This window comes from Brachybacterium sp. GCM10030268 (assembly GCF_042666305.1).
In the GTDB taxonomy this organism is placed as follows: Bacteria; Actinomycetota; Actinomycetes; order Actinomycetales; family Dermabacteraceae; genus Brachybacterium.
Map to the genome: position 1 here is coordinate 56,531 of NZ_JBHTCW010000003.1, position 83,266 is coordinate 139,796.

72 protein-coding genes and 1 riboswitch (1 of these 73 only partly in view) are annotated in these 83,266 nt (G+C 71.3%); of the genes, 51 read left to right on the top strand and 21 right to left on the bottom strand.

What is annotated here, in order from left to right:
* Window positions 1–61: the end of an adenosine deaminase gene (add, locus tag ACFQRD_RS06160; RefSeq protein WP_377793549.1), read on the top strand. 953 nt of this gene lie to the left of the window's left edge; 61 of the gene's 1,014 nt are visible here — the last part of the coding sequence; its start codon lies off the left edge, out of view; its stop codon occupies window positions 59–61.
* A 109-nt stretch (window positions 62–170) separates the two neighbouring features.
* Here add and ACFQRD_RS06165 read toward each other — a convergent pair whose 3' ends face one another.
* Together ACFQRD_RS06165 and ACFQRD_RS06170 are read right to left on the bottom strand one after the other, a co-directional pair.
* A complete protein-coding gene (locus ACFQRD_RS06165) occupies window positions 171–653 on the bottom strand; it encodes an SRPBCC domain-containing protein (RefSeq protein WP_377020182.1) in 483 nt (160 codons plus the stop codon).
* A gap of 2 nt (window positions 654–655) precedes the next feature.
* Complete coding sequence (locus tag ACFQRD_RS06170; RefSeq protein WP_377020183.1) at window positions 656–1,126, bottom strand: ArsR/SmtB family transcription factor; 471 nt, start codon at window positions 1,124–1,126, stop codon at window positions 656–658.
* A 226-nt stretch (window positions 1,127–1,352) separates the two neighbouring features.
* On the opposite strand from ACFQRD_RS06170, the gene ACFQRD_RS06175 reads away from it, so the two are divergent.
* Both ACFQRD_RS06175 and ACFQRD_RS06180 read left to right on the top strand, forming a co-directional pair.
* Window positions 1,353–2,123, top strand: coding sequence for a hypothetical protein (locus tag ACFQRD_RS06175; RefSeq protein ID WP_377020184.1), 771 nt, complete (start codon window positions 1,353–1,355; stop codon window positions 2,121–2,123).
* Window positions 2,120–3,775 (top strand): WXG100 family type VII secretion target, encoded by a 1,656-nt coding sequence (locus ACFQRD_RS06180; protein WP_377020185.1) that lies wholly within the window; start codon window positions 2,120–2,122, stop codon window positions 3,773–3,775. Before ACFQRD_RS06175 ends, ACFQRD_RS06180 begins: the two co-directional genes overlap by 4 nt.
* 134 nt (window positions 3,776–3,909) lie before the next feature.
* On the opposite strand, the gene ACFQRD_RS06185 is transcribed toward ACFQRD_RS06180, so the two are convergent.
* Complete coding sequence (locus tag ACFQRD_RS06185) at window positions 3,910–4,323, bottom strand: hypothetical protein (protein ID WP_377020186.1); 414 nt, start codon at window positions 4,321–4,323, stop codon at window positions 3,910–3,912.
* A 475-nt stretch (window positions 4,324–4,798) separates the two neighbouring features.
* On the opposite strand from ACFQRD_RS06185, the gene ACFQRD_RS06190 reads away from it, so the two are divergent.
* The 3 genes from ACFQRD_RS06190 to ACFQRD_RS06200 all read left to right on the top strand — a co-directional run bounded on the left by ACFQRD_RS06190 (window position 4,799) and on the right by ACFQRD_RS06200 (window position 9,292).
* A complete protein-coding gene (locus ACFQRD_RS06190; protein ID WP_377020187.1) occupies window positions 4,799–5,713 on the top strand; it encodes a hypothetical protein in 915 nt (304 codons plus the stop codon).
* Between the two features lie 154 nt (window positions 5,714–5,867).
* A complete protein-coding gene (locus ACFQRD_RS06195; protein WP_377020188.1) occupies window positions 5,868–8,090 on the top strand; it encodes a 3-hydroxyacyl-CoA dehydrogenase NAD-binding domain-containing protein in 2,223 nt (740 codons plus the stop codon).
* Window positions 8,091–8,272: 182 nt separating this feature from the next.
* Window positions 8,273–9,292 carry a hypothetical protein gene (locus ACFQRD_RS06200; RefSeq protein WP_377020189.1) on the top strand — a complete coding sequence of 340 codons (1,020 nt, stop codon included), beginning with the start codon at window positions 8,273–8,275 and terminating at the stop codon, window positions 9,290–9,292.
* A 216-nt stretch (window positions 9,293–9,508) separates the two neighbouring features.
* Here the strand turns inward: ACFQRD_RS06200 and ACFQRD_RS06205 are convergent, their stop codons facing one another.
* Together ACFQRD_RS06205 and ACFQRD_RS06210 are read right to left on the bottom strand one after the other, a co-directional pair.
* Window positions 9,509–10,732: an aminotransferase class I/II-fold pyridoxal phosphate-dependent enzyme gene (locus ACFQRD_RS06205; protein ID WP_377020190.1), complete on the bottom strand. Its 1,224-nt coding sequence runs from the start codon at window positions 10,730–10,732 to the stop codon at window positions 9,509–9,511.
* Between the two features lie 200 nt (window positions 10,733–10,932).
* Window positions 10,933–11,565 carry a GtrA family protein gene (locus tag ACFQRD_RS06210; protein WP_377020191.1) on the bottom strand — a complete coding sequence of 211 codons (633 nt, stop codon included), beginning with the start codon at window positions 11,563–11,565 and terminating at the stop codon, window positions 10,933–10,935.
* Window positions 11,566–11,854: 289 nt separating this feature from the next.
* On the opposite strand from ACFQRD_RS06210, the gene thiD reads away from it, so the two are divergent.
* The 16 genes from thiD to ACFQRD_RS06290 all read left to right on the top strand — a co-directional run bounded on the left by thiD (window position 11,855) and on the right by ACFQRD_RS06290 (window position 25,198).
* A complete protein-coding gene (gene thiD, locus ACFQRD_RS06215) occupies window positions 11,855–12,655 on the top strand; it encodes a bifunctional hydroxymethylpyrimidine kinase/phosphomethylpyrimidine kinase (RefSeq protein WP_377020192.1) in 801 nt (266 codons plus the stop codon).
* Between the two features lie 284 nt (window positions 12,656–12,939).
* The gene (locus tag ACFQRD_RS06220) at window positions 12,940–13,734 is read left to right on the top strand and encodes an amino acid ABC transporter ATP-binding protein (protein ID WP_377020193.1); all 795 of its coding nucleotides are present in this window, start codon (window positions 12,940–12,942) and stop codon (window positions 13,732–13,734) included.
* Window positions 13,735–13,889: 155 nt separating this feature from the next.
* The gene (locus ACFQRD_RS06225; protein WP_377020194.1) at window positions 13,890–14,864 is read left to right on the top strand and encodes a glutamate ABC transporter substrate-binding protein; all 975 of its coding nucleotides are present in this window, start codon (window positions 13,890–13,892) and stop codon (window positions 14,862–14,864) included.
* Window positions 14,865–15,009: 145 nt separating this feature from the next.
* Window positions 15,010–15,711, top strand: a complete 702-nt coding sequence (locus tag ACFQRD_RS06230) for an amino acid ABC transporter permease (protein WP_377020195.1) — start codon at window positions 15,010–15,012, stop codon at window positions 15,709–15,711.
* A complete protein-coding gene (locus ACFQRD_RS06235; RefSeq protein WP_377020196.1) occupies window positions 15,708–16,538 on the top strand; it encodes an amino acid ABC transporter permease in 831 nt (276 codons plus the stop codon). The genes ACFQRD_RS06230 and ACFQRD_RS06235 overlap by 4 nt, the downstream gene beginning before the upstream one ends.
* Before the next feature lie 95 nt (window positions 16,539–16,633).
* The gene (locus ACFQRD_RS06240; RefSeq protein WP_377020197.1) at window positions 16,634–17,518 is read left to right on the top strand and encodes a class II glutamine amidotransferase; all 885 of its coding nucleotides are present in this window, start codon (window positions 16,634–16,636) and stop codon (window positions 17,516–17,518) included.
* 92 nt (window positions 17,519–17,610) lie between these two features.
* A complete protein-coding gene (locus ACFQRD_RS06245) occupies window positions 17,611–18,429 on the top strand; it encodes an ABC transporter ATP-binding protein (RefSeq protein ID WP_377020198.1) in 819 nt (272 codons plus the stop codon).
* A complete protein-coding gene (locus tag ACFQRD_RS06250) occupies window positions 18,426–19,076 on the top strand; it encodes an ABC transporter permease (RefSeq protein ID WP_377020199.1) in 651 nt (216 codons plus the stop codon). Before ACFQRD_RS06245 ends, ACFQRD_RS06250 begins: the two co-directional genes overlap by 4 nt.
* Window positions 19,073–19,744, top strand: a complete 672-nt coding sequence (locus ACFQRD_RS06255) for an ABC transporter permease (RefSeq protein WP_377020200.1) — start codon at window positions 19,073–19,075, stop codon at window positions 19,742–19,744. The genes ACFQRD_RS06250 and ACFQRD_RS06255 overlap by 4 nt, the downstream gene beginning before the upstream one ends.
* Window positions 19,745–19,838: 94 nt before the next feature.
* Window positions 19,839–20,789 (top strand): ABC transporter substrate-binding protein, encoded by a 951-nt coding sequence (locus ACFQRD_RS06260; RefSeq protein ID WP_377020201.1) that lies wholly within the window; start codon window positions 19,839–19,841, stop codon window positions 20,787–20,789.
* A complete protein-coding gene (locus ACFQRD_RS06265; RefSeq protein WP_377020202.1) occupies window positions 20,789–21,625 on the top strand; it encodes an SDR family oxidoreductase in 837 nt (278 codons plus the stop codon). Before ACFQRD_RS06260 ends, ACFQRD_RS06265 begins: the two co-directional genes overlap by 1 nt.
* Before the next feature lie 151 nt (window positions 21,626–21,776).
* On the top strand, window positions 21,777–22,247 hold the full coding sequence (locus ACFQRD_RS06270) for an SRPBCC family protein (RefSeq protein ID WP_377020203.1): 471 nt from the start codon (window positions 21,777–21,779) through the stop codon (window positions 22,245–22,247).
* Between the two features lie 183 nt (window positions 22,248–22,430).
* A complete protein-coding gene (locus ACFQRD_RS06275; RefSeq protein ID WP_377020204.1) occupies window positions 22,431–22,925 on the top strand; it encodes an SRPBCC domain-containing protein in 495 nt (164 codons plus the stop codon).
* A 71-nt stretch (window positions 22,926–22,996) separates the two neighbouring features.
* Complete coding sequence (locus ACFQRD_RS06280) at window positions 22,997–23,377, top strand: ArsR/SmtB family transcription factor (RefSeq protein ID WP_377020205.1); 381 nt, start codon at window positions 22,997–22,999, stop codon at window positions 23,375–23,377.
* 128 nt (window positions 23,378–23,505) lie between these two features.
* Window positions 23,506–24,378 carry a formate dehydrogenase accessory sulfurtransferase FdhD gene (fdhD, locus tag ACFQRD_RS06285; RefSeq protein ID WP_377020206.1) on the top strand — a complete coding sequence of 291 codons (873 nt, stop codon included), beginning with the start codon at window positions 23,506–23,508 and terminating at the stop codon, window positions 24,376–24,378.
* A 220-nt stretch (window positions 24,379–24,598) separates the two neighbouring features.
* Window positions 24,599–25,198: an ASCH domain-containing protein gene (locus tag ACFQRD_RS06290; RefSeq protein ID WP_377020207.1), complete on the top strand. Its 600-nt coding sequence runs from the start codon at window positions 24,599–24,601 to the stop codon at window positions 25,196–25,198.
* A 262-nt stretch (window positions 25,199–25,460) separates the two neighbouring features.
* On the opposite strand, the gene ACFQRD_RS06295 is transcribed toward ACFQRD_RS06290, so the two are convergent.
* Entirely contained in the window at window positions 25,461–26,420 is a 960-nt protein-coding gene (locus ACFQRD_RS06295; protein ID WP_377020208.1) for a sugar-binding transcriptional regulator, read from the bottom strand.
* Window positions 26,421–26,525: 105 nt separating this feature from the next.
* Between ACFQRD_RS06295 and ACFQRD_RS06300 the strand changes: the two genes are divergently transcribed.
* The 4 genes from ACFQRD_RS06300 to putP all read left to right on the top strand — a co-directional run bounded on the left by ACFQRD_RS06300 (window position 26,526) and on the right by putP (window position 32,811).
* A complete protein-coding gene (locus ACFQRD_RS06300) occupies window positions 26,526–28,271 on the top strand; it encodes a glycerol-3-phosphate dehydrogenase/oxidase (RefSeq protein ID WP_377803594.1) in 1,746 nt (581 codons plus the stop codon).
* Window positions 28,272–28,396: 125 nt separating this feature from the next.
* Window positions 28,397–29,116: an MIP/aquaporin family protein gene (locus tag ACFQRD_RS06305; protein WP_377020210.1), complete on the top strand. Its 720-nt coding sequence runs from the start codon at window positions 28,397–28,399 to the stop codon at window positions 29,114–29,116.
* A 149-nt stretch (window positions 29,117–29,265) separates the two neighbouring features.
* Entirely contained in the window at window positions 29,266–30,801 is a 1,536-nt protein-coding gene (gene glpK / locus ACFQRD_RS06310; RefSeq protein ID WP_377020211.1) for a glycerol kinase GlpK, read from the top strand.
* A gap of 450 nt (window positions 30,802–31,251) precedes the next feature.
* Window positions 31,252–32,811 carry a sodium/proline symporter PutP gene (putP, locus tag ACFQRD_RS06315; RefSeq protein ID WP_377020212.1) on the top strand — a complete coding sequence of 520 codons (1,560 nt, stop codon included), beginning with the start codon at window positions 31,252–31,254 and terminating at the stop codon, window positions 32,809–32,811.
* A gap of 36 nt (window positions 32,812–32,847) precedes the next feature.
* On the opposite strand, the gene ACFQRD_RS06320 is transcribed toward putP, so the two are convergent.
* The 4 genes from ACFQRD_RS06320 to ACFQRD_RS06335 all read right to left on the bottom strand — a co-directional run bounded on the left by ACFQRD_RS06320 (window position 32,848) and on the right by ACFQRD_RS06335 (window position 36,649).
* The gene (locus ACFQRD_RS06320) at window positions 32,848–33,696 is read right to left on the bottom strand and encodes an SMP-30/gluconolactonase/LRE family protein (protein WP_377020213.1); all 849 of its coding nucleotides are present in this window, start codon (window positions 33,694–33,696) and stop codon (window positions 32,848–32,850) included.
* A 69-nt stretch (window positions 33,697–33,765) separates the two neighbouring features.
* Window positions 33,766–34,512, bottom strand: a complete 747-nt coding sequence (locus tag ACFQRD_RS06325; protein WP_377793581.1) for a FadR/GntR family transcriptional regulator — start codon at window positions 34,510–34,512, stop codon at window positions 33,766–33,768.
* Window positions 34,513–34,694: 182 nt separating this feature from the next.
* The gene (locus ACFQRD_RS06330; RefSeq protein ID WP_377020216.1) at window positions 34,695–35,021 is read right to left on the bottom strand and encodes a cupin domain-containing protein; all 327 of its coding nucleotides are present in this window, start codon (window positions 35,019–35,021) and stop codon (window positions 34,695–34,697) included.
* 137 nt (window positions 35,022–35,158) lie between these two features.
* Window positions 35,159–36,649 (bottom strand): FGGY-family carbohydrate kinase, encoded by a 1,491-nt coding sequence (locus tag ACFQRD_RS06335; protein ID WP_377020217.1) that lies wholly within the window; start codon window positions 36,647–36,649, stop codon window positions 35,159–35,161.
* A gap of 278 nt (window positions 36,650–36,927) precedes the next feature.
* Between ACFQRD_RS06335 and ACFQRD_RS06340 the strand changes: the two genes are divergently transcribed.
* The 9 genes from ACFQRD_RS06340 (at window position 36,928) to ACFQRD_RS06380 (ending at window position 48,459) form a co-directional block, all read left to right on the top strand.
* Window positions 36,928–37,899, top strand: coding sequence for a sugar-binding transcriptional regulator (locus ACFQRD_RS06340; RefSeq protein WP_377020218.1), 972 nt, complete (start codon window positions 36,928–36,930; stop codon window positions 37,897–37,899).
* A 273-nt stretch (window positions 37,900–38,172) separates the two neighbouring features.
* On the top strand, window positions 38,173–39,276 hold the full coding sequence (locus ACFQRD_RS06345; protein ID WP_377020219.1) for a zinc-binding dehydrogenase: 1,104 nt from the start codon (window positions 38,173–38,175) through the stop codon (window positions 39,274–39,276).
* A gap of 448 nt (window positions 39,277–39,724) precedes the next feature.
* Window positions 39,725–40,396, top strand: a complete 672-nt coding sequence (locus tag ACFQRD_RS06350) for a DUF2291 family protein (protein ID WP_377020220.1) — start codon at window positions 39,725–39,727, stop codon at window positions 40,394–40,396.
* Window positions 40,393–41,910 carry a sugar ABC transporter ATP-binding protein gene (locus tag ACFQRD_RS06355; RefSeq protein ID WP_377793589.1) on the top strand — a complete coding sequence of 506 codons (1,518 nt, stop codon included), beginning with the start codon at window positions 40,393–40,395 and terminating at the stop codon, window positions 41,908–41,910. Before ACFQRD_RS06350 ends, ACFQRD_RS06355 begins: the two co-directional genes overlap by 4 nt.
* A 26-nt stretch (window positions 41,911–41,936) precedes the next feature.
* Window positions 41,937–43,229, top strand: a complete 1,293-nt coding sequence (locus tag ACFQRD_RS06360; RefSeq protein WP_377020222.1) for an ABC transporter permease — start codon at window positions 41,937–41,939, stop codon at window positions 43,227–43,229.
* Between the two features lie 113 nt (window positions 43,230–43,342).
* Window positions 43,343–44,341 carry a D-ribose ABC transporter substrate-binding protein gene (locus tag ACFQRD_RS06365; protein WP_377020223.1) on the top strand — a complete coding sequence of 333 codons (999 nt, stop codon included), beginning with the start codon at window positions 43,343–43,345 and terminating at the stop codon, window positions 44,339–44,341.
* 140 nt (window positions 44,342–44,481) lie between these two features.
* Window positions 44,482–45,870, top strand: a complete 1,389-nt coding sequence (locus tag ACFQRD_RS06370; RefSeq protein WP_377020224.1) for an RbtT/DalT/CsbX family MFS transporter — start codon at window positions 44,482–44,484, stop codon at window positions 45,868–45,870.
* Window positions 45,871–46,156: 286 nt separating this feature from the next.
* The gene (locus ACFQRD_RS06375) at window positions 46,157–47,860 is read left to right on the top strand and encodes a dihydroxyacetone kinase family protein (RefSeq protein WP_377020225.1); all 1,704 of its coding nucleotides are present in this window, start codon (window positions 46,157–46,159) and stop codon (window positions 47,858–47,860) included.
* Between the two features lie 128 nt (window positions 47,861–47,988).
* Complete coding sequence (locus tag ACFQRD_RS06380; RefSeq protein ID WP_377020226.1) at window positions 47,989–48,459, top strand: ribose-5-phosphate isomerase; 471 nt, start codon at window positions 47,989–47,991, stop codon at window positions 48,457–48,459.
* Window positions 48,460–48,615: 156 nt separating this feature from the next.
* Here ACFQRD_RS06380 and ACFQRD_RS06385 read toward each other — a convergent pair whose 3' ends face one another.
* Together ACFQRD_RS06385 and ACFQRD_RS06390 are read right to left on the bottom strand one after the other, a co-directional pair.
* On the bottom strand, window positions 48,616–49,161 hold the full coding sequence (locus ACFQRD_RS06385) for a pyridoxamine 5'-phosphate oxidase family protein (protein WP_377020227.1): 546 nt from the start codon (window positions 49,159–49,161) through the stop codon (window positions 48,616–48,618).
* Window positions 49,162–49,318: 157 nt separating this feature from the next.
* The gene (locus ACFQRD_RS06390) at window positions 49,319–50,758 is read right to left on the bottom strand and encodes an MFS transporter (RefSeq protein ID WP_377020228.1); all 1,440 of its coding nucleotides are present in this window, start codon (window positions 50,756–50,758) and stop codon (window positions 49,319–49,321) included.
* A gap of 609 nt (window positions 50,759–51,367) precedes the next feature.
* On the opposite strand from ACFQRD_RS06390, the gene ACFQRD_RS06395 reads away from it, so the two are divergent.
* The 4 genes from ACFQRD_RS06395 (at window position 51,368) to ACFQRD_RS06410 (ending at window position 56,844) form a co-directional block, all read left to right on the top strand.
* Entirely contained in the window at window positions 51,368–52,480 is a 1,113-nt protein-coding gene (locus tag ACFQRD_RS06395; protein WP_377803648.1) for an ABC transporter substrate-binding protein, read from the top strand.
* A 32-nt stretch (window positions 52,481–52,512) separates the two neighbouring features.
* Window positions 52,513–53,460 (top strand): carbohydrate ABC transporter permease, encoded by a 948-nt coding sequence (locus tag ACFQRD_RS06400; protein WP_377020230.1) that lies wholly within the window; start codon window positions 52,513–52,515, stop codon window positions 53,458–53,460.
* Window positions 53,457–54,407, top strand: coding sequence for a carbohydrate ABC transporter permease (locus tag ACFQRD_RS06405; protein ID WP_377020231.1), 951 nt, complete (start codon window positions 53,457–53,459; stop codon window positions 54,405–54,407). Before ACFQRD_RS06400 ends, ACFQRD_RS06405 begins: the two co-directional genes overlap by 4 nt.
* Window positions 54,408–54,477: 70 nt before the next feature.
* Window positions 54,478–56,844: a TIM-barrel domain-containing protein gene (locus ACFQRD_RS06410; RefSeq protein ID WP_377020232.1), complete on the top strand. Its 2,367-nt coding sequence runs from the start codon at window positions 54,478–54,480 to the stop codon at window positions 56,842–56,844.
* Window positions 56,845–56,857: 13 nt separating this feature from the next.
* Here ACFQRD_RS06410 and ACFQRD_RS06415 read toward each other — a convergent pair whose 3' ends face one another.
* Window positions 56,858–57,901: a LacI family DNA-binding transcriptional regulator gene (locus ACFQRD_RS06415; protein ID WP_377020233.1), complete on the bottom strand. Its 1,044-nt coding sequence runs from the start codon at window positions 57,899–57,901 to the stop codon at window positions 56,858–56,860.
* 78 nt (window positions 57,902–57,979) lie between these two features.
* On the opposite strand from ACFQRD_RS06415, the gene ACFQRD_RS06420 reads away from it, so the two are divergent.
* Window positions 57,980–59,890: a glycoside hydrolase family 2 protein gene (locus ACFQRD_RS06420; RefSeq protein ID WP_377020234.1), complete on the top strand. Its 1,911-nt coding sequence runs from the start codon at window positions 57,980–57,982 to the stop codon at window positions 59,888–59,890.
* Window positions 59,891–59,976: 86 nt separating this feature from the next.
* Here ACFQRD_RS06420 and ACFQRD_RS06425 read toward each other — a convergent pair whose 3' ends face one another.
* From ACFQRD_RS06425 to ACFQRD_RS06435, 3 genes are read right to left on the bottom strand one after another with little or no spacing between them, the layout of a single operon-like run.
* The gene (locus ACFQRD_RS06425; RefSeq protein WP_377020235.1) at window positions 59,977–60,453 is read right to left on the bottom strand and encodes an NUDIX domain-containing protein; all 477 of its coding nucleotides are present in this window, start codon (window positions 60,451–60,453) and stop codon (window positions 59,977–59,979) included.
* 38 nt (window positions 60,454–60,491) lie between these two features.
* Window positions 60,492–62,357, bottom strand: a complete 1,866-nt coding sequence (locus ACFQRD_RS06430; protein WP_377020236.1) for a carboxyltransferase domain-containing protein — start codon at window positions 62,355–62,357, stop codon at window positions 60,492–60,494.
* Window positions 62,354–63,121 carry a LamB/YcsF family protein gene (locus ACFQRD_RS06435; protein WP_377803596.1) on the bottom strand — a complete coding sequence of 256 codons (768 nt, stop codon included), beginning with the start codon at window positions 63,119–63,121 and terminating at the stop codon, window positions 62,354–62,356. Before ACFQRD_RS06435 ends, ACFQRD_RS06430 begins: the two co-directional genes overlap by 4 nt.
* A gap of 105 nt (window positions 63,122–63,226) precedes the next feature.
* Here ACFQRD_RS06435 and ACFQRD_RS06440 point away from each other — a divergent pair, with 105 nt between their 5' ends.
* Entirely contained in the window at window positions 63,227–64,045 is an 819-nt protein-coding gene (locus ACFQRD_RS06440; RefSeq protein ID WP_377020238.1) for a hypothetical protein, read from the top strand.
* A 97-nt stretch (window positions 64,046–64,142) separates the two neighbouring features.
* Here ACFQRD_RS06440 and thiE read toward each other — a convergent pair whose 3' ends face one another.
* Window positions 64,143–64,820 (bottom strand): thiamine phosphate synthase, encoded by a 678-nt coding sequence (thiE, locus tag ACFQRD_RS06445; RefSeq protein WP_377020239.1) that lies wholly within the window; start codon window positions 64,818–64,820, stop codon window positions 64,143–64,145.
* A 126-nt stretch (window positions 64,821–64,946) separates the two neighbouring features.
* A riboswitch (TPP riboswitch) is annotated at window positions 64,947–65,053 on the top strand.
* On the opposite strand from thiE, the gene thiO reads away from it, so the two are divergent.
* The 4 genes from thiO (at window position 65,048) to ACFQRD_RS06465 (ending at window position 68,579) form a co-directional block, all read left to right on the top strand.
* Window positions 65,048–66,250 (top strand): glycine oxidase ThiO, encoded by a 1,203-nt coding sequence (thiO, locus tag ACFQRD_RS06450; RefSeq protein WP_377020240.1) that lies wholly within the window; start codon window positions 65,048–65,050, stop codon window positions 66,248–66,250. It overlaps the preceding riboswitch by 6 nt.
* Window positions 66,247–66,489 carry a sulfur carrier protein ThiS gene (thiS, locus tag ACFQRD_RS06455; protein WP_377020241.1) on the top strand — a complete coding sequence of 81 codons (243 nt, stop codon included), beginning with the start codon at window positions 66,247–66,249 and terminating at the stop codon, window positions 66,487–66,489. The genes thiO and thiS overlap by 4 nt, the downstream gene beginning before the upstream one ends.
* A 3-nt stretch (window positions 66,490–66,492) precedes the next feature.
* A complete protein-coding gene (locus tag ACFQRD_RS06460) occupies window positions 66,493–67,383 on the top strand; it encodes a thiazole synthase (protein WP_377020242.1) in 891 nt (296 codons plus the stop codon).
* Entirely contained in the window at window positions 67,377–68,579 is a 1,203-nt protein-coding gene (locus ACFQRD_RS06465) for a ThiF family adenylyltransferase (protein WP_377020243.1), read from the top strand. Before ACFQRD_RS06460 ends, ACFQRD_RS06465 begins: the two co-directional genes overlap by 7 nt.
* Window positions 68,580–68,632: 53 nt before the next feature.
* Here the strand turns inward: ACFQRD_RS06465 and ACFQRD_RS06470 are convergent, their stop codons facing one another.
* The 4 genes from ACFQRD_RS06470 to ACFQRD_RS06485 all read right to left on the bottom strand — a co-directional run bounded on the left by ACFQRD_RS06470 (window position 68,633) and on the right by ACFQRD_RS06485 (window position 73,674).
* Window positions 68,633–69,790 carry an NAD-dependent protein deacetylase gene (locus ACFQRD_RS06470; protein WP_377793611.1) on the bottom strand — a complete coding sequence of 386 codons (1,158 nt, stop codon included), beginning with the start codon at window positions 69,788–69,790 and terminating at the stop codon, window positions 68,633–68,635.
* Entirely contained in the window at window positions 69,787–70,707 is a 921-nt protein-coding gene (locus tag ACFQRD_RS06475; RefSeq protein WP_377020245.1) for a DedA family protein, read from the bottom strand. The genes ACFQRD_RS06470 and ACFQRD_RS06475 overlap by 4 nt, the downstream gene beginning before the upstream one ends.
* 316 nt (window positions 70,708–71,023) lie before the next feature.
* Entirely contained in the window at window positions 71,024–72,322 is a 1,299-nt protein-coding gene (locus ACFQRD_RS06480) for an ABC transporter substrate-binding protein (protein WP_377803597.1), read from the bottom strand.
* Window positions 72,323–72,363: 41 nt separating this feature from the next.
* Entirely contained in the window at window positions 72,364–73,674 is a 1,311-nt protein-coding gene (locus tag ACFQRD_RS06485) for an ABC transporter substrate-binding protein (RefSeq protein WP_377020247.1), read from the bottom strand.
* Between the two features lie 607 nt (window positions 73,675–74,281).
* On the opposite strand from ACFQRD_RS06485, the gene ACFQRD_RS06490 reads away from it, so the two are divergent.
* The 6 genes from ACFQRD_RS06490 to ACFQRD_RS06515 all read left to right on the top strand — a co-directional run bounded on the left by ACFQRD_RS06490 (window position 74,282) and on the right by ACFQRD_RS06515 (window position 83,134).
* Window positions 74,282–75,583, top strand: a complete 1,302-nt coding sequence (locus ACFQRD_RS06490; protein ID WP_377020248.1) for an ABC transporter substrate-binding protein — start codon at window positions 74,282–74,284, stop codon at window positions 75,581–75,583.
* A 109-nt stretch (window positions 75,584–75,692) separates the two neighbouring features.
* Window positions 75,693–76,634 carry a carbohydrate ABC transporter permease gene (locus ACFQRD_RS06495; protein ID WP_377793619.1) on the top strand — a complete coding sequence of 314 codons (942 nt, stop codon included), beginning with the start codon at window positions 75,693–75,695 and terminating at the stop codon, window positions 76,632–76,634.
* Window positions 76,627–77,541 (top strand): carbohydrate ABC transporter permease, encoded by a 915-nt coding sequence (locus tag ACFQRD_RS06500; protein ID WP_377803598.1) that lies wholly within the window; start codon window positions 76,627–76,629, stop codon window positions 77,539–77,541. Before ACFQRD_RS06495 ends, ACFQRD_RS06500 begins: the two co-directional genes overlap by 8 nt.
* A gap of 123 nt (window positions 77,542–77,664) precedes the next feature.
* Window positions 77,665–79,029, top strand: coding sequence for a Gfo/Idh/MocA family protein (locus ACFQRD_RS06505; protein ID WP_377803599.1), 1,365 nt, complete (start codon window positions 77,665–77,667; stop codon window positions 79,027–79,029).
* Between the two features lie 11 nt (window positions 79,030–79,040).
* Window positions 79,041–80,336 (top strand): Gfo/Idh/MocA family protein, encoded by a 1,296-nt coding sequence (locus tag ACFQRD_RS06510; RefSeq protein WP_377803600.1) that lies wholly within the window; start codon window positions 79,041–79,043, stop codon window positions 80,334–80,336.
* Window positions 80,337–80,392: 56 nt separating this feature from the next.
* Window positions 80,393–83,134 carry a glycosyl hydrolase gene (locus ACFQRD_RS06515; RefSeq protein ID WP_377018436.1) on the top strand — a complete coding sequence of 914 codons (2,742 nt, stop codon included), beginning with the start codon at window positions 80,393–80,395 and terminating at the stop codon, window positions 83,132–83,134.
* Window positions 83,135–83,266: the final 132 nt, after the last annotated feature.

The following is an 83,266-nucleotide window of genomic DNA, read 5'->3' on the forward strand; positions in this document are numbered from 1 at the left end:
CGGGGACGAGGCGACGCAGGGATGGCTGCGTCGCCTCGACGAGGTCGCCGCACAGGGCTGAGCGCGGGGGAGCCGACCGCACCCTGGGGGCGCGCCGGCCGGCAACCGGCCCCGAGCGGTCCCGGGGCCGGTCCGCGGGAGCCGAGTCCGCGCGAGATCTGCGCAGCCCGTCAGGCCACCAGGTCGTCGATCTGGTTGATCGCCGAGCGCGAGCCCTCCTCGACGCCCATGTCGAGCACCGTCTGGAGCTCGTCGCGGGAGTTGTACGTGGTCACGTAGATTGCGCGCGTCTTCCCGTCGTGCTCGTTCAGCGTGGTGGTGGACTCGGCGGCCGGGAGGCTCTCGTTCGGCGAGAAATCCTCGTTCGCGAAGCCGTCGCGGTAGGTGAACGAGTTCGGCTCATCGACCGTGAGCACCTCCCAGTACCCGTAGAACCGATCCCCGTCGGGGCCGGTCATGTAATACGTGACCCGGCCGCCGGGGGAGAGGTCGTGGTCGACGACGGTGGCGGGGTAGCCCTCGGGCCCCCAGACCTTCTCGAGCTGGCGCGGATCGGCGTAGATGTCCCAGATCCGCCGGACCGGCGCGGCGAACTCCGCCGTGATCGTGAGTGTCATGGCCTCGAGGTCGTGGCTGATGTCGGTGACAGGCATGGTCATTCCTTCCGGTGGGGCGGGTGTGCCGGCTGACGGGGAAGGGAAGCCGACCGGCGGGGCGCATGGTCATGCTGGTGAGCCGCAGCTTCCGGCGGGCGTGGTGGCGAGTCCGGCCGGCTGGGGAATGCAGCCGGGTCGTCCTCGGCCGCGGAGTCGAGCAGCTCGTCGATGCGGGCGATGTGCTCCCGGCGGGCGGCCTCCAGGTCGGCAAGGAGCCGCGCGGCCGAGCGCACGCTGTCGGCGTCACCGCGAGCGAGGGTCTCCCGGCCGCTGCGACGCCGTGTGATGAGCCCGGCCCGCTCGAGCACGACGACGTGCTTCTGCACCGCCGTCAGGCTCATGGGGTAGTTCCGGGCCAGGGCCGAGACCGACTGCTCGCCGTCGAGCACCCGCCGCAGGATGTCCCGGCGGGTGCGGTCCGACAGCGCGTGGAACCACGCATCGGCGTGGTCGTCGTCGATCTGATGCACACCGTAAACGTACAACCGTGTGGTTGTATGATTCAAGGGGTCGCCGGTTCTTTTCGGGGGAGCGCTGTTCCGGCGACCGCGCGGTTCCGGTTGCCGGGCGGTGGGGAGAACTACCCATGGCCGGTCGGGCCCCCGGCTCGTACGCTCGCAGCAGCACAGGGGCTCCGGCCACCGAAGCACAGGGGTTCGGGGCACCGAACCCGCCCTCTGCTCGAGGAGCACACCGATGGCGACATTGACCGCGACCGTCGATCGAGCGGCCCACTGGGCGGCCGAGACCACCACCCCGGCGCGGGACTGGAACCCGGTCTACCGTGCACTGGTCCCCGGCCCGGCTCCGACCGGCGAGCCGGCACCCACCGACGGCTTCGACGAGCTCGTCCGGCACCAGTTCACGGCCCGGGCTCTCCTGGTCGTGGCGGTGACGCACGAGGAATCGACCCGTCGGGCACGGGTCGCGCTCGACCCGGCCGGCGCCACCGTGGAGGCCTCCGTCGACGGCGGCGCCTCCCAGTGGTCGACGGTCCCGATCGACCAGGTGCCTCGCTTGATCACCGAACTGCTCGACGCCGCCGGCGTCGACCCGGAAGCCCCTCGGCTCACCGTCGAACGGACCGAGCACGCGCTGCGGCCCACCCCCGCACAGATCGGACTCCTCCGAGCCGCACTGGCGCGCGGCGAGTCCCCGCAGGACGCCGTCGCCTCCGTGCCCGACCTGGATGACCGGCTGCGCGACGCCCTCACCACCAGCGGCCCGCGCGTATCGGTCTCCCTTACCCTGCACGACCCTGGTGGCCGCGTCACCGAAGCGCCGGTGTCCTGGTCCCGGCTCTGGGTGCGCGGCGACCGCGACCTCTACCGCATGGACGCCGCCGAGACCTCGACCGGCGCTATCCATCCCGTGGCCCCGGGAGATGTGCTGGGCACAGTGCTCCCGGTGCTCGAGGAAGGCCTGCGGTTCGAGGCCGCGTGCGCGGCGCGAGGAGGCGCGCGATGACCGCGTTCTACGGCATGGACACCGAACAGGTCCGCTCCCATGCCGACCGGCTGCGCCACGTCTCCGGCGACGTGCAAGGATTGCGGGAGCGGCTGGACGCCGTCATCCGGAGCACGGCCTGGGAAGGGCCCGACGCCGAGGACTTCCGCGGTCGATGGGACGATCTGGCCGCCACCCACCTCTCCACCCTGTGCGACGACCTGACCACCCTGGGGGACCGGGCGCTCGGGGAGGCCGACGAGCAGGACGTGGTCTCCGATCGCGACGGCCCCGAATCCGGCCCGGCCGAGACTCCCGGGTCGATCCCGGACGCCGTGGCGGCGGACATGGTCCATGGGTATCTGGAGGACGACAGCTCCTGGCTCCCGGACTGGCTCGAGGGCCCCGCCGAAGGGGCGCTGTCCGATGTCGCAAGGCTCGCCTCCGACGCGATCGGCTGGGGCGTCGACGGCGGGATAGACCTCCTGGAGACGGGGCTCGGCGGGCTCGGCGTGAACACCGACGGGATCGCGCAGTTCCAGCGGGATGCGAACCACGCCGGCGGGATCCTCGAGGACTGGGCAACCGGCGAGCGGGTTCCGACCTACGCCGAACTGGTCTCGGCGGGCCTGGTCACCACGGGCTCTGCCGGTGTGGGTGTGTACGAGGCCGTCACCGGGAACGACACGGCATTTCTCGATGACCGCCCGGGCGGCATCGTGGAAGGTGTCGAGACGAGCACGGAACCGGTGGCGAGTCCGCAGGATCTGGGCGACCTGGTGATCGGGAACGACGCTCTGAGGATGTCCCATGACGGCGGCGCCCTCGAGTCCGGTCAGATCGGCATCCAGGAGGTCCGCAGCGCTGATGGTGGCGATCCCTCGTACATCGTGCAGGTCCCGCCGACGGAGGGGGCCGGGCTCGGCGAGGTGCCGGAAGCATATGGGGGCCAGGGGAACTCTCGGGACTGGGGGTCGAATCTGCGCTTGGTCGCCGGCCAGCATCCGGCGGCGATGGACGACGTCCGTGCGGCGATGGAGGAGGCCGGGGTCCCGGACGGGTCGAACGTCATGTTCGTCGGGCATTCCCAGGGAGGGATCGTGGCCTCCCATCTGGCAGCCGATCCCCCTTTCAACAGCTCCTCCGGCGAGTCCGGGACATACAACGTGACCCATAGCTTCTCGGTGGGTTCGCCTGTCCAGACGGTCGTGCCGGCCCAGGGGTCGACCGAGGTGGTCAATGTGGCGCACGGGCCGGTGGGTCTGGATCCGCACGGCGTCGGCGAGGTGCCGGTCGCTGTCGGCGGTCCTATCGGTCAGCCGGTCGAGGTGCCCGTTCCCACGGACGTGCAGTACACCGGTGACCCGATCGCGCAATCCGATCTGCAGGGGGCCCAAGTCGGTGACGGCAGCCTGCAGGCACCGAATGTGCACGAGGTCGTTCTCGAGGGCTGCCCCGGGCGTGTGAGCGATGGCACCGAACCCTTATTCGGCAATCATGACTCCTACGACCCGAACGATCCTGCGTACGGCTACTACGGAAGTGTGCAGGCCGCCACGGGTGCGGACCCGGTGCTCTCAGGGCTGCAGGAAGACATCTCGGGCTCGTACATCGGTGACGGCACCTACGTCGCCGAGTCTCATGTGGTCACCGTCGGGCGCGGCGAGCACTGATTCGGGAGGGGTCGGCAGAACAGTCTCGCTCCGTGTCGCCCTGGGGCGCACGGTCTGGTTCATGGAGCCGGCAACGGCCCGGAGTCCAGACGATCTCGCCGGGACTTTCGGGGCGCTGCGCGTCATCACCGCTGTCAGGCGAGGCCGTATCGTTCGTACAGCAGCTCGATGCGCACTCGCGAGTCCGGTACCAGCTCGTGGTCCAGGTTGAAGACCGTGATCTCTTCGCCACCGTCCCGACCGGTGAACGACGAGACGTCCAAGTGGTCGTACCCGTTCTCCCGAGCAGCCACGCGGGCGATCGCGCCCACTGCCTCATCGAAGACATCGACCGGTCCACCCGTTCCCGGGGATATGTGCACCGTCCCCGAGAGACCGACGCCGAACTCGGCACCGCGACGAATCTCGAGTTCGACGGAATCGACATCGGGGATCTCCGAGATGGCGGCGATGAGCTGGTCAGTGACGCCGTCGTCCGTCGGGCCGCAGGCAGCCAGCAGCAGCGCTGGCAGGCCCGTGATGGACCCCAGCACAGTTCGTCGACTCACCACGTTCCCCCACCTCTCCACACGGGTCGAGTTCCAGCATGCCATGTGCTCCGGTCGTGCCCGCCCCTCAGCGGTGCCCGATCCCACCGACCACGGAAGGCCTGACCACGGAAGGCACGAGAGCGGCGTGCGGTCCTTCCGTCAGTAGCGTTCAGCGAGCGTTTCCACTGAGATCCTGCCGTCAGGGTCCAACGACGGGTCGAGATCAGCCACGGACCCCTCATCCGTGCCGTTCGAACCGGTGAAGGGCCGCAGGTCCAGAGTCGAATACCCCCCGTCGGCCACCGCTACCTCGACCACGACCTCCATCACACAGCGCTTTCGACGGCGGAGCGCCGGCTGCGCGCCGCAGGCAGCAGCGCTCGGTGCGCCTCGTCTGCTCACCACGGTCACACCTCTTTCGATGCCTCGCGCTTCGTCATGCCACCTGAGCACACCGGGAGTGTCGCGGGCCCGAGGCGCCTATGCTCGAGTCATGGCACAGCAGTGGCCGCCTCCGACCGGCGCGGACCGGGACCCCTCCCCGGTCCCGTCCGATACGGAACCACTCGCCGACGACGAACCGCTCGGGCTGCCGGACTACGGCGCCGACGGCCACCCCTCAGGTCCCGAGAGGCTCAGCGCCTTCGGGGACGGCGGGCCGCCCGGGGCGGCTCTCGGGGACTCGGCCCGCGGAGAACCAGCTCTCCGCGGCCCGGACAGCCGGGACCCATCCCACCGCGGCCCTGCCCGCCGGGAGGGCGGCATCCCGCCCTGGGCGATCGTCGCGATCGTGGCCCTGCAGGTGGTCGGCATGCTCGCCGCCGTCGGCCTGGTCGTCGGCGGCGCCGTGCGGCTGCTCGACACCGGGGAGCCGGCACCTGCCCAGCCTCCCGCGGCCACCCCGTCGGAGCAGGAGACCGATCAGGAGCGAGAGCCCGGCGAGGTCACCGACTCGGCAGGCCGGCCCGTGACCGACGGGACCGGCGGCTTCGACGACCCGGCGACCGTCGGCGAGCACACCGTCTCCTGGGGCACGTGGTCCGACGGCACCATCAGCGTCACCCCGACGGACGTGGACACCGAGGCCACCCTGCCCGGGGCGGCCGGTGAGGACGTCGTCGAGGACGGTTTCCGCATGGTCATGGTGACCTTCGAGGTCCGCTACGACGGGCCGGGCCGGCTCGCCCCCGTCGAGGAGCTGTGGCTGACCGGCGAATCCGAGCGCTCCTACTACCAGGATGCCGCCGAAGGACTGGTCCCGGACCCGATGGAGGCGATCGAGCCGCTCGGCGACGGGGAGAGCGCGACCTTCCGCAGCATCTACATCCTGCCCGAGCCGGAAGTCGCAGGGTTCCGGCTCGGCGTCGAGACGTTCAACGGGGAAGTGCTCTACTTCGACGGCGCGTGAGATCGACGGTGGCTCTCCGCGGCGGGGCCTCGCCGCCGGGGCGCGCGGTGGACACCCGCCGACGCGCTGAGGCATGATCTATCTGAAACCGGCGGTATCAGGCAACTGGGCGGAGCCCGCCGGCACTCGACGAAGAGATCGCGAAAGGCCACTGATGAGCAGCTACACCGAGCACGTCACCCGAGTCCTGACCGCAGATCGCGAGCACCCCGGGCTCGGCACCGTGGCCGTGCTGACCTTCGCGCCCCCGGAGGGTGAGGACAAGCGGCCCGCGACCCTCGGTCCGCGCTCGCTCGACGCCGTCACCGGCGCGATCTCCACCGCCCTGGACCGCGCCGAGGCCGGCGAGATCCAGGCGATCGCCCTGACCGGCTCCGGACGCGTGTTCCTCGCCGGCGCCGATCTCTCGATGTTCTCCGACCCCGACGTGCTCGAGAGCGTCGAGACCATGACGAGGGCCGCGCATGCGCTCCAGATCCGCGTGCGCTCCAGCCCCGTCCCGATCCTCGCCCACCTCAACGGGGCCGCCCTCGGAGGCGGCCTCGAGGTGGCGCTGATGGCCGACGTGCGCACCGTCGCCCCGGGCGTCACCGGCATCGGCCTGCCCGAGACCAGCCTGGGCATCCTGCCCGGCTGGGGCGGCACCACCCTCCTGCAGTCCGTCGTCGGCCCCGAGACCGCCGCCCGGATGATCCTCGAGGACCCCGCCCGCGACAAGCAGCTCGGCACCGACCAGGCCCTCGAGACCGGACTGGCCGACGAGCTCGCCGCGGACTTGGACGAAGCGCTCGACGAGTTCGCCGCCCTGGTCGCCGCGCACATCGACGTCGATGAGGCCGACACCGACATCGTCGACCCCGCGGTGGCCGAGGCCGCCGTGGAGACCCGGCTGGCCGCGGAGACGACCATCCCGGGTGCCTGGGCCGGTCGCGCCGTCCCGCTTCCCGCCGAGGGCAGCCCCGAGGCCGAGGCACTGCGCGACGCACTCGATGCCCCGCACGGCGCGGCCGAGACCCGTCGCACCTGGGCGGCGCGGCTGGAGATGCAGGGAGCCCCCGCCGTCGCCCGCGCCCTCGAACTGCTCCAGCAGCTGCCCGGCTCCGACCTGCCCGCCGCCCTGGACCGCGAGGCCGCCGCCCTGGGTGAGCTGGCCCGCAGCGACGCCGCCGCGGCCTCCATGTACGCCGCCGAGCTGCTGCGCCGCGGCAAGCCCGGCCGCGCCCCGGTCGACGACGCCCGCGAGATCCGCCGCGTCGGCGTGGCCGGTGCCGGACTGATGGCCTCCCAGATCGCCGCGCAGCTCGCCCTCGGGCTCCAGGTCCCCGTCGTCATGCGCGATCTCGACCAGAGCATCGCGGAGAAGGGCCTGGCGGCTGCCCGCGATGTCGTGGCCCAGGCCGCCGCCCGGGGGAAGCTCGACGAGGACACCGCCACCCGGGTGGCCGGTGGGCTGACGGCCACGACCGATCTGGCCGAGCTCGAAGGCTGCGACCTCGTGCTGGAAGCCGTCCCCGAGGTGCTGGGGGTCAAGAAGTCCGTCTTCGCCGAGCTGGAGAGCGTGCTCGCCCCCGACGCCCTGCTGGCCACCAACACCTCCTCGCTGTCCGTCGCGCGGATGGCCGAGGATCTCGAGCACCCCGAGCGCGTGGTGGGCCTGCACTTCTTCAACCCGGTCGCCAAGATGCCGCTGGTCGAGGTGGTCCACACCGAGGCCACCGACGACGCTGCTCTGGCGACCGGACAGGAGGTGGTGCGCCGCCTGCGGAAGTTCGCTGTGCGCAGCGCCGACGCACCCGGCTTCATCGTCAATCGGCTGCTGTTCCGCGTGCTGGGCGCGGTGCTCGCCTCCCTCGACGCCGGCGCCGATCCCCAGGAGGTCGACGCCTCCCTGGATCCGCTCGGCCTGCCGATGCGTCCCCTCGAGCTGCTGGACCTGGTGGGCCTGGCCGTCGCCGACCACGTCGGCGCGGTGCTGGCCGACGAGCTCGGCGCCCGTTTCCACGCCTCCCCGGGGCTGACCGCCATGGCCGAGCGGGGTGCCCGCTTCACCGAGCGCAGCAGGACTGCCGTCCACCCGCCGGTCTCGCCGTCGGTCGCGGAGGTCTTCGCCGCCGACGGCGGGGGAGCCGGCGCGGCGCAGGCCCCCGTCGGCGACGCCCTGCTCGAGAAGGTCCAGGACGGCCTGGCCGAGGAGATCGCCCTGATGCTCGAGGCCGGAGTGGTCCAGCGACCCGAGCAGGTCGACCTGGCACTGATCCTCGGAGCCGGTTTCCCGCGCCATCGCGGCGGCATCACGCCGTACCTCGACGTCAGCGGTGCGTCCCGGCGTGCCGTGGGTCGGACTTTCCACGGGGAGCTGTTCACAGGGCGGCTCTGAATCGGCCGCCGTCGAGCTTCTGCGGGACTGCTTTCTCTCGCCCGTTCGTAACCGGATAGCGATGTCGAAGGCATCGCTCCCGGTCGGCACGCCCCGTACTATGTGACGGTCAGGCCCAGGGGTCGGACCGCACAGACGTACCGGGAGAGAGGGGATGGCGCTGTCTACGCGCCGGAAAAGATATGTCGCAGCCACCGCAGAACGGATGGGGTCAGCCCCCCTCCAGTGATTCCCACGGGCAGCCTTCTCCGGACGGTGGGTACGGGGATTACGGTCAGCCGTCCCCGAACGGCGGCTTCGGCCAGGAGCAGCCGAGCGATTACGGCCAGCCGCCGCAGGCCGACTACGGTCAGGCCTCCGCGGATGCCCCCTACGGTCAGGCGTCGCCGAACGCCGGCTACGGGCAGGACGCCTCCTTCGCGCCGTCCTTCGGCGGCGACTCGGGTGAGGGCTTCACCCCGCAGGGCGGCGAGAAGAAGTCCGGGGGCGCGAAGGTCCCGATCATCATCTGCGCCGGCTGCGCGGTCCTCGCGCTCCTGCTCGTCATCGTCGGCGGCGGCATCTTCCTGTTCACCCGCGACGGTGGCGACGAGGACACAAGCGGCGGGGGCGAGACGACTCAGGAGGAGACCACCGAGGAGGAGACCTCTGAGGAGGCGGCCACCGAGGAGGAGCCGACCGAGGAGGAGACCACCGAGGAGGAGACCTCGGCGGAGGAGACCACTGAGGAGGAGTCCCAGGGCGGATCCTCCGGGGGAGCCGCGACGAAGGATGATCCGGCTGCACTCGGTGAGACCGTGACCATCGACGATGGTGACGGCGGCACCATCGACGTCACCCTCGGCGAGCCGAACTGGGACGCCACCGACGAGGTCCTGGAGGCCAACTCGTACAACGAGGAGCCCGCCGAGGGCGAGACCTACATCCTGGTGCCTATCACGGCGACGTACCACGGCGATGACAGCCTCGAGCCGGGCTTCTCGATCCTGGTCGAGTACGTCTCCGATGCCGGGAACAGCTACTCGCTCACCAGCGCCGTGGCGCCCAAGGACAGCCTCGACGTGGGCACGCTCTACGACGGCGGCACCGGCGAATGGGAAGTGCCGCTGCTGGTGCCGGAGGACCAGGTCGAGGGCGGCGCGTTCACCGTCAGCAGCCTGCTCGACTTCAGCGGCGACCCCGCCTGGATCTCAGCCACCTGATCTGATCCCGCGCGGACCACGAGGGCCCGCCTGCTCCCGGAGAACCGGTGAGGAGGCGGGCCGTCGTCGTGCGGTCGGTCCCGGCCACCCCGGCGAGAGGATCACGAGGCACGAGGACGACAGCGCGCCGGGACGGCACCTTCGAGGTGTACACGCCGTGGACCGAAGGGGCCGGCTCGATCTGGGTCGCGGCCGGATGAGCCGACCTCGGCGCCGTCAGCGGCGGTGCCGTGCCCAGGCCTCCAGGCGCTCCAGGGACTGCTCGATCGTGGCGTGGCTCTTGCAGAAGGCGAAGCGCAGATACGAGCTCGCCTCCCCGGCCGCGCCGTCGCGGTAGAAGGCCGACAGCGGGATCGCGACCACGCCGGCCTCCTCGGGCAGCCGCTCGCACAGAGCCATGGCGTCGGCTTCGCCCAGCGGCGCGGCGTCGGCCGCGGTGAAGTAGCCCGCCTCGGGCACGCTGACCCGGAAACCGATCGAGCGCAGGCCCTGGGTCAGCAGGTCGCGGCGAGCACGCAGACTGTCGGCGAGATCCTGGAAGGCAGAGGTCGGCATGCCCAATCCTGCCGCCACGGCCGGCTGGAACGGCGCCCCGGAGGCGTAGGTCAGCCACTGCTTGACCCCGGTGATGGCCGTGACCAGCTCGGGCCGGGCGGTGATCCAGCCGATCTTCCAGCCCGTGACCGAGAACGTCTTGCCCGCCGAGGAGATCGAGACCGTGCGATCCTGCGCACCGGGCAGGGTGGCGATCGGCAGGTGGGCCGGGCCGAAGGTGAGGTGCTCGTAGACCTCGTCGGTCACGATGATCGCGTCGTGCCGGGCGGCCTCCTCGGCGATCGCCTGCAGCGCTCCGACCCACAGCATCACGCCGGTGGGGTTGTGCGGGGTGTTCACCAGTACCACGCGGGTGCGGTCGGAGAAGGCCGCACGCAGAGCGACCTCGTCGACCTCCAGCACCAGGTCGCCGGAGGCGTCGGCGCGGGAGGTCAGCGGGACCGTGCGATGCACACCGCCCGCGAGCGCGATCAGCGCCGCGTACTGGTCGTAGAACGGCTCCAGCGTCACGACCTCGTCGCCCGGCTCCACCAGGGCCAGGATGGTCGCGGCCAGCGCCTCGGTGGCGCCCGTGGTCACCAGCACCTCGCTGCCGGCGTCCCAGTGCAGCCCGTACCACTGCGACTGGTGCTCGGCGATCGCCTCGCGCAGCGCGGCCTCGCCGATGCCCGGAGGGTACTGGTTGTGGCCGGCACGGATCGCGCTCACCGCGGCGTCGGCCACCACGGCGGGAGGATCGTCGTCGGGGAAGCCCTGGCCGAGGTTCAGCGCGCCGAGCTCGGTGGCCTTCGCGGACATGCGGGCGAACACGGTGGGGCGGGCCTCGCCGCCGGCGAGCAGGCCGGCAGCGGCGGCGGCGCGGGTCCAGGGGCCGGTGGTGTCCATGGCCACGAGTCTGTCAGAGACGGACCGGGATCGCCGGGGCAGTCCGGCTGAGTCGGTGTGCCGGGGTGCGCCGGCGTGTGACGGGACAGGGCGCCGGGCGGGGCCGGGCGCCGGGCGGGGCCGGGCGCCGGGCGGGGCCGGGCGCCGCGCGGGGCGCCGCGCCGCAGGCCGGCCGGCCGCGTCACGGCCCGTCGGCCGTCTCAGCGCCGCGGGAAGACGAAGCGCCCGTAGGTGACGTACCGGAACGACGTCGAGATGACCTGGCCGATGATCGTGCCGGAGATGTTGTCCGCCAGCACCGAGTCCAGGCCCAGCACATACCGCGAGAAGCCCAGGCAGGACAGCTGCAGACCGGCCGCGATCAGGTTGATCAGGAGGAACAGCAGTATCGAGCGGGCGGTGTCCGGGCGGGGACGGTCCCCGAAGGTCCACAGCCGGTTGCCCAGGTAGGTCAGGCAGGAGGCGACCGCGATCGTGAGCAGCTTCGCCGTCAGGGGGTGGCCGTGCATGATCCCGTGGCCCCAGCCGGCGGAGGGCTCCCAGAACACCAGCAGGTTGTACATCGCCGCGTCCAGCAGGAAGACGATGCCGCCGACGAGCAGGAACCGTATCGACGACCCCAGATGGTCGGTGGCGAGATCACGGGCCCGCTCGCGCAGGGGCCTCCTCGGTGCCGACGGGGACGTCGCGCGGGCACGGCGCGCGGCGGAACGGGCCGGCACGGATTCCAGGGAACCTGCCCACTCGAGCGACGACGTCGTACACCCGAGATCTGCGGCATCGCCGGATCGCGTGGGATCCGCGGTGTCCGTCGACGGTTGGGGTCTCAGCACGCACGGCACTGTACCCGAGGCGATAGGCTTGCGGCCCGGCCTGCGACGGGTCCGGATGCTGAGTGGTCGCCGACCCGCCCACTCGCGTGCACCCGGACCCTGGGAGCGCACGGCCAGGCCGCTGCGACGGGGCCGACGACGTCGGCACCCTGGGAGCGCGCGGTCTCCGTTGCCGTGACGGGTGCATCGCCCCCGTCGACCTCCGGGTCGTGGCCACAGCGCCGCGATCGGGGCACGCGGCACCGCCCCCGACAGGATCGAAGCCCCACAGCATCGAAGGAAGGTTCCCATGACCCACGTCGCCCTGACCATCGCCGGTTCCGAAGCATCCGGTGGCGCCGGCGCCCAGGCGGACCTCAAGACGTTCCACCAGCTCGGCACGTTCGGCACCGCTGCTCTGACCTGCATCGTCTCCTTCGACCCGAAGAACGACTGGGCCCACCGCTTCGTGCCCGTCGCCCCGGAGGTGATCTCGGACCAGATCGAGGCGACCACCTCCGTCCACGACATCGACACGGTCAAGATCGGCATGCTGGGCACGCCCGTCACCATCGACACCGTCGCCGCCTCCCTGCGCGAGCGCAGCTTCACCCACGTCGTGCTCGACCCGGTGCTGATCTGCAAGGGGCAGGAGCCCGGCGCGGCCCTGGACACGGACAACGCCCTCAAGGAGAAGATCCTCCCGCTGGCCACCTTCGTCACGCCCAACCACTTCGAGGCGCTGACGCTGTCGGGGATGGAGAAGATCGAGACCGTCGAGGAGCTCACCGAGGCCGCCCGGCGCATCCACGAGGCCTACGACGTCACGGTCCTGGCCAAGGGCGGCGTGGTCCTGGACGGGTCCGACGCGGTCGACATCTTCTACGACGGGGACGAGGTCGTCGAGCTGCGCAGCCCCAAGATCGGCCAGGAGCGCGTCTCCGGCGCCGGCTGCACGCTGGCCGCCGCGGTCACCGCGGAGCTGGCCAAGGGCGCCACCGCCCTCGAGGCGGCGCAGGTGGCCAAGGAGATCGTCACCGTCTCCATCGAGAACCGCCAGGCCGGCCACACCCCCTTCGACGCCGTCTACCAGGGCGCCTACCACCGCTGAGCGGCGAGTCCGCCCGGGCCGCTGGCCCTGAACGGGTGCCCGGCCCGGGCCGCTGTCCCCGAACGGGTGTCCGGCCCGGGCCGCGCCACCCCTGACCGGCGGGGGCGCTCCCGACAACTGGCGATATAGCGGGAGCCGTTGCCTATATGGCCACGGCTCCCGCTATGTCGCCAGTACCCGGCCTCCGGTCATCGCGTGAACACCGGTCACGAACTTGTTCCGAACGGTGAGCGGAATGCCCACTGCCTGGACAGGGCGCCTCCTGACACCGCATTCTCACCCTTATGACCGATACCAGCACAGCCACGGGTTCGACGCGGCCGGAGGCATCGAAGCAGATCGGGGAGCCCCTGATCTCCGCGCGCGGCGTGGAGAAGTTCTTCGGCGATTTCCAGGCGCTGAAGAACATCGATCTCGATATCCATCGCGGTGAAGTGGTGGCGCTGATCGGCGCCTCCGGATCCGGGAAGTCGACCGTGTGCCGCTGCTTGAACCGGCTCGAGACGATCTCCGCCGGCGAGATCACCATCGACGGCCAGCGGCTGCCGGAGGAGGGGAAGGAGCTGACCAAGCTGCGCAGCGACGTCGGCATGGTCTTCCAGGCCTTCAACCTCTTCCCCCACCTCAAGGCGATCGACAACGTCACCCTCGGCCCGCGGAAGGTGCGCGGAGCCTCCAAGGCGGAGGCCGAGGCGCAGGCCATGGAGCTGCTCGAGCGCGTCGGTCTCGCCGACAAGGCGAACTCGCTGCCGACGGCGCTGTCCGGCGGGCAGCAGCAGCGCGTGGCGATCGCCCGGGCACTGGCCATGAGACCCAAAGCCATGCTCTTCGACGAGCCCACCTCGGCGCTCGACCCCGAGGTGATCAACGAGGTGCTCGACGTGATGACCGAGCTCGCCGAGCAGGGCATGACGATGCTGGTGGTGACCCACGAAATGGGCTTCGCCCGCCATGTCTGCGACCGCGTGATCTATATGGATGCGGGAGAGATCGTCGAACAGGGCGAGCCCGAGGAGTTCTTCACCGCACCACGCAGCGAGCGCGCCAAGGCGTTCCTGGGCAAGATCCTGCCCCACTGACCGGCCGTACCAGCACCAGCCGTGCCGCACCGGCTCCTTCCCGGCCCCGCCAGCCGCGACCATGCCCCGTCAGCCGCGACCACGCCCCACCAGCCCCGACCCCACCCCACAGCCCCGACCCCGCCCCACGGGCGACTCGAGAATCGGAGAGATCCATGACCCGCACCAGCTTCCGGCCCGGCCGTCGCGCCGTCGTCGCGGCCGCTGCCGCCCTGCCCCTCGGTGCCCTCGCCGCCTGCTCCTCCGAGACGGGTGAGGGCCCCTCACTGGGCGGCGGCTCCGATGGCGGCGGCGCCGAAGGCTCGGCGTTCACCGACGCCATCGCCTCCGGCCCGATCGCCGAGGACGACGTCGTCGCCGCCAGCGCCTGGGCGAGCGCCATCAAGGACAAGGACCAGCTGATCCGTGGTGGCACCCTCGCCAACCAGGTCTTCTCCCTGGCCAGCACCAGTGGCGGCGAGCCCACCGGTTTCGACGCGGGCATCACCCAGCTGCTGGCCCGCTACATCCTCGGCGAGGACATCGAGGGCAAGATCGAGTACATCGACACTACGGTCGAGACCCGCGAGACCATGGTCCAGAACGGCACCGTGGACTGCGTGATCGCCACCTACTCGATCACTCCCGAGCGCCTCGAGGTCATCAACTTCGCCGGCCCGTACTATCTCTCGGGCACCGCCATTCAGGTCCGGACTGAGGACGCCGAGACCGTCGCCGGCCCGGAGGACCTCACCGGCAAGAACCTCGTCACCCAGTCCAACTCGACCGGCATCCAGGCCATCGAAGAGTTCGTGACCGACCCGGGAGAGGTCGAGACCCTCCCGGACAACGAGTCCTGCGTCGCCGCACTGAAGCAGGGTCGTTCCGACGCGTACGTCCTCGACCAGGGCGTGCTGCTGGGCAACTCCGCCGCAGACCCGGAGGTCTCCGTGGTCGGTGAACCGTTCGTCGACGACCCGTACGGCATCGGCCTTTCGCAGGACCACGAGGACGCCGTCGAGTTCGTCAACACCTTCCTCCAGGAGCTCATCGACTCCGGTACCTGGGACGCGCTGTGGGCCGCCACCATCGGCGAGGTCGTGGATGGCTCGGCCCCCGAGCCCCCGACCCCGGGCGACATGCCGGCGTGAGCCGACCACCGGCCGACGCGCTCGGCCGACGGACCTGGCCAGCCCGTCGGCCCGGCCAGACGGTGGGATCCGGCCGCCCCCGCGACATGCACGGCCGACGGCCGCACCCCGCCCGTCAGCCCGCCCCTGATCTCGAGAGGGACCCATGCAAGCCATCCGCGAGAACATCCCCCTGTTGGTGGAGGGTGTCGCGACCACGTTCGCGCTGGTCGTGCTCGGCTACCTGTTCGCGCTCGTCGTCGGCACCGCGCTGGCGGTGTGCCGGGTCAGCCCCATTCCGCCGCTGCGCTGGGCCGCGACGGTCTACGTCGAGATCTTCCGCAACATCCCGCTGCTGAGCTTGCTGATCCTGGTCGCGTTCGGCCTCCCCGACGTCGGGCTGCGCCTGCCCTACTTCTGGTGCGGCGTGCTGGGGCTGACCCTCTCGTCGGCCGCCTTCGTGTGCGAGAACGTCCGCTCGGGGATCAATACGGTGCCCGTCGGCCACGCCGAAGCGGCGCGGTCGATCGGGCTCGGCTTCTTCGGGACGCTGCGCCACGTGGTGCTCCCGCAGGCCTTCCGAGCCATGGTCCAGCCCCTGGTGAACGTCTTCATCGGCACGGTGATCGGATCGGCGCTGTGCTCGGCGATCTCGGTCAGTGAGATCACCTGGGTCACCCAGACCCTCAACATCCAGTACGCGCAGGCGGTGATCATGTTCCTGGTGGCCGGGACCGTGTATCTGGCGATGTCCCTGGGCGGCGCCGCGCTCGGCGGTGTCATCGAGCGCGCCGTCTCCCCGGGGCAGCGGCCGGGCCGCTCCCGGACCCGCAATGCTCTGGATGTCACGGCAGGAGCCCAGGCATGAGCGCTGCGACGAGCAATACCGCGACCAAGGTGCTGTTCGACGCGCCCGGCCCCAAGGGGCGCCGGCGGATCCTGCTGCTGTCGATCCTCAGCATCCTGGCGATCCTCGGCCTGCTCGCGGCAGGACTGCGGCAGTTCGCGATCAACGGGCAGCTGGATCCGAACAAGTGGGTCGTCTACCTCCGGGCCGACTACCTCGCCTTCCTCGGCCAGGGGCTGGCCGGGACGGTACAGGTCACCGCTGTCGCCGCAGCGGTGGCCTTCCCCCTCGGGTTGCTGCTGGCGCTGGCGCGGCTGTCGCGGGTGCGGGTGCTCAGCGCAGCGAGCACGGTGTGGATCGAGTTCTTCCGCGGCATCCCGATGCTGCTGGTGGTCTACGGGTTCCTACTGGCTCTGCCCGCCTACGGGGTCACGTTCCCACGGTTCTGGATGCTCGCGATCCCGATGGTCCTGGTCTCCTCCGCAACCACCGCGGAGGTGTTCCGGGCCGGCATCAAGGCGGTCGACGTGGGGCAGCACGAGGCCGCCGCCGCGATCGGGCTCAGCCACCGCGACTCCATGCTCTCCGTGATCCTGCCGCAGGCCGTGCGCCTGGTCCTGCCCAGCCTCATCCTCGCCCTGGTCTCCCTGCTGAAGGACTCCACCCTCGGCTACGTGGTCAGCGTCAACGAGCTGCAGTTCCAGGGCAAGACGATGGTCTCGATCACGCGCTACCTGGTCCAGACCTACATCGTCGTCTCGGTCATCTACATCGCCGTGAACTTCCTGCTCACCCGGATCGCGCTGGCACTGGATGCGCACATGAAGGCCCGCGCCGGCGCGAGCTGAGTCCGACACGCCGCCCGACGCGTCCTCCCTGCCGCTCGCGTCGGCCCTGTTCGTCGTCCCCGTCGTCCACTGTTCCCCGGAAGGCTGGTCCTGCCATGTGCCGACTGCTCGGCGTCGTCTCCCGTGAGCTCATCTCCCTGGACCGTGCTGTCCGTGACGAGATCGAACCGTTCACCGAACAGTCCGAGATCCATCGCGACGGATGGGGCGTGGCCTGGTTCGACGCGGCCGACGGGAAGGCGGCGGCCGACGGGGCGGCGGCCGGCGGGGCGGCGGCCGGCGGGAATGACGCAGCCGCAGGGACTTCTCGGCCGGCCGGTGAGCACTGGCCCGTCGACCCCCGTCGGCCCCGCATCCACCGCCACCTCGATGTGGCCCGCGAATCCGCGGCCTACCGGGACGCCGTCGCCGAGGCGACGGGCCCGATGATGCTCGTGCACCTGCGCAAGGCGAGCCCCGGCCTGCCCCTGCGGATCGACAACACCCATCCCTTCCGCGAGGGTGAGGCGGTATTCGCGCACAACGGCCAGTACGACCTCTCCGACCCGCTGCGTGAAGCGATCCTCGCGCGCGGCGGGCGCACGCCCGAGGGCACCACCGACTCGGAGCTGTACTTCTCCCTGGTCGAGCTCCATGCCCGCGAGACGGACCCGGCGACCGCCGTGCAGCGGGCCGCCGCCGAGCTCACGCAGCTGTGCCTCGAGCACGCCGGTCGTGTTCCCGAGGCCCTGAACTGCCTGTACATGACGCCCGACGTGATGATCGCCTATCAGCAGTCCGATCCGGCCCAGGCCAAGCCTCATCACACCGCCGACAACTACTCGCTGCGCTACCGCATCGACGCCGACCGCGTGATCGTGGCCTCCTCCGGGATCCCTCAGGCCGACCATCTCGACGTGGGCGAGGGCCAGGCGCTGGTGATCAACCGGGGCGACCTCAGCGTCTCGGTGCGTCCCGCCCTGAACTGCGAGGTGCGCTGAACGGCAAGGCGCCGCCACGGAGGCCGCCATCTGGATAAGGTTGAGCGAGCCGGCAGTGACAGCTCGTCGCCCCGACACGACTGGAGGCCCCGGTGATCGGATTCGAGAACATCCGCAAGGAGTACCCCGGTGGCGCGGTCGCCGTGGCGGACTTCAGCCTGGACGTCGCCTCCCACGAGTCGGTGGTGCTCGTGGGCACCTCCGGCTCGGGCAAGACCACGCTGCTGCGCATGGTCAACCGCATGGTCGATGCCACCTCCGGTCGGGTCCACATCGACGGGGACGACGTGGCCAGCCTGGATCCCGTGACGCTGCGCCGCAGCATCGGCTACGTCATGCAGGCCTCCGGGCTGCTGCCGCATCGCACCGTGCTGGACAACATCACCACCGTGCCCGTGCTGCGCGGCACCTCCAAGGGGGAGGCCCGCCGCCGCGCTCACGAGCTGATGGAGACGGTCGGCCTCGATGCCGCCCTCGCCCGCCGCTATCCCGCCCAGCTCTCCGGCGGTCAGCAGCAGCGCGTCGGCGTGGCCCGTGGCCTCGCGGCCGATCCGAACATCCTGCTGATGGACGAGCCCTTCGGTGCAGTGGACCCGATCGTGCGCAGTGAGCTGCAGCAGGAGCTGCTGCGCCTGCAGCGGGAGCTGCGCAAGACGATCGTGTTCGTCACCCACGACATCGACGAGGCGTTCCTGGTCGGCGACCGCGTCGTCATCCTCAAGCCCGGTGGTGTCGTGGCCCAGGTCGGCACCCCGCAGGAGATCCTCGCCGATCCGGCCGACGAGTTCGTGGCCAGCTTCGTCGGCGCCGACCGCGGGGCCCGCACCCTCCACGTCGAACAGGTCGACGGGCGCGATGTCGTGGTCGACGCCGACGGTCGCGCGGCCGGTGTGCTGGAGACCCCGTCGTGAGCTGGGTGCTCGCCAACCTCGACGTTCTCGCGGCGCGCACCGGTGCCCACCTGGTCCAGGCGCTGCCGCCGATCCTTATCGCGCTCGTGCTGGCACTGCCGATCGCGAAGCTCGCCAACCTGACCGGCTGGCTGCGGCCGGGCGTCACCACCGCGTCGGGACTGATGTACGCGATCCCCTCGCTGCCGCTGTTCGTGCTGCTGCCCGGCATCATCGGCACCGGAGTGCGCAGCCCCGTGAACATCATCGTCGCGCTCTCGCTGTACGGCCTGGCCCTGATGGTCCCCGCCGCCTCCGACGGGTTCCGCTCCGTGGACCGCGACGTGCTCAGTTCCGCCACCGCACAGGGGTACGCCCCGCTGGCCCGGTTCTGGCAGGTCGAGCTGCCGCTGGCCGGGCCGGTGCTGCTGGCGGGCGTGCGCGTTGTCGCCGTCAGCACCATCTCGCTGGTCACCGTGGGCGGCGTGCTCGGAGTGCCCAGCCTGGGAATGCTCTTCGTGGACGGGTTCCGCCGCGGCATCGTGGCGGAGATCGCGGCCGGCGTGGTGCTCACGGCAGCGCTGGCCCTGCTCACCGACGCGCTGCTGGTGCTGCTGGGCAGAGCGCTGATGCCCTGGACCCGGCGGAAGGTGGTCAGCCGGCCGTGAACGAGAATCCCTACGGCGAGGCCTTCGTCTGGCTGGCCGACCCCGCTCGCTGGAGCGGCCCCTCCGGCATCCCTGTGCGCACCCTCGAGCACCTCGGTTACACCGCCCTCGGGGTGCTGATCGCCGCACTGATCGCCATTCCGATCGGCCTGCTGGTGGGCCACACCGGTCGGTTCGCCGGGCTCGCGGTCGCCGCCTCCGGGGCCGCCCGCGCCCTGCCCACGCTGGGACTGGTCACTCTGTTCGCCCTCGTGCTGGGCATCGGCCTGACCGCGCCGCTGCTGGCCTTCGTGATCCTGGCGCTGCCCTCCCTGCTCGCCGGGGCGTACTCCGCGGTCGAATCGGCGGACCCCGCCACCGTCGATGCCGCCCGCGCTCAGGGCATGACCGAGTGGCAGATCCTCACCCGGGTCGAGATCCCGCTGGGCATGCCGCTGATCATCGGCGGCTTCCGCGGGGCGACGGTGCAGGTCGTGGCCACCGCCATGCTCGCGGCCTACGTCGGCAACGGGGGCTTGGGCCGCTACATCTTCCTCGGGCTCGGCTCCCAGGACTATCCGCAGATGATCGCCGGTTCCCTGCTGGTGATCGCCCTCGCGCTGCTGCTCGACCTCGCGCTGCTGATCATCCAGCGCGCCACCTCCCCGCGCGGTGCCCGTCCCGCCTGAGCACCGCCCGTCCCGTTCCATCGGTCCACCGTCCCGTCCCGTCGGCCCACCGTTCCATCGCCCGTCCGCTGTCCCGCACCCCAGGAGGATCCTCATGACCATCCACAGCACCCGGCGCCGTCTGCTCGGCGCGTTCGGCATCGGCGGCGTGGCCCTCGGAGCGGCCGCCTGCGGCAGCTCGGACCCCTTCGAGGAGGGAAGCGGCGGAGAGGGCGGTTCCGACGGCGGCGGCTCCGGCGGGGCCGACGCGAGCACGATCGTGATCGGATCCCAGGCCTACTACTCCAACGAGATCGTCGCCGAGCTGTTCGCGCAGGTCCTCGAAGCCGAAGGACTCACCGTCGACCGGCAGTTCCAGATCGGTCAGCGCGAGGTCTACATGCCGGAGCTCGAGAGCGGCGCCCTCGACGTGCTGCCGGAGTACACCGGCAACCTGCTGCAGTTCTACGACTCCGAGGCCGCGTCGGCCAGCCCCGAGGAGATCCACTCCGCGCTCGGCGAGGTGCTCCCGGAGGGCCTGCGTCTGCTGCCGTTCGCCGAGGCCACCGACCAGGACTCCTACACCACCACGTCCGAGTTCGCCGAGGCGAACTCCCTGAGCTCGATCGGCGATCTCGCGGGCATCGACGATCTGAAGATCGCCGCCAACAGCGAGTTCGAGGTCCGCCCCTACGGGCCCGAGGGCGTGAAGTCCGTCTACGGCGTCGACATCACGGTGGTCCCGGTCGAGGACTCCGGTGGTCCCCTGACCGTGCAGGCGCTGACGGACGGGGATGTGCAGCTAGCGGATCTGTACACCTCCGATCCGGCCATCGTGGCGAACGATTTCGTCGTCCTCGAGGACCCGGAGTCGCTGATCCTGCCGCAGAACGTGGTCCCCGTCGTCAGCGAGAAGGTCGACGAGGCCGCCGAGGCTGCCATGACCTCGGTCATCGAGGCGCTGACGCCCGACGACCTGATCGAGCTGAACCGTCAGAGCGTCGAGGACCAGGCCTCCTCGGCGGACATCGCCAGCGGCTGGCTCAGCGAGAAGGGCCTGGTCTGATGAGGATCGCCGTCACCGGAGCGACCGGGAAGATCGGCGGCGCGGTCGCCCGCGAGCTGAGTGACCTCGGGCCCGACCTGCGACTGGTGGTGCGCAGCCCGCGCCGGGCGCCGGAGATCGCGGGAGCCGACGTGGTCCGCGCCGAGTACGCCGATGCCGACGCGTGCCGGACCGCCTTCGCCGACGTCGACGTACTGTTCCTGGTCTCCGCCGGGGAGGCCGCCGACCGGATCGAGCAGCACCGCACCGTGATCCGGGCCGCGGCCGATGCCGGCGTGAGCCACCTCGTCTACACGTCCTTCCTCGGCGCCTCGGCCGAGGCGGAGTTCACGCTGGCGCGGGACCACGGCGCGACCGAGGAGTTTCTGCAGGAATCGGGCATGGCCTGGACCGTCCTGCGGGACAGCTTCTACGCCGACGTGCTGCTGGACTTCGCCGGTGAGGACCGCACCATCCGCGGGCCGGGCGCTGAGGGCCGCTGCGCTTTCGTGGCCCGCTCCGACGTGGCCGAGGTCGCCGCCGCCATCCTGCGCGACCCTTCCGGATGGGCCGGGCGCACCCTCGACCTCACCGGCCCCGCCGCGGTGTCGCTGGACGAGGCCGCCGCGATCATGACCGGCGCGCTGGGGCAGGAGTACCGCTACGTCGACGAGACCCTCGAGGAAGCTCACGCCTCCCGGGCCTCCTACGGCGTGCCGGACTGGATGGTCGAGGCCTGGATCAGCACCTACACCGCGATCGCCTCGGGGCAGCTCGACATGGTCAGCGACGACGTCGCCATCGTGCTGGGCCGGCCGGCCACCCCGCTCGCGGAGGCGGTGGCCTCGCCCTTGTGAGGCGGCCGCCGCTGCCCGGTGAGGCGGGGTGAGGCGGCCACCGTGCCTGCGATCGGACGGGTGGGCGGCGGCGCGGCCCACGGCCGGACCGGGCGGTCACGATCCTCCCGAACACCGCGTGCAGCGGCCGGCGGCCTCCTAGGGTGGCGGTATGACCACGGAAGAGAACAAGATCGTCGTCAGCCGCGTCATCGACGCCCCCGCCAAGGACCTCTTCGACCTGCTGAGCCTGCCTGCACGCCACCCCGACGTCGACGGGTCAGGCATGGTCCGCTCCGCCGAGAACACCGAGCGCGTGACCAAGGCCGGTGAGCAGTTCACGATGAATATGTATGCCGAGGGCATGGGTGGTGACTACCGAATGCGCAACCACGTCACCGCCTTCGACGAGAACAAGATGATCGGGTGGAAGCCCGCTCGCGAGGAGTCCCCGGACGACGTGCCCGGCTGGGAGTGGCTCTATGAGCTCAAGCCCCTCGACGCCGGCACCACCGAGGTCACGCTGACCTACGACTGGTCCGATGTCACCGACCCGAAACTGCTGCCGATCTTCCCCGGGGTTCCGGAGGAGGACTTGGAGGAGTCGCTGAACAAGCTCGCCGCTGCGGTCACCAACCCCTGACCTCGCGCGCACGACGTCCCAGGCTGTGCCGGCTGCGACCCGAGGTCCGTCGTGCTGCCCCGTATCGCAGCCCCGGTCGTGCCACCCCCGTAGTGCAATTGGCGGGTTGCACTACGGCGCGAGTCGTGGCACGCTGATCGCACGCGGCCGGGGTGGTCGCGTTCCGAGCACAGGAGCGAAGTCATGACCAGCGAGCTCACAGCGACCCCCAGCGACGAGGTCCGCCTCACGACCGATGACGTCCCCGACGAGATCATGCGCAGCATCCACATCGACGCGTCGGCCGAGACGGTGTTCGCCATCATCAGCGAACCCGGATGGTTCATCAACGACGGCGAGTACCGCCCGCACGAGATCGAGATCGACGGGGACGTCGCCCGAGTGGTCGACCCGGTCCACGGTGAGTTCTCCCTCGGCATCGAGGCGCTCGAGCCGCCGCGTCGCGCCGTGTTCACCTGGCTCGGCGGCCAGGCCGGAGCATTCGACGACTGCCCGAAGAACACCGTCGAGTTCACGATCGAGCCCGACGGGAACGGCGTGCAGCTGACTGTGCGCGAGCGAGGCTTCGCGGAGATCAGCTCCGACGCCGCCGTGCGCCGCGAGCGCTTCGAGGACAACACGAAGGGCTGGATCGAGGAGCTCGCCGTGGCGCGGACGCTCGCGGAAGCGTCTGCGTGAACGCGCCACAAGCAGCCGCCGGCGAACCCGCCGCGCCCGATCGCCTCGTCGGGCACACGGGGCCCCGTCACGTGACGGCTTCCGAGGCGACGGCAGGGCGTCACCGGGGGGACCTCGACGGTCTGCTCGCCGACGGGGCCGACGAGGTGTTCGCAGCGCTCGCCGACCGCACCCGTCGGCGGATCCTCGTGCGCCTGGCGGAGCAGCCCGACGACGCCGGGGCGGTGGCGCGCGACCTCGACCTCACCCGTCAGGCCGTCGCCAAGCACCTGCGCGTCCTCGACGAGGCGGGGCTCGTCGAGGTCACCCGGCAGGCCCGCCGCCGCGTCCACGACGTCCACCCCGCTCGCATCCGGGAAGTCTCCGACCTGCTCGGCGTCGTCGCTCGCGGTTGGGACCGCCGACTGGCACGGATCAAGGAGCTGGCCGAGGCATCCGACCCCGGGGCGTGAGGTCTCGCTCGCGGGCAGCCGCCTTCGCCGCGTGGCCGCGCTCCTCGCGTCGCTGCGCGCGTCGCGCGGGTGCCTCCGAGTGTTGGGGCCGGCGACCACTGTGCAGGTGAGAGGGCTACGCTCACACCATGGGCAGGGTCACCGATAGGACGCGGATCCGCACGGTCCGAGTACGCGAGGGCACGCTGTATGCGGGCCGCAAGAGTGACCACGTCGCGGTCGAGGAGCCGCTCGACATCCGCCTGAACGGGCAGCAACTGAGCCTGACCATGCGCACCCCGGGCCACGACGTCGAGCTGATCCACGGCTTCCTCCACGGTGAGGGATTGATCGCCCACCGCGAGGACATCACCGAGGCCCGCTACTGCGACGGCGCCGTGGTCGAGGACGACAGCGGCTTCGCCCGCAATACTTACAACGTCATGGACTTCACCACCACGCGTCCGCAGCTGCTGCCGCTGGCCACGAGGAACTTCACCACCACCTCCGCGTGCGGAGTCTGCGGCTCTGAGAGCATCGATGCGGTGCGCCAGAAGAGCCGGTACACGCTGATGCAGAACTGGTCGCTCGACCCGCGCACCATCCTCGGTGCCGCCCGCGCGCTGTCCGCCGAGCAGACCGTCTTCGCCCGCACCGGGGGCGTCCACGCCGCGGCTCTCGTCGACCTCGAGGGCAACTTGCTGGTGGTGCGCGAGGACGTCGGCCGGCACAACGCGGTGGACAAGGTCATCGGCTGGGCATTGCTCGAGGATCGCCTGCCCTTGCGCGACACCTTCCTCCTGGTCTCCTCGCGGGCCAGCTTCGAGATCACCCAGAAGGCGTACATGGCGGGGATCCCCTTGCTGGCCTGCGTCTCCGCGGCGAGTTCGCTGGCCGTGGACACCGCCGAGGAGTTCGGCATGACCCTGGTGGGCTTCACGCGGGCCCACGAGGACGGCGATGGCCGCATGAACCTCTACACCCACCCCGACCGCCTCGACCTCCGCGACGCCGCCGGCTGATCCCGCGGAAGTCGCCCGGCGCCGGCTGGTCCCGGGGTGCCGCTCGGTACCGGCCGGTCTTCCTGGGCCGGTCGGTACGGGCCGATCCCGCTGGGTGTTGGCCGGTGCGCGGTGCGTCCGTCCGGCCGGCTCGTTCGGATGTGACGGTCGGGTCCCTTGAGCGCAATCTCGCCGCCTCGAACGTCACATCGATCGTCCCGTGGCGCGATAATCTCAGCGGGTGACTGCCGCCGACGCCTTCGCCACTGCCGCTGACGCCACTGCCGCTGCCTCCGTGGACACCCCCGGCGCCGACGCCGCCGACGACACCGCTGCCGCCGCGCACGAACCCGCCGTCACCGGCGTCGAACCTGCCGTCGCCGATTACGCCGAGTTCTGGGCGGAGGCCCGCATTGCGCGCCCGTCCTTACCCGCCGGGGTTCCTGAGGCATGGGCATTCGGTGCTACCCGGGAGCACGCCGACGGTCTGCTCGCGCTCGTTCTCGAGGGAAGGAAGACGGCAACAGCCTCCTCGCTGTGGGACTACGAGGAGGACGGGGAGCCGATCCCTGCGGTCGGCGATCTCTCGATCATCCTCGATGGTGCCGGCATTCCGCGCGCGGTGCTCGAGGTGACCGCGATCGAGATCGTTCCCTTCGGCCAGGTCAGCGACGACCATGCACACTCCGAGGGTGAGGACGACCGCACCCTGGGGAGCTGGCGGAGAGTCCACGAGACGTTCTGGCGTGAGTACTCCCCGCGTGGCTTCGCGCCCGACATGCCGGTGGTCTGCGAACGCTTCCGCGTCCTCCACCGAACCTCGGCGCTCAGCGGGTCCTGAGGCGCGGAGTCCCGCTGTTCGGCTCGTCGGGTCGCTCATCTCGTGCACCGCTGAGTGAGGAGGTACTCGCGGATGTCGCACCGGGACGGCGTGAACGGCGCTCCCGATCGAGCCGTTCCAGCTCTTCCCGTCGCTTCGTGCCGTAGTGCGCACCCCAGAGGGAGCCGGCAAGGCACATCAGTGCGACGAATACAGTTCCCATGACGTCAGGCTATCGACACCGGCAGTCTGTCGGGGCTGGTCACGGCGGACGACTGACGCGCTACCGCAGGGACAGCAGGCTCGCGGCGGTGACCTCGTCGACCACGACGTCGGTGGCGACCCCGGCGCGCAACGCGGCTCGCAGCGGCAGGGCCTTGCGGGTCCCGGCCGCGAGCAGCAGCCGGCGGGGGATGCGGGTGAGCTGGAACGGGTCCGGGCCCGAGCCGCGGGCGTTCATGTCGATGCCGCGGAAGGAGCCGTCGGCCCGCAGGAACACCGTGCACACATCCCCGATGGCGCCGTCGGCCCGCAGGGAACGGAGGTCCTCGCTGGTCAGGTAGTTGTTGGTGTAGACGTGGCTGGGGACCTCGGCGTCGAAGGCGCCGACGCTGAAGACGGCCAGGGTGCACTGGCGCTGCGTCTCCAGCACGCGCTGGACGGAACGCTCGCGCCACATGGCGTCGCGGGTGGCGGTGTAGTCGAAGAACGCGGGGACCGGGAAGTGGTGGACGGTCGCGTCCCACAGCGTCGCCGCCTGCGAGAGCACCGTGGAGACGTAGGTGAGCCCGGAGCCCTCGGTGTTGATGGCCCCGTTGAGCTGAACGATCCGCAGCCCCGGCACCGGGCGCGGGCCCACGGCGCCCACCAGTGCAGCGATGGTGGTGCCCCAGGCCATGCCGATCGTCATGCCCGGCTCCAGCATGTCGTCGAGGTACTCGGCCCCTGCCTCCGCGACGGCTTCGAGGCGTTCTCGCTCCCCGTCGGCCGGGCCGGCAGCGATCACGTGCGCCGTCACCCCGTACAGCTGGGCGATCCGGCGCCGCAGCGCCTCGACCCGGTGATCGCTGGGTGGGCGCAGGGAGATCTGCACCAGTCCCGCCTCGCGGGCATCGCGCAGCAGTCGCGAGACGGTCGAGCGCGAGACGGACAGCGCGCCGGCCACCGCCTCCATGGTCTGGCCCTCCTCGTAGTACATCCGTGCAGCATCGAAGGCCGTCTCGAGGCGTGTTCCCGGCGTCATACGGGCAGTCTTGCACGTTCGTGCACCACACTTGCGCGACGCTGCACGGAGGTTCGACGATGAGCGGAGTCGTCACAGAAGTCGTCATTCGCGAAGGAGCGTCACGTGTCCGACCTGCATCGGTCCGCCCTCACCCCGGAGAACAGGACGGAGCACCTGGCGCGCCTGCGCGCCGCGACAGCGGAGAACCCGCTGGACATCCTCGTGGTCGGGGGTGGCGTCAACGGCGCCGGCGCCGCCTTCGACGCCGCGACCCGCGGCCTGAGCGTGGGCCTGGTCGAGTCGCGCGACTGGGCCAATGGCACCTCCTCGCGCTCCTCCAAGCTCATGCACGGCGGCCTGCGCTACCTCCAGATGCTCGACTTCAAGCTGGTCGCCGAGGCCCTGCGCGAGCGCGACCTGCTGCTGGAGCACACCGCCCCGCATCTGGTGCGGCCCATCAAGTTCGTCTTCCCCTTCTTCAAGAAGGTCGTCGACCGCGCCTTCATCGGCTCCGGCGTGATGCTCTACGACGCCATGCAGTCCGTCGGCCGCAAGCGCGCCGTCCCCATGCACCGCCACCTCCTGCACGAGAAGATGCTCGAGGTCTTCCCCGCCCTGGACGGCGAGAAGGCCGTGGGAGCGCTGGAGTACTACGACGCCGAGGTCGACGACGCCCGCTTCGTGATGATGCTGGTGCGCTCCGCCGCGCAGCTGGACGCCTCGGTCGCCAACTACACCGCCGTCATCGACTACCTCCACGACGAGCGCGGTCGCGTCACCGGTGCTCGCATGCGCGATCAGGAGACCGGCGAGGAGTTCGAGGTCCACGCCCGCGAGACCATCCTCGCCGGCGGCGTCTGGACCCAGGAGCAGCAGGAGCTCGCCGGGGCCGACGCCGGTCTCGAGGTGCTCGCCTCCAAGGGCATCCACATCACCGTCGCCCGCGACCGCATCCCCGCCGCCCCGGACACCGGCATCATCACCCAGACCGAGAAGTCCGTCCTGTTCATCATCCCCTGGGACGAGTACTGGGTGATCGGCACGACCGACACCCCGTGGACCCAGGACCCGCGCACCGTCGGCGCCACCGCCGAGGACATCGACTACGTGATCGAGCACGCCAACGCCGTGCTCGCCGACGACCTCACCCGAGAGGACGTCATCGGCGTCTACTCCGGCCTGCGCCCGCTTCTCCAGCCGGTCAAGAAGGGCAACGACTCCGGCTCCACGAAGGTCTCCCGCGAGCACACCGTGATGGAGATCGAGCCGGGCCTATCGGCGATCGCCGGCGGCAAGTACACCACCTACCGAGTGATGGCCGAGGACGTCGTCGACTTCGCCCTGAAGGACTCCGAGCCCGACCGCAAGAGCCTCACCCGCTCCCTCCCCGTGATCGGCGCCCAGGGGTTCACCGCCCTGCAGCGCGAGAAGGACCGCCTCGCCGCCCGCTACGGGTTCGACGAGGTGCGCATGGAACGCCTGCTGTCCCGCTACGGCGCCCTGCTGCCCGACGTGCTCGCGCTGATCGACGAGGACCCCTCCCTCGGGGAGCCGCTCGAGCACGCCGCCCGCTACCTCCGCGCCGAGGTGCTCTACGCGGTCCGCGCCGAAGGCGCCCGCCACCTCGCCGACATCCTCCAGCGCCGCACCCGCCTGGACTACGAGACGCCCGACCGCGGGACCGACGCCGCCGAGGAGATCGCCGCCCTCGTCGGCCCGGACCTCGGCTGGGACGAGGACGCCCGCCGCCGCGAGATCGACTCCTACCGGGAGTTCATCGCCGCCCGCCTCGAGGGCGAGCGCGCCACCAGCGACGAGCTCGTCTCGGCGCGCCTGGCCGAGACGACGGAGGTGCCGCCCCGGACCTGACCGCAGTCACGGGCGCCGGCCGAGCCTCGGCCGGCGCCGGTCGGGGTTTCCGCAGGCCTCTGCCTGCACCCCGACGGATGCCACCGGCCCCGCACCGCAGCGGGGTCGCTCGATGAGGAGGACCCATGGCAACCATTTTTCTCTACGAGATCGCCGGCACGGCGATGCTCACCCTGCTGGGCGGTGGTGTCGTCGCCAACGTGATCCTGGGCAAGACCAAGGGCAACGGCGGCGGCTGGCTGCTGATCAACTTCGGCTGGGGCCTGGCGGTTTTCGCCGGTGTCTGGACCGCGTACAAGACCGGCGCGCACCTGAACCCCGCGGTCACCGTCGGACTGCTCTCCAGCGGAGCCGGTGAATACGCCGACGGGATCCCGATCACCGTCGCCAACACCATCGCCTACTTCGCCGCCGAGCTAATCGGTGGTTTCCTCGGGGCCGTCGTCTGCTGGCTCGCCTACAAGACCCACTACGACGCCGAGACCGACCCGGGCACGATCCTGGGCACCTTCTCGACCGGCCCGGAGATCCGCTCCTACGGCTGGAACGTCGTCACCGAGATCATCGGGACGTTCGTGCTGGTGTTCATCATCATCATGTTCGGCAACACCCCGAACGAACTCGGCCCCCTGGCCGTGGCCCTGCTCGTGGTCAGCATCGGCGCCTCGCTCGGCGGTCCCACCGGCTACGCCATCAACCCGGCCCGTGACCTCGGCCCCCGCCTGGCCCATGCGATCCTGCCCATCCCGCACAAGGGCGGCAGCGACTGGGCCTACTCCTGGGTGCCGATCGTCGGCCCGCTGCTCGGCGGCATCCTCGCCGGCGTCGTCAGCATGGCGTTCTGAGCCTCGATATCCCGGGCCTCGATACCCCGGACCTCGAAACCTGAGTCCCGAGATCCGGGCCTCGATGTCCGGCCCGAGCCTCCTCCCCGCCTACGACGCACCGCGTCACCCTTTTCAGAAGAACCCGCTCATCACACGAAGGAGTCCCGATGAACGACCAGCAGCAGTACATCCTCTCGATCGACCAGGGCACCACCTCGACCCGCGCGATCGTCTTCGACCACGGCGGCCAGATCGTCGCCACCGGCCAGAAGGAGCATGAGCAGATCTTCCCCAAGTCCGGCTGGGTCGAGCACGACCCGGTGGAGATCTGGCGCAACACCCGCACCGTCGTGGGCCAGGCGCTGACCGGGGCCGACATCAACCGCCACCAGCTGGCGGCCGTCGGCATCACCAACCAGCGCGAGACCGCCGTGGTCTGGGACAAGAACACCGGTGAGCCCGTCTACAACGCGATCGTCTGGCAGGACACCCGCACCCAGCGCATCTGCAACGAGCTCGCCGGGGACGAGGGTCCCGACAAGTACAAAGAGCGCGTGGGCCTGCCGTTGGCGACCTACTTCTCCGGCCCCAAGATCAAGTGGATCCTCGACAACGTCGAGGGTGCCCGTGAGCGCGCCGAGGCCGGCGACCTGCTGTTCGGCAACACCGACGCCTGGGTGCTGTGGAACCTCACCGGAGGCCTCAACGGCGGCGTGCACGTCACCGACGTCACCAACGCCTCCCGCACGATGCTCATGAACATCGACACCCTCGACTGGAACGAGGACATCGCGGCGGACATGGGCATCCCGCTCTCCATGCTCCCGGAGATCAAGTCCTCCTCCGAGGTGTACGGTCACGGCCGCAAGAACGACCTGCTCATCGACACCCCGATCGCCGGCATCCTCGGCGACCAGCAGGCGGCCACCTTCGGCCAGGCCTGCTTCGAGATCGGCCAGGCCAAGAACACCTACGGCACCGGCAACTTCATGCTGATCAACACCGGCGAGGAGCTGGTGCGCAGCGAGAACGGGCTGCTGACGACGGTGGCCTACAAGATCGGCGAGAACAAGCCGGTCTATGCCCTGGAGGGCTCCATCGCGGTGACCGGCTCGCTGGTGCAATGGGTGCGAGACAACCTGGGCATCATCAAGGAGGCCCCGGAGATCGAGGACCTCGCCAAGAAGGTCGACAACAACGGCGGCTGCTTCATCGTGCCCGCCTTCTCCGGCCTGTTCGCCCCGCACTGGAAGCCCGACGCCCGCGGCACCATCGTCGGCATGACCCGGTTCATCAACAAGAACCACATCGCCCGCGCCGCGCTGGAGTCGACCGCGTTCCAGTCCGCCGAGGTGCTCGACGCCATGAACGCGGACTCCGGGGTCGACCTCACCGAGCTCAAGGTCGACGGCGGCATGGTCATGAACGAGACCCTCATGCAGTTCCAGGCCGACATCCTCGGGGTGCCCGTCGTGCGCCCGAAGGTCATCGAGACCACCGCGCTCGGCGCCGCCTACGCCGCCGGCATCGCGGTGGGCTTCTGGGACGGCGAGCAGGACGTCATCGACAACTGGGCCGAGGACAAGCGCTGGGAGCCCGACATGGACTCCGAGACCCGCGACCGGTACCTGCGCCTGTGGAACAAGGCCGTCGAGCGCACCTTCGACTGGGTCGACGACGACACCGAGGCGCTGTTCGGCTGACGCCGCTGCCCGGCTGTGACCGCGCGGCTGCACGGCTGCGCGGCTGTGACCGCGCGCCGATGCGCGGCCGCGCGGCTGTGACCGCGCGCCGCGTGGAGCACCCCCTCCCAGCGGACCGGAATCCGACATGGATACCGGTCCGCTGGAGGGGGTGCTCCACGCGAGGCGTTCCGTGCACGGGGTGAGGTACGCGAGGTGTTCCGTGCATGGGGTGCTCCACGCGAGACGTTCCGTGCACGGGGTGGGTGCGCGCCGGGACTGGCCCTGCGGCCGTTTGCGGGAGGGGGCGGGATGTGAGATAGGTGGCGCCCGTGCCCAGTGACGATCCGGCTACGACTGCCGCGCCAGCTCGTGATCGGGATGAGGATCTGGCTACCCGCGCGTAGGCTCAGCGCCACCCATCGCACCCCCGCTTCCCCTGAGACCCCACTCTGAGATCGGAGCCTCCTCATGGATCTCGCCTTCAGACTCGTCGCCCTGGCCGTCTACTTCGCCGCGATGATCGGCATCGGCCTCTACGCCTTCCGCAAGACCCGCGGCGGTGAGGACTACATGCTCGGCGGGCGCCAGCTCCACCCGTTCGTCGCCGCTCTGTCCGCCGGCGCCTCGGACATGTCCGGCTGGCTGCTGCTGGGTCTGCCCGGAGCGCTCTACATGGGCGGGCTGGTCGAGGCGTGGATCGCCATCGGCCTCACCATCGGCGCCGGACTGAACTGGTTCTTCGTCGCCCCCAGGCTGCGGCAGTACACGCAGATCGCCGGTAACGCGATCACCGTACCCAGCTTCTTCGGCAACCGGCTGCACGACCGCACGAACATCCTGAGGATCGCCGCGGGCCTGATCATCCTGGTCTTCTTCACCTTCTACGTCTCCTCCGGCATGGTCGCCGGCGGCGTGTTCTTCCAGTCGATGTTCGGCGGCCCGTACGTGACCGGCATGCTCATCGTCGGCGGCGTGACGGTGCTGTACACGCTGTTCGGCGGGTTCCTCGGCGCGACCTACACCGACGTCGTCCAGGGACTGGTCATGCTGGTCTCGCTGCTGATCGTGCCGATCACCGCCATGTTCGCCGTCGGCGGGCCGGTGGCCATGTTCGAGTCGGTGCGCGAGGTCGACGCCGACTTCGCCAGCCTGACCGCCGGCGGCTCCGCCCTCGGCATCATCTCCGCTCTGGCCTGGGGCCTGGGCTACTTCGGCCAGCCCCACATCATCGTGCGCTTCATGGCGCTGCGCTCCTCCCGCGACGCCCGCTACGGGCTGGGCGTGGGAATGGTCTGGATGATCATCTGCGTGATCGGGGCCGTGTTCACCGCGCTCGCGGGCCTGGCCTACTTCCAGCAGAACGCCGACGCGGTCCTCACCGACGAGACCAACGGCGAATCCGTCTTCCTCGACCTCTCCCAGATCCTGTTCCACCCGATCGTGGCCGGTGTGCTGCTGGCCGCGGTGCTGGCGGCGATCATGTCCACCATCTCCTCGCAGCTGATCGTGACCAGCTCCGCCCTCGTCGAGGATCTCGTCGGCGGTTTCGGCGCGAAGCTCGGGGACAAAGGCGCGCTGTGGGGCGGCCGCATCGGCGTGCTCGCCGTCTCCGTGGTCGCGATGCTGCTCGCCCTCGCCCCGGACAGCTCCGTGCTGGAACTGGTCTCCTTCGCCTGGGCCGGGTTCGGCGCGGCCTTCGGCCCGATCGTGCTGCTGGCCCTGTTCTGGCGTCGCCTGACCATGGCCGGCGCCGCGGTCGGCATGGTCTCCGGCGCCGCCGTCGCGTTCATCTGGGGCTGGTTCACGCCCGATGTCGCCTGGGGCCTGTTCGGCGACGAGCACCTCTACGAGATCATCCCCGGCTTCCTGATCTGCCTGATCCTGGCGATCCTCGTCAGCCTGGTGACCCCGCAGCCGCCGGCGCTGGCCATGCGCGAGTTCGACGACACGGTCGAGACGGTGACCACCGGGGAGATCCCGGCCCACGCGGCCGACGGGGAGACCGGACGCCCCGCCTCGACCGTCTGAGAGGGCGGGTGCCCCGGTGCCGTCGGCGGCGCCGGCTCACTGCCCGAAGAGGCGATCCTCGGCGCCGCGCACCCCGGGCCGGACCGCGAAGAGCGAGCCCGCCTGGAGGTCCTCGCCGTCGGGGACGTTCTCCCGGCTGGTGGTGATGTACAGCGTGCCGCGATCCGCACCGCCGAAGGTGCAGGCGGTGGTCTGGCGGGCATCGACTGTGACGCGCTCGGCGACGCCGCCGTGCTCGTCGAGACCCAGCACCGTGCCGGCACCGTTCATCGCCACCCAGACCCTGCCCTCGGCGTCGAGCGTGAGCCCGTCGGGGTGGCCGTCCTGGCCGGTGAGGTCCGCGAAGGTCCGGCGGCCGGTCAGGCCCGCGTCGTCGGACCAGTCGAACAGGTCGACCCGCCCGGTGGGGGTGTCGACGTAGTAGGCGCGGCTGCCGTCGGCCGAGAAGGCCAGGCCGTTGGAGATCGTCAGTCCCGTCAGCATCCGGCTGGTGGTGCCGTCGGGCAGCAGGCGCCACATGGCCGCCGCTCCCTCGCGGGCGTCGTAGGCCATGGAGCCGCACAGGAAGGAGCCGTCGGGGGCGACGGCGCCCTCATTCATGCGCACGTCCTCCTCCCACAGCGGGGGCAGGGGATCGATCGCTCCGTCGGCGTCCTCGAGGGCGAAGCCCTTCTCCAGGGCGAGCACGGCGCCGCCGCTGGCTGCCGGGCGCACGCAGGCCACGACGTTGCTCGGGGTGGGAATGCGGCGAACGGTGCCGGATTCGTCCAGGTGCATGACGTCGCCGGCGAGCATGTCGACCCACCGCAGTCCGCCCCAGCTGTTCGACCAGTACGGGCCTTCGGCGTGGTGGCAGATCGACTCGGTGATGCGTTCGGCGTGCATGGGGCCTCCGTATGCCGGCGGTGCAGCGGTGGCTCCCTACGGTAGCCGCTGGGGAGGGTGAGCAGGGCGTCAGCTCTCCCGCGCAGCAGCGCGGCCGACGGGGAGCTCCGAGCCGCGACAGATGCGCCGCCACAGCTCGAAGTGCTCCTCCATGGCCGCGGTGACCGCCTCCTTCCGCCGCGAGCGCAGGGCACGGGTGATCTCGAAGTGGACGGTATCGGTCTCGAAGCTCCGGGGGAGGTCGCCGTGGTTGCGCGCGATCTCCCGGCTGATGGCGATGCGACGACGTTCGAGCAGCAGGTCGTGCAGGGCCCGGTTCATGCCGTCGACGACATATGTCGTGATGGGGTTGGCGAAGATCCGCAGCAGTGACGTGTGGAAGGTGTGGTCCGCTGCCAGGCCGCCGGCGAAGTCCCGCGAGGAGGAGGCGTCGACCATGGCGCGCACCTGGTCCTCGAGGCCCTGGATCTGCTCGTCGGTGACGTGCTCGGTGATCTTCGGGGCGATCGCCACTTCGAGCGTCTCGCGAGCCTCGTTGATGTGCGAGACGGTCACGAGCCCGGCCCGCAGCATCATCTCGAAGCCGTTCCCGGAGCCGGCCCCCGGGGTGCCGGGGGAGACCAGCACATTGCCCGATCCCTGGACCTTCTGCAGGATGCCCAGCATCTGCAGGCCGGAGAGCTGCTCCCGCACCCGGGCGCGGGACATGCCGCTGAGCTCGGCGAGCCGGCGCTCGCTGGGGATGAGGAGACCGCGCTCGACCTCGACGCCCTCCCGCACGAGCATGTCGAGGAACTCCTGGACCCCGGGATCCATGTGACCTCCTTCGCCGCGCGCACCGGCTCGAGGGCCGGCGAGGATCTGTGACCTGCCATGATATCGGTCGGCCAGGGGCCCGCGGTGCCCGGTCCCCGGGCGCTCGTTTCGGGGGCCGGGCGGGAGCTCGGCAGCGCACGGCGTCGTCCCCGCCGGTGCTCACGGGACGCGGGAGGGCGCTCCTACTCCTCCAGCCACTCGGTGATGAACCGATCGCTGCTGTGGATGTGGATCCCGCTGTAGCCGCCGAGCGACTCGAAGCGGTGCGGGGTGTTCGCGGGCGCGACCAGCAGCTGCCCGGCGGACACCGTCACCTGGCGATCGGCCACCGTGAACACGGCTGACCCGGCCTGGACCAGGAAGGTCTCGTCGTAGGGGTGGCGGTGCAGCCGGGGACCGAGCCCCCGGCCGAGATCACGTTCGACGATGATCGAGATGGAGGCGCCGTGATCCCGGCCCTCGAAGTTGCCGCTCGGCAGGTCTGCGAGGTCTATGGTCTCGATGCTCATGACAGCCCCCTTCGGCTCGCGCTCTCGACGCTAGCACCGGGGGCGCGGGTCGACAACGGATCCCGACGCGGCGGCCGAGAAGGCGAGCCGCCGGTGGACGGTCGGCGGCTGCCGCGGCCTGCTGCGGCACCGCGCGCTCACCCGTGCTGCTGGATCTCCGAGAGGGCGTGCGTGACGTCCCGCGTCGCGGGGTAGAGCTCGCGGTACATCCGGTACAGCTGGTCGTACCGGGCACCGGCGTCGGGATCGGGCACGCACACGTGATCGATCCCGTTCCAGGTACTGGTGTCGGAGCCGTGGGCGAGCTGCGCGGCGAGCATCGCCGTGCCGTAGGAGGCGCCGACCGTGCGCCGCGGGATCTCCTGCGGCAGCCCGGTGACGTCGGAGACGATCTGCGGCCACAGCTCGTTGCGGATCCCGCCGCCGACGGCGACCATCCGCTCGATGACCACACCCGCCTCGCGCAGCGCCTCGAGATGATGGCGCACCCCGTACGCCGCCGCCTCGAGCGCCGCCCGGTAGAGGTCTCCGCGCGTGTGCGACAGCGTGAGCCCGGCGATCACGCCGCGGGCCGACGGGTCGTGCATGGGCGATCGCTCCCCGGCGAAGTAGGGCAGCATCAGCAGGCCGTTCGCGCCGACGCCGCTGGTGGCGGCCTCGTCGATCAGCGTGGCGAAGTCCGCCTCGCCGGTCAGCTCCCGCATCCAGGCGGTGATCGCGCCCGAGCTGGCCATCCCGCCGGAGAGGGTGAACGTCCCCGCGGAGGTGCCGGCGGTGACCCATAGGGTGCGGCTGGGAGCGGGCTCATCGGTGATCGCGACCAGGAACGTCGTGGTGCCGTACATCAGCATCACGTCGCCGGGCGCGGTGGCGCCGACGCTGATCGCCTCCGCCCAGGCATCGACCGTGCCGGTGATGACGGGGATCCCGGGCGACAGGCCGGGCACCGCGCTCGCGGCAGCTGCGGTGACGGTGCCTGCGGCCTCGCCGGCCCACTGCAGCGGCGGCAGCTCCAGACCTGGTGCGACGTGATCCGACCAGGGCCGATGCCAGTCCAGCGTCCCCGTGTCGTACAGCGGGGTGACCATGCTGGCGCTGGCATGGTCCAGTACGTACCGCCCGCTCAGGCGGAACGCCAGGTACGAGGCGGGCATGAAGAGTCTGGACGCCCGGGCGAAGTGCTCCGGCTCCTGCTCGGCGACCCAGCGGATCTTGGGGCCGGCGGCCTGCGCCGAGAGCACGCTGCCGCAGCGCTCGAAGATCTCCTGGTCGCCGAACCGTGCGGTGAGGTCGGCGATCTGCGCCTCCGCGCGGGTATCGACCCCGTAGAGGATCGCGGGCCGCACCGGGTGCCCGGCGTCATCGGTCAGCAGGACGCACGGGCCCATCCCGGAGACGCCGACCGCCGTGATCCGGGCGTCCGCGGTTTCGGTGAGCTCGGCGGTCAGGGAGACGACCTCGTCCCACCAGATCTCCGCGTCCATCTCCACGTGCCCGGGAGCGGGCCGATCCACCGCGTGCTCGCGTACCGCGCACGCCAGGATGGTGCCGTCGAGGGCCACCAGCACGCCCTTGGTGCTCGAGGTGCCGACGTCGATGCCGAGCACGGCCTCAGCGCGATCTGCCATCGGCGCGCCCTCTCCTCATCGTCACCTCGGTGTGCGGCAGCCCTCGCCGGGTCCGGCGGGGTGTGCCCATCCTGCCATTGTCGGCGCCGGGACCGAGCCGCGTGCACCCCTCGCCGAGGGGAGCTTCCATGCCGCCGACCAGGACGGGTGGCGCCGCTGCGCCCGTCGGGCGATGGTCCGGCGGTTGCGTGAGGGGCCGTCGGACTCTATAGGATCAGCGCTCACGGACGACCCGTCCGCGGCTCGAAGGCGCCGACGCAGCGGTCGACGACAACGCGATGACGGTGAATGAGGTGGACGTGCTCGAGAGCCATATGGATCTGCAGCTCCTGCACCGCGCCGCGTCCGCCTACTACGTCGAGAATCTTCGCCAGGCCGAGATCGCCGAGAAGCTCGGCGTCTCCCGGCCCACCGTGAGCAAGCTGCTCAGCGAGGCGCGCCGGATCGGGATGGTGCGTTTCGAGGTGCTCGACGTCCCCGAGGAGGACGTCACCGAGCTCGAGAGCCGCCTGCGGGCTCTGCTCGGGGTCGAACGGGTGCGGATCGCGCCCGGCGACCAGGCGCAGCGCGACTACCGCGGTCTCGGTGACCAGCTGGGGGAGGAGCTGCGCCGTCTGGCCCTGCGCCGCGACGACGTCCTGCTGGTCTCCTCGGGCCGGACCACCCATGCCGTCAGCCGGATGGAGCTGCCCCAGCTCGCCGGGGTGGTCGTCGCCCCCACCGTCGGCGGCCAGCAGGAGTCCGATCCCGCGTTCCAGACCAACGAGACGGTGCGGAACCTCGCCACCCGCACCGGGGCGCAGCCGCGATTCATCTTCGCTCCGGCCCTTCCGAGCCGGAGCCTGTGGCGGTCGCTGCAGGCGGACCCGAGCTTCGTGGAGATCATGGACCTGTGGGCGCGTGCCAGCGTGCTGGTCACCGGCATCGGAGCCCCGTACCTGGAACGGGAGTCGCTGACCTCGGTGGTGCCGCGGGATGATCCCTCGCTGGCCAGCGCCGTCGGCGACATCTGCCTGCACTTCTTCGACGCCGACGGCGAGCCGGTCGTCTATCCCGGCTCCGATCTGCTGGTACGCCCGACGCTGGACCAGCTGCGACAGATCCCCACCTCGATCGCGCTGGCCGCGGGCCGCGGCAAGGCCGCCTCGATCCGGGCGGGCGCGAAGGCCGGGCTGTTCACGACGCTGATCACCGACGCCCCCACCGCAGAGCAGGTGCTGGCCGACTACGGGGACGCGGACCCGGCGTAGTCGCGGCCGACCCCGAGGCGTCCCCCGCGCGTCCGAGGCGCCGTCGACTCCGAGGCATCACCACCGTCATCGGGCTATTCAGGTGGGGCAGGTCCCCACGCCCGCCGCCCCATGTCCGCGGGCGCCGCGCGGTCCGAGGTGGAACATTTGTGCTTGACGAATGTGCGGGACGGTGCCTACGCTCGCACCGAGACGGGGCACACCGCAGAGCCGCACCCCGATCCGGCAGGCGCCATGACGACGCCCGGAACGTATCGAAGGAGATGTGTCGAGATGACCGAGACCCCCCAGCACGAGATCCCACGGACCATGCAGGCCGTGGTCATGCACGCCCCGGAGGACTACCGCCTCGAGGAGCTCGAGGTCCCGGAGCCGGGCGACGACGAGCTGCTGATCCGCGTCGAGGCCGTCGGCGTCTGCGCGAGCGACCTGAAGTGCTACCACGGGGCCGCCAAGTTCTGGGGCGACGAGAACCGTGATCGCTGGGTCGATCCGGGCATCACGCCCGGTCACGAGCTCGTCGGCGAGGTCGTCTCCGGCTCGGCCGAGGCGCTCGCCCAGCACGGCGTCCAGCTCGGTGACCGCATCGCCTGCGAGCAGATCGTGCCGTGCGGTGAGTGCATGTACTGCCAGCGCGGCTGGTACTGGATGTGCGGTCCGCACGACATGTTCGGCTTCAAGCACTTCAACGGCGCGATGGCCGAGTACATGCTGGTCCCGCCGCAGGCCCGCGCCCACCAGGTCTCCAAGGAGATCCCCGCCCACCACGCCGCCTTCTCCGAGCCGCTGTCCTGCTCGCTGCACGCCGTCGAGCGCGCCCAGCTCAGCTTCGACGACGTCGTCGTGGTCGCCGGCTGCGGGCCGATCGGGCTCGGCGCCATCATCGGCGCCGCTCACAAGAACCCGAAGACGGTCATCGCCCTCGACTTCGACGAGCACAAGCTCGAGCTGGCGAGGAAGTGCGGCGCCGACCTCACCCTGAACCCGTCCACGACGGACATCTACGAGGAGATCCGCGGCCTGACGGGCGGCTACGGGGCCGACGTGTACATCGAGTGCACCGGTCACCCCAGCGCGGTCGGCCAGGGCCTGAACCTCCTGCGCAAGCTCGGCACCTACGTCGAGTACTCGGTGTTCAAGGAGGACGTGAAGGTCGACTGGTCGATCATCTCCGACGACAAGGAGCTCGACGTCCTCGGGGCTCACCTCGGCCCGAACTGCTGGCCCGCCGCGATCAAGATGATCGAATCCGGCGAGCTGCCCATGGACGAGATCTGCACCCACCAGTACGGCCTCGGTGAGGTCCAGACCGCCCTGGACCAGGTCGCCGATTCCGCCGGCGCCTCCGTCAAGGTCTCCATCCTGCCCGGTATCTGAGCCGTCTGCGGACGGCCTGCGCAGCCCCGGGTGCGGCGCCGCCCCTCGTCATCCCGCACCTGGGCCCCGTCTCCCGAGCCGGCGGTTCCCGTCCCGTGCACGCTGCGGTGCACAGCCGCCGTCTCCTATCCAACCGATCCGGCGGTGCGCCCCACCTGATCGCCCACATCGCCGGCCGAACGCACATCCGGCACCCCGTCGACGCTGACGGACGCGTATCCGCTCCGTGCTCGGCCCGCAATGCACCAGCCGGAACACGGCACCACTCTCCACCGCACCAGTCGCACCAGCCACACCACCCTCCACGGCGCCAGCGGAGCACGGTGCCCGTCGCAGCACACGCACCCGCCGGTCATCCGGCGGCCGGACACCCACCGGCCGGGCCCCACCGGCTGACCACCCACCGGCCGGACACCCACCAGCCGGAGCAACCAGAGGAAGGCTCACCATGAGCACCGCATCCGCCGCGGCACCCAGCACCGGGCGCCCGGCATCGCCGAGGAAGCACACCGGCCGCTGGGTCGCGGCAACCCTGACCCTGATCGCCCTGCTCGTCGTCGTCCTGGGCACGAAAGTGGTGCCTCAGGGGGAGGAGTCCCAGGCCGCCGGACCGGAGGAGTTCGACAAGGCCACGTTCGGAGCCGAGGAGTTCCCGAAGGTCCAGGAGCAGATCACCGAGCGCGCCGTGGAGGCTCCCGAGCTGGCCGCCGCGATCGCCGAGGACCCAGACGCCGCGGCCTCCGAGCACGGGGTCGAGGCCGCCGGGAACACCGTCTACTCCACGACCTTCACCGGCACCGTCGGCGAGGGCGAGGCCGGCATCTACGAGGTCGACGTCGAGGGTATGCCCCAGGACGTCACCGTGCGCATCCAGACCGGCCCGGCCATCAACGGCACCGACCTGCGCGATGCCACCGGCTCCTACGGCTTCGGCCAGTTCACCAACCAGATCGAGTACCAGGACGCCGGCGCCGCGTTGAACGATGAGGCGAAGAAGCAGGTCCTCGAGCCCGTGGACCCGACCTCGCTGCCGGGCGAGACGGTCACTGTCACCGGGGCCTTCACCGCGATCAACCCCGAGGGCTGGCTCGTCACCCCCGTCTCCCTGGAGGTCCAGTGAACACCGACGACGTGGTTCTTCATGCGCGCGACATCGTCAAGACCTATGGGGGCACCCGGGCGCTGAAGGGCGTGGACTTCGGCGTCCACCGCGGCCAGGTCACCACGCTGTTCGGGGAGAACGGCGCGGGGAAGTCGACGCTGATGAAGATCCTCTCGGGCGTGGAGCAGCCCACCTCGGGATCGATCATCCTCGACGGGCAGCCGGTCACCTTTGCCACCACCAACGACGCCCGCGACCACGGCATCGCGATCATCCACCAGGAGCTGAGCCTCGCCCCGAACCTTTCGGTGCGCGACAACATCTTCCTCGGCCGGGAGATCACCCGCGCCGGCGGCGTCGACTACGCCGAGGAGACGCGACAGGCCGCCGCTCTCCTGGCCGACCTGCGACTGGATGTGAGTCCCGCGGCCATGGTCGGCGACCTGCGCGTCGGCCAGCAGCAAATAGTCGAGATCGCCCGGGCCCTGTCCATCGACGCCCGCATCCTCATCATGGACGAGCCGACGTCGGCCCTGGCGGCCAAGGAGGTCGAGATCCTCTTCGGAATCATCGAGGAGCTCACGGCCCGCGGCGTCTCCCTGGTCTACATCTCCCACCATCTCGAGGAGGCGCTGCAGGTCACCGACCATGCCGTGGTGTTGCGGGACGGCACCATGACCGCCCGCGGGGACCGCGAGGAGATCGACCTGGCCTGGATCGTCCAGCACATGGTCGGCGAACACTTCGACCTGGGCTCCCCACCGGAAGGCCACGCGTTCGGCGATCCCGTGCTGGAGATCCAGGACCTCACCGTCCGCGACCCCGAGAACCCCGAGCGTGCCGTCGTCGACGAACTGTCGCTGACGGTGCGCGAAGGCGAGATCGTCTGCCTCTACGGGCTCATGGGCGCTGGCCGCACCGAGGTGCTGGAAGCCGTCGCGGGTCGCGGCCGCATCGCCGGTGGCCGGATCCTCTACCGCGGGCAGCAGCTCGGCCCCGAATCGATCGGCGAACGCATCGCGATGGGGATCGGGCTGGTGCCGGAGGATCGCCAGCGCGATGGGCTGGTCCAGACCATGTCCGTCGGCCAGAACCTCACCCTCTCCAGCATCCGGCAGTTCCTCACGCGCGGCTTCCTCTCGCGCCGCAAGGAGACTGCCCTGGCCGACGGGCTGATCCGGGACGTCACCGTCAAAGCGCCCGGGCCGCAGACCCCGATCGGCTCCCTCTCCGGCGGCAACCAGCAGAAGGTCGTCATCGGCAAGGCGCTGGCGACCGGACCCGGCGTGATGCTCCTGGACGAGCCCAGCCGGGGCATCGACATCGGGGCGAAGGCCGAGGTCTTCGGTCTGCTCGCCGACCGGGCCCGCGAGGGCCTGGGCGTCGTCTACTCCACCTCCGAGGTCGAGGAGTGCTTCAGCATCGCCCACCGCATCGTGGTGCTGCGACGCGGTCGCATCTCTGCCGAATTCGGACCCGACGCCGCGAAGTCCGACGTCATGGCCGCCTCCGGCGAAGTCGTCACCTCTTGACCCCGCACCCAGGAACGGACAGCACGATGACCTCCACCGCAGCGACCACCACCGCAGAGACCTCCACCACCGCAGGTGAGGGTGCGAAGAAGCTCGACCTCTCCAAGCTCCTCATCGAGGGGCGGGCCTTCCTGGCCCTCGCGCTGATCATCGTCGTCTTCTCGCTGCTCTCGCCGAACTACCTCACCGTCGACAACCTGCTGATCATGGCCTCCCACGTCGCGATCTTCGCGCTGCTGTCGCTGGGGATGCTGCTGGTGGTGCTGACCGGCGGCATCGACCTCTCCGTCGGCTCCACCCTCGGGTTCACCGCCGTGATCGCCGGCTTCCTGCTGCGCGGCGTGCCGCTGGACATCTTCGGGGTGACGCTCTACCCCAGCGTGCCCGTGGCGGTGCTGATCTCCGTCGCCCTCGGCGGAGTGATCGGCCTGGTCAACGGCCTGCTCGTGGCACGGTTCCACGTCGCCCCGTTCGTGGCGACCCTCGGCATGCTCTACGTGGTGCGCGGATTCGCGCTGCTGATGACCAACGGCCGCACCATCAACGACCTCTCCGGCACCGAGGGCCTGGGCAACACCGGCTTCGAGTGGCTCGGGTTCAACCGCATCCTGGGAATCCCCGCCGGCGTCCTGATCATGGCGGTGATCGCGCTGGTCCTCGCCGTGGTGCTGGCCCGGACCACGTTCGGGCGCTGGCTGTACGCCACCGGCGGAAATGAGCGCGCCTCCCAGCTCTCCGGCGTGCCCGTGCGCTCGGTGAAGATCTGGGTGTACGTGATCTCCGGGCTCTGCTCCGCCGTGGCCGGGCTGATCCTCGCCTCGACCCTCACCAGTGCCAGCCCCACCGCCGGCAATACCTACGAGCTGACCGCGATCGCGGGCGTCGTCATCGGCGGCGCCGCTCTCTCCGGCGGTCGCGGCACCGTGCGTGGCACCCTGCTGGGCGCCTTCGTGATCGGGTTCCTCTCCGACGGGCTCGTCCTCGTCGGCGTCTCCGAGTACTGGCAGACGGTGTTCGTCGGCGCAGTGATCATCGTCGCCGTACTGCTGAACTCCCTGCAGTACGGGAGGCCGCGCAGGGCCAAGCAGACCCCGACGACGACACCGCCCAGCGGCACGCCCGTGCCCGCTCCCGCCGCCTCCGGGGCGAAGCCGGCCGACGGCGGGACGACCGACGGTGCGTCGGCAGGCGGTGCGGCGACCGACGGCGCGGCGGTCGATGGCGCGGCAGCCGGCGGCGGCCCCTCGCCCGGTACGCCGGCCCCCGACCGGGCCGAGGAGCCAGGCAGTGGCGACCCGGGACCGGACCGCCGGCACTGACCACTCCGACCGCCGGCACTGCCCCCTCCGGGCCCTCACAGACCCGGGACCAGAACCCTGCAAGAGCCCCGATGCACCCCGGCCGGGCTGCATCCCCTCGAAAGGAACACATCATGGAACGTAGGCATTTCCTCTCCGCACTCGGCATCGGCGCCGCGGCGGCCGGCCTGGCGGCGTGCTCGACCGGATCCGGCGGCGGTTCGTCCGACGGCGGCAGTGCTGGCGGCGGCGGTTCGTCCGACGGCGGCCTGATCACGATCATCGTCAACGATCCCTCCAACCCGTACTGGAAGACCGAGGGCGATGTCGCCGCGGCCAAGGCCGAGGAGCTCGGCTACACCACCACCGTCGGTGCCCACAAAGGTGACACCAACACCGAGAACACGCTGGTCGACACAGCCATCTCGAACCGGTCGGTGGCGGTGATCATGGACCCGGCCGACGCGGACGGCTCGATCGGCACCATTAAGAAGGTCGTCCAGGCCGACATCCCCGTTTTCCTCATCAACGCCGAGATCAACGAGGAGGGCGTCGCCAAGGCGCAGTTGGTCTCGAACAACGCGCAGGGCGCGGCGCTCGGCGCCCAGGAATGGGTCAAACGTATGGGGGAGGAGGGCACCTACGTCGAGCTGTTCGGCCTGCCTTCGGACAACAACGCCCAGACCCGCTCGAACGGCTTTACGACCACGATCAGCCAGTACCCCGACCTGGAGAAGGTCGGTGAGGAGGTCGCGGACTGGGACCGGACCCTGGGGCACGACAAGGCGCAGTCGCTGCTGCAGGCCAATCCCGATATCAAGGGCCTGATCTCCGGCAACGACGAGATGGCGTTGGGCGCGATCGCGGCCTTCCAGGAGGCCGGAGTCCTCGAGGACATCGTGGTGGGCGGCTTCGACGGCTCGCCGGACGCCGTGGAGGCGATCAAGAACGGCGAGCTCGCCTACACCGTGCTCCAGCCCGTGGCGCAGTTCGCCGAGCAGGTCATCGAGATGGCCGACGATCTGCTGCGCAACGGCACCGAGCCGGAGCAGGAGAAGCAGGCGCTGGACTGCATCCTCATCACCGAGGAGAACGTCGACAAGATGACTGCACCGTTCACCTACACCGAGTGAGGAGGAGGGTGCGGCGGAACATTTGTGCTTGACGGATGTTCGGTGCTCGTCCTAGGGTCGCCGCGTCGACCGCCGGGCGGTACGCCCGGCACCGCAGTGACGGCCGCGAGAGCGACCACCGCACACGAAGGAGTGTCCGTATGAGTTCGGCACCGATGGCGACAGGCGCAGCCGGCGCCGACGACGAGGCGGGAGTCCGCGAGGGCTTCCTGGACCGGATCGGGATCCCGCACCCACTGCGCTGGGGCTTCCTGGGCGTCCTGATCTTCATGACCGGCAACGGCGTCGAGTCCAACATCGTCTCCCCACACATCGCCGAGACCTTCGGCGGCGGGGATGCGAAGATCGACCTCGCCGCCCGGATCATCGCCGCCTACAGCCTGGCCGTGCTCGTCGGCTCCTACCTGGCCGGCGCCCTGTCCGATCTCTGGGGCCCGCGCCGCGTGATGGCGCTGGGCTTCGGGGTGTGGGTCGTGTTCGAGCTGGCCTTCCTCGGCTCCCTGCAACTGGAGTCGGTGCCGCTGGTGGCGCTGTCCTACTTCCTGCGCGGGTTCGGGTTCCCGCTGTTCGCCTTCGCGTTCCTGGTGTGGATCAACGCCGTGGTGAACAAGGCGCGCAACGGAGCGGCCGTCGGCTGGTTCTACGTCATGTTCACCGGCGGCCTGCCCACCCTGGGCTCGCTGGTCGCCGTGTTCCTGATCGACGGCTTCGGCGGCGGGTTCCTCGGGCAGTACTGGGCGATGCTCGCCTCCACCGGGATCGTCACGATCGGCTTCCTCATCGCCTGGTTCGGGGTGCGCGAACGCCACGGCAGCATGCGCCTGGCCCCCGCGGGCGAGAGCAGAGGCTCCGTGATCCTCTCCGGCCTGCGGCTGACCTTCACCAACAAGCGCATCGCCATGGGCTTCCTGACGCGCCTGATCAACACCGCCCCCGAGTTCGGGATGTTCATCATCCTGCCGAGCGTCATCGCCGGCTCCATCGCCGACGGCGGGCTGGGCTGGAGCATGTCGCAGTGGCTGGTCATGACCAGCGTGGTCTATGCCGGCAACATCCTGTTCAACGCAGCCTTCGGTGCGCTCGGCGACAGCTGGGGCTGGACGAGGACGGTGCGCTGGTTCGGCATCGTCGGCTCCTCGATCGGCCTGCTGCTGTGGTGGTACGTGCCGCACTGGGTCCCCGCCGGCTCCGACTGGGGCTTCGTCGTCGCGGTCGCCGCGGGCACCGTGTTCGGCATCCTGCTGGCCGGCTTCGTGCCGCTCGGCGCGATCATGCCCGCCATCGCCCCCAAGCACACCGGCGCGGCGATGGCCATGTACACCACGGCCGCCGGCGGGGCGACGTTCCTCGGCTCGGCCGTGGTCGCCGTGGTCCGCCCGTGGGGCGGGAACGTCGGCGTGGTCTGGGCGTTCGTGCTGCTGTACGCCTGCGCCTTCGTGATGACCTACTTCCTCAAGGTCCATCAGCCGAGCCTTCATGGTGAGGACCGGTCCTCCGACGAGGCCGCCACGCCGGCGGCGGCCCGCTGAGAGCCGGCCCACCGATGTCTGACGGGTCGAACGGAGCCTGGTTGCCTCCCGGCACACACTTTCCTATAGGATCTTGCGTGCGAGGCGTTCCGTCCTGTCCCGCCCGGCGGCACCGACGCAGTGGCCGACGTCGACGGTCCGCCCGTCCTTCCGGGCTGATCGCCCGGCACGGGCGCCGTGCCGGCCGCTGTCGGCCGACGACCCGGGCCCATCTGGTCGGCGCACCGCCCATCAGGCAGGCTGGCCCTGTACCCGCCCCTCATATCCCTGCAGAGAGAGTTCGACGATGACTTACCTCTTCGATGACCCGAAGTCGTTCCCCGCCGACGCCGTGGAAGGCCTCGTGGCCGCCCACCCCGACGAACTGCTGCAGGTGCACGGCGGGGTGGTGCGCGCACTGGCCACTCCGGAGGGCGCCCCGGCGCTGGTCGTCGGCGGCGGATCCGGTCACTACCCGGCCTTCGCCGGCTGGGTGGGTCCCGGCTTCGCCCACGGCGCCCCGTGCGGCAACATCTTCTCCTCCCCGTCGGCCGACCAGGTCTACTCCGTCGCCCGCAACTCCGACAACGGCGGCGGCGTGATCCTCGGCTTCGGCAACTACGCCGGCGACGTGCTCCACTTCGGGGTCGCCGCCGAGAAGCTGCGCGCGGAAGGCATCGACGTGCGCATCGTCAAGGTCAGTGATGACATCGCCTCCAACTCCGAGGACAACCACCGCGACCGCCGCGGCATCGCCGGTGACCTGGTCGTGTTCAAGGTGGCCGGCGCCGCCATCCAGGCCGGGGCCGACCTCGACGAGGCCGAGCGCCTGGCCTGGAAGGCCAACGACGCCACCCGCTCCCTGGGTGTGGCCTTCGACGGCTGCACGCTGCCCGGGGCTGAGGATGCCCTCTTCCACGTGCCCGAGGGCAAGATGGCCATCGGCCTGGGCATCCACGGGGAGCCCGGGATCGACGAGAAGCCGATGCCCAGCGCCGCCGAGCTCGCCGAGGTGCTGGTCGAGGGCGTGCTGAAGGAGACGCCCGAGCTCGACTCGCAGCGGGCTGCGGTGGTCCTGAACGGACTGGGCACCGTGAAGTACGAAGAGATGTTCGTGGTGTGGAGGCACGTCTCGGCGCTGCTGCAGGACAAGGGCCTCACGCTCGTGCGCCCCGAGGTCGGCGAGCACGTCACCAGCCTCGACATGGCGGGCCTCTCGCTCACGGTGATGCGGCTGGACGACGAGCTCGAGCAGCACTGGCTCGCCCCCGCCGACACCCCGGCGTTCCGTCGCGGCGGCACGGTCGAAGGGCCGGCCGGCCAGGAGCGCGGCGAGCTCTACACCCCCGGCGAGGACCCGATCCCCGAGGCCACCGACGCCTCGCGTGACAGCGCCCGCCGCATCACCGAGATCCTCGCCGACCTCCAGAGCCTGCTCGAGGAGCTGGAGCCGGAGCTGGGCCAGCTGGACTCGATCGCCGGCGACGGTGACCACGGCCAGGGAATGGTCCTCGGCGCGCGCGGTGCCCACGCCGCCGCCTCCCGCGCGCTCGAGCGCGGTGCCGGCGCCCGCACCGTGCTGGTCCAGGCCGGAGCCGCCTGGTCCGCCGAGGCCGGCGGGACCTCCGGTGCCCTCTGGGGCGCGGTGCTGACCAGCGTCGGCGGCGGTTTCCGCGACGACGAGGCCGTCAGCGACGAGCAGATCCCCTCTGCCCTGGCCCAGGCCGTCGAGGCGGTCGAGCGCCTGGGCGGGGCCAAGCCCGGGGACAAGACCATGGTCGACGCGGCGGTGCCGTTCCGTGAGACCCTGGAGTCGGCCGACGGACCCGCCGCCGAGGCGGTCACCGCCGCCGCCGAGAACGCCACAGCGGCCGCCGAGTCCACCGCGGATCTCGTCGCCCACCTGGGCCGAGCACGCACCCACGGCGAGAAGTCCAAGGGCACGCCCGACCCGGGCGCGATCTCCTTCGCACGGATCGTGACCCGCCTCGGCGAACTGCTCTCGGCCTGACCGTCCGGTCGACCGGCGACGGTCCGGCAGGGCTGGTCCCGGGCCGCAGCCCCGCCGGCCCGCTGACAACTGCATAGAACGACACCGTCTCCGTCAGCCATCCTCATCCATCACCCGAAGGAGCAGCCATGGGCTGGAAGATCATCACCGGATCCGACAACGCCGGATTCGGCCACAAGAGTGCACTGAAGGAACTGCTCGAATCCGACTCCCGCGTCGACTCCGTGATCGACGTCGGTGTCACCGGCCGGGAGGACGGCACCTACTACCCCAACGTCGCCATCGAGGCGGCGGAGAAGATCGCCGCCGGCGAGGCCGACCGGGCGCTGCTGATCTGCGGCACGGGCCTGGGCGTGGCGATCTCCGCGAACAAGGTCCCCGGCATCCGTGCCGTGACCGCGGACGACCTCTACTCCGTCCAGCGCTCCGTGCTCTCCAACGATGCGCAGGTGCTGTGCATGGGCGAGCGCGTGGTGGGCCTCGAGCTCGCCAAGGAACTGGTCAAGGTGTGGCTGGACCTCGAGTTCGACCCCAACTCCTCCTCGGCGGCGAAGGTCGACGCGATCTGCGCCTACGACGGGTCGCTCGACAAGTCCTGACCCGACAACCGGGTACTGGCGTGTGAGCGGGTGCCGTGGCCATATACGCCACGGCACCCGCTATGTCGCCAGTAGTCGGGCGTCCCCATGGTCGACGACGCCCGACCCGCGAACCTCGGCGCAGTCCGCCAGGTCACGCGCGCCGAGGTCGAGGCGTCACTGAGGCAGGCCTGGCAGGCCGTCGATACTGTGGGTGTTCTTCTCGGCGCGGTAGCGCTCCATGCCGTCCTCGCCCTTCTTCTCGGCCTGCAGCCGGAGCAGGTCGCGCTCGCCGCTCATCTCCATGACCGGCACGCCCCAGCCGCATGAGTCGCTGATCCGCGTGACGTCGACCGTGATGACGGCCCGTGTGCTGGGATGCGCGGGGTGGAGTGCCACGACCTCGTCGAACTCCGTGTCTCCCGGGACGAAGACACGGCCGTTGCCGTGCAGGCGCACGATGCGTGGCCGTGCCTCGAAGGAGAGGAACATCAGGCACACGCGCCCGTTCTCGCGGAGGTGCGCGATGGTCTCGACGCCGCTGCCGGTGTAGTCGACCCAGGCGACGCGGTGCGGGCCCAGCACGGAGAACGAATCATGGCCGCGGGGCGAGACGTTCACGTGCCCTTCGGCGCCGAGAGGGGCGGTGGCGACGAACCACATCGGCTGCTCGGCGATCCAGCCCCGGAGACCCTCGTCGATGGAGTCGAAGACTTTTGCCATGGCACGAGGCTACGGGGTGAGGCCCGTCGTCCCCGTGTGCCGGAAGGCCGATGCGTCCGCGGTCGCGATGGCACCGTCGGGCGGCCCAATGGTCGACGACGTCCGCCCCGCGAACCTCGGCGCAGTCCGCCAGGTCACGCGCCCCGGGGTCGGGCCGTCACTCCGCCAGCGCCCGCCCCCGCTGCTCGGGCAGGGTGAACGCGGCGCCCGCCGCCAGGGCGAAGGCCACCGCGAAGACGGCGAAGGACAGCACCTGCCCGCCGGTGGCCAGCAGCAGCGGCACCATGAACGGTGCCAGCAGCGAGGCGATGCGACCGAAGCCGGCCGCCGCGCCGGTGCCCGTGCCCCGCACGGCCGTGGGGTAGAGCTCCGGGCCGATCGCGTACAGCGCGCCCCAGGCTCCGAGGTTGAAGAAGCTCAGGCAGCAGCCGGCCACGATGATCAGCACCTCGGTGTCCGCCAGGCCGTAGGCGGTGGCGGAGAGGGCGGAGCCGGCCAGGAACAGCGTCAGCGTCCAGCGGCGCCCGATGACCTCGATCAGCCACGCGGAGACGGCGTAGCCGGGCAGCTGGGCGAGGGTGATGATCAGCGTGAAGGTGAACGACTGGGTCAGGGTGAAGCCGCGATCGACCAGCAGCGTGGGGATCCAGATGAAGGCCCCGTAGTACGAGAGGTTGATGCAGAACCACACCGCCCACAGCCCGGCGGTACGGCGGCGCAGCAGCGGCGACCAGATCCCCCCGGCGGTCTCGGAGCTGAGGGGATCGGCGGGCGGCGGTTCGGTGGTGACCCGCGCGGCGGGCGCTGCGGGCGACTCCGGGGAGACCTGCTGCGAGGACTCGGAGGAGTCCTGCTCAGCGGCCACCGGGGAGGCGAGTCCGGCCGAGTCCTCGAACCCGCGCACGATGGTCTCGGCCTCGTCGTGACGGCCCTGCTTCTCCAGGAAGCGCACCGACTCCGGCATCCCCAGGCGCACCACCACCGAGTACAGCGCCGGCACCAGACCGATGGCCAGCGCCCAGCGCCAGCCCGTGGGCCCGGAGGCGGCCACGAACGTCCCGATCACCGCGGCCAGGATCCACCCCAGGGCCCAGAACGCCTCGAGCCACACGACCACGCGTCCGCGAATACGGGCCGGGGCGAACTCGCTCATCAGGGTCGAGGCGACAGGCAGCTCGGCCCCCAGTCCCAGGCCCACCACGAAGCGCAGCAGGATCAGCACGCCGACGCCCATCGCCAGGGCGGAGGCGCCCGTGGCCAGGCCGTACACGAGCAGGGTGAGGGCGAAGACGCTGCGCCGGCCGAGGCGGTCGGCGAGCAGCCCGCCCAGGCTCGCCCCGATGGCCATGCCCGCGAACCCCGCCGAGGCGATCAGCGAGCCGTCGCCCTTGCTCAGCTCCCAGTGGACGCTGAGGGCGGCGATGACGAAGGAGATCAGGCCGACGTCCATCGCATCCAGCGCCCAGCCGATGCCGGAGGCGCCCAGCATCCGCCCGTGCTTGCGGGTGAAGGGCAGGCGATCCAGGCGCTGCGACCTGGTCAGGGGGCGGGCGGCGCCGACGGGGGAGGCGTCGGGCGAGGCGGGGGTGGGGCTCATCGTCATCTCCGGGATGGCTGGGCGGTTCCCGAGCCATGATGGCGCACGCCCCACCGGGCGCAACCCCCTCTCGGGGCCCCGCGCGGCCGATCGCGCACGGCCGGCCCCGCAAGACTCCTGGTCACTGTGATAAAAAGCCTCGAAGGTCTCGGATCCGTTGCGAAAGTCCGCCCGCGGCGTGTCCGGGCGCGAGGCGGCCACCGTCGGCAGCGTCGCGTGTCTCACATCACGTCATGCTCACGTGGGAAGACCGTTTGACAGCCGGTTTACAGCGCTGCAAACTTGGCCGGGCGTGGCAACCGCGGTCGCGGACGCACTGCCCGGTCTCCTCGACCGGCCGGTGCCCGCGGCCGAGGAGGATTGCCCGACGTCGGCGCGAGCACGCGCGACGACGACGCGTGACGGTGCGCCCGAGGAGGCCCGATAGTGCGAACGAGAACACGTGGTGGACCAGAGCAGGTGGCCCGGCGAGGATTCCTCGCCGGCGCCGCAGGAGGCCTCGGCGTGGGCGCGCTCGCCCTGGCCGGCTGCTCCAGTGGAGCCGCGAGCGGAGGCAGCCTGCGCTTCTTCATGCAGAAGTAGGAGGTCATCGGGTACTTCGGTGACCTGCTGACTCAGTTCGAGAGCGCCCATCCGGGCACCTCCGTCGTCCACGACTCCACCACGGCGATCGCCCCGCAGTTCGTGCGCGGGGACCCGGCGGATGTCGGCTGCTTCAACACCAACCTCGAGCTCGCCCGGTACATCGAGCGCGGCGTGCTGCGCGACCTCTCGGATCTGCCGTCGGCCGCTCGGATCCGCGACAGCATCGGCGTGCTCGCCACCCAGTACGCCGACTACCCCGGCCGCACCAGCGTGCTGCCGTACTCCCTGGCCGCGGCCGGTGTCATCTACAACAAGACGATCTTCGCCGAGCACGACCTGCCGGTGCCGGAGACCTGGGACGAGTTCGTCGACGTGTGCACCGAGCTGCAGAAGGCCGAGATCACCCCGATCTACGCCACCGACCGCGACACCTGGACCCTGTGGCAGGGCCTGTTCGACTACTCCGTGGGCAGCCTCGTCGATCCCGCGGAGTTCTTCGCGAAGATGACCGAGATCGGCGAGGACGTCGGCCCCGACTCGGAGGTCTCCTTCGAGAAGGACTTCGCCGTGCCCATGGAGCGCGCGAAGACCATCTCCTCGTTCTTCAACCCCGACCACGCCACCCGGTCCTACGCCGACGGCAACCTCGCCTTCGGCAAGGGCGAGGCGGCGATGTACCTCCAGGGGCCGTGGGCACTGGGCCAGATCGCGCTGATCGACGAGACGCTCGACATCGGCACCTTCGCGCTGCCGGTGACCAACGACCCGGCCGACCGGCAGGCGCGCGTGAATGTCGACCTGGGGCTGTGGATCCCCGAGGAGGCGCAGGACGTCGAGACCGCGCGCGAGCTCGTCGAGTTCCTCATGCAGCCCGAGATCATCGACGCCTACAACCGCGACAACCTCGCCTACTCGACCACGAAGGACGCGCCGCCGCAGACCGATGAGCGGCTGGAGGGCCTGCAGGCCTACGTCGACGAGGCCGCGTTCTACCAGGGCGCCGGCACCTTCGTGCCCACCTCGATCCCGCTGGGCAACTACCTCCAGGCTGCGATCCGCAGCGGGGACTTCACCACGATGCTGCGCCAGCTCGATGCCGACTGGCGCCGCGTGGCCGGCCGGGACGCGACGGTCTGAGCGCCATGGCACACGTCGATCCAGGAGCGAACATGACCACCACCGACACCACGTCCGCCACCCGCGGCACCCGCGCCACCCGCGGCAGCAGCGCCGGCCGCGGCTCGCGCCGCCACGGGCCGCGCACCGATCTGATCCACTACCTGTTCCTCGTCCCCGCCCTGCTCGCCTTCACCGGGTTCGTCGTGGTCCCGGCGAGCGTGGGCATCTTCTACAGCTTCACCGACTACGTCGGCTTCGGCGAGTGGAAGCTGCTGGGGCTGGCGAACTACCAGGCCCTGTTCTCCGATCCCTCCATCCTCAGCTCCTACTCGTTCACGCTCGGCTTCGCGCTGGTCACCGTGGTGGTCACGCAGACCATCGCCCTCGCGCTGGCGATCGCGCTGACCAAGCGGGTGCGGTTCGCGGCCGGGCTGCGCACGATCTTCGTGATCCCAATGGTGGTCTCCGGCATCGTCGTGGCCTACGTGTTCAACTATCTGTTCTCCAACACCGTCCCGGCGCTGGCGACCGCGCTCGGCATCGGGCCGCTCCAGGAGAGCATCCTGGGCAACCCCGACCTCGCGTGGCTCTCGATCGTGATCGTCACCGCCTGGCAGACGGTCCCCGGGGCCCTGCTGATCTACACCGCCGGGCTCACCTCCATCCCGGACGACCTCTACGAGGCCAGCTCCCTGGACGGCGCCTCCACCTGGAAGCAGCTGTGGGCGATCACGCTGCCGTTGATCAGCGGCTTCGTGCTGATCAACACGATCCTCGGGGTGAAGGGCTACCTGGGCGCCTACGACGTCATCGTCGGCCTCACCGGCGGCGGGCCGGGAACCTCCACCCGCAGCGTGGCCATGAGCATCTTCTCCGGCTTCACCGGCGGTGAGTACGCCTACCAGATGGCCAACGCGACGATCTTCTTCGTGATCACGGTCCTCATCTCCGTCGTGCAGCTGGTCGTTGTACGAGGAAGGAACCTCCGACTCGCATGAGCACTCTCGACACCGCCTCCACCGGCACCGGCCCGGCCGCTCCGTCCCTCGCCGGCGCCCCGGCCGGCGCCCCGGGCGGCAGCACGCCCTCCGGTCCCGGCCGCACCGGTCTCCTGCGCCACCGCAATGGCCGGGCGAACTGGCCGCTGACGATCCTGCTCGCGCTCGCCGCGCTGACCGTGATCATCCCGCTGTACGTCACGGTGGCGATGGCCTTCAAGACCAGCCCGCAGTCGGCCGACGGCAACGCTCTCTCCCTGCCCAGTCCCGTCAATCCGGGGAGCTTCGCCGAGGCCTGGAAGCTGACGCACTTCCCCGTCGCCTTCGGCGTCTCGGTGCTCGTGTGCGTGCTGACGGTGGCGCTGACGCTGCTGCTGAGCTCGCTGGCCTCCTACTCGATCGTGCGCAACTGGCACCGGCGGTTCTTCCGCTGGTCGTTCATCTACCTGCTGGCCGCGATGTTCCTGCCGTTCCCGGTGGTGGCGCTGCCGCAGATCAAGCTCACCGCGCAGCTGGGTCTGGACAACCCCGTCGGGGTGGCGATCCTGCACGCGATGTTCCAGCTCTCCTTCTCCGTGCTGCTCTACTCGGCCTATCTGCGCTCGATCCCGGGCGAGCTCGAGGAGAGCGCCCGCATCGACGGCGCCTCGACCTGGCAGATCTTCTGGCGGATCATCCTGCCGCTGCTGGGCCCGATGAACGCGACCGTCGGCATCTTCGCCTTCCTGGCCTCCTGGAACGACTTCATGCTGGCCTCGCTGATCACCTCGAACCCGCGCCTGCAGACGCTGCCCGTGGTCCAGAACATCTTCCAGAGCGACTTCGGCACCAACTACAACGTCGCCTTCGCGTCCTACTTGATGGCGATGGCGCCGACGGTCATCGTGTACCTCATCGCCCAGCGCTGGGTGATCAGCGGCATCACCCAGGGCGCCGTGAAGTCCTGATCCCCGATATCCCGGGGCCGTGCGGCCACGGTCGCCCGCCCTCCCCGTCGCAGACCTACCAGGAGCCAGCATGACCCCCTCCCGGCACGATGCCGCGTCCCTGCCCGTCGTCCGTCCCTTTCCCGGCACCGACCCGGTGGCCCACCCCGAGGCCGTGGTCACGGGGGAGAACTGGCGCATCAGCGTCCTGGCCGACGGGCTGTTCCGGCTGGAGTGGAGCGAGGACGGCGGCTTCGAGGACCGTGCCTCCACGTTCGCGATCCGCCGGCGCCTGGAGGTGCCGGAGTTCTCGGTGGTCCGCAGCGGCGCCGGGGTCGAGATCAGCACCGGCCGTGCTCAGCTGCGCTACGACGGGCAGCGCTTCTCCGCGGCGGGGCTGAGCGTGGAGACCCTGGGCCCGGATGCGAACCGGTGGACCTACGGGCAGGAGCCGCGCGACCTCGGCGGCACCGGCCGAACCCTCGACGACGTCGACGGGCGGATGCCGCTGGAGCCGGGCATCCTCGCCCGCGACGGCATCACCATGCTCGATGACAGCGACTCGTTCCTGTTCGAGGCCGACGGATGGATCGGCACCCGCGCCCCGGGCCGCCGTGACCTCACGATCTTCGCCTACGGGCGCGACTACGACGCCGCGCTGGACGCGTTCTACGCCGTCTCCGGGCGCCCCTCGCTGCTGCCGCGCTGGGCACTGGGCAACTGGTGGAGCCGCTACCACCCCTACAGCGCGGAGAGCTACCTCGAGCTGATGGACCGCTTCGAGACGGAGCAGATCCCGTTCTCGGTCGCGGTGATCGACATGGACTGGCACCGGGTCGAGTCCGTCCCCTCCCGCTTCGGCAGCGGCTGGACCGGGTACTCCTGGGAGCCCTCGCTGTTCCCGGACCCGGCGGGCTTCCTCGAGCAGCTGCACCGGCGCGGCATGCGCACCACGCTGAACCTGCATCCGGCCGACGGCGTGCGCGCCTTCGAGGACGCCTACCCCGAGATGGCCCGCGAGCTGGGGATCGATCCGGAGACCGAGCAGACCATCCCCTTCGATCCCACCGACCGCGACTTCCTGCGCGCCTACTTCGACCACCTCCACCACCCCCTCGAGGAGCAGGGCGTGGACTTCTGGTGGATCGACTGGCAGCAGGGCAGCACCAGCCGCCTGCCCGGGGTGGACCCGCTGTGGCTGCTGAACCACTTCCATCAGCTGGACTCGGCCCGCGACGGCGGCGCCGGGATGACCTTCTCCCGCTACGCCGGCCCCGGCAGCCATCGCTACGCCGTCGGCTTCTCGGGCGACGCCGTGGTCTCCTGGGACTCGCTGGCCTTCCAGCCCGAGTTCACCGCCACCGCCGCGAACATCGGCTACGGCTGGTGGAGCCACGACATCGGCGGCCACACCCGCGGCATCCGCGACGACGAGCTGGCCACGCGGTGGGTGCAGTTCGGCGTGTTCTCGCCGATCATGCGCCTGCACTCGGCCAACAACCCTTTCATCCGCAAGGAGCCGTGGACCTTCCCGGCCGGCCACCGGGCCGCGATGGGCGAGGCCCTGCGGCTGCGGCACCGCCTGGTGCCCTACCTGCACACCATGAACCACCGGGCGGCCGACGGCACCCCGCTGGTGCGGCCGCTGTACCACCTCCATCCCCGTCGCGACGAGGCCTACCGGGCCCCGAACGCCTACGCCTTCGGCTCGGAGCTGGTCATCGCCCCGATCGTCTCGCCCCGCGATCCGGCCAGCCTGCACGGCAGCGCGCGCACCTGGCTCCCGCCCGGCCAGTGGATCGACATCTTCACCTCCGCCGCCTACGCGGGGGACCGGATCGCGGACCTCCACCGGCCACTGGAGACCATCCCCGCCCTGCTCCGCCCCGGCGGCATCCTCCCGCTCGCGGCCGAGGACCAGCTCGACGTCACCCAGAACCCCGACACGCTCGAGCTGCTCCTGAACCCCACGGCCGACGGGACCTTCGAGCTCGTCGAGGACCGCGAGGGCGCCGAGCACGACGTCGGCCGCACCCGGCTGAGCTGGGAGGCCGCCACCTCCACCCTCCGGATCGCTCCGGTCGAGGGCGAGGCGGGCGTCGTCCCGCAGCAGCGGACCTGGCGGATCACCGTGCTGGGCGAACCGGCCACCGGGCAGGAGGTCGCAGAGCGCTCGCCGGGCCGCTTCAGCGTCGATCTCCCGGTGCAGGCAGCAGACGGTGCGGTGCTGGAGCTGGCCGGGCCCCCGCGCATCGGCCTCGATGCCCGCCGCGTGGTGCGCGAGGTGCTCGAGCAGGCCCAGGCCGGCAACCCCGAGAAGCTGCGCGCCTGGGAGATCGTCTCCCGGGACGCGCCGGTGGCGGAGCGGATCGCCGAGCTGGAGACCGTCGGCCTGCCCGCCTCGCTGCGCGCCGTGATCATCGAGCTGCTCGGCAGCATCCAGCCCGGCGAGGCCTGAGGCTCGCCCGCTGTCAGTCGTCCGTGCTCGGCTCGTCGACCGACCCGTCCGGGTAGGGGGCGCTCTCTCCGACCAGCAGCCGGTGGCCGACCGTGCGGTGCCGGCCGGGCCCGTCGTGCCCTTCGATCCGCTCGAGCAGCAGCTCCAGCGTGCTCTCGGCGAGGGCGACGGTGTCCGGCGCCACGGACGTGAGACTGGGGGCCAGGCTCGCCGCCAGACCGATCGCATCCCACCCGATCACGGCGATGTCGTTCGGGGCCTCGAGCCCGCGCAGGCGCATGGCCCGCAGGGCACCGAGAGCGGCGAGATCGTCGCGGCACAGCAGTGCATCGATCTCCAGGCCCGTATCCAGCGCTCGTCCGAAGGCCGCCTCGGCCCCCTGGGCGTCCCCGACTCCGCGGGGGACCAGGAGTGAGTCCTCGGCGGCCAGGCCGGCCGCTTCCAGCCCGTCGCGGTAGCCCTGCAGGCGCAGCAGCGAGGTCTGCGACAGCGCAGCGGGCTCGTGCCCGAGGAAGCCGATGCGGCGGCGGCCGAGGGCGACCAGGTGCGCAACCGCCTCGGCCGCTGCGCGGACGTTGTCGATGGCGACCTGGTCGGAATGACGCGGGCGCTCGGCCTCGCCGAGGAAGACGACCGCGGTGTCCCCGCGCAGCTCGTCGAGCTCGGCCGGGGTCAGGTCCTGGGGGTGGATGATCACGCCGTCGACCACCCCGGCCTCGCGCCCGCGCACCGCGGAGCGCTCGCCGTCGGCCGTGCCGCCGGTCTCCTCGAACAGCAGGTGGTAGCCACGAGCCGCGCAGACCCGGGAGATGACGTGGGCGAGCTCGGCGAAGTAGGGCCGGCGCAGGTCGGCGAAGGCGAAGGCCAGCATGTTCGACCGGCCCGTGGCCAGGCTGCGCCCGGAGACGTTCGGGCGGTAACCCAGCGCATCGATCGAGGCCTGCACCCGGGTGCGCATGGGGTCGCTGACGTGCTGATACCCGCGCACCACATTGGAGACCGTCTTCATCGAGACGCCCGCGTGGTCGGCGACGTCCTGCAGCGTGACCCGGCTCATCCGTCCAACGGTACCCGGACCGCGACGTTTCCGGATCCCGATTGACCGGGAGTTTCCAGCGCTGTAAATTCGGCGGGCATGAGCACCGCTGACGCCTCCGCAGACCCCGCCGGCCCCGTCGAGCCTGCGGGCACCGCAACCACTGCCGGCCCCGCCGACGGAGCCGCCCGCCCCGCGCCGACGCCGGCCAGCCGCCAGGACGGCTCCTACCCGAGGCCGCAGCTGCTGCGGGAGCAGTGGGCCGACCTCACCGGGACCTGGTCCTTCCGCCATGACGACGCGGACGTCGGCCTCGCCGAGGGCTGGAGCCGCGGGTTCGACCGGCCGCGCGAGATCCAGGTCCCCTTCCCGCCGGAGTCCGAGGCCTCGGGGATCGCCGAGCCCGGCTTCCATCCGGTCGTGTGGTACTCACGGACCATCGGAGCCACGGAGCTGGCCGAGGCCGGCTCCGGTGACGACGCGCCCCGTCTGCTGCTGCACTTCGGCGCTGTCGACTACCGCGCCTCGGTCTGGATCGACGGGCAGTTCGTCGGCGAGCACGAGGGCGGCCACACGCCGTTCAGCTTCGACGTCACGGAGCTGCTCGCGCCGGAGGGCGAGCACCTGCTGGTCGTCCGCGCCGCCGACGATCCGCTGGATGTGACCCAGCCGCGCGGCAAGCAGGACTGGCACGAGGAGGCGCATGCCATCTGGTATCGCCGCACCACCGGCATCTGGCAGACGGTGTGGCTCGAGGCTGTCCCCGACGTCTCCGTGCGCGACCTGCGCTGGAGCCCGGCGACACCCACGACCCAGTCCCTGACGGTCCGGTTCCGCGGCACCCCGCCGGCCGGGTCCCGCCTGCGGGTGACGCTGCGCTTCCTCGAGCGTGAGGAGGACCTCGGCACGATCGAGGTCGAGGCCACGAATGCCCGCCCCACGCTCGAGCTCACGGTCCCCGTCGCGCGCCAGCGCAACGGCCAGGCCCAGGACGAGCTGACGTGGTCTCCCGAGAAGCCCCGTCTGGTCGACGCCGAGGTCACCCTGCTGGATGGCCGCTCCCGCCCGCTGGACCTGGTCACCAGCTACTTCGGGATGCGCTCGACCGCCGTGGGCGGTGGGGCGTTCCTGCTGAACGGCCAGCCCTACGACGTCCGCAGCGTGCTGGACCAGGCCTTCTGGCCGGAGTCCCACCTGGCGGCGCCCGAGCCGCTGGCTCACCGCCGCGAGGTGGAGCTGATCAAGGCGCTCGGGTTCAACGCGGCCCGCATGCATCAGAAGATCGAGGACCCGCGCTTCCTGTACTGGGCCGACCGGCTCGGTCTGCTGGTCTGGGGCGAGGCGCCGGGGGCGTACGAGTTCTCTGCCCTCGCCGTCCAGCGGCTGACCTCGGAGTGGATGGCGGCCGTCGAGCGGGACGTCTCCCATCCCTCGATCGTGACCTGGGTGCCGTTCAACGAGTCCTGGGGCATCCAGCACGTCACCGACGACCCGGCCCAGCAGGCCTACGCCCGGGCGCTGACCGATCTCACGCGCGCTCTGGACCCCAGCCGCCCCGTGGTCTGCAACGACGGCTGGCAGCAGCAGAACACCGACATCCTCACGATCCACGACTACGAGGGCGACGGCGCCGCCCTGGCCCGCACCTATGCCGACGAGGCCGCCCGCACGCGCGCCGTCGAGGGGATCGCGCCGTCCGGCCGGTTCCAGCTCGTCGGCGGCGCCGAGGACCACGGGCAGCCGGTCATGCTCACCGAGTTCGGCGGCGTGAACTATCAGGACGGGACCCGGCGGGCCGACGGGTGGGGCTACACCCGCGCCACCGACGGCGAGGACTGGATCGAACGGATCACCGCGCTGTACGACGGGATCCGGGCCAGCAGCTTCCTGTCCGGCTCCTGTTACACGCAGCTGACCGACACCATGCAGGAGACCAACGGGCTGCTGAATGCGGACCGCACCCCGAAGATGCCGATCTCGGAGATCCGCCGGGCGGTCACCGGCAGCTGAGCGCGCCCGGGCAGGCCGGTCAGGCCTGCCACGGCGCGTCCGGCTCGGCACTGGATCAGGTCAGCGCCTCGGACCAGACCGGCCCGTCAGAACAGGTCGGGCTGGGCCTCGCCGCGCAGGACGGCCAGGGCGCGGCGCGCGCGGGCCCCTCCCCAGGGGGAGAGGATGTCGGCGTCGGCCTCGTCGATCAGTGCCCAGTCGTCGAGCTCGGAGGCCTGCGGCACGATGTTCGCCTCCAGCTCGGCGCGGGGGACCACCCCGGCGTCGAAGACGAAGTGGACCGCCATCGGGGCGCTGCGCGCCGGGTCCGCCGGGGACCAGTTCGCCGCGAGCAGCCGGCCCACCTCGAGGTCGAGCCCGAGCTCCTCGAGCACCTCCCGCTGCGCGCACTGGCGGGCATCCTCGCCGGGGTCCACGCCGCCGCCGGGCAGCAGCCAGTGATCGCGATAGTTGGGCTTCTCGACCACGAACCGGTCGTCCTCGTCACGCAGGATCACAGCCCCCGAACTGATGACCTTGGGCAGGGAGGCGAAGTAGGCGGGATCGGGCAGCAGTCGCGGCATGGCCCCATCGTGTCACTGTCGGCGTGTCACTGTCGGCGTCACTCTGCGCGTACGAAGCGCACGGTCACCCCGGGCGCGGCCTGCGCCAGGAGATCGAGCCCGGTGCGGGTGGCCACCGCGATCACGGGGTAGCCGCCGGTGGTGGGGTGATCCGGGCCGAACACGACCGGCAGCCCCGAGGGCGGCACCTGGATCGCCCCGAGGACCATCGCCTCGCTGGGCAGACTCGCCGCGCCGTCGGGCACGGGCAGGGGAGTGCCGTCCAGGCGCACGCCGATGCGATCCGAGTCCGGGCGCACCGTCCACTCCGTGGCGAGCAGCGCCTCCAGGGCCGACGGGCCGAGCAGGTCATCGCGCGGGCCGGGATGGATCGGGATCTCGAGCGGTGACGGGGCGGGCAGGGAGTCCCCGCCGGCGGGAGCATCGATCACCAGCAGCGCGATCTGGCCGGGGACCGCATCGAGCCCGCGCACGGGACCGGCCAGCAGGAGGTCCCCGGCGGCCAGCGGCTCGGGGCCGAGACCGGAGAGGGTGTCGCGCGAGCGCGACCCGAGCACCGCCCCGCCGGTCGGGGTCGCCGCTGCGGCCCTGCTCGCGTCGCCGGCCCGGCCGACGGTCCCGTCGGGCTGCTCCGCCGAGGCGTCGGTCTCGCCGGAGCGCTCGGACCGTCGCACCGCGCGGATCCCGCCCCGGACGGCCAGGACCAGGCGCAGTCCGGCCGCCGCTGGCCCGAGCTCGACCTCGTCGCCGCGGTCCAGGGCGATCGGGGCGCCGCGTCCCTCTCCGGCGGTGAGGTCGAGCGGGGCGGCCTCGGGGTCGTCCCGCCGCACCGTGAGCCGGGCCGGGGCCCCGGCCACCGCGATCACCGTGGCGGCCGACGCACGCAGCCGCAGCGGTCCCACCAGCGTCTCGAGCACGGTGGCGTGGGCGGGGTTGCCCACCGCGAGGTTCGCCTGGACCAGGGCGCCGCGGTCGAACGCTCCCGACGGGCTCACGCCGATCGCGCCGCGACCGGGCCGGCCGTCGTCCTGGAGGAGGGTGAGCGGACCGGGGGAGAGGACCTCCAGCGCCGGGGTGCCCTCGGTGTTCGGCGTCCCGGTTGCGCCTCGCCGTCGGGTGAGCCGGGCGGGCGCGGCCGCGGCCTCGCGCCCGGCGCGCGCGAGGGTCGTGGCCGGCCGGGCGGTCCGCGCCGTCGGCCGCTGCGCGGTGAACCGCACCCGGGTGCCGGGCGTCAGCAGGGCGGGCGGCTCACGGCTGGGATCGAAGAGGTCGACGTCGGTGCGGCCGATGAGCTGCCAGCCGCCGGGGGAGGGGCGCGGGTAGATCCCGCAGTAGCGGGAGGCGAGGCCGACGGCGCCGGCCGGCACGGTGGCCCGCGGTTCGGTGCGGCGCGGCACCTCCCACGGAGGCCCGGCGGTGCGTCCTGCCCCGGCAGTGCGTCCTGCCCCGTCGGGATCCCCCGCCTCGTCGGCCACGAGATAGGCGAAACCGGGGGCGAAGCCGCCGAAGGCCGCGGTCCAGGTGGTCGCGGTGTGGGAATGGATCAGCGTCTCGGTGCTCATGCCCAGCAGTTCGGCGGTCTCGACGAGATCCTCCCCGTCGTAGACGACGCCGATCCGGTGCTCCGTGTCCCCGGCCGATTCGCCCGGAGCCGCGCGCAGGTGCTGAAGCAGCTCCGTCAGCTCCCGCAGGTCCCGCGCGACGGAGCCTCGAAGCAGCAGGGTCCGCTCCGCCGGGACCAGCTCGATCAGGGCAGGGGGAGCCAGCCCGCGCACCGCGGCCGCGGCGGCCAGCACGGCACGGGTGTCGGGGTACTCGGCCAGGATCGCGGTCTCCCCGGCCCGGTGCACGCGCAGCGGCGGGGCCAGCAGCCATCCCGCCTCGGGCGCGGCGGCGCCGGTCACAGCGCCGCCTCCAGGTGCACGCCCGCCGCCTCGAGCCGGTCCCGGACGGTGCGGGCCAGCGCGACCGCCCCGGGAGCGTCCCCGTGCAGGCACAGGGAGCGGCACGGCAGGTCGAGCCCGCTGCCGTCGGCCGTGCGCACCCGTCCCTCGGAGGCGATCGACAGTGCCTGCTCGGCGACCGCCTCCGGGTCGGTGAGCACAGCGCCCGGACGACTGCGCGGCATCAGGGTGCCATCGCCCAGGTAGGCGCGGTCGGCGAAGCCCTCGAGCACCACCTCGATCCCGGCCTCCCGTGCCCTCTCCACGACCACGGCGCCCGGCGCGGCGACCAGCGGGAGGTCCCCGAGGTCGCGTAGCGCCTGGATCACGGCGCCGGCCTGGGCCTCGTGGCGAGCCAGGGTGTTGTACAGGGCGCCGTGGGGCTTCACGCCCCGCACCGCGGTGCCCTCGGCGCGGGCCATCGCCTCCAGCGCGCCGACCTGGACGATCAGCAGATCGGTGAGGTCGGCCGGGGCGATGTCCAGGAATCTCCGGCCGAAACCGGCCAGGTCCGGGTAGGCGACGTGCGCGGTGATCGCGACCCCGTGCTCGGCGGCGGCCCGGCAGGCGGCGCGCATCGTCCCCGGATCCCCGGCGTGCCCTCCGCAGGCGATGTTCGCCGTGGTCACCACCTCGAGCATGGCCGCGTCATCACCCATCGACCACGCGCCGAAGCCCTCACCCAGATCGGCGTTGAGGTCGCACACGGGATGGTCGGCGCTCATGCGGCTGCTCTCCTTCGCTCTGCCCGCCACGACGACGGGGTCACCGCTCATTGTCCGCGCACGGCGCCGGCGCGGCCAGGGGTGACGGGCGGTAGTGTCGCGGCCATGAGCGAGCGCCCGACCGACCAGACCGATCCGTCGCCGCGCGCGGGCTCCTCGGCGCCGGACAGCTCCGCCGCGCACCACGTCCTGGACCAGGCCGACGGCGGCGAGCCCCGCCGGCTGCTGTCGCTGAGCGATGAGCAGCTGGCCGGTCTCGACGGGCACCAGCAGCCCCAGTTCACCGCCATGCCCTGGCTCGACCAGCGCCCCGACCAGGCCGCCGTCGCGGCCGACGTCGGACTGCGCTCGCTGATCGCCGACGGGCGGGTCAGCGCTGCCCGGGACGGGGCGACCGGGCGGCTGCGATGGGTGGCCGGCACCGAGCTCCGCGGCTGCCAGCTGCTGCGCCGCACCGCCGCGCGATTCGCCACCGCGGAGCGCACGGTGCAGTCCGAGAGCGGCCCGCTGGTCAGCCGCGCGTACTACTACGTCCATGAGACCGGTGTGCTCGAGGAGGAAGTGACCCCGTCGGGCATCCACCACTTCACACCGTTGCGGGTCGAGCAGGTCCCCGCCCGGATCGCCACGCTGATCGACCCGAACTCCGTCGCCGGCCAGGGCGGCGCCCCGGTCACCGTGCGCCGCACCGAGCTCGCCTCAGGACACCCGCTCGCCGCCCGGCTCGCCGACACCCGTGCCCAGAGCGTGCTGACCACAGTGCACGCCGACGACGACAGCGTGCAGCAGGTCAGCGTGTATGTCACCGGCAGCGAGGTGCTCACGATGGAGGCGCTGGACCCGGCCGCCGAGGACCCGCCGCTGGAGTTCCGGCCCGTCGACGCGGGCGACCTGGTCGCACTCGCCGCGGCCGTCGTCTCCTGAGCGCCTCCCGCAGGATTCGCCGGCCCGCGCGCGGCCCATCGCGCTGGTCAGAGGCTTCCGCGGGGCCCCTCAGCTCGTGAGGACGTCTCAGCGTCGGTCAGCTCGTGAGGGCGTCCCGCAGCGTCCGGGCCGCTGCCTCGGGATCGTCGGCCTCGGTCACGGCGCGGACCACCACGATCCGCTCGACACCGGCGCCGAGCAGCTCGGGGACACGTTCCGCGTCGACTCCGCCGATGGCGAAGAACGGCTTCGCGTCCCCCGTCCGCTGGGCGGCGGCGCGCGGCAGGTCGAGGCCGACGGGGGCGCGGTCCGGCTTCGTCGGCGTCGCCCACACCGGACCGGTGCAGAAGTAGTCCAGACCCGCATCGGCGTCGGCCGCCTCCATCTGCTCGATGGTGCGGGTCGAGCGGCCGATCAGGACGTCGCGGCCCAGCAGCGCACGGGCATCCAGCGTGCTCAGGTCGCCCTGGCCGAGGTGGAGGATGTCCGCGCCGGCCAGCGCGGCGACGTCGGCCCGGTCATTGGCCGCCAGCAGCGTGCCGTGCGCGTCGGCGATCGGCCGCAGCGCCCGCAGGGCCTCGACCTCGGCGCGGGCCTCGGCCGCCTTGTCCCGCACCTGCAGGATGTCCACTCCGCCGCGGAAGGCGGCCTCGGCGAAAGCCAGCAGGCCCTCGAGCCCGCGCGAGAGGTCGACGCAGACGTACAGGCGGGAGGCGCGCAGGGCTTCGCGGCGCCGGGCACCGGCCTCGCTGGTCGCCGACGAGTGAGCGTTCATGGGCACAGCCTGGCACAGAGCGTGACCGGGACCCGGAACCTCCGGCCTGCCGGCGCCGTGCCGCCGGCACCGTGCCGCAGGCACTGGCCCGCCGGCTCGTCGGCGTCTGCGCCGGCGCGTAGACTCGAGGGGTTCCGTGGGAGCCCGAGACGCCGGGCTGAGAGGGCGCAGCGCGCCGACCACCAGCACTGGATGCGGATCATGCCGCCGTCAGGAGGAATCTCAGGATGCGTGCCATGCATGTCGCCGTCATCGGCGCGGGCATCGTCGGCCTGCTCACCGCCGCCGAGCTGCGAGCGCGTGGTCACCGCGTGGAGATCCACGCCGAGGGGGTCGCCGACGGGGCCACGTTCGCGGCCGCCGGGATGCTCGCCCCCGCCGCGGAGATCCAGGTCGGGCAGGGCCCGCTGTGGGCCATCATGCGCGAGGCCTCCCAGGCGCACCGCGATCTCGCGAGCCGCCTCGCCGCGCGCACCAGCGTGGACCCCGGCTACCGGGACGATTCGACCGTGATGATCGGACGGGACCACGCCGACGCCGCCGCGCTGCGCGACCTGGCCGAGATCCAGCGCTCCACCGGAGCGGCCGTCCGCGAGCTCACACCCCGGGAGCTGCGCCGTCTCGAGCCCGCCCTGGCCCGCGGCATCGCCGGCGCGCAGCTGATCGAGCACGACCACCAGGTCGACCCGCGGCGCCTGGCCGCCGCCGTCCAAGACATCCTGGCCGGAGCGGGCGGACCCGGGGACGGCCCCGCCGTTGCCATCCACCGTCGCCGCCTCACCTCGCTCGAGGAGATCGACGCCGAGCGGATCGTGCTGGCCGCAGGGCTGGGTGCGGGAGAGATCGCGGGCCCGCACCGCCGCCTCGGCCTCGCCCTGCGCCCCGTCCACGGCGACATCCTGCGCGTGCGCGTGCCGACCTCGCTGCTGGCCCCGGGCGAGGACAACCTGGTGGCCCGCACCGTGCGCGCCACCGTGCGGGGACGATCCGTCTACCTGGTCCCGCGCGCCGATCGCCACCTGGTCATCGGTGCCACCAGCCGCGAGGACGACCTCGCCGGCACCTCCACCGGCGGCGTCCACCAGCTGCTCCAGGACGCGATCGAGATCGCCCCGTCCGTGCGGGAGACCGAACTGGTCGAGGTCACCACCCGGGCACGCCCCGGCACCCCCGACGACCTCCCGCTGCTGGGCCCCGTGCCCGGCGATGACCGCGTGATCGTCTCGACCGGCTACCACCGCCACGGGATCCTGCTGTCCGCTTGGGCCGCCCAGCGCACCGCCGAGCTGCTCGAGGACCCCGCCGCGCCCCGCTCGCAGCTGCTCGACGCGGTCCGGCCCGAACGCTTCACCATCCCACCGCCGACGGCGTCCCTCCCGCCATCCCCCGTACCCAGCGCCACCGCCTCATCCGCCCAGGAGAACCCATGAATCTGTCCCTGACCGTCAACGGCGACGAGGTCGCACTCCCGCCGGGAAGCACCGTCCGCGACCTGGTCAGCTCCCGCCTCGGCCAGGAGATCGGCGAGGACGGCCGCGCGAGCGACGGCAGTCCGCTCGGCGTCGCCGTCGCCCTGGACGACACCGTCGTGCCCCGCACCCGCTGGGCCACGACGCCCGTGCCCGATGGCGCGCGCTGCGAGTTCGTCACCGCCGTGCAGGGAGGCTGACCCATGACCCGTCCCTCCGCACGTCCCGACCTCGCCGACGACTCGTTCACCATCGCCGGCACGCCCCTGACATCGCGCCTGATCATGGGCACCGGCGGGGCCACCGACCTCGCCGCGCTCGAACGCGCCCTGGTCGCCTCCGGCACCGCGCTGACCACCGTCGCGATGCGCCGCTTCTCCGCGGCCACCGGCAACTCGGTGTTCACGCTGCTCGAGCGGCTCGGGATCAAGGTGCTGCCCAACACCGCCGGCTGCTTCAGCGCCCGCGACGCCATCCTCACCGCGGAGCTCGCCCGTGAAGCGCTGGAGACGGACTGGATCAAGCTCGAGGTCATCGCCGACGAGGACACCCTCCTGCCCGACGGCATCGAACTGGTCGAGGCGACCGCCGAGCTGGTCCGGCGCGGCTTCACCGTGCTGCCCTACACCACCGACGATCCCGTCCTGGCCCGTCACCTCGCCGACGCCGGCGCCGCCGCGGTGATGCCGCTCGGCTCACCGATCGGGACGGGCCTGGGCATCCTGAACCCGCACAACATCGAGCTGATCACCGCCCAGGCCAGCGTCCCGATCGTGCTCGACGCCGGGATCGGCACCGCCTCGGACGCGGCGCTGGCCATGGAGCTGGGATGCGACGCCGTTCTCGTGGCCAGCGCCGTCACCCGCGCCCAGGACCCCGAGGCCATGGCCCGGGCGATGGACTGGGCCGTGCGCGCGGGACGCGCCGCCGCCGGGGCGGGACGGATCCCGCAGCGCCGCCTGGCGCTGGCCTCCTCCAGCTTCGAGGGACTCATCGAGAGCGACGCCGTCGACGCCGACGATGCCGGGGACACCGAGGCGGTCGGCGCGGCCGGGGCGCCCGCCGCGACCGGACGGATGGCCGAGTCATGGTGAGCGCAGTCCCCGGCCGCAGCCCGTCGGCCGCCGTCTCCCACGGCCAGAGGCTCCCACCGCTCGCCGAACCCGGCCCCGAGCTGACGGCGGAGCAGATCGAGCGCTACCGGCGCCAGATCACCCTCGACCAGATCGGCACCCTGGGCCAGCGCCGCCTGCGCGCGGCGCGGGTGCTGCTGATCGGGGCCGGCGGCCTGGGCAGCCCGGCGCTGAGCTATCTCGCCGGAGCCGGGATCGGCACGATCGGCATCATCGATGACGACGACGTCGACGTCTCCAACCTCCATCGCCAGGTCATCCACGGCACTGAGGACGTCGGCACCCCGAAGGTCGCATCGGCCGCCCGCGCCGCCCATCGGCTGAACCCCGAGGTCGCGGTCGAGGCGCACCACCAGCGGCTCAGCCCGGAGGGTGCTGTCGACCTCGTCGGGCGCTACGACGTGGTCGTGGACGGCTCGGACAACTTCGCCACCCGCTACATGGTCGCCGATGCCAGCGAGATCACCGGGGTGCCGATGGTGTGGGCGGCCGTGCTGCGCGGCCAGGGACAGGCCAGCGTGTTCTGGCCCGGCCGCGGCGCCCACTACCGCGACCTGTTCCCCGAGCCCCCGGCCCCCGGGGACGCACCCTCCTGCGCCGAGGCGGGCGTGCTGGGCTCCCTGCCCGGACTGCTGGGGACGATCATGGCCGCCCAGGTGATCCAGCTGGTCACCGGCACCGGCGACCCGCTGGTGGGGCGACTGCTGCTGTGGGACGAGGCCACCAGCAGCTCGCGCACGCTGCGCCTGGAGCTGGACCCGGATCGCGCCCCGGCCACCCGGGTGCAGGTCCCGGCCGCCGCGGACCCCGTGTGCCGCAGCGGCGGTCCGGGGCCGGAGGAGACCCTCGATGCCTCCGCGCTGCGGGAGCTGCTCGCGCGGAGCGCGGGGATCACGCTGATCGATGTGCGCGAGGACTGGGAGGTCGCCGCCGGCACCATCGAGGGGGCAGTGCACGTGCCGGTCGGGGAGATCCTCGAGCATGGCGCGGACGCGCTTCCCGACGGCACGCTGGGTACCGAGACCGTCCTGTACTGCCAGGCCGGGTCACGCTCAGCCCGGGCCCTGGAACGGCTGCGCGGATCCTGGCACGGGCGCAAAGGGCGCCTGCGCCACCTCGAGGGCGGCTATTCGGCCTGGAGCCCGCAGGGCCGCTGACCCTGCGCAGGGCGGCTGACGCCGGGCAGGGCCGCTGACCCCGGGCCGACCTGTCAGGAACCGGACCCGGCCCCGGTCGCTCGCGCCCACACGGCGAGCACCTCCTCGATCCGCCCGTGCAGGCGCACCGTGGCGTCGGGGTCCGCTCGGGTGGGGCCGTCGTTGAGGATGACCACCGGCTTTCCCTGTCGGCCGGCGGCGCGCACGAAACGCAGTCCCGACTGCACCGAGAGGCTCGAGCCGAGCACCAGCAGCGCGTCGGCCGCCTCGAGCGCTGCGAACGCCGCCGCGACCACCTCGCCTCGCGCGGACTCGCCGAAGAACACCACGTCGGGCTTGAGGATCCCGCCGCACAACGGGCAGCCCGGGTAGCGGAACCTGCTGGTGCGGTCCACCTCGGCGTCCCCGTCGGGCGCCTGGGCGGCGTCGGCCGCCAGCTCCGGCAGCCGCGCCGCCAGCTCCGGATTCATCACCAGCATCCGTGAGTGCAGCGTCGCGCGGGAGGTGAGGGTGCCGCACTGCTGGCAGCGCACCCGGTCCAGGCGACCGTGCAGGTCGATCACCGGATGGGAACCGGCCGCCTGGTGGAGGCCGTCGACGTTCTGGGTGATCACCCCGGTGGTGGTGACGGCGGGGCCGGCCAGGGCGGCCAGCAGGTGGTGCGCGGGGCCGGGGCGGGCCCGGGCGAACTGCTCCCAGCCCACGGAGGACCGCGCCCAGTAGCGGCGGCGGGCCAGGTCGCGGCCCATGAATTCCTGATAGGTCATCGGCGAACGGGGCACGGCGTCGCGGCCGCGGTAGTCCGGCAGTCCCGAACCGGTGGACATCCCCGCACCGGTCAGCACCGCCACCGGTTTCCCACGCAGCAGATCGAGACCCGCCTCGATATCCGCCATCGGGCTCTCGAGCCCGTACTGCGCGCTGGACATCGGCCCCCAGGCGGCCCGGCGACTGTGACGCGGGGAACGTGCTGGGGCGGGGGAGTGGCCGACGGGAGCGGCGGTCGAGAACCAGCGGCCGACGTCTCCCGCAGGGCCGGCCCGGCCCGTGTCCGCCGCATGCGCGCGAGGATCGGCATCGGCCGCGTGCCGTGCCCGGCCGGAGCCCGTAGCGGAACCGGTCCGGCCGGCGCCCGCCGCGGAACCGGTCCGGCCGGCGGAGGCGCCGGTTCCGGGGCGACCGTCCTCGACGGGGTCGTGCGCGGTGCTCATCTCTCCAATGTAGGCCGCACGCGCCCAGGACCGGGACCGCTGCGGTGACCGGCATCAGGATCGGGGCCGGTCCCGGGGTCGGCGCGCACCTCGTTCTCGCAGTCGGCGCCGGTCCCCGCGCCGCTGCCGCGCTCGGCATCGGCCCGGCTCCCGGGATCGGCGGCGGGGAAGGGCGCGGCGCCGCCCGTGCCGTCGGCCCCGGCGGCAGGCTGGTTCTCGCTCTGTGTCCGGCGCCGGCCCTCGCCCTCGTCGTCGGCGGGCTCCTCGGCCCGGTCCTCGTCCTCGTCGAGCGCCGTCTTCTCGCCGTCGGCGAGTTCGCGCGAGCCCCGCACCCGCTGGATGATGAAACCGATCAGCGCCAGGATCCCGATGCCCGCGAGGATCGAGGAGTAGATCCGCACGAACGCTTCGAGCGCCTCCCCGCCGGCCTGGCCGAAGAAGTACCCGGCGATGACGAACGCGGCGTTCCAGATGCCCGAGCCGAGCCCGGTGGCCAGGGCGAACAGGGAGACGGGCATCTTCTCGATCCCCGCCGGGATGGAGATGAAGGTGCGCACCATCGGCACGAAGCGGGCGATCGCCACCGCCGGGAACCCCCACCTCTCGAAGAACCGCATCGCGACGTCGACGTCCTTGGTCTCCATCAGCGGGATCCGGCGGACGAGGGCCTGCGTGCGGGCCAGGCCCAGTGCCCGGCCGACGGTGTACACCCCGAGCCCACCGACCACCGATCCCAGCGTGGTCCAGAACAGCGGCACCAGGAAGCTCTGCCCGTTCGCCGCGGCGCTGACCCCGGAGAACGGCAGCAGAATCTCGCCGGGGACCGGGGGGAACAGTGCTTCGGCGGCGATGACCAGGGCCAGTCCCGGCCCGCCGAGGAAGTCCATGAGGCGGAGGGACCACTCGGTGAAGTTCATGCCCGTCTCCGTCCGCCCGGCCAGTCGTGTCAGGGCACGTTAGCGCTCCGGTGTGTCGCGGAGTTTAACGGCGCGTGGCCGGCGGCGACCCGGGGCCGGGCGCGCGCCGTCGCCGTGGCGGCCCGGGGCGTCGGAGGAGCACCCCCTCTGCAGGGCCGCTTCGACCTCCCCATAACGGCCTCCGGGAGGGGGCGCTCGCAGCGGGTCCGGTGCCAGCAGCGGGCGGGGGCTCGCAGCGGGCAGGGTGCCGGCAGCGGGCGGGGGCTCGCGGCGGGCAGGGTGCCGGCAGCGGGCGGGGTGCCGGCAGCGGACGGGGTCATCCCTCTACGGCCGCCACGGCCTCCTCGTGCCACGCTTCCGCGGCGTCGGCGGGAGTCGCATCACCGAACAGCACGGCGTTCTGGTGGCGCGGGGTGATCTCCTCGACCGCGGTGGACCCCGCGGGACCGATCCAGGTCTGTTTCAGGTCCATCTCGCCGAGTGCGGAGATGTACTCGACCTCGCGCTGTGCGGTCTCGGAGAGCTCCTCGAGGATCGCCTGGCGCACCGATTCGATGGCCGGGACCCCGCGGTCGGTGAGGATGAGCTTCGCGGCGTCCGGGTCGCTGACCAGGAAACTGACGAACTTCGCGGCGAGGTCAGGGGACGCCGTGCGAGCGGAGATCGTGTAGAACTGGGAGGACTGCAGCCAGGCGCCCGGCTCCTGCGACTCGCCGGGGATCTTGACGATCTCCAGGGCGGCGCCGGAGGCCGTGGCCAGGGCGGTCAGAGAGCTGGACCAGTCGAGGGCGAAGCCGGCGAGCCCGCGGCCCATGAGGGTCTGCTCGGGCCCGACATCGGTGAGCTCCACGATCTGCTCGGCGCTCGGGCTCGCCCCGGAATCGATCAACGATGTCGAGTACTCGAAGAACGCCTCCACGGTCTCGGCACTCACACCGATCTGCCCGTCCTCGGTGTAGAGGATCTCCCCGTGCTGACGCGCCCATAGGTCCACCGAGTCGTGCGTGAACACCGTGCCGGACCCGAAGGTGCCCTCGGGGCTGCCCTCGCTCACGGCTGTGGCGATCTCGCGGTAGTCCTCCCAGGTCCAGGTCTCCGTATCGGGCATCTCGACGCCGGCGGCCTCCAGCACGGCAGGATTGACGATCATCCCGGGGGCGTTGATGCCCGTGGTCACGGCGTACTGGATGCCGTCGACCTGACCGTTGGTCAGAGCCACGTCGTCCATCTCGGAGAGGTCGAGGGTGTCTTCGACGGTGCTGAGGTCAAGCAGGACGTCGCGGGCGACGTACTCGGCGGGATAGGCACCGCCCATCGTGATCACGTCGGGCTCGTCCCCGGCGGCGACCGACGTCGCGAGCCGGTCGAAGTAGCCGGCGAGGTCCGCGGGCTCACCGCTGATGGTGACGTCGGGGTTGCGCTCGATGAACAGGTCGATCACGGCTTGGGTGGTCTCGGCGCGTTCAGGATTCCCCCACCAGGAGAAGCGCAGCGAGTCGCCGCCGTCCTCGCCCGAGCCTCCACCGCCGCTGTTGGGGCCGCAGGCGGCCAGACCGCTCAGGGCGAGGGCGCCGAGGGGCACCGTGGTCATCGCGGTGCGTCTGGTCAACGTCATGGTTCCTCCTGCATGCGGGCTGCCTCGGAGAACGGGCTGCCTCAGGTCTCGGGCTGCATGCTCTCGAGCTGGGTGAGGATCTCGTCGGCGACGTCCTCCGGCGGGCGGCTGCCGAACAGCGACTCCTCGCTGAGCCGGCTGAACTCGTCGCCGAAGCCGACTCCCGAGGCGGGTGTGACCAGTGGTGGCCGTACTACCTCGGCCTGCATGTCGCGGGCGAAGTCGAGCGAGACCATCTCGTTCTCGTCGAGGGCGGGCTCGATCTCCTCCTGCAGGTCGGGGAAGGCCGTCACCCCGCGTTCGATCTTGAGGATCTTGGCCGCCTCGGGATCGCGCAGCAGGAAGTCCACGAGCGTCGCCGAGCCGTCCGGGTTGGCGGTGTCGGCGGAGATCGACCAGTACATCGAGGCCTTGTTGACCATCTGGTGGTCACCGCTGCTGCGGGCGGGCAGCCGCAGCAGCTGCAGCGGGGAGCCCGAGGAGGCCTGGAACGTCTGGACCTGGGTATGGAACTGGAGGTGGAAGGCCGAGCGGTTGTTGCCGAACCGGCCCTGCTCCACGCCGGCGTTGAAGTCCTCCAGCTGCTCGCCGGGGGCGAGGACGGCGCCGCTCTCGACCAGGCCCAGCGCGTACTCGAGGTAGGCGACGATCGTGTCCTTGCTGATCAGTGTCTCGTCCTCGCGCGGGAACAGCTGCTCACCGCTCTGGCGGGCCCAGGCGGCGAGCTCCGCGGCGGAGGTCCCGAAGAAGTCGAAGCCGACGACGTCCTCGCCGGCGCCCTGCGCCCAGTCGGTGACCGACGTGGCGATCTGCGCGAACTCGTCCCAGGTCCAGGCGGTGTCGTCCGGCATCTCGACCCCGGCCTGCTCGAGGATCGTGGGGTTCACCCCGACGGCGAAGATCCCGATGCCCAGCGGTGCACCGACGAGGGTGCCGTCGGCCAGGCGCCCGGTCTCGAGCATGTCCTCGTCCATGGCGCTGAGATCCAGCACGTCCGAGACGCTCTCGAGGTCGAGGAGGGACCCGCGGGTGCCGTAGGAGTCGATGTAGGCCTCGTCCATCTGCATGACATCGGGCGAGTCGCCGCCGGCGGTCTGCGTGGCGAGCTTGTCCCAATAGCCGGTCCATTCGCTGTACTCGGGGGAGACGCTGATGTCCGGGTGGGACTCGGAGAAGAGGTCGAGGGCCTCCCGGGTCATGCCGTCCCGGAGCTCACCGCCCCACCAGTAGATCCGCACGGAGTTCTCGTCGCCCTCGTCGGCGGCGTTCGGGCCGCAGGCGGCGAGCGTGGACAGAGCAGGAAAGGTGCCGGCTGCGGCGAGCAGTCCGAGCGTGCTTCGGCGGGAGATCATCATTGATCCTTCGACAAGGGGCGGGCCCGTCAGCACGCGGCTGACGGAGCTGAGGAGCGGGCGATCCCGGCCCCCCTGCGGGGTGGGGGCAGGGCATAATGGGCGGGAGACGGACTGAGTCGTTTCAGGGTTAGTTGTGGGCTCAGACTAATCATGTGGTGCGGGACACACAAGAGCCCGCCGAGTCGCGCAAGGCAACGGTTGGGCAACGGTGGGAAATCCTGCGTCGGGGCCCCTCGGGAGTCGGGTTGACAAGCCGACGGTCAAGCGCTTTCCTTAGGTGGTCGTTCTCCGTGACGGCCACCACACGATCCGGTGCAGGCACCGGCCACGGAGCCGGCACCGTTCACGCCACGTCTCATCATGAAAGAGCTCCATCACCGGGATCCCGGCGCCGCGAGCCACGCAGCGCCCAGCACCCGGGAACCAGGACCCACGACACAGGAGTCAGGACCCAGCACCGGGAGCCAGGACCCGGGACCCGGAGGCCGTTCCGGTCGACGGCGACCACGGCGGTCGTCCCGACCCGCCGCCTCTCGCTCGGGGCGGCTCCAGAATTCCGTACCCAGCCGCCCCGGCGGCGCTCTCGACGATCAAAGGAGATCTCATGTACACCCGACGCTCAGCCCTCGCGCTCGGCCTCGCCGCTCCCGGTCTGGCCGGGCTCGCCGCCTGCGGCCCCAACGCCTCCGGCGGACCCGGCTCCGGCGGCTCCGACGGGGACGCCAGCCTCCGCCTGGCCTGGTGGGGCAACCCCACTCGTGACGAGAACACCGCCAACGTGATCGAGGCCTACAAGGAGGTCGACGATTCCGTGACGATCACGCCGGAGCCGGGGGAGTGGGGCGGCTACTGGGACAAGCTGGCCACCCAGGCCGCCGGCGGAGACTTCCCCGACATCGTCCAGATGGACGAGAAGTACCTCAGCGAATACGGCGGCCGTGACCAGCTGCTGGACCTCGCCGAGGCGGGCCTGGCCACCGACGAGTTCGCCGAGGGCTCGGTGGAGGTCGGCGAGGTCGAGGGCAAGGGCCTGGTCGCGATCAACGCCGGACTGAACTCCTTCACCTTCCTCATCAGTCCCGCCATGTTCGAGGAGGCCGGGGTCGAGATCCCCGACGACACCACCTGGACCTGGGACGACCTCATCGACACGGCCGTTCAGATCTCCGAGGCCACGCCGGATGGCACCTGGGGCGTCTCCCAACTGGGCCCCGTCCAGGGCATGTTCCAGGTCTGGGCGCGTCAGCAGGGCCAGGACCAGTACAAGGACGGGGGCCCGGGCTTCGACGCCTCGGTGGCGACCTCCTTGCTCGAGTACGCGCTGCGGATCCAGGACTCGGGGGCCGGGCCCGACGCGAGCACGTCGGTCGAGGACGCCAACCAGACTCTGGACCAGACCCTGTTCTCGACCGGGCGCGCCGCCATGACCGTGGCCTGGTCCAACCAGGTCGTCGCGCACGACGCCGTCATCCCCGGGGGCGTCCAGGTGCTGCGGCCGCCGTCGATGACGGGCTCCGCCGCCGATGCGCAGCTGTGGTACAAGGCCTCGATGTACTGGGCGGTCTCCCAGGCGTCCCAGAACCCCGAGGCAGCCGTCGCCTTCGTGGACTTCCTCGTGAACTCACCCGAAGCGGGCAAGATCCTCTCCGTCGAGCGCGGGGTCCCCGGCAACCTCACGGTGCGCGAGGCCATCGTCCCCGACCTCGACGAGGCGAACCTCAAGGCCGTGGACTTCCTCGAGTCCATCGAGAGCGAGCTCGGACCGTCCCCCGAGCTCACCCCGCAGGGCGGCGGCGAGTTCGAGGCGATCCTCAAGCGGGTCGGGGAGGACGTTCTGTTCGGCACGATCACCGCCGAGGAGGGCGGGCAGCGACTGCTCGACGAGCTCGACGCGGCCATCGGCTGATCCGGCTCATCGTGATCCGACCTGAGCCCAGCCGCACGTCGCCGGCCCCGGTGGGGAGAACTCCTCACCGGGCCGGCGGCATCGCAGAATCCGAGAAGGGAAGTAGTTCATGAGCGCTGTGGGAGAGCTGACGCAGCTGGCGTCGCGGCGCCGCCAGAAGGGTGGTGTCAAGGAGAAGCACCCCGACAACAAGCCGGCGATGCTGTTCATGCTGCCGTGGTTGCTGGGGTTCCTCGGGATCACGCTGATCCCGATGATCGCCTCGTTCGCCCTGGCATTCACCGATTACAGCCTGCTGGCTCCGCCGGAGTTCGTGGGACTGGCGAACATCAAGGAGATGATCGGTGATTCGCGGTTGCACAACTCGCTGGTGGTCACGTTCATCTACGTGTTCGTCGGTACGCCTTTGCAGCTGCTGGCGGCGCTGCTGCTGGCGGTGGTGCTGAACCAGGGCATGAAGGCACTGGCGTTCTACCGCTCGGTGTTCTATCTGCCGTCCCTGCTGGGCGGCTCGGTCGCGATCGCGATCCTGTGGCGCCAGATGTTCGGCGCCAGCGGTCTGGTCAATCAGATCGGCGAGATGCTGGGATTCGAGAACCTGCCCGGCTGGGTGTCCAATCCCGATACGGCGCTGGGCACGATCATCCTGCTGCACGTGTGGACGTTCGGGTCTCCGATGATCATCTTCCTCGCCGGGCTGCGGCAGATCCCGCAGATGTACTACGAGGCGGCCTCGGTCGACGGCGCCTCGAAGGTGGCGCAGTTCTTCCGGATCACGATCCCGCTGCTGACCCCGATCATCTTCTTCAACGTGGTGCTGCAGGTGATCAACGCCTTCCAGTCGTTCACCCAGGCGTTCGTCGTCTCGGGCGGCACCGGCGGGCCCTCGGATTCGACGATGTTCTACACGCTGTACCTGTATCAGAAGGGCTTCGCCCAGTTCGACATGGGCTATGCGTCGGCGATGGCGTGGCTGCTGCTGATCATCGTCGCGATCTTCACCGCGATCAACTTCTTCGTCTCCAAGTTCTGGGTGTTCTACGATGACTGATCTGCAGAGCCGGCCGAGCCCGGCAGCCGCCTCCCGCGATGACACGGCGTCCGCGCCGATCGTCCCGAAGCCCCGTCCCCGGCGCCTGGTCCGCCGCACCCTCAAGCACCTGGTGATGATCGCGGCCAGCATCGCGATGATCTACCCGCTGCTGTGGATGATCGTCTCCTCCCTGCGGCCCAACGACGAGATCTTCCGCAACCCGGGCCTGCTCCCGATCAGCTTCAACACGGAGAACTATGTCGAGGGGTGGAACGCGCTCGCGCAGCCGTTCTCCCACTACCTGATGAACTCGACGCTGCTGGTGCTGGGCTGCGTGATCGGCAATCTGATCGCGTGCTCGCTGACGGCCTATGCGTTCGCGCGGCTGCGATTCTGGGGCCGCAACATCGCGTTCGCGATCATGCTGATGACGCTGATGCTGCCGATCCACGTGGTGATCGTGCCGCAGTACATCATGTTCTCCCAGACCGGATGGGTGAACACCCTGCTGCCGCTGATCCTGCCGAAGTTCCTGGCCACCGACGCGTTCTTCGTGTTCCTCATGGTCCAGTTCATCCGCGGCATCCCGCGCGAGCTCGACGAGGCCGCGCGCATCGACGGCTGCGGCCACTTCCGGATCTTCATCCAGGTGATCCTGCCCCTGATGCTGCCGGCACTGGCGACCACGACCATCTTCACGTTCATGTGGATGTGGAACGACTTCTTCGGGTCCCTGATCTACCTCACCACCCCGGAGAACTTCACCGTGCCGCTGGCCCTGCAGTCCTTCCTCGATACGCAGGGCACCTCGAACTGGGGCGCCATGTTCGCGATGTCCATCCTGTCCCTCGTCCCGCTGTTCCTGGTGTTCCTGTTCGGCCAGAGATTCCTGGTCAAGGGATTCGCCACCACCGGCATCAAGTAACGCGACCGCGGCGGCCGGCGGGGCCACGGTCCCGCCGGCCCTCGCGGCACGTGTCCACCCGCTCGCTGCTCCCCCTCCCGCTTCCCGCACCTGACCCCACGTACGATCCGACCCAGGAGAGACATGCCCACCCGCTATGCACTGATCGGCACCGGCCACCGCGCCCAGATGTATCTCGACGCGATCGCCGGAGACCACGCCGCCGACGCCGAGCTGGTGGCGCTGCTCGACTCCAATCCGGGCCGCCGCCAGTTCCACCGCGACCGGTACGAGGTATTCGCCGACGTCACCCTCGCGGGACCGGACGAGCTCGAGCAGGTCATCGGCAACGGGGTCGACCGAGTCATCGTCACCACCCCGGACCGCTACCACGCCGACTACGTAGTGCGTGCGCTGGAGGCCGGGGCCGACGTCATCGTCGAGAAGCCCCTGACGATCGATGCGCCCAGCGCCCGCCGCATCGAGGACGCCATCTCCCGCACCGGCCACAAGGTGCTGGTGACCTTCAACTACCGCTACAGCCCCCGCAACACCGCACTGAAGGAGATCATCGCCTCCGGGGAGATCGGTGACGTGGTCTCGGTGAACTTCGAGTGGGTGCTGGACACCTCCCACGGCGCCGATTACTTCCGCCGCTGGCACCGCGACAAGGTCAACAGCGGCGGGCTGTTCGTGCACAAGGCCTCCCACCATTTCGACCTGGTCAACTGGTGGACCGCGGCGGTGCCCCAGCGGGTCTACGCCCGCGGCGGGCTGCGCTTCTACGGGCAGGACAACGCCGCCCGCCAGGGCCGCGACCCGCTGCCGGAGCGCGGCACCCACGACGGCGACCACGACCCCTTCGAACTGGACCTGCGCGAGGACGAGCGACTCAGGAGCCTCTACCTCGAGACGGAGCAGCACGACGGGTACCACCGTGACCAGTCCGTGTTCGGCCCCGGCATCACCACCGAGGACAACTTCACCGCCATCGTCGACTACAGCGGAGACGTCGTGCTGACCTACGCGCTGAACGCGCACTGCCCGTGGGAGGGCTACCGGGTCGCTGTCAACGGCACCGCCGGCCGCGCCGAGCTCGAGGTGGTCGAGCGCGCGGAGGTCGTCGCCAAGGGAGACGAGACCGTGGTCGATCCCAGCGCGAGCGCGGTCACGGCGGCCGACGACGGGGCGCGGACCCGCGGAGACCGGCTCGTGGTCCAGAAGCACTTCGAACCCGCCCGCGAGATCGAGATCCCCACCGGCGAGGGCAGCCACGGCGGCGGCGACGCCCTCATGCTGCGCGACATCTTCCAGGGCGTCTCCGACGACCCGCTGGGACGGGCCTCCGATCACCGGGACGGCCTGCGCGCCATCGCCGTCGGTGTCTGCGGCAACGCCTCGCTGGAGACGGGGCAGGCCGTCGACGTCGCCGAGCACATGGGCGTGGACCTCACCCGTCCCGCGCCATCCGGGCCCCTCGCCGCCGCGGCAGCCGGGGCGGCCCGATGACGGGGCCGGAGATGGCGGGCGCTTCCGGCCCGGGGACGACGGCCATCGCCGGCGCGGCGCTGGCCACCGCCCCTGGCGCGGCCACGTCCCCCGGGCCGGCCTCGGCCTCCAGCAGTCGGCCGGCAGGTCCCGTCCGCGTCGCCCTGATCGGCACCCACGGCTTCGGCCGGATCCACCTGAAGAACCTCGCCCGCCTCGGATCCGCCGGGATCTCCCGACTGGTCGGAGTCGTCGACGTGGCCGAGCCGCCGGAGGAGGTGGCCGGGATCCACCATCGCTCGCTGCCCGACCTGCTGGCGGCTGTGCCCGCCGCGGACCGTCCCGAGATCGTCGCGATTGCCACCCCGATCGGCACGCATCTGCCGCTGGCGAGGCAGGCTCTGGACGCCGGCATCGACGTCTACCTCGAGAAGCCGCCCGTGCCCGCCCTCGAGGACCACTGGGAGCTGCTGGCCGCGGCCGAGGCCGCCGGGCGCTCCGTCCAGGTGGGGTTCCAGGCCCGCGGCGGCGCGGGCGTGGACGTGCTGCGCGACGAGGTCGCCACCGGTGCGCTCGGCCCGGTCGACACGGTGCGGGTCCATGGGGCGTGGCGCCGGGACCGCGCCTACTACCGTCGCTCTGCCTGGGCCGGGAAACGGCAGCTGGACGGGCGGAGGGTGGCGGACGGGGTCGCCACCAACCCCCTCGCCCACGCCGTCCACGCCGGCCTCGTCATCGCCGGCATCGACGAGGCCCGCGACATCGCCTCGGTGACCACCGAGCTGCGCCGCGCCCACGACATCGAGGCCGACGACACGACCTTCCTGCGGATCGACCCGGCCGGGGACGGCCCCGCCGTCGTCTGTGCCCTGACCACCACCGCACCGGAGCAGAGAACCGCCTGGGTCGAAGCCGTCGGCCCCCGGGGGAGCCATCGGCTCTACTACACCGACGACGTCTCTGTGCGCACCGGGCCCGACGGCGGCACACAGCAGCTCCGGCACGAGCGCACGGATCTCATGGAGAACCTCGCCGCTCACGTTCGGGACCGCAGCGTCCCCCTGATCTCCCCGCTCGAGACCACCGGCGCCTTCAGCACCGTGCTCGAAGCGATCCAGAGCGCGCCCGACCCGCTGCCCATCGACGGCGACGCCGTGGACATCCAGGGCGAGGGCGAGGCCGCTGTCCCGGTCGTGCGCGACATCGAGCAGACTCTGCTCGCCGCCCTCGACGCCGGGCAGGCCTTCAGCGAGCTCGGCGTCCCCTGGGCCCGGCCCGACGCGGTCCGCACCTGGACGCCTCCCGCCCCCGGGATCCGTCGAGGCTGACCCCGGTCGCGGCGCGGCCCGCAGGGACGCGCCCGGCACCCCGGACGAGGAGCGATATGACCGGCACGACCATCACCCCGGCGACGAACGACCGAGCCACGATCGATCAGGCCACGATCGATCAGGCCACGAGCGGAGCGACCACGAGCACCCGGACGGGGAGCGGCCCCGCGACGGTCACCCGGTCGCTGAGCGGCCCGGCGACGGTCACCCAGGCCCGTGAGAGCTTCGAGCGGCCCGACCCCGCCGCGCGACCCATGATGCGCTGGTGGTGGTTCGGGCCCGACGTCGAGGACGCCGAGCTCGACCGCGAGCTCCGCGCCATGGCCGAGGCCGGTCTCGGCGGCGCCGAGGTCGCCTTCGTCTACCCCCTGCGCGCTGGCTCCGACGAGTTCCTCTCCACCACCATGCTCACCCATCTGCGCCATGCCGCCGAGACCGCCCGCGAGCTCGGGCTGCGGCTGGACGTGACCCTCTCCAGCGGCTGGTCCTACGGCGGCGGGCACATCGGCCCCGAGCACGCCTCCCGCCGCCTGCACTGGGAGCGACGCGAGATCTCCGTCGCCCCGCTCGAGGTGCCCGTGACCACCCCCTGGCCCGGCGACCAGCTCGTCGCCGCCTTCGTCGGCCACGGCATCCCGGCCACGGACTGGCAGCCGCTGACCCTGGACGGCGAGTCCCTCCGCATCCCGGCCGGCAACGGCCCGCGCACCGTGCTGCTGGCCTGGTCGCGGGTGACCGGTCAGCACGTCAAGCGCTCCTCCGCCGGCGCCAAGGGCCCGGTCCTCGATCACCTCTCGGCCGAGGCGACCCGGCACCATCTGGACGTGGTCGGCGAGGCGCTGCTCGAGGCCGTCCCCGGCGAGCTGCTCGGGTCCGTGTTCTGCGACAGCCTCGAGGTGTACGGCGCGAACTGGACCCCGCGTTTCCCCGAGGAGTTCGCCAGGCGCCGCGGCTACGACCCGCTGCCCGTGCTGCACCGCCTGGTCGTCGATGAGCCGGGCTCGGCCGAGCTGCGCATCGACGTCGGCCGCACCCTGACCGAGCTGGTCGAGGAGAACTTCGTGGCCACCTGCCGGGACTGGGCGCGCGAGCACGACGTCCCGCTGCGGATCCAGGCCTACGGCGAGCCTCCGGTCACGGTCAGCTCGAACCGTTTCACCGACCACATCGAGGGCGAGGGCTGGGGCTGGGACGGGCTGCCGCAGTCGAAGTGGGCGACCTCCGCCGGGCACCTGTACGGCCGGGAGGTGATCTCCAGCGAGACCTGGACCTGGGTGCACTCCCCGTCGTTCCGGGCCACCCCGCTGGATCTCAAGGGCGAGGCGCACGAGCACCTGCTGCTGGGCATCACCCACTTCGTCGGGCACGGCTGGCCGTACTCGCCGCCAGAGATCCCCGGGGTGGGCTGGTACTTCTACGCCGCCGGCGCGCTGGATGACCGCAATCCGTGGTGGCCGGCCATGCCCGAGCTGACCGCATACCTGACCCGGCTGTGCAGCGTGCTGCGCCAGGGGGAACCGGTCGCCGACGTGAAGCTCTACCTGCCCTCCGCCGATGTCTACTCCGGCCACGGCGAGGGCTTCGATCTGTGGAAGGCCTGCCGCGACCACATCGGCCCGGAGATCCCGGCGACGATCCGACGCGCCGGCTACGACCTCGATCTGATCGACGACGACGCCCTGGACGTGCTGGCTACCGACGCGGCGCCCGTGGTGGTGCTGCCGCGTGTGACGACCCTGCCGGTGCGCACCCGGGCCTGGCTCGACACCGTCCGCGAGGCCGGCGGCATGGTCATCGCGGTCGAGTCCCCGGCCTACCCCGAGGCCATGGCGACCAGCGCCGAGAGCTTCCCCGACGCCTTGCGCGCCGCCCTGGCTCCCGACGTCGCGCTGGAGGGGGACGGCGGGGAGGTCGGCGTCGTCCACCGGCGGCTGGCCGACGGCGACCTGTACTTCGTGGCCAACACCGGGCCCGAAGTGCGCACCGTGTACCTCACGCCGCGCACCCGGCGGACCTGCTACGAGGTGTGGGACCCGCGCGGCGCACCGGTGACGGCGGCCGAGCGCAGCGGTGAGGCCGTGGTGGTGACTCTGCATCCGTACGAGGCCACCGTTCTCGTCGCCACCGGAGAGCTCCGCGGACCTGGCGACGCGCCCGGGGAAGGCCCCGCGGGCACCGCGGATACCGCGGGCAGCACGGAGTCCCTGCGGCTCGAGGGGCCGTGGCACTTCGCCCTCGGTGCTCCCACCGTCAGCGGCGGCCCGGAGTCACTCTCCGAGGCGGGGACGCTCAGAGAGGTGTCCCTACCGCACCGCTGGGACGAGGAGAATCCGCGGTTCGCGGGCTCCGGTACCTATCGGGCCACGCTCGAAATCGACCCCTCATGGCTCGAGCCGGACAGCCGCCTGGTGCTCGACCTCGGCCCGAGTCGGGTCATCGAGAACACCAGCCGCGAGGTGAAGAGCTACCGCGCGCTCGTCGCGCCGCCGGTGCGGGAGGTCGCCGTGGTCTCCGTCAACGGTGTCGAGGCCGGGGTGCTCTGGGACGCCCCGCACCGGATCGACGTCACCGAGCTTCTGCGCGCCGGCGCGAACACCCTGGAGCTGGCCGTGTACAACACCGCCGCCGGAGCCGTCGCCGCGGACGAGCACGCCGCGCTGATCGTCGACGAGAGCCACCGGGCCTACGGTGCCCGCTTCCAGCAGCAGGACCTCGACCTGGCGATGGACCAGGTCTCCTCGGGACTGCAGGCCGTCCCGGTACTGCTGCGGGTGCGCCGGACCCCGTCGGGCTGAGCCCGGGGCGCCTGCTCGCCGGGGCAGCCCAGGCCGGGATCGCTGGACGACCCGGCCGGGCACACGATCCCGTCGACTACTGGCGGCTCAGCGGGTGCCGTTGCCATATAGCGATCGGCACCCGCTATGTCG

Coding starts and splice junctions, on each gene's coding strand:
- ACFQRD_RS06165 (WP_377020182.1), bottom strand. CDS start 653: ATGCCTGTCACCGACATCAGCCACGACCTCGAGGCCATGACACTCACG.
- ACFQRD_RS06175 (WP_377020184.1), top strand. CDS start 1,353: ATGGCGACATTGACCGCGACCGTCGATCGAGCGGCCCACTGGGCGGCC.
- ACFQRD_RS06180 (WP_377020185.1), top strand. CDS start 2,120: ATGACCGCGTTCTACGGCATGGACACCGAACAGGTCCGCTCCCATGCC.
- ACFQRD_RS06190 (WP_377020187.1), top strand. CDS start 4,799: ATGGCACAGCAGTGGCCGCCTCCGACCGGCGCGGACCGGGACCCCTCC.
- ACFQRD_RS06195 (WP_377020188.1), top strand. CDS start 5,868: ATGAGCAGCTACACCGAGCACGTCACCCGAGTCCTGACCGCAGATCGC.
- ACFQRD_RS06200 (WP_377020189.1), top strand. CDS start 8,273: ATGTCGCAGCCACCGCAGAACGGATGGGGTCAGCCCCCCTCCAGTGAT.
- ACFQRD_RS06205 (WP_377020190.1), bottom strand. CDS start 10,732: ATGGACACCACCGGCCCCTGGACCCGCGCCGCCGCCGCTGCCGGCCTG.
- thiD (WP_377020192.1), top strand. CDS start 11,855: ATGACCCACGTCGCCCTGACCATCGCCGGTTCCGAAGCATCCGGTGGC.
- ACFQRD_RS06220 (WP_377020193.1), top strand. CDS start 12,940: ATGACCGATACCAGCACAGCCACGGGTTCGACGCGGCCGGAGGCATCG.
- ACFQRD_RS06225 (WP_377020194.1), top strand. CDS start 13,890: ATGACCCGCACCAGCTTCCGGCCCGGCCGTCGCGCCGTCGTCGCGGCC.
- ACFQRD_RS06230 (WP_377020195.1), top strand. CDS start 15,010: ATGCAAGCCATCCGCGAGAACATCCCCCTGTTGGTGGAGGGTGTCGCG.
- ACFQRD_RS06235 (WP_377020196.1), top strand. CDS start 15,708: ATGAGCGCTGCGACGAGCAATACCGCGACCAAGGTGCTGTTCGACGCG.
- ACFQRD_RS06240 (WP_377020197.1), top strand. CDS start 16,634: ATGTGCCGACTGCTCGGCGTCGTCTCCCGTGAGCTCATCTCCCTGGAC.
- ACFQRD_RS06260 (WP_377020201.1), top strand. CDS start 19,839: ATGACCATCCACAGCACCCGGCGCCGTCTGCTCGGCGCGTTCGGCATC.
- ACFQRD_RS06265 (WP_377020202.1), top strand. CDS start 20,789: ATGAGGATCGCCGTCACCGGAGCGACCGGGAAGATCGGCGGCGCGGTC.
- ACFQRD_RS06270 (WP_377020203.1), top strand. CDS start 21,777: ATGACCACGGAAGAGAACAAGATCGTCGTCAGCCGCGTCATCGACGCC.
- ACFQRD_RS06275 (WP_377020204.1), top strand. CDS start 22,431: ATGACCAGCGAGCTCACAGCGACCCCCAGCGACGAGGTCCGCCTCACG.
- fdhD (WP_377020206.1), top strand. CDS start 23,506: ATGGGCAGGGTCACCGATAGGACGCGGATCCGCACGGTCCGAGTACGC.
- ACFQRD_RS06295 (WP_377020208.1), bottom strand. CDS start 26,420: ATGACGCCGGGAACACGCCTCGAGACGGCCTTCGATGCTGCACGGATG.
- ACFQRD_RS06305 (WP_377020210.1), top strand. CDS start 28,397: ATGGCAACCATTTTTCTCTACGAGATCGCCGGCACGGCGATGCTCACC.
- glpK (WP_377020211.1), top strand. CDS start 29,266: ATGAACGACCAGCAGCAGTACATCCTCTCGATCGACCAGGGCACCACC.
- putP (WP_377020212.1), top strand. CDS start 31,252: ATGGATCTCGCCTTCAGACTCGTCGCCCTGGCCGTCTACTTCGCCGCG.
- ACFQRD_RS06320 (WP_377020213.1), bottom strand. CDS start 33,696: ATGCACGCCGAACGCATCACCGAGTCGATCTGCCACCACGCCGAAGGC.
- ACFQRD_RS06325 (WP_377793581.1), bottom strand. CDS start 34,512: ATGGATCCCGGGGTCCAGGAGTTCCTCGACATGCTCGTGCGGGAGGGC.
- ACFQRD_RS06330 (WP_377020216.1), bottom strand. CDS start 35,021: ATGAGCATCGAGACCATAGACCTCGCAGACCTGCCGAGCGGCAACTTC.
- ACFQRD_RS06335 (WP_377020217.1), bottom strand. CDS start 36,649: ATGGCAGATCGCGCTGAGGCCGTGCTCGGCATCGACGTCGGCACCTCG.
- ACFQRD_RS06340 (WP_377020218.1), top strand. CDS start 36,928: ATGACGGTGAATGAGGTGGACGTGCTCGAGAGCCATATGGATCTGCAG.
- ACFQRD_RS06345 (WP_377020219.1), top strand. CDS start 38,173: ATGACCGAGACCCCCCAGCACGAGATCCCACGGACCATGCAGGCCGTG.
- ACFQRD_RS06350 (WP_377020220.1), top strand. CDS start 39,725: ATGAGCACCGCATCCGCCGCGGCACCCAGCACCGGGCGCCCGGCATCG.
- ACFQRD_RS06360 (WP_377020222.1), top strand. CDS start 41,937: ATGACCTCCACCGCAGCGACCACCACCGCAGAGACCTCCACCACCGCA.
- ACFQRD_RS06365 (WP_377020223.1), top strand. CDS start 43,343: ATGGAACGTAGGCATTTCCTCTCCGCACTCGGCATCGGCGCCGCGGCG.
- ACFQRD_RS06370 (WP_377020224.1), top strand. CDS start 44,482: ATGAGTTCGGCACCGATGGCGACAGGCGCAGCCGGCGCCGACGACGAG.
- ACFQRD_RS06375 (WP_377020225.1), top strand. CDS start 46,157: ATGACTTACCTCTTCGATGACCCGAAGTCGTTCCCCGCCGACGCCGTG.
- ACFQRD_RS06380 (WP_377020226.1), top strand. CDS start 47,989: ATGGGCTGGAAGATCATCACCGGATCCGACAACGCCGGATTCGGCCAC.
- ACFQRD_RS06385 (WP_377020227.1), bottom strand. CDS start 49,161: ATGGCAAAAGTCTTCGACTCCATCGACGAGGGTCTCCGGGGCTGGATC.
- ACFQRD_RS06390 (WP_377020228.1), bottom strand. CDS start 50,758: ATGAGCCCCACCCCCGCCTCGCCCGACGCCTCCCCCGTCGGCGCCGCC.
- ACFQRD_RS06400 (WP_377020230.1), top strand. CDS start 52,513: ATGACCACCACCGACACCACGTCCGCCACCCGCGGCACCCGCGCCACC.
- ACFQRD_RS06405 (WP_377020231.1), top strand. CDS start 53,457: ATGAGCACTCTCGACACCGCCTCCACCGGCACCGGCCCGGCCGCTCCG.
- ACFQRD_RS06410 (WP_377020232.1), top strand. CDS start 54,478: ATGACCCCCTCCCGGCACGATGCCGCGTCCCTGCCCGTCGTCCGTCCC.
- ACFQRD_RS06415 (WP_377020233.1), bottom strand. CDS start 57,901: ATGAGCCGGGTCACGCTGCAGGACGTCGCCGACCACGCGGGCGTCTCG.
- ACFQRD_RS06420 (WP_377020234.1), top strand. CDS start 57,980: ATGAGCACCGCTGACGCCTCCGCAGACCCCGCCGGCCCCGTCGAGCCT.
- ACFQRD_RS06425 (WP_377020235.1), bottom strand. CDS start 60,453: ATGCCGCGACTGCTGCCCGATCCCGCCTACTTCGCCTCCCTGCCCAAG.
- ACFQRD_RS06435 (WP_377803596.1), bottom strand. CDS start 63,121: ATGAGCGCCGACCATCCCGTGTGCGACCTCAACGCCGATCTGGGTGAG.
- ACFQRD_RS06440 (WP_377020238.1), top strand. CDS start 63,227: ATGAGCGAGCGCCCGACCGACCAGACCGATCCGTCGCCGCGCGCGGGC.
- thiE (WP_377020239.1), bottom strand. CDS start 64,820: ATGAACGCTCACTCGTCGGCGACCAGCGAGGCCGGTGCCCGGCGCCGC.
- thiO (WP_377020240.1), top strand. CDS start 65,048: ATGCGTGCCATGCATGTCGCCGTCATCGGCGCGGGCATCGTCGGCCTG.
- thiS (WP_377020241.1), top strand. CDS start 66,247: ATGAATCTGTCCCTGACCGTCAACGGCGACGAGGTCGCACTCCCGCCG.
- ACFQRD_RS06460 (WP_377020242.1), top strand. CDS start 66,493: ATGACCCGTCCCTCCGCACGTCCCGACCTCGCCGACGACTCGTTCACC.
- ACFQRD_RS06465 (WP_377020243.1), top strand. CDS start 67,377: ATGGTGAGCGCAGTCCCCGGCCGCAGCCCGTCGGCCGCCGTCTCCCAC.
- ACFQRD_RS06470 (WP_377793611.1), bottom strand. CDS start 69,790: ATGAGCACCGCGCACGACCCCGTCGAGGACGGTCGCCCCGGAACCGGC.
- ACFQRD_RS06475 (WP_377020245.1), bottom strand. CDS start 70,707: ATGAACTTCACCGAGTGGTCCCTCCGCCTCATGGACTTCCTCGGCGGG.
- ACFQRD_RS06480 (WP_377803597.1), bottom strand. CDS start 72,322: ATGACGTTGACCAGACGCACCGCGATGACCACGGTGCCCCTCGGCGCC.
- ACFQRD_RS06485 (WP_377020247.1), bottom strand. CDS start 73,674: ATGATCTCCCGCCGAAGCACGCTCGGACTGCTCGCCGCAGCCGGCACC.
- ACFQRD_RS06490 (WP_377020248.1), top strand. CDS start 74,282: ATGTACACCCGACGCTCAGCCCTCGCGCTCGGCCTCGCCGCTCCCGGT.
- ACFQRD_RS06495 (WP_377793619.1), top strand. CDS start 75,693: ATGAGCGCTGTGGGAGAGCTGACGCAGCTGGCGTCGCGGCGCCGCCAG.
- ACFQRD_RS06500 (WP_377803598.1), top strand. CDS start 76,627: ATGACTGATCTGCAGAGCCGGCCGAGCCCGGCAGCCGCCTCCCGCGAT.
- ACFQRD_RS06505 (WP_377803599.1), top strand. CDS start 77,665: ATGCCCACCCGCTATGCACTGATCGGCACCGGCCACCGCGCCCAGATG.
- ACFQRD_RS06510 (WP_377803600.1), top strand. CDS start 79,041: ATGGCGGGCGCTTCCGGCCCGGGGACGACGGCCATCGCCGGCGCGGCG.
- ACFQRD_RS06515 (WP_377018436.1), top strand. CDS start 80,393: ATGACCGGCACGACCATCACCCCGGCGACGAACGACCGAGCCACGATC.